This is a genomic window from Kitasatospora sp. NPDC050543, assembly GCF_044457565.1.
Lineage (GTDB): Bacteria > Actinomycetota > Actinomycetes > Streptomycetales > Streptomycetaceae > Kitasatospora.
This window is the reverse complement of the sequence record NZ_JBITGZ010000028.1, coordinates 1-93,421: the sequence shown is the minus strand read 5'-3', so window position 1 is coordinate 93,421 and position 93,421 is coordinate 1. Positions and strand designations below refer to the sequence as shown.

Below are 93,421 nucleotides of genomic sequence, written 5' to 3'. Positions count from 1 at the left end.
CGGAGTTCGAACGGATCATCAGCGAGGCACGAGCCGGTCGCCTGAACGAGGGACTGGCTGCATAGGAAGGCCTCTACGAAACCAGGGGATTGACAGCCCTGAACGGCTCTTCAGCTCCAGAAGCAGCTGCGTGACCTCGTTCGTCTCCCTCAATTCCCCCATCCCCTCTGACACCGTTCCGACTGCCCGCCCGCTCCTGAGCCCCGCCGTGATCGCAGCCCGTGACGTGGGCCGCCAGCAGCGGTCGCGCTCGGCGCCGCCGTACCCCCAGCGGCCGGATCACCGCGACGAGAACCGCTGCCTCGCTGTCCATGCCGTTCCCGCGTCCCTTGAGCGCGTCCCAGGAATGCTACGTCTTCCCAGGTCAAAGCAGGTAATGGCGTTCCCGCGTCCCTGATTCCACGCCCACCGTTGTGGCGTGGGCGGACCAGCGGACACGCTGTCGGCGGACACCGAGAGGGAGCACCTGTGAGCACTGTTCGAGCGGCCCGGGCCGCGATACGCACCACCGACCGATTCCACCGCGGTGCGGTGGCACTGACGATGGGCGGGGTACTGCTGCTGACCGCGGCCTGCAACGACGGCCGAGACCAGGAGGGCAGGGGCCGTGAAGCGGCTGAGGCGGCGGGCACCGCCGTCTCCGGCGGGACAGCGGCCGCGAGCGAGCCGAGGACGTCGGCCGCGGTGCTGGACGTCCAGCCGAAGGACGGAGCCCAGGGCGTGGCGCCGAACGCACTGCGGGTGTCCGTCTCCCACGGGAAGCTCACCGCGGTCGACGTGAGCGACAAGGACGGCAAGCCCGTCCCGGGCTCGCTCGCCCCGGACGGCACCGGCTGGAAGCCCGCCGCCGCGCTCGCACCCGGCACGAGATACACGGTGAACGCCCAGGCAAAGGACGCCGACGGCCTCGTAGCCGCCTCCACCACCGCCTTCACCACACTGGCGCCCGACAAGCGGGCGTCCACCAACGACAACATCGGAGACGGCCAGACCTACGGCGTAGGCATGATCGTCAAGGTGGACTTCGGCACGAAGATCACGAACAAGGACGCCGTCGCCAAGGCGATCACCTTCGAGACGGACAACGCCACCGAGGTGAAGGGCCACTGGTTCGGCGACGACCGGCTCGACTTCCGCCCTGCCGAGTACTGGAAGCCGGGCACCAAGGTCACCATCCACTACCGGCTGAAGAACGTCGAGGTCTCCCCCGGCGTCTGGGGCGACATCGACAAGGACGAACCGTTCACCATCGGCCGCTCCCAAACCTCGACCGCGGACGCGGCCACGCACCAGCTCACGATCGTCCGGGACGGCAAGTCCACCACCGTGCCCGCCACTCTCGGCGACGAGAAGCACCCGTCGTGGGGCGGCACCATGGTGATCATGTCCAAGGAGAAGGTCACCCACATGAACTCCCGGACCGTCGGCCTCGGCAGCGAGTACGACATCCCCGCCGTCCCGCACGCGATGCGGCTGACCAGAACCGGCACCTACCTCCACGGCAACTACTGGTACAAGGGCAACCCGTTCGGCAAGGCGAACACCAGCCACGGCTGCGTCGCGCTCAAGGACGTCGAGGGCGGCAGCGACACCTCCGTCGCGGGAACGTACTTCAACGACTCGCTGATCGGCGACGTGGTCAAGATCGTCAACTCGAAGGAGAAGACCGTCTCCCCCGACAACGGACTCGGCGGCTGGAACCTCCCCTGGGCGAACTGGTAGATCCCACCCACCCGTGCACACCACCGGTGATCAGCAGGACAGAGTCCCGACCGACCTCATCGGCGGGCCCGCCATGGTCGTCCTGCACAGCGGACCCGAGTAGCTGTACGAGAAGCACCTCGCCGCCCTCGCGCCGATCGGGGGCGGTGCCTGCATCTGGGCACCGACCCCGGCCGGCCGCCAATTACGACATCGCCCTTTCGGACGCGTTCTGGCACGCGATGACCGGGCTCGTCCACGCCTTCGCGCTCGCCACCGCCGAGGGCATCGCCGCCGCCGACGCGTCCCCTACGCCGAGGGGACCGCGATCCTGCCCGACATCATCGACGGGACGGCCCGGCAGGTCTGCGCCGGTGACTACCCCGGCGACGGCTCCGAAGCGGTCCAGCCCGCCGGGGACTCCCCCGGGCCGGCGGAACGAAGAGCACTTCCGCCAGGACCACATCTGGCAGGAGCGGGGCCGAGCGCACCAGCGCCACCGGAAAGCACCAGCTCTCCGAGCTCACCAGGGCCGACCTGCACAGGCGCGCCATCGACCTCGACGTCCCGGGCCGCTCCGTCATGAGCCGCGACGCACTCCAGCCCGCCCTCGAACACGCCGCGCGCCCCCACCGACCCGCTTCCTGATCACGGCCCAGCTGCCGCGGGGAAGCCAGCTGACGCCGCCGACAGGGGTGTCGGCGGCGAGGCCGGCCCCTCGGTGGAACTGACCAGGTGCCCAGAACGGTTCTCACCGGCCCGGGGTCGGCCGTTTCGGGTGTGTCAGAACGCGGTGCGGCTGAGGCTCCTGGGGTCACCGCCGACCGGGGTGCAGCCGCCGACCGGGTCCAGGGCGGACCCGGTCGCCTCGGACGGCACCCTGGTCACCCGAACTGGCCGGGCTGGTAGTCGCCGGCGGGCATCTGGAGCATGACGTTCCCGCGGTTGAAGGCGTTGATGACGGTGATGACACCCACCAGGGCGCCGAGCTGCTCCTCGTCGTAGTGCTTGGCGGCGTTCGCCCAGACCTCGTCCGGGACGCCGCCCGCCGCATCGGCGATGCGAGTGGCCTCCTCCGCCAGCTCCAGCGCCGCGCGCTCGGCCTCGGTGAACACCGTGGCCTCCCGCCAAGCCGCAACCAGGTTGAGGCGTTCCGCGGACTCCCCGGCGTGCACGGCGTCCTTGAAGTGCATGTCGGTGCAGAAGCCGCAGCCATTGATCTGGCTGGCGCGGAGCTTGACCAGCTCCTGAGTCGAGGCCGGCAAGGTCGAGCCCTCGAGCACCTTGCCGGCGGCGATGATGTGCTTGAAGACCTTGCCCAGGACCGGGTTGGTGAAGGGGTTCAGGCGTGCTTCCACGATGCGCTCCATTGCCGTTGTCTGGACGGTTCCACACCTATGACACGGCAGCTCACCGAGTTGTGACACGGACGTCCCGTGACGTGCATCACCTCTGCTGTGCTGCGGCAGGGGCGCGCGCCGTCAGGACTCTTCGTCGGTCAGACCGCGGGCATGGGCGAACGCCTCCAGGAACTCCTGTCGGCCGCGATCAGTCTCGGCCTCGGCCAGGCTTCGGTGCCCCAGCAGGAGCCGGTCGACCTGTTCCGGCGGCAGATCCTTCAGCATCTAGGCAATGCTCCCCATCACCTTCACCGCAGATTCGAGGTTCACCTCGCCGACGTCGCAACTGTCGAGGCGCCAGATGCTGTCGACGAGCAGCCCAAGTCGGTCGGTTCGTGGCACAGCACAGCGAGTCGGCCGACTGGTGTGCGCCCGCCCGTCTCGGCTACCGACTGCCAGGCACCCGGCGAAGTACGTTACGCAGCAGTTGGACCACGCCCTCGGTGATCTCGGCACACCGCTGCTCCGCCAGGGCGAGCAGTTCGGCGGCCTGTGCGGGGCCTGCGTCGAGGGACGGGACCGGGCGGGTGCGCCAGGGGTCCGGGGCCAGGGTGCGGATCTGTGTGGTGGCGTCGGTCCTGGCCTGGGCGGCGAGTCGGGGGTGGGAATCAGCGCTCAGGACGAGGGCGGCGCGCAGTGCGGTGAGGCGGTCGTGCCGGTTCAGCAGCCGGTAACCGGCCCGTCGGACCGCCGGCCGGTGCGGGTCGGAAAGCATGTCCCACAACTGGTCGGCGGGCAGGTGAGTGGCACTTGGGGCGAGGGTGGCGGCGGCTTCCTTGACCACAGCGGTGGAGCCGTCCCGCAGCAGCACCATGACCCGGGGCACGGGCACCGCGTCGAGGCTCCGCAGGGCGCGCAGCGCGTGGACGCGGACCTGAGGGGCCGGGTTGTCCAGCAGGGCGGTAAGCAGTGGGCCGTCGGCCCGGCTGCCGATCTCGGCGAGCCCACCGATCGCCCCGACCCGTGGCACGGCGGCCTGGACCGCCGCGCGGTAGTACGCCGGTGAATCCGTACCGGTGCAGCGTGCCGCTTCTCGAGCCAGGGCTCGGATCATTGCGGACGGGTCGTCGAGGAACGGCACCACGTCCTGCGGGGAACCGGTGCGCATCAGCCCTGTGAGGGCGGTGATCCGGACCTCGGCGTGGCGGTTGCGGGCCAGGCGATGGAGCAGCCCGACCTGGTCGGTCCAGACCGCCTGCCGGGCGGCGGCCTCGGCGGCCCGGGCCCTGACCTGACGGTCGGGGTCGCTCTCGGCGAGGGCGGCGAGGTCATGAAGCCGCAGGCGTTGCACGGTGGCGTCGAGAGCGAAGCGCCGCACAACCGGCTCGGGGGCGGTGAGAAGCCTTCCGCACAGGGCTGTGCCCGACTCTGCCAGCAGCGAGGCGAGCAATTGACCGAGGGCGAAGGAGCCGCGCTGGCGCCGGTTGACCAGCAGCGCCGTCCGCACGGTCGCCGCGGTGGCCAGCAGGGGCTTCTCATGGAGCAGCACGGCCAGCCCCGCGCACGCCGGCTCCCGGACCTGCCGGACCCAGTCGCTGGTCCGCAGCACCAGAAACGGCGTCATCTCCGGGTCCGGCTGGCTCAGCATCCGCCGCACCGCGCGCTCGCGGACGCGGCCATCGGCGTGCGAGGCCGCCAGGGCGAGCGCGACCGGGTCGGCCTCGGTGAGGGAGGGGGCAGGACGCGTCGAATACCACGACTCCCGTCGTATGAAGGCATCCAGGCGCAGCAGCAGAGCCGGACGCTCCGTCAGCACGCGCAGCGCCTCGGTCGCGTCTTCGCGATCCCCGGCCGAACCGACCGCCAGCAGTGCGGCGATCAGCTCCTCGAGCGCACCTCCGTCCCGAGCCCGCGCCCCGGCAGCAGCCAGCCGCACACGCTCCAGCGCATCCCTACCAGCAGACGACGGCGAGGACGGGACAGGCTGCTGACGACGGAGGAAGAAGTTCACCGCGACATCGTGCCTCAGCCCGCCAACCCGACGCCTCCCATATACGACGCCATCAAGAACCCCGTCCCAGAGCGTCCACCCGCCGACGGCCGGACCCCAGCAGCCGTGATGACGATCGGCGTCCGTTCTTCACCGCACTTTCGGCGCGACGCTTCACCACCACGTCAGCGCTGCGCCCCGCACGCCACCGCAACCACTCCCGACCAGAGGTCCGGACGAACAGGATGTGCAAGGCCATTTCACGCCCACCGATGCCGGCAGGTCACGCTTCACGGTCCTTGGCCGGGCAGGGCTTCGCGTGCCGCATCCGAACCCCTCCACCACGGATCGTCCGGGGCCGAGAACAGCGCGGCCACAGGCTCCCGCTTGGTTGACCCCGGTGCGGCCACAGGCCGGCACCCCCGCCTTGCGGCCGCCGAGTGAAAGTCCGTCCGACCCGTCCGCACGCTGCCGAAGCGCTGTCGCGTACGGCCGGAGAGACAACGTCCGCGAGTTGACGTGTCGTGGTGCCGGTGTCGGCCGGCCGCACGACGAGGATGGTGCCGACCGGCGAGAGAGGCTGCAATGAGCGTGAGTGATTTCCGGAGATACGAGGAACGCGCCGCGGATCGGATGATCTTCTTCTCCGACGCCGTGGTGGCGATCGCCATCACCCTGCTGGCCCTCGAACTTCCGGCGCCCGAGGGGCCGACGGTCTCGGCGTTCCTCTCCGCGGTACGCCAGGACCTCGACCACTACCTGGCATTCCTGATCAGCTTCGCCGTGATCGCCGCCGCCTGGGGCCAGCACAACAGGATCTTCCGATACACCGAGCGCACCGACGCCCGGCTGCGAACGTTCAACGCGTGCTGGCTGCTGGCGATCGTGCTCAACCCCTTCGCGACCAAGCTCCTCACCACGGAGGGCGACGACTCGGACACGGTGGGCCTGCGGTTCGGTTTCTACGCCCTGCTGCAGTTCCTCGCGCACGCCACGGTGATCGCCATGGAGCGCCGGATGACCTCGCATCAGCTGCGCGCCCCTGACGTCCCCGCGGAGCTGGTCGCGGCGGGGGAGCCGGTGCTGTACGGGATGATGCTCGGCTTCGGGCTGTCCATTCCGGTATTCTTCCTCACGCCGTACGCCTGGGTGTTGTGGATCTTGATTCCGCGGGCAATCGGGCGACTCCTCCGGAACCGACCGCGCACTCCCACCGGCGGCTGACGGACAGCCTCTGGGCACGCCGCGGCGGGCCGACGGCCCCGGGGCGGGCAGTCGGGGCATGCTCGGCGCCGCGCAGAGTCGGCCCCGCGTCGCTGCGGTCGGTGAGATGCAGGCCCCGCTTCAGGGTGAACTCGGCGATCCCGTCGGCGGTGTGGAACGGTTCGGTGACCGGGACGACCCCTGCTGGTCAGCCAGCGTCCAACCGCAGCGCACCCGCGTCGCCGTAGCGCAGGCTGGCTTGAGGACGAGCTCATGCCGGCGAGCCCGGGCATAGTCGACCAGCTGCACTTCCTGCCCCTCGGCCCAGGTCCGGCCTCGGCGCGGGTGTCGGGTCCAGGGAGCAGCCGGTCCAGCGCCCCGCGCTCACTCGCGCTGTGACGTTCGAATCCGGCCATCGGTCGACGTTGCTGTCTGAGTGCGCGTCCGCACATCCGGATAGGGTGAGCTATCGTCAACTAGCTTCGTGGAGGCGGAAGATGCGCATACCGGCCCTGCTTGCCACCGTCGCGGTGACGGCCGCGACTATAGCGGGAGGAGCGGCTCCGGCCGCTGCCGACACCGTGACCAGCACGGTCAACCTGGAGGCCGGCACCGGCCTCCACCACAATTCCGCGACTGTGATCTATGAACGCGTCGACGGCGCGGTGAACTCAGTCAAGATCATCTCGCTGCAGGCCTTCTCCGGCAAGCCCGACTGCGTCTGGGTGGAGTGGAACGACCCGAAGGACGTGGGGGACGGTTGGACCGCCCTCAACTCCGAGCCTCCATGCCACGGCGGCAGCATGGGGGAAACGCTCAACCGGATCATCAAGGCGCCCAAGGACCATCAGCTCAAGGTGCGCCTGGCCGCCTACCACGATGGCGGGATCGAAGTGATCCACAAGGACCTCGCAAGGCTCTAGCCGGACACCGTGCGGCGCCCGGATGCCGGAGGTGATCCGGTGGCGCCACGCCCCCGGCAGGCCGCCAAGAGCGTCTCATCGGGGATCAGCGGGAGGACCACCGGAATGCCTGCGACGAGGAGTCCTGCCAGGAAGATCGCGGCGGTCTTCTCATACATCGGTCGGCGGCTACCTTGTCGGCGCCTGGCCGGTCGAACTGCGTCAACCCCGGACTGGTCGCTGCAAAGGAAACCGCAGAAGCCAAACCGGTCCTCTCCCCGATGGCCCGCCCCGGCAGGGCCTGGCCGCCTTGGCCGCGTTCGTGGAGCGGGAGACGCCATGCCAACGTCCGCCGACCCCACAAGGAGCCGCCGGATACCGCAATACCCGGCCCGGGGGCGCGGAGACCGTCGTGGTGACCGAGCTCGTGCCGGGCCTGCCGGTTGTACAACCGGAAGGCCCGACGCGGGAGCTGACCTCAGGTCAGCTCCCGCAGCAAGCCGAGCGCCGCTCGATGGGCGTGACCGGGAAGTGTCAGCCCATGCTCTTGGCGCCGTCCAGGGCCTCGCGGATGATGTCGGCGTGACCGGCGTGCTGGGCGGTCTCGGCGATGATGTGGAGCAGGACGCGGCGGGCGGACCACTCGGCGTCGGCGTCGAACCAGGGCGCCTTCGGCAGCGGGTGGGAGACGTCCAGGTCGGGCAGGGTGGCGACCAGCTCGTCCGTGCGGCGGGCGACCTCGGCGTAGTCGGCGAGTGCACCGGCCAGGGTCTCGCCGGGCAGCAGCTTGAAGCTGTCCTGGCGGTGGGCCCAGTCCTCCTCGGTCATGGCGGTGAAGTCCGGCATAGCGGACGGGCCTTCAAGGATGAACCCGATCCAGCTCTTCTCGACCCCGGTGACGTGCTTGACCAGCCCGCCCACGCAGAGCTCGCTCACGGTCGAGCGCTCGGCGGCCTGCGCGTCGGTCAGCTCGTTCGCGGTGAAGCGCAGGAAGAACCGCGCCTTGGCGAGCTGCTCCAGCAGGTCGGCGCGCTCGCCGGTGAGGGCCGGGGTCCGGGGCTGGGTGGTGGGCTCGGTCATTGTCTCTCCGCCTTCGTGAGGTGTTGTCCGTCGACGAGAGACACAGTACGCACCATCTAGGTCAGATCATGGCCTAGATCGGCCGATCACGGAGTCGCACAGTGTGCGCTCGCGCAGACTGTCAGCCCGGCCTCCCTCGCGCATGTGAAGCGCTCAGCGGCAACGGGTTTGATTTGCACGTCAGTTGAGAACAGTCGCACCAAGGTCAGCGGGCGACATGCTCGGCCAGATACTCCTCCCAGGTCCGCTTGCCCACCGCCCGATCGGGTGCGGTCAGGGCGCCGGAACGGAAGCCTGCCCCGATCTTCCCCGGGATGAAGACCGGCAGGACGCGGCGGCGCTTGCCGGCCGCTCGCAGCCAGTCCTTGGCCAGCCGGTCGGCCGTGTACACCGTGGGCCCGGCAAGGTCCGGCACCCTCCCCCACCCTCCGGCCGGGGGTGCTCCCTTGCCCGGCTCGCCCAGGGCCAACTCGACCAGCCGGTCCGCCACTTCGCCCTGGTGCACCGGCTGGCAATCGGTGCCGCTCGGCACGATGACTACCGGCAGCTTCGACAGGACCCCGAAAACCGTGTTCAGCAGCTCGGGAAACTGGGTGGCTCGCAGATTGGTCCAGCCGATCCCCGAGGCCGCCAGCAGCCGCTCGCCCTCCAGCTTGATCCGGTAATAGGGGTACGGGATCCGGTCGATGCCGACGATCGAGATGTTGACGATGTGCTCGACCCCGGAGCGCCGCGCCGCCTCCAACAGACGGTTGAGGGCCGGGATGTCGTTCTTGAAGTGCCGGATGTCGGTCGCGCAGTGGACGACCGTGCGGACCCCGGCGAACGCCTCGTCCAGCCCGGCGCCGGTTGCCAGGTCACCGGTGAACCAGGCCACCCCCGGGTCGTCCGGCAGCACGGACCTGCGGGTGAGGGCCCGCACCGGCAGGCCGGTGCGGCGCGCCCGGTCCAGCACCTCCCGGCCGAGCACGCCCGTCGCACCGGTCACCATGATCGCGTTGTTCTGCATCAGCCACAGCCCTTCTCGTCCTGCCGTCACTGATGAAGAACCGACGACTCACGGGTTCTGTGACAGCTCCGGCAGCTGATTCGCCAGAAAGGCCAGTTTGTCCGGGTTCCGGACGAGCCGGATGCCGGTGATCCCGGCCTCGCCGACCTCCAGCGCACCGAACGAGGTCAGCTCGCCGTCCTCCCAGCCGAGCGCCACCGGACTGCCGTTCGCCTCGACGATCTCGATCCGCACCCCGTTCGCCCACCGGGCGAACAGACCCGCCAGGAACCGGGCCACCATCTCCCGGCCGACGACCGGCCGACGCGCCGCACCCACCTTGCCGCCGCCGTCCGACCACGCGACCACCTGATCGGCGAGCAGCGCCTCCAACTGCGACATCGCCCCCTCCGCCGCCGCCTCAAGGAACCGGGCCAACAGTTCGCCGCTCAGCTTCTGCGAGGGGACGAACCTCGGCCGGCCGTCCGTCAGATGCCGTTTGGCCCTGCGGTACAGCTGCCGCGCGTTCGCCTCCGAGCAGTCGAGCACGCCGGCGATGTCCCGGTGGCTGTAGTCGAAGGCGTCGCGAAGCACCACAGCCGCCCGCTCCGGCGGCGTCAACCGCTCCATCATCACCAGCACCGCCAGCGACACCGCGTCCCGCTGCTCCGCCGTCTCCATCGGCCCGAGTGCCCCGCAGTCGGTCCGCACAGGCTCCGGCAGCCACGGCCCGACGTACTCCTCGCGCTGGGCGCGTGCCGAGGTCAGCCGGTTCAGACACAGATTGGTGAGCACCTTGGCCAGCCACGGCGCCGGCGCCACGACCTGGCCCGGCTCGGCCCCGTGCCACCGCAGGTACGCATCCTGCACGACGTCCTCCGCCTCCACCGCCGACCCGAGCATCCGATACGCCAACGAGAACAGCCGGGGCCGGTGCGCCTCGAACTCCTGTGCCTTGTCCATGGGGTCACACGCTAGACGAGGCGTATCGATCTAGGACCTGCCCATCGGGAATCGATCATTCCGGCGATCGGGAAGCGATCTCCGGGCCGCTCGGGCCCATGCGAAGCTCGCCCTGACCGGATGTAAGGTGACACCAGGTGTGCCGGGAAGCCTGGTCGGCGTGTGAGTAGTCCATGCCTGCCCCGAGGAGAACCGTGAACGCCCACCGCTCCCACACCGATCACTCGTCCGACACGACGTCCGCGGCCGCAGCGGACAGCCTCGGCCCGCTGGTGCGGGTCGACGGCCGGTGGTTCATCGGCGACCACCAGCGCGAGGCCTACATCGCCCTTCTCCCCGAGGGGTTCGAACACCGCGTCACCGGCCGCGCGCCCCGGCTGGTGCCCTGGGACCGCCTCATGGACCTGACGGTGGCGGTCACCAGCAGCCGCTTCCTCAGCACACCGGCCGGCGGCCTGCTCTCCAAGTACAGCGGCATCACGATCCACGGCTCCACGCTGCGCGCCACGGTCCGACACCCCTACGACGTATGGGTACCCCGGTTCATCCACCACCGCCGGTGGTACCCCGCACTCGAGATCGCGGCGCTGGACATGCTGCTCGGCAGCGTCGTCGAGCTCGGGCGCGCCGAACGCCTCGGCGACAACGCCTGGCTGCGCTCCACCGTCCGCCAACTGGCACCCCACCACTTCTACCGGAAGCGGTGGAACGGCAACGCACTCGACACCGCACTGAGAGACGTCATCACGCGACAAGGCTGACACCGGTGACCCGGAACCGGGACACCCACCACCGGCTCCAGCCCCGCTCCCGGAGTCCCCTCACCAACGGCCTGGACGAGGCCGATGACTCTCGACCTGGGTCCGCGAGGCACACCGCAGCCACGGCGCCGACGTCGATGCCGGCGGTCAGGCCAGTGCGACTGCCAGCAGTGCGGCGGCATCGGCGACCAGCAGTTCGTCGGCGGGTGCGGTGGCGTCGAACTTGGTGGACAGGACCGCCATCACGATCGATCCCCGACCAGGCGGCCAGGTCACGCCCACCACATTGGTCGTGCCGAAGGCGCCGGTACCGGTCTTGTCCGCGGTGGTCCAGCCCTCGGGGAGTCCCGCGCGGAAGCGGCCGCCGCTGGTCGTGTTGGCGAGCAGCCACCTGGTCAGCCTCTCGCGGTCCCACGGTTCGAGCGCGCCTCCCAAGGCGAGCCGGGCATAGGTCCGGCCGATCGCGCGCGGGCTTGAGGTATCGGTCACGCGTCCCGGCTCCGCCGAGTTCAGGTCGGGCTCCCACCGGTCGAGCCGGGTCACCTCGTCGCCGATGGAACGGCAGAAGCGGGTGACCGCTCCCGGGCCGCCGAGCTCGCGCAGCAGGAGGTTCGCCGCGGTGTTGTCGCTGTGGTCGATGGCGGCCGCGCACAGGTCCGCGACGGTCATGCCGCCCACGAGGTTCTCGGGCAGGCCCGTGATCGGCGCGTAGCCCGACTCCGTGACGTCCTTCTCCGAGTACCGGATGCACTTGGCGAGGAACTCGCCGTCCCGGTCGAGGTCCCTCAGGATCGCGGCCACGGCGATCGTCTTGAACGTCGAGCACATCGGGAACAGCTCGTCCGCGCGGTGGAGCACGGTCCTGCCGGTGACCGTGTCACACGCGAAGACCCCCAGACGCGCGGAATGCGCCTGTTCGAGAGCGCGCAGCTGCCCAGCGATGCCCTCGTCGTCCGTGCCCTGCGCGAAGGCCCTTCCCCCGGCCGGGAGAACGACGGCAAGGGCCGTAGCGGCGGCCCCGGCAAGAACCCCACGCCGACTCGAACGCAGTTCCATGAGCATCTTCCCCTTTGCGCGTGCGGCCACCGGGCATGACGGCCGTCCCTTTCGGACCATTCAAGCCCATTCATCCCTTCTGAGGACGCGGCTCCGCCCGTGCCCGTTCCCTCCTGCCGCCTGCCGCCTGCCGCCTGCCGCCTGCCGCCACATGCCCACCAAGCCCGTGCAGTCGGGCACCAGCCCCCGATGGGGCCTGCGCACGGTTGCTCGGGCCCGGCCGACGGGGAGCGGAACAAGGTTTGTGCAAGGTCTGCGCAAGGAGGGCAGGGCAGTGTCGTCCTGCCCCGGTCAATCGTCTCGGTGTGCGCTGCCTGTCCGGTGGCCGGGGTTCCAGCATCGTCCGCATCGATTGGAGATGGTCATGCGCATTCGCTCTCTCGCCTCTGCCGCAGCTCTGACTGCCTGTCTGGGGCTCGGCCTGCTGACGGCACCGGCCCAGGCAGCCGCGCCGACGACGGCGGTCTCGGCATCCGCCCCGGCGGCCCCGGCCGCCTCCGTCACGGCGTCCCACGTGGTGCTGTACAAGTGGTGGAACACCGGCGACGGCTACGGCAGGAAGTACGACTGCGACCGCCGGGCGGCATGGTGGTTCGACACTCACACCGACGTCTACGGCGCCGAGTGCCGGTGGAACGCCGGCATCCGCAAGTGGCAGGTCTGGATCCAGAGGTAGCACCCCTCCGCGCCGCCTGCCCAGCGATCCCGGGCAGGCGGCGCGGTCGCGCGCATGCCGGCTCCGACCGAGGTCAACCGACATACGCGCCTCGTGAGATCCCGACGACGATCCGCTAAGCGGGCCGACGGACACGGACCAGGATGGCTACTGCCCGATGAACCGGGCCCCGCTCCCCGTAGTCGGCCGAGCCGCGTACGGGACGGGCGAGGGCCCCGGCCTGTGCGGCCTCCGAGAGGGGCGTGGACCCTCCCGTCCGGCTCGGACGCAAGGGTCCACGCCCCTGGGTCAGCGGGTGACGCTCCAGACCAGGCTGCGCGTCAGCGCCGGGGTCAGGGCCGGGTCGATGACGGCCGACGTGGGGTCGTTCGCAACGGCCTTGAGCTCGTGGGCCGCGGGCTTGGGACCGGTGGGGCCAAGGTCGGAGACCGCGATCGTCCTGCGGTCGCGCAGGGCCGTCACCTCCTTGCCGTCGAGGTACCAGCGCAGCTTGGTGCCGGAGACCGGGAGGTCGACGGTGAGGCTGTCGGTCGCGGTCAGCCGCGTGGTGACGGGAGTGGCGCTGGAGACGGTGGAGGCGTGCCGGTAGAAGCCGGCGATCATCGCCTCGCGGCCGGGGAGGTTGAACTCGCGCCCGAGGGAGCGCATCACGGAGTTGTCGGTCGGCCGGTTGAGGCCGGACGGGTAGTTGCCGGCGCCCTGGTAGGCACCGACGGTACCGCCGTCGGGCGAGGTCTTCCCGAGCCAGCGATACCACTTGACCTTGTCCTGGCGCATCCGGTCGGCGCTCAGGGTGGTGATGTTGGGCTGCGGGGGCTCCGCGCCCCGGTAGGGCTCCTGGCCCTCGGCGACGTACTCGTCCGCGAGCTTGCCCAGCGAGTGGCCGGTCTCATGCACGGCGATCTGGCCGGACGCGCCGTTGCCGCCCGCCACGGTGGCGATGCCCTCGTACCCGACCGGCGACTGGGTGCTGCCGTAGCCGGCGCCACCATACTTGGCGGTGTTGGCGACGACGATCACGAGGTCGGCCTGCGGAGCCTTGGCAGCGTAGGCGTCGACGGCCTTGATGTCCACGCACAGCAGCCGCTCGATGGAGTCGCACCAGAAGTGCGAGCCGAGGGCGGTCTTGCGGACGGTGCTCTGCTTCGGGTCGCCGGAGACGCCCGACTGTGCGGAGACGGCGTCCACGGCCCACACGTTGAACAGCTTTCGATAGGTGGCGTAGGGCTGGACGGCGCTGATGTCCTTCCACTTCGCGGCGGCGTCCTTGCGGAACTTCGCCTGCTCCGAAGCCGTGTAGCCGTCGCCGATCATGACCACGTCCAGCTTGCTGTCCGTGCTCCCGTTGTCGACGATCTTCGTGACGGCACCGTCCCCGGCGGCGGCCGCGCTCATCGACGGCTCGGCGGCGAAGGGGGACGCCGCAGGGACCCTGGCCCGGCTGATGGCGCCGTCCTCGGCGAAGACCTCGACGTCCTGGTCACCCGGCGCGGCGGTGACGGCGACCGGGTCAAGCGGAGCGGCGACCGCCGGGCCGACGCCGACGGCGAGGGCCGCGAGCGTCGTGACGCCGGTCAGGAGGACCGAGGTGAACCTGCTGTTGCGCAAGGGAGCTTCTCCGAAATCGATTGGCAGCGAGGAGCGGTGACGAGCGGTTCCAGGAGGTGCCGGGCCGCAGGTCTTGTGCCGTGCCCTCGCTCCCCACCGCCAACACGGGCGCACAAGACCCGAGCTGACCGGGCGACACCGCCCGGTCACCACCTCACCGGTGGATACGGCCCGCTTCCCACGAGCGGTTCACGCCGGATGCCGCCGCCTCCCCCGCGGCGGCGCCGTCCACATCACCGACGGCTGCGGTCGCCGGGGAATGCCCCCACGGCACACAAAGGGCGGGCGCCGTGGAGGCACCGCCTCGCCTCCGCCCCGCCTGCACTCCTGGACCGTGCCGGTACGGTGCCACGCCGATGCCTCGTCGCGGACCGCAGCGGTGAAGGAGAAGTCGCCCCGCCGCGCGACATCCTGACGCCTCACGTAGTCATGAGGGGTATGCACGGGGATCACGAAGCAAGAGAACAGGCGGGGACCGAGTGAAATCAGCACAGGAGGATGAGTACCTGGAGTTCGTGGCCGCGAGGGCGAAGGCGCTGTACCGCTCGGCGTACGTCCTCGCGGCCGGCGACGCGCATCTTGCCGAGGACCTGGTCCAGGAAACCCTCAGCCGGGTGTACGTGCACTGGAACCGGGTGGCCGGTGCGGACAGCCCGGCGGCCTACGCCCAGACGGTTCTGGTCCGCACCTTCCTCAGCCTGCGGCGTCGGCGAAGCACCGGCGAGCGCCCCATCGAGAACATGCCCGACGGTGCGGCGTCCGGCCCGGACACTGCACTGCGGCTCACCCTGCTGGACGCGCTCGGCCAACTTCCGCCCCGCGACCGGGCGGTGCTGCTGCTGCGCTACTGGGAGGACCGCAGCATCGAGGAGACCGCCCAGATGCTCAGGCTGAGCAGCAGTGCGGTCCGCTCCCAGGGAACCCGTGCGCTCGGGAGGGTGCGTGCGTTGCTCGGCGACACCCTGTCCGACCTGGTTCCGCACTGAGCACCGGTGCACGCAGGTCAAATCCGCCGCAAAGCCCCCATCAGCGACAGAGAAGGTGATGCCAGTATGCCGTTCGAAGCAGACCTCGCACATGCCCTGGACCGCACGACCGACTCCCTCGAACCCGATCTCACGGCGCTCCTGAGCGGAGCCGTCGCGCGCGGGCGGAGCCGTCGGCGTCGGCGCAACGCCGGCGTCATCGCCGGGGTCGGCGTCTGCGCCGTGATCGCGGCAGCCGGCGTGGTGATCCCCGGCGCGCTCGCCTGGACCCACTCCGCGGGATCCGACATCGAGACGGTGGCGCTGGCGATGCCCCGTTCTGCGATCACCGGCGCCCAGATGATCGAGGCCCTGGAGGGGACGTTCCCCGGGAGCCGGTTCAGCCAGGAGACCGGGCAGAGCAACAACCCCTCGGATCCGTCCGGCGGGTACGTCGCCAACGGTGAACTGGTCGTCGACGACGGGCACGGCGCCGCCATGGTCGGCGTCTCGGCCGTGCGGCTCAAGCTCCCGCTCAGGGACGGCGACGGGCTGAGCTGCGAGCGGACGCCCGCGCGTGCCGCAGGTGACACCTGCACGCTGAGCGAGCTGCCGAGCAGTGCCGCGATTCCCGGCGGGGCCGTGGTGATGTCGGAGCAGAACGCGGCCGAGCACCCGGTTCGTGCCGACACCGCCCACCGCTGGACGGTGACGGTGACCTTGAAATCGACCGGCGCGCAGCTTCAGCTGGTGCAGTGGAACAGCACCGGCGGCGGCAGTGGAGCCGACGCACCAAAGCCGACCCGTGCCGCTCCCCCGCTCTCCGAGCAGCAGGTGGTGGCGGCACTCACCGGTGCCGCCTGGGCGCCGATCCTCGGTGCCGTCGGCTGATCCGTTGCCACGCCGAAGACGGGTCCGGGATGACCGGATGCCGCGTCTGCACGGGTGAGAACGCTTGCCGCGGGACGAGTAGGCCAGCCACCCCAGCCCACGCACCAGCCCACACCGCAGCTGCGCACCCCCCGGAACGTCAACAGGCTCACGGTCGTGCCGCCCGTGCGCCCGTGTGCGCTACCCGAGCCCCCGTACGGTCCTGGGCGCCCGCATGCCGCGACGCGGTGCGGGGGAGGCTGGCTCCGCGCGACGCTCGTGGCACGCGGTGGGAGAACGGCGGGGCAGGGCCGGGGGGCAGGTGGGCTGGTGCGGTGGGGGCCGTGGTGCCCCGACGAAGGGACCACGGAACCGATAGCCGTGAGCCGTTGCACGGATACGCCCTCCGGGCCGTCGTACCTACAACCGGCACACGCCGGTGGTGGACGGAAGGGGACGGCATGTCCTGGGAACAACCGGCCGTACTGGTCGTGGCACTGGCAGTGCTGCGGCTGGCGGGCGAGGTGGTCCGCTGGTTGCGGGCGAGGTCGAGGGACGAGGCGCGGGCTGCGATGCTCGTCTCGGTCCTGCGGGAGTGCGGACCGAACGTGGTACTGACCGAACGTTCCGGGGACGCGGCACTGAGCGTGCGCTCCGCTGAGACGCCGAACAGCGCAGCCCGCACGGAGGTGTCCGGCCGTGGCTGACATGACTCCCGACGCCGACTTCGCCGAGTACTGCCGCGCCAACCGGCACCGCCTGCTCGCCCGGGGCGTCTTCCTCTGTGGCAGCCGGTGTCATGCGGAGGACGCCCTCCAGGAGGCCCTGATCGCGGCGATGCAGCAGTGGGCGTCGATCAGGGACCCGGATGCCTGGATCACCCTGGCGATGCGCCGCAAGCTCATCGACGACTCCCGCAAGTGGCGCAATCGCCTCTCGTGTCCTCGCACCGACGGCGAACTGCCGCTCCCCGCCTCCTGCCCGACCGACCTGCGCGATCACGTCCTCACCGTGTTCGGCGCCCTCAACCACCTGCCGACCCGTCAGCGCCAGGTGGTGGACCTCGTGACCCGCGGGCTGACGAGCCAGGAGATCGCCACCTGCCTGGGCATGTCGGACTCCACCGTCAGGTCCAACCTCCGTTACGCCAGACAGAAGCTGCGGGAGTTGCTGAACATCCCGCCCGAGATCGACTCCTGCGGTGACTGGCTCGACAGCGCGAACGGCAGCGACCCGATCGCCGCCCGGCTGCGCGAAGCCGAGACGTGGCTCGCGCTCGGCCTGCGGGCGCAGTGGCTCGCCGAGGGAGGCCGGCAGTGACCCACAGGGTGCGCGTCGTGACGGCCGCGGCGGTGCTGCTCGGCTTCTACGTGCTGGTCGTCGGCGGGACCCTGCTCTGGCTCGCCGTCCTCGGCACGGCGCTGTGGCTGACCATGTGCACCGACCAGCCGTTCCCCGCCCAGGCGTTCATGGCCTGCGCGGGGACGGCCCCCCTCGCGGTCGCGCTGGCGGACGCCGCGTGCCGGACGCTCTTCCACACCACCGACACGCCGCAGGAGGAGGTCCTGGCCGATGCCCGCTCGGCGCCGCGGCTGTACGCGCTCGTGCGGGACATGGCTGCGGACCTCGGCACCGAGACGCCCGCGCTGATCAGGTTCACCACCGACGCCAATGCCGCCGTCATCGAGACGGACACCCGCTTCCTCGGCCTGGCCACGGGGAACCGCTGCCTGGTCGTCGGACTGCCGCTGCTGGCGGTACTGACACGGGACCAGCTGCGGGCGGTCCTCACCCACGAGCTCGCGCACTTCGCCCTCGGCCACAGCCGGTCCCGCGCCTTCACCCTCAGACTCGACACGAGCCTGCGGATCGCGAAGCACTCGCTCAAGCGGATGAGCCAGGCGAACGGCCTGGTACGGCAGTACCGCGGGCTCCCGCTGCTGTTCGTCGCGGGCTACGGCAGGTTCGCGCGCATGATCACCGGTCCCACCCGCAGGCGGCAGGAAGCCGAGGCCGACAGGGAGGCCGTGCGGCTGTGCGGGGCGCGCCACCTGGCGGACGCCCTGCGGACCAGGGCCGTCGTCGAACTCACCTGGCCGGCCTTCCGGGACGCGTTCTTGGAGCGCAGTCGCGGGCCGGCGGGCCGGCGCCCCGACGACCCCTTCCGGATGTTCGCCGCGATGGCGGCCTCCCCCGAGATGAAGCCCCACCTCGCGCACCTGCGGGCGCGGGCGGCCGAGCGCCCCGGGCACTCGGCCTGCGACGCCCCGCACGCCGACCTCGGCACCCGGATCAGGGCGGCGGGTGCCGAGCCCGGGCCGCCCGGCGCGGTCACCGCCCCGGGCGGGAACCTGCTGCCGGACGCGCTGTACGAGAACGACCTCCTCCGGTTGCTTCCCGAGCTCCGCGACACGCAGCTCGTGCCCTGGCAGGACTGGGTGGCGCTGCTGGCGCGGCGGCGGGCCGTGCGGTTGATCGGGCCGCTGATGAGGGCGGTGGACGACGTGGCCGGCGGCGGACCCGACTCGCTGTCCCTGCGGAGGGTGATCGCGGTGCTCGACGCCGGCGACCGCATGCCGCTGGCCCGGGCTCTCGCCTCGCGCCTGCCGCGCGAGCTGCGGCGCGACGACGACCCGCTGGCGCTTCTCACCACCGCCGTGGCCGCACTCGTGTCGGCCCTGCTCGTCTCCGGATGCGGCGCGTCCTGGCGCATCGACTGGACGGGCGGCGCCATGGCCGACCCGGCCGACGGCACGCCGCCGCAGGACGTGACGGCGTGGGTCAGGGAGGCGGTGCACCGGCCGGACCACACGGCCTGGCTGACGCTGCGCCTGACGGAGCTGGGGCTCAGCGACCGGACGCCCGCATGCCGGATCCCCTCCAAGTCCGCGGCGCCCGGCTTCGTCATGGGCAAGGTCGAGGAGGAGCTCCCGGAGGAGACCGGCCGCCTGGTCTCCGTGCTCAGGAACGCGACCCTGGCCGTGATCGCCGGCAGCGTCCTGCTCGGTCTGGGTGTCTCCTGGAGCGAGGGCGGGAAGGGGCTGAGGCACGACACGACCCGGAGCGGCACCTCCGACGGGGTCGGCGGCGGAACCGGTCACGCCCCGAGCGATTCGCCATCGGGCCCGTTGCTAAGAGGATCGCCGACGCTCCTGATACCCCCTCCCCGTCCTGGGACCGGCCTCCCGTCGATCCCCGCGACGCCGCTCACCATCGGCCCCCTCACCCGCCGCTGAAGCCGCCGCGGAAAGGCCGTGCGCGGGACGGCGAAGGGTGTGGTGCTCCGGCCATTCAATTGTTCGTCGCAACGCCTCGATCGCAGAGCGGATGTTGTGGCTCAGGAGCACGCCCGGCCGGGCGGATCCGCGCAGGGCCGCCCGGCGCCGGCCTCAGGTCAGGCCCCGGTGCAGGAGCCCGGTGATCGAGAGGCCCGGAGGCCGGCCGTGCGCGTCCGGCGTGATGAAGTGTCCGCGCTGCTCGGACGGCTTGTCCTGCTCGGCCACCAACGGGTTGGCCCGAGCCCACGCGTCCTGCCGCACCCCGGTCACCTGCCAGCACACCTCCGCGCCCGGCGCCCCACCCCGGACATCGAAACTCCCGCCGTCCCCACGGCGCACCACGTGCAGTTCGGGCGCGGGACCGTCCAGCGGCGTCAGCTGATAGCAGAGCCTGCCGTTCAACGCCGCGAACCACCCCGGCAGCGTGACCGTGGCCTCGCCCGTTCCGTCCAGCGTCACCGTGCCGTCGTACACGTTCTTCCGCTCCGACGACTCCACCGAGCAGTGCTCCAGCACCCGGTTCGCCGGATCCAGCGGATGGTCGATCCGGAAGCTGCAGGCGGACTTGTTGATGCTGCCGGTCACGGTGATGCTGCCCGACACGTGGACGTCGCCATCGAAGTCGGCTGCCTTAAAGGACCCGACGGCGATCAGGCCCGTGTCACCCCGGGCGAGGACGCCCACCTGGCCCTCGCCCGTCACAGCAATCCCCGTGCCCGACTCGCCCCGCACCCCCACGTTGACGGTGCTCACGCCGAACACCGCCGGCCCCGCCTCCGACCTGCCCACGACACCCGCGGCCTCACCGTCCGCGTTCCCCTCGACGCCCGAACCGTCGGAACTCGACCCGAACACCCCTGGAGCACTCCCCGTGCAGGCGCCGATGACCCCGGATCCGTCCCCGCCCCCCACGCCGCGGATACCGACGTTGTGCTCGCTGATCCCCAACAGGCCGGGCCCGTCGGTACTCCGGCCCTCCACCCCCGGCGCAGCGGCACTCGTTCCGGTGACACCTGCCTCCTGGTCGCCCGTGCCCGCGACGCCCGGCCCGCCGGTACTCGTCCCAAAGACGCCCGGACCGCTCTCGGCGGTGCCGGCCACGCCCGCCTCCTCGCCGCCGCCCCGGCCGGAGACGCCCGGCCCGCCGGTACTCGTCCCAAAGACGCCCGGACCGCTCTCGGCGGTGCCGGCCACGCCCGCCCCCTCGCCGCCGCCCCGGCCGGAGACACCGGTCCCGGACCGGCAACTGCCGTGCACCCCGATACCCTTCACCGCTCTGTTGACGCCGAGTACGCCCGCCCCGCTCTCCAGTCCACCCTGCGCGCCGTCGCCCGCCGGCTTGCCGCTGCTGCCCAGCAGCCCCGGCCCGACCTGACTGTCCCCGAACACCCCGAACCTGATCGGCGGACTCGCCTCTCCCGGGTCGAACCCGCTCGGCTCGTCCTGCGACTCCGGTGGTTTGATCGGCACCTTCCTCACCTTCCTCTCACGGTGTTCGTCAACTCGATCAGGCCGTGGTGATCCCGAGGCCGGGCGGTCGACCGGGCGCGCCCGGCTACGGCACGGTGAGCACCGTTGCCGAGTCGGCCGCCCCGGCCTGCGCCCTCGCACCGTCGAGCCGGCCCGCTGGATCAGGCGGCCCGCCGTCGCCCTCCGCCTGATCGTGCGACAGCAGTTCCTCCAGCAGCTGGATCGCCCCGCTGATGCGCAGCAGGGTCTCCCGGAGCGCGGCCTCCTGCTGGACCAGGATCCGTAGCTGCGCCTCGCCGTGCTGGTACTCCTGCTTGAGTTCGGTGAGACGAGACCGCATGTGGTCGCGCATGGCTGCCGCCCTTTCCCGTGATCGGCTGGGATTGATGGTGCTTCATGGGACGATTCCGCCCACAGGCTGTCCGTGGCCCTGCGGGTACGGGTAGCGATGCTGTTCGGCCTCGGGCTTGTCCTCCTCGCCCGAGATCCGGTTGGCGTCGGCCCACGGGTCGTGCCGCACCCCCGTCACCTGCCAGCAGACGGTGACCGCGGGCCGGTCGGTGCGGATGGTGAAGCGGTTCTCCCGGATCTCCTCGGTCACCGCCGCGAGGGCGAGGCTGCCGACCGGTGTGAGCTGGTAACGGAAGTCGCCGTTGAGTGCCTCGAAGTAGCCGGGCAGCACCACGGTGGCCTCGCCGCGGTCGTCCGTGACGACGGTGCCGTCGTAGATGTTGGTCATCCGAGGCGACTCGACGAACGAGTGCGACAGGTACTTGGTGGCCGGCTCCAGCGGGTGGTCGATCCGCGAGCCGCCACCCAGTTGGATGAGCCTGCCCTTCACGGTGACGTCGCCGTTCCTGGTGTCCATCATCAGGCCCCAGCCCACGCCGCCGGTGCCGTAGAAACCGACGTGGGTGTCGTCGACCAGGCCGACGAACGCCCGGTCGTTGGTCGAGTGGAACCAGATCCCCGCCGAAAGGTCCGCCCCTTGGCGCACCCGCATCCGGCGTCTCACGTCCACGCCGCCCTGTTCGTCACGGATCGTCAGCAGATCGGTCCCGGAGGCCGTGAAGTGCCACGTTCCGTCGCTGCCTGCATACATTCCGAAGGTCTGGCGGCTCGCGGTGTTGCTGAGCTGGAGCCCGGAGCCCCAGCCGGCGCCGGAGGAGACGAGGTGCAGGGCCAGGTCGTCGGTGGCACCGCAGTTGATCTCCAGTGCCGCGGCGGGGGCGGCCGTGCCGATGCCCACCCTGCCGGCGGGACCGATGACCGAGAGGGCGGGCAGCGTCGGTCGGTCCGGGAACAGCAGGTTGAGATCCAGGCCGCCGTCAGAGCGCGCTCGCAATTCGGCGGCCGGGGAGTGCTGCACGCTCAGGGCCGGGTCTGCGGCGGCCCGGGGTGCTCGCAGCTCCTGGTGGCCGGCCGGCACGCCGACGGCGCGGCGCGGTCCGGCAGACAGGCCGGTGACCAGCCCGGCGCTGTCCACGAGCGTGACACTGCCCGACACGTGGACGTCACCCTCGAACTCGGCCGCAAGGGCGGCACCGACAGCCCGAAGTCCAACCTCGCCCACCGCCATCACCCCGATGCTGCGCGACGGTTCCATGTGGACGATCCCGGTCGTGTCGTCGTTCCTGCTCTCGCCGTACACCCCGATGGCGGCGCTGCTCCCGGTGACCCCCGGCCCGGTGCCGCTCCAGCCCGACACTCCCGGACCGGCCTCCGCGACCCCGGCGACGCCCGGGCCCTCGCCACCCCCGCGGCCGGAGACACCCGTCCCCGCCCGGCAACTGCCGTGCACCCCGACGCCCTCCACGGCCGTGTTGACGCCCAGTACGCCCGCCCCGCTCTCGATCCCGCCGTCCACGCCCCCCGCGGCCTTGCCGCTGCTGCCCAGCAGCCCCGGCCCGACCTGACTGTCCCCGAACACCCCGAACCTGATCGGCGGACTCGCCTGCCCCGGATCGAACCCGCTCGGCTCGTCCTGCGACTCCGGTGGCTTGATCGGCATGATGCTCAGCCCTCCTCCGTCGATGCCGGGTGATCCGGGTGCCGCACCGCGGCGATCCCGAGCTCCGGGGCCTGGCCGTGAGCCTCCGGGTGCAGGAAGAACCCGCGCTCCTCCGGGACCTTCTCTGCCTCGCCCGCCACCGGGTTCGCCCGCGCCCAGGCGTCCGCCCGCACACCCGTCACCATCCAGCTGACCTCAAGGCCCGGATCACCGCCCGCGATCTCGAAGCTGTTGCCGGACAGCTTGCGGCTCACGTACAGGCCCGGGGCCGGTGCGCCCACCGCGGTCAACTGGTAGCGGAAGGCCGTGTTCAACGCGTCGAACCAGTCAGGCATCCGCACCGTGGCCCGGCCCGCGTCGTCCAGAGTGATCACGCCGTCGTAGACGTTCTTCATCTCCGACGACGCCACAAACGCGTGCGACAGCGTCCGGTCCGCCGGACTCAAGGGATGATCGACCTCGAACGTCGCCGCCCCCATGTTCACCAGCCGGCCGGTGAGGCGCAGGTCGCCGCGGATGTCCGCCCCGGCCGTGCGGCCGGAGGCAGACAGCCCTATGTCGCCGGAGGCGATGACGCCGGTGGCCTCGGCGCTGAAGCCGTCGACACCCGCACCGAAGAAGCTGGTGCCGAGCACACCGGGAGCGCGGTTGGGGAGGAAGCCGAATCCGAAGCCTCCGCTCTCGGAGTGACCGGCGGATCCGATGATGCCGATACCGTCGAAACTCGACGCGGAGATCCCGGTACTGCTGGTGCTCTTGGCGATCATCCCGGTGCCGCTGGAACTGACGGCGTTCACCCCCGTTCCCGTGGTGCTGGTCGCGGTCACGGCGATCCCCGTGCCGGCGGTCGCGCTCACCCCCGTCCCCGTGCCGGCGGTCGCGCTCACGGCGGTGCCCATGGCGCTGTCCGCCTTCACACCGACGCCCTCGTCGCAGATTCCGCTCACCCCCACGGTGTGATCGCCGCGCCCGGTCACCCCGGGGCCCTGGCTGCTCGTTCCCGCCACCCCCGGTCCCTGTGTGCTGCTGCCCGACACGCCCGGGCCGCCGCTCGCGGTGCCCGACACCCCGGCGGCAGTCGGTCCTCCGCGCCCCTCCACCCCGACACCCTGGACGCTGCTTCCGGCCACCCCTGACCCCTTGACGCTCTGCCCGAACACGCCGGACGCGTTGGTCCCCGCCCCCACCACACCCGCGCCGTTGGGACCGCCCGTCCCGTCCACGCCGACGCCCTGGGCACTCCGGCCGGACAGCCCCGACTCCGAACCACCGCTCTCCCCCGCCACGCCGACGCCTCGGGCGCTCGTGCCGGACACCCCGGCGTCGTCGGCGTCGCTCACCCCCTTGACGCCCGTGCCTTCGGAGCTTGAGCCTGTGACGCCCGGTCCCGTCTCCGAGAAGCCCAACACACCCGGGAAGCTACCGCCCCCCTTGCCCACCACCCCGGTGCCCTGACGGCAGGTACCGTGCACCCCGATGCCCCGCACCGCAGTGTTGACGCCCAGTACGCCCGCCCCGCTCTCGATCCCGCCGTCCACGCCCCCCGCGGCCTTGCCGCTGCTGCCCAGCAGCCCCGGCCCGACCTGACTGTCCCCGAACACCCCGAACCTGATCGGCGGACTCGCCTGCCCCGGATCGAACCCGCTCGGCTCGTCCTGCGACTCCGGTGGTTTGATCGGCACCTTCCTCACCGTCCTCCGTCACGCCGCGCCGCGGCGATTCCGCGCCCGGGCGGCTCCCACCCGGGTTCTGCCCCCCGCGGGCCCGGGGTCGCCGGGCGCCGCTCACTGCGGCCGATCACGCCGTCCCCGGCCGCACTGTCACCCCGGACTCCGTACGAGAGCGGCGGGTTGTGCTGCCCCGGGTCGAAGCCGCCGGGGCTGTCCTGTGCTTGGGCGGGTCCCACCGACGACATGGCTGTTCCTCCTCCGTGCCGCTCATTGATAGGTGATCCGGAAGGTGAACAGGATGACCGTGCTGTCCTTGTTCACGTTGTTCAGATCAGCCGTGATGTTGTACCGGTGGGTCTTGTTGTTGACGATCACCTGCCCTGCGGGGAAGGCCTCGACGCCGAACTTGGCGATGGTGATCAGGTTCTCCGAACCCGAGGTGCCCTCGACGGCCTTGCGGCGCAGCACCAGCGAGGGGAACGGATCGGTCGGCACGGACTGGCTCCCGGCCACCATCATGGACTTGATCTCCACCCCGTCGGGGAGCGTGATGTTCATGATCCCGTGCGCTTCGGACACCCCCGAGATCTTCTGCGCGGACTCACCCACGAGCACCCAGGCCGGCGGCATCGTCGCGATGGGCGCGGCATCGGGCGACAGCTTGGGGGCCAGGATCGGTATCAGCGAGAGGAAGGACGGGCCGGTCGTGGAGAGCGAGTTGATCAGCGGGTTGAGGTGCTGCTCGGCCAAGGTGGCGAACTCGGTCTCCAGGTTGTGGAAGCGGATGTTGAAGCCGTTCTCGCCGCCCGCCTGCACCCGGTCCTCGTTGTCGATCCAGTCGGTGTGGCTGAACTTGGGCGTGTAGGGAGTGATTGCCATCGTCGTTCTCCAGGGTCGTCAGCGTGGTCGGTCGTCAGCGCCGTCGGTCGTCGGTCCGTACTCGTCGTCGGAGCCCTCGGAGCGTTCGCCGTCGGGCGCCGGTGCGGTCAGGAAGGCGCGCAGCCGCCGGTCCCCGGTCCGGTAGGCGGGGAAGGTGTAGGCGGGCAGCAATCCGGGTTCGGCGTCGGCGAGTTCGCGGACGTGGCGGCGGAGGCGGCCGGTCCGGAACTCGATGCCGAGGGGCTGGAACCAGTTGAGGATGTTGAGCACCAGGTCGTACTGGTCCTTGCTGACCACCACGTCCTCCGGCGGCCGGGCCTCCAGGTCCGGCCGCAGCCGCACCTCGCACTGGTAGGGCAGCACCGGACTGCCCCGCAGGTAGGCGGGGGTCAGCCGGACCAGGCCGGGAGCGCGGCCGGCGACCCGGGTGACCGGGCTCTCCGGTGAGCTCGGCTCGGCCCGGCCGGGGCCCACCGGTGCGGTGGCCCAGGTGAGTTGTGTGTCGGGTTCCAGGGGCGGCACCAGCCGGGCGGCCAGCTGCGGCGGCCGCGGCGGGTCGCCCGCGAGCGGGGTCTGGTCGGCGAGCAGCACCGCGGCGGCGGACTCCACCGTGGCCAGCAGGCAGGGCCGGTACGGCGCGCCGGGTGGGGAGGCGGCCAGCACCCGGCAGTCGCCGCCCGGGTCGAAGGCCGTCGGCAGCAGCCCCTCCTTGTTCGGCGCCTCCGGATGGGCGAGGGGGTCCAGCACGTGGACGCGCCCGGCGGTCGTCGCCGGGCCAGCGGTCGCGACGTACAGCTGCCGCCGGCCGGTGGCCGGGCACATCGCCACCGGGACGGTGCCGGGCGGGAAGCCGGCCACCACGGCGCTCGGCGCGGTCGCGCCGTTCGGGAAGACGTGGACGGAACCGGTGGTGGCGCCGGTGGCGGGGTCCGCGCCCACGTACAGCCGGGTGCCGTCCGAGGCGAAGGCCGCGCACCGCGCCTTGACGCCCGCGTCGACCACGCCGCCCTGGATCTGCAGCGCGGCGCGGATCACCAGGCAGAACCCGCCGTCGTCGAACAGGACGGCGAGCACCGGGTTGTTCGGGCCGGTGGCGAGCGCGGTGGGCGTGGCCGGGAGCGCGAGACTGCCGGTCTGCTGCAGGGTCTGGACGTCGAACGCGCGCAGGCTGTCGTCGCCGGCGCAGGCGACGAAGAGCCGGGCGCCGTCGGTGGCCAGGGCCGCCGGAGCGGGCAGGTCGACGACCGACCGGTCGGACTCCAGGGTGACGGGGTCGAGGGCGTCCAGCCGGCCGAGGGCCCGGTGGGCGACGATGAGCCGGCCGCCCGCGAAGGCGAGCGCGCCGGGCAGCGGGTGCACCGGCCGGTCGGCGGAGAGCGTCGGGACGGGCAGCGCGGTCGGCGCGGCGGCCGACAGCTGGACGGCCAGGACCCGGTGTCGGCCGGGGTCGGAGAGGAAGAGCCGCCCGCCGTCGGGGGCGAGGCAGGCGGCGGCGGGCGCCACCCGCGGGGTGACGGCGACCGTGACGGTCTCCGTCACCCGCACCTCGGCCCCGGCGGCCCCGGAGGATCCTGCGGCCCGGGGGGCGCCCACGACCGCCGCCCGCAGTTGCCCGCCCGCTGCGACCGCGATCCGCACGGTGGCGAGCCCGCCGGTGGTGGCCGGTGGCGCGAGCGCGACGTGGTCGGCCCCGGCGGCGAACGCACGCACGGCGAGGGCGGGTGCGGACAGGGTGTCGTGGGTGAGCTCCAGGACACGGCCCTGGCCTGCCAGGCCGTGGTCGGGCCGGCCGGGCGGGGCCGGGTCGAAGGCGGCGAGCACGTGCAGACTGCCGGCCGTCGGGCCGAGCAGGTCGAGCAGGCGGTCCAGGGCCGCACCGGCGGCCGGCTGCATCCGGCGCGCTCCCGGGTCGGGCCCGAAGACCACCCGGCGGGGCGGGCCGGTCAGGTCGTCGGTGCGCAGCTGGAGGTAGGCCGGGTCGAAGTCCTCGGTGAGCGCGCCGGCCGCCTGGGCCTCGGTGGCGCCGAGCCGGCCGTCGCGGCCGATCGATCCGGCGGCGGTCAGCTCGGCCTCCGTCACGCCGATGCGGACCACCCGGCGTCCGGTGCGGGTGTGGCCGGACCGGCCCGCCTCGACGGTGACGGTGACGTCTCCGGCGGCGCCCGCCTTCAGGGCGGCGGGCCGGCCGGGGGCGCGTTCGACTTTCGCGGTGCCGGGGCCGCCGGACGTGACGGACCAGCGGAGCGCGACGTCGGGGAGCTCGCTCGGGTCGGGGTCGAGGACGAGGTCGGCGGACTGGCCGGCCGTCAGGTCGGTACCGGGGAGGGGCGGTGCGGCGGGGTCGGCGCGCAGGGTGATCGCGAAGGCGTCGCCGGCCGGCTGGGCGGCGCGCAGCAGGCCGTCGGCGGTGTGGCCGACCCAGCCGAAGCCGGCGGCGTGCGCCTGGACGCCGAGTTCCGCGGTCGGGCCGGGGCCGGCGGGGCCACCGGGCCCGTCGAGCCGCAGCAGCAGGGCCCGGCCGACGGAGCAGAGGTCGTCGGTGGCGGCGGGATCGTAGGCCCGGACCACGGTGAGGGTGCGGGGTGCGAGAGGTCCGAGCCGGGTGAGCAGCGCGTCGAGCGCGCGGCGGACGCCGAGTTGCATCAGCCGGCCGTTGTCGTCGGCGAAGGCGAGCCCGGTGGCGCCGGGGTGGCGGCAGAGCCAGCCGGGGTCGAAGTCGGACTCCTCGGCGGCGGTGCCGACGGCCTCGGCCTCGCTGCGGAGCCGGTCGCCGTCGGCGGTGATGGACTGGCCGGTGGTGAGTGGTGCCGGGAGGACTCGCAGGTCGAGCGAGCCGGTGGCGATCGCGCCGGTGGTCTCGTCGATCTCGAAGGAGGTCGGGGGTGCGTGCGGGTCGTCGGCCGGCGGCGGGTCGCCGCGGACCCGGCCGGCCGCGCGGTTGAGCGCGTCCTGGAGGGCGTCGGGGGTGGGCACCAGCCAGCGTTGGAAGATCTCCAGGCGGTGCCGGTAGTGCTCGTCGCCCTCGCCGGTGACCGGGTCGAAGGAGGTGCGGGCGGTGTTCGAGAGCCGGACCTCCTCGATCAGGCCCTGGTACTGGGCGGCCGCGGGCGCCGCGGGGGTGGTCTCCCTGAAGCGGCCGATGAGCAGGGGGGCGTGGCTGGTGAGGGCGCCGAGCCCGGGGACGACCTCGCGGGCCACCTGGACGCCGTCCAGGTACAGGCCGACGACGGTGCCGTCCGGGGTGCGCCGCAGGGTCACGGCGAGGTGGTGGAAGCGGCCGTCGCCGAGGTCGCGGTCGGCGAAGAGCTCGGGGTGCCTGGTGCCGTCGCCGAGGGCGAGCCGCAGGTTGTGGTCGATTCCGCGGAAGCCGCCGATGGTGAGCGACCAGCCGGGCGCGGCGGGGTCGAGGCGGGCGCGTTTGGCGAGCACGGTGCCGGTGCCGGTGGCGGCTCGGTCGGGGCGGACGACGGCCTCGGCGGTGAGGTCGGCGTCGGCGGCGACGGCGAGATCGGGGTGGTCGGGGACGGTGATGCCGCCGTCCGGCCCGAAGCCGAAGGCGAGGGAGAAGCGGCCGGCGCGGCCCGGCCGGGCCCCCTCGTTGGTCCCGTCGTGGGCAGTGGCGCCGAATCGGCCGCCGGCGTCGGCGACGGTCAGGACCTCGGAGGAGCCGTCCGGCGGGATGTCGTCGAGGTGGTAGAGCGCGATGGTCCGGTCGTCCCACGAGTAGGGGCGGGGCGGGAAGCGGGGGGCGCCGAGGTCCTGGCCGAGCAGGTCGAGGCCGGCGCCGCGGGCGCTGTGGGCGTTGCGCTGTGCGGCGACGTCGGCGAGCCGGCGGGTGACGTCCTGGTAGTCCCGGCCGACCACCCAGAGCAGCTTGGCGAGGTTGCCGAGCAGTACGGTGAGCCGCCAGTCGCCCGCACCTTGCGGCGCGGGGGGCCTGGGCCGGATCGCGGTGATCCGCAGCGCGTGGGTGAACTCGTCGGCGCGTCCGGGCAGTTCGACGGCGACGGCGTCGCCGCCCGGCCAGCCGGCCGGGAACCGTGCCTCGGTCGTCTCGACCGTCTCCTCAAACGCGCCGGTGCGCCCGAAGGCGACCTCGACGGTGACCGCCTCGCCGGTCGTCCGGGTGGGGGCGAGCAGATAGCGGGGGGCGTCGGGTTCGCGGCCCCAGCGGTTCGCGTAGTCGGCGAAGTCGTAGGCGAAGGGGCGCAGTTCGACCACGCCGGGGGCCGGTTCGGCGGTGCCGAGCGGGAGGGTCCGGCGCTCCATGCCGCGGTCGTAGACAGGGGTGAGGCCGCCGCTCAGTACCTCGAACAGGTCGGCGGCCGGGAACGGGCCGGGGCCGGCCGTCGGGAACGCGTCGGTACTCATGGCCCGGCCACCTGGAGGTCGATCAGCGGGCTGTCGAGGGCGAACTGGGCGATCTCCTCGGCCGCGAGAGTGAGGTTCTCGCCCACCGACAGCTCGGCCGCGCTGCCGAAGACGGCGTGCCCGAGGCCCACGTCGCCGAAGGCCGGGGCGCCGCGGCGCAACCGGAGGTTCTGCACGTCCACCACGCCGGCGACGGACCGCGCGGTGAGCACGATGTCGGAGTGGAGCACACTGCGCCCGAGGCGCAGCCGGTCCACCCCGGCCTGGACGGCGGTGAGGATCTCGCCGCGGATGGCCTCCGGGTCGTGCCCGGCCTGGACGACCAGGGTGCCGCGGATGCCGACGTCCACCTGGTCGGCGGGTTTGATGTCGGGGAAGACGGAGACCGGCCGCCACTGTCGAACGACGTCCAGCACGCCTTCGTAGACCGGCGGTACGGAGCTCTCGTCCTTGTGCCAGGGCCACCCCTCCTCCACGGCCACGACGACGTCGAAGAAGTACGGGGAGCCGGTGCGGCGGCCGGCGGTGAAGGTGCGCTGGCCGAACTGGTAGGTGTGGAAGTCGCCCCGGGAGGTCTCGACGCCGCCGAGCGGATCGAACACGGCGGCGTCCCGCACGCCGGGCACGTCGAGGATCCGGGCGAGCAGGGCGTCCTTGGTCCACAGGGTGTGCGGGACGCCGAGCAGCCGGGCCCGGTAGGTGTCGTCGGGTTCGCGCAGGGTGCCGCCGGTGACCGCGGCGGACACGGCGGCGGTGACGGTGGCGGGCCCGAGGTTGAGGTGGAGCCGGGCCCAGTTGGGCTCCAGCTGCAGCGCCTGGCCGGTCGGCAGCTCTCCGGCGCGGCCGCGCAGGACGGCCCGGACGCCGACGGTGAGCGGCGGCGCGCCGGCGGTGAGGGTGACCGTGGCGGTGGTGCGCAGGCCGGTGTGCGGCGGGTCGCCCTGGGTCTCGACGACGGTGCCCCGGGGCAGGGCGAACCGGCGCTGCGGGTCGGCGCCGGTGAGGGCCAGCGTGGCGGTACCGGTGGCGTACTGGAACTGCCGTTCCAGGCCGAGGTCGGTACCGAGCAGGTCGAGTGCGTCGCCCTGGGCGGTGGTGACGAAGTTGGCGTAGTACTGCTTCTCCAGGGCGCGCCAGAGCTCGTGGACGTGGACGGCCGCGGCGTCGAGCACCTTGCGCAGCGCGCTGCCCGAGCCGAGGTCGACGTCGCTGCCGAACATGGCGCGGGCGCGGGCCTGCTGGTCGGCGACGATGCGGTCGAGCCCCTTGAGGACGAAGCCGTCCGGGGTCACACCGTACTGGTCCTGGTCACTCAAGACGTCCTCCCGTTTCGATCGTCAGCGCCGTGCCGGCGACGGTGTCCACGACCGCGTACACGGTGCGGCTGCGGCCGGCGCGTGCGGCGTCCGGGTCGCGGAGTGCGGAGCGGTCGGGGGCGAGTTCGGCGAAGCGCGGGTCGTCCTCGAAGAGGACCTCGCGCACGCCGGTGACCCTCCGGTCGGTGTCGAGGCAACGGACCAGCTCCATCCGGATGTGCTCCTTGCGGGCCGCGGCGCCCTCGGCGTAGCGGGCCACGGCGAGGGCGTCGAAGCCGAAGCCGATGTTGAGCAGGTCGGCGCCGACCTGGGTGCGGACGGTCAGGACGAGCGCCTGGACGAGAGCGGGGAAGCCCTCGACCAGGGCGGGCCCGTGGGTGATGCGGTCGATGACGAGGTCCCCGTCGTCGAGGGCGAGGCTGCGGCCAAGGGCGGGCGCCCCGGAGGCGGGTACGCCCGTCGGGCGGGCGGCCCGGAGGCCGGTCGGGCCGTCCGTGGTGGGCTCGGTCGCGCCGACGGTGGTGAGGTCGGGGTCGGTCATCACTCGGCCTCCAGGATCTGCTGGCCCGGGTCGGTGACCTGCCACGTCCCGGGCCCGGCGCCACTGGCGGTGACGCCGCCCGCGGTCGCCAGCAGGGCGGGTTGCCCGCCGACGGACAGGAGCGTGGCCAGGCCCGTGGGCGGTGTCGGCGCGGTGACGCACGGCTGGGGCGTGCCCGAGGGGGTGACCGCCGTGCAGGGTGTGACCGTGCCGGGCGGCGGCGGGCCGGGCGCGCCGCCGAACACGAGGCCTGCCTCCGTGCCGGAGGTGAGCACCCCCTGGCCGTTGACGGTGACGCTCGGGCTGCCGCCGAGGAGTTTGCTCTGCCCGCCGTGCGGGCAGCTGATGGCGGCGCCTTCGACGAGGACGAGGGGCATCAGCTGATCGCCACCTTTCGGTCTCCGACCGTCAGCGTCACGCCGCCGGCCGACACGGTCGCCTTCTGCTCTCCGAGGGTCAGTTCGGCACCGCCCGCACTCACCGCGACCTTGCCGCCGCTTCCCGCGCTGACCGTCACCTCGCCGCTGCCGCCCGAGGTGACCGTCACCTTGCCGTTGTCGGCCGCCGTGACGGACACGTTGCCACCGGCGTCGATCCGCACCTCGGTGCCGGACTCGTGGCGGAGCAGGAACTCGTCCGCGGCGCCTTCGTCGGGCCGGTCGCCGACCGGCGAGCAGACGTCCTTGCCGACCGAGACCTTCAGCCCGACCACCTCGACGACCCGGCGGCCGTCGGCGGCGGTGAGGTCGTTGACGCCCTTGCCGGTGGGGCGCGGGGTGGGCCCCGACGAGAGCTCGGTGGGCAGGCAGAGCCACCAGTCGCCGCTGTGGGCCTTCGGCCGGTCCATCCGCCCCTCACTGTCGTTCGCCCAGAGGAAGCCCGTGACGAGCGTGTCGTCCCGTACGTCCCGGACGTCGTTCAGCAGCGCGCGCATACCGGCGTAGACGGGAACGGAGAGGCCGACGCGGTGCCAGGCGAACGGCGCGGCGAGCGGCTTGTCCGGCAGCAGGCGGTCGTCGTCGGGCACCGGCAGGTCGACGCTGGGCGAGACCACCTGACGGTCGCCGCTCTGCCCGTAGCCGAGGCTCGCCGTGCGGGCTGCCGGATCGGCGGTGCGCACCTGCCCGACGTCGACGGACGGTGTGAGCGCGAGTTCGTCCCTGATCCGGCCGGTGATCGCGGCAGCCACGGCCTGCGGGGTTCCCCGACGCGCCTTGGCGGTGGCCCGCCGGTTGCCGTCCTTGGCGGAGCCCGTCCCCGCGGGGGAGGCCGTCGCCTTGGTGAAGGCCATCGCCCGGCCGGTGCAGACGTATCCGGTGTCCCGCGCCAGCTTGTGCGTCAGCTGGGTGATCCGGAAGCCCTCCAGCGGGTTCTGGTAACCCTGGACGCTGGCCGCGACCAGCTGCCCGGCCCGTAGGTCGGGCACCCCGAGCACTGTGAAGTCGAAGGCGGAGACGTCGCCGGTCGGCAGGTCGCTCTCGACCCCGAACGGCGAGACCGGGCCGAGGTGGGCGGGGCGGAACTCGGCCAGCCGCGCGCTGGTCATCCCCTTCACCGCGACCAGGGTGTCCTCGGCGGTGAACAGGGCCAGCAGGGCGGACGGGTCGGGCACCGACGGCAGTCCGCTCTCCGGCGGGTAGCTCACGGCCTTCCCGAACTGCACCGCGCCCTCCTGCACCAGCAGTTCGGCGCCGTAGGTGTCGGCGAGCCGCCTGAGCAGCCCGAAGGCGTGGCGGTCCTCGGAGTTGATGCTGGCGAGCTCCTCCTCGTCGTCGCGCGGGCCGGTCAGCTCGACGCTGGCCGCGGCCGCGACGCGCTCGGCCGCCCGGGTGGGCGTGATCTTGCGCAGCATGATCCGGGCGGTGCGGGTGACGTCCTTCTCCACATTGACGGCGACGGTGGCGAGCAGCTTGTAGGCGGCTTCCTCGAAACCGCTGAGGGTGATGCCGAGCGGCGGGTACCGGGTCGAGGAGGTCAGCTTCACCACCCGGCCGGTCAGCACCGTTCGGCGGGCGCCGGGGGCGTCCAGATAGCCGAGCCGGACGGACACCTTGACCCCGCCGTCCACGCCGGTGCCGGCGCCGGCGAGCGCGGCGACCAGCTGCCGGTGCGCGGCCATCGGGAGGTCCTTCAGGTGGATCTCGAAGGTGCCGGCCTCACCGAGGGCGTACGTCACGGTGATCTCGGCGTCCACCTGCAGGCCTCCGGAGACGGCGTCGTTGGACACCTTGACGCCGAGCGTCGGGAACTCGACCAGGTAGGAGATGATCACGCCCATCGCTGTGCCACCCCGATCACGATGCTGCTGCCGTAGTGGCCGCGGCCGTTGAGGTTGCCGCGGGCCACCCTGGCCTCCAGCAGCCGGACGGCCAGCCGGTCGGCGGGGTGGACCAGCCCCGGTTCGGCGACCAGTTTGCGCAGCAGGGTGGTCTGCGGCCCGCCCGGGCCCTGGCGGACCACGCGCAGCACCAGGTAGCCGGGCGGCGCGACCGGTGGGTCCGCGGCGGGCCCCGGGCCCAGGTCGTAGACGGTGTCCAGCGGGTCGTCCGGGCGGGCGTCGACCACGGCGTAGAGGCCGAACTCGTAGGAGGTGTCACTGATGCGGCAGGTGAACACCTGGGGCAGGCCCTCGTCGGCTTCGACGGGCAGCCGGCGGTACTCCGGGGCGTCCGGAGGGCGGGGTGTGGCCGAGGACCGGGGCGTGCTCACAGGGTGCCTCCGAGCTGGCGTTCGATCGGGATGTTGGCGCTGAGGCTGGGGACGGCGACCATGCCGACGGCCAGCGCCATGTCGAGCGCCTCGCCGACGATCGCCGACACGCTGGAGCGCGGCACCTGTTCCAGGGTGATGGCGACGTCGACGGCGTCCCGCTTCTGGTTTGACTGGGTGAACCGCAGGCTGGTGATCTGCATGTCCAGGCTGACGGTCATCCCGCAGACCACCGGGATGCCGGCCAGGTTCATCAGCGGTGCGGTGGCGGCCGCCAATGCGCGCGAGGTCATCGCCAGGCTCTCCAGGCCCTTCTTGACGACCAGCCGGGTGGAGCCGACCAGCACCGCGTCGACCGAGATGGTCCGGGTGGTCGGCGCGACCAACTGGGCGAGCCGGCTGCCGGCGATCCGGACCACCTGGTAGCCCTCGTTCAGGCTCAGGCTGGTGACGGTGAACAGGGGCACGGCACCGATCAGCACGGGGACGTTCCGGCCGGCGACCATGGTCCTTCACCTACCTCTTCCCGTTGTCGTCGTCGCCGAGGCGGCGGGCGGCCCGGGCGGGCGGCTCGTCCAGCTCCTCGGGCAGTTGATCAGGAGGTTCCTCGGGCAGCGGGGCGGCGGACTCTCCGGGCGCCACCCGGACCCGCGGTTCCGGGGCGAGAGGTTCGGGCTCGGGGACTGGGGCGGGGGCGGGGGCGGGATGGGGCGCCGGAGCGGCGACGGGAGCCGGAGCTGCGGCCCGAGGTGCCCGGCGGGTGGCCTCCACGAGCTCATCGAACTCGTCGTCGGACATGAAGACGAAGTCCTCCCGGTGCCTGACCAGCCAGTCGGTCCAGCTCTCCCGCTTGTCGGCGCCGGACTCGATGTGGAAGAACACACCGTCCTGGAGCTCCGCCTTCATCACTGCCAGTTCCTGGGCAACCGTGCCGTTCTCCCTGCCCTCGAGCAAACGCCTGATCTGCTCCTTGAGGTAGCCCTTGGTGTGCAGGGTCTGGTGCCGGGTCAGCGCCCGCGGCGCCGTACGCCCGTCCATCGAGGTACGCGGCAGGAAGATGCCGCTCTGCTCGGCCGTCAGCACGTCGATCCCCGCCTCGTCCAGGATGTACCTGAGCACCTCGGCCCGCGGATCACCGTGCTCGATGATGTGGTGCAGGTCCTCACCCCGCGCGCGAGCCTCCGTCATCCCTGGTTCCAGCAGCTCGCCCCGCCTGGTCTTGCGGGTTCGGGGGTGCCGGGTCCGGGAGACCTCGGGGGTCTGCGCTGGCGGTATCTCCCCGGGCGTACGGGCCAGCAGCTTCTCCTCCTCGCTCGCCCACTTCGCGACTTCGTCGAAGATCCGTGCGAGTTCCTCCTGGTCGACGAAGGACTTCTCTCCGGTGGCGGCGAGCCTGCGCTCGATCTCTTCGATCGCATCCGCCGCCCGCTGCCGGTCCTTATTCGAAACCCGTCGGAGCCCATCCAGCCGCTTCCCCATCTCCTCCTCCAGCGGTGTCCCGCGGTAGAGGCTCCGGGTCCGCTCGATCCAGGCCAGTACGTCCGCGTGCTCCATCTGGCCGGCCCTGGCCATCCCGGTGACCAGCTGCCAGGCCTCGGTGTCGCCGTGGCCGAGCTGCTCCAGCATGGAGGCGAAGGCGGCCGCCCTGTCCTTCCGCCGGGCCTGCTCCTGCGCCCGGGCGACCTCCAGCAGCACGGCCTCGAACCGCTCCGCCTCGCCGCCCGCGTGCTCGAACGCCGCCTTGGTGACCTTCCAGCCGACCGCCCGTACCGCGTTCATCCCCCGGGGGCTTCCCGCCAGGGCGGTCAGGAACCCGGCCCCCACCTCGCCGCCCGCGCCGATCCGCCGGAACCCGATCCGTTCCAGCGCCGCCAGGAACGTGCCGCCCTCGCCGGGCTTGAGCGCCTGCGCCATCGCCGCCAGCTCGCGTTCCTCGAAGCCGCCGGGCCCGGCCAGGTGGCGGAACCACGCACCGAGCTCGTCGGTCAGACCACCGGACCTGCCGGCGAAGGTCTGCAGGATCTCCGCCTTGCGCACCGACCGCTGGACCGCCTCGCCCAGCTGCGGGTGCGCCGACAGCTGCGCCAGGGTGGCACCCTCGGCGATCTCGTGACGTTCCAGCAGCCGGGCCAGCCGGGCCTGCTCCTCCGCCGGGAGATGGGAGAGCAGCCGGATGACCTCCGCCTCCCCCTCGGCCTCGCGCAGCACCGTGCTGCCGGCCCGCATCGCGCGGGCCAACCGGGTCAGCCGGAGCACCGCGCGCTGCCCTTCGGCGGTCTCCGCCGCCTTGCCGATCAGGCCGAGGAACCGCGCCAGCACCGCCAGCTTCTCGGTCAGCCCTACGGCCTCGGCGGCCGCCTTGATCTCACCGATGCCAATGAACCAGGACGCCACCTCGACGGCCACCGCCCACCTGATCTTGCTCAGGACGTTCGGGCCGACGTGCAGCACCGCCGCGCCCCGCAGCCCGGCCGCCAGCTTCGGGCCGATCTGCTGCACCAGCAGGCGTATCTCGGCCTGCGCGGGCGCGTAGCCGTAGCCGGAGAGCTCGCACACCACCAGCAGCCGGGCCAGCTGACCGATGCCGATGATCACCTGATCGGGCCGGGTGACCATCAGCTCCAGCCCCTCGATCATCCCGCGCAGCATGCTCACGACCGCACCGGCCGCCGACATGACCTGCAACCGCAGTACGTCGGTCAGTTCCTCGCCCGCGCCCGTCAGCGCGTTCTCGCGGATCGCCTGCCTGGTCCCCGGCGGCAGCGCGAACGACTCGACGACCAGGGCGGTGAAGGCCTGGTCGGTCAGCTTCTCCCGGCCGCCGAACCTGATGCCGACGGTGACCAGCAGGTCCCACAGGTCGTCCCCGAGGTCCTCGAACAGCTGGGTGGCGACCTTGGCCTCGGCCAACCGCTGCCGCACCGCGTCCAGCTCGGCGACGCTCTGCAGCGAGCGCATGAGCTCGACGATCGCCCGCTGCTGTGCCTTCCACGTCCACGCCTTGATGAGGACGGTGAGATACCGGGACTTGGTGATCCAGTCGACGAGGGCGAACGCCTCCCCGTCCAGCTCGGCCAGCCGGTCGGCGGCCTCCCGGAGCCGCTCGGCGTCGCCTGCGAGCGCCTGGTCGACGAGCGGGTCCAGGACGGTGAAGACCAGCGCCCGGACCTTCTCCTCGGCCAGCTCCGCTCCGCCAGCCGCCAGCCGCTGGTGCAGTCGGAGACCCGACTGCAGGTCCGTGCTCACGGTGTTGCGTTCCTTGGTGATCACGGTGACGATCTCGTAGCGGTGACCGTCCCGGTCCGTCAGCACCCGCTCCACGGTGGCCTTGACCGCCTTCAGCTCCGAGCCGGTGGCGGCCTGTCCCCCGGAGACCTCCAGGGCCTCGTTGCCGACGGTGATGTCGGTGGCGACCGCCCAGATCCTGCTGTCCGGCGCACCCAGCGGGCCTTCCAGCACCGCGAACGAGGTGGCGCCGAAGACGGCCCGGCCCAGCTGGATCGCCCGGGAGAGGTTGGTCGCCCGGACGAACCGCGAGGCGCGTCCCACCAGCACCATCGTCCGGCCCTCCAGGAGAGTCATCACCCCCCGGTCCTCAAGCCCGCTGGGGCCTTCGACCACCTCGTCGGCCCGGTCCGGTCCGGCGGTCGGTGCGGCAGCGGGTCCAGCGGCAGGCCCGGGGGGCGCAGCGGACGACCCGACAGACGAAGCAGCAGCGGGCGCAGCGGACGGCCCGACGGACGGAGGAGCCGCGGCGGGCACAGTGGACGGCCCGACAGACGAAGCAGCGGCAGGCACAGCGGCCGGCCCGGCGGCGGGTGTCCCCGGCTCCGGCGGGTCGTCCACCAGGTCCGCGGGCAGCGACATCGCAAACCGCAGCCGGGCCCCGCTGCTCGGCACGGCCTCGGTGGGCTCCGCCTCCGAGGATTCGGACTCCTCCACCGTCAGCGCCGGCACGGCCGGTCCGGGAGGTGTCTCGACAGCGGACGGCAACGCGGGCGCTGGCGGCGCGGACGGCGCACCCTGCGGTTCGGCGAACGCCGGGCCCGGGCCCGCAGCGGCGAAGGGCGCCGGTTCGATCCGCAGGTCCGCCGGCTCCAACCGGTCGAGCACGGTGGCAACCGCCCGCAGCAACACCTGCTCCAGCGCCCGGCGCAGCTCCGGAGCGGGGCCGACGCCGTCGACGCCCTCGAATTCCACCTGGTCCGGCCGGTGCGGCCGGATCCACACGGTGCCGCCGCCGGTGCTCACGGCCCGCCCAATTCGGTGAGCCGACGCAACAGTTCGTCGCGCCGGCGCTGCGAGGCCAGCCGCTCGCGCGGGGTCGCGGAGGACGAGCCGGCCTCGAACTCCTCGGCGGCGATCCGCCGCAGCAGGTGGTCGCGCAGCTCCGGACCGGTCAGCGGGTCGAGTTCGATCGAGATGGTCCACCGGGTGAGGTCCTCCGGTGCCCGAGCGGTCAGCCAGCTGCCCACCCAGACCCGTGAGTGCTCGGTGCGTTCGACCTTCTCCGTGCCCACCGACACCGAGGTGAGCTCGATCGAGAGACCGATCAGCGCCTCGTCCTCGCCCGGGGCCCGGTGGAGGGTGGTCAGCAACCCGACCACGCCGTACAGCGGTGCGCCGAGGTGGCCGAGCTGGATCTCCGCCAGGTCGTCGGCGAGCGCGTCGAGGCGGGCGGTGACGACCGGTTCGAGTTCCCGCATCCGGTGCTCCGCCCGGGGCCGGAGCCAGGCTCCCTCGATGGCCCGCTCCAGCCTGGTCATCAGCATCTCCCAGGCGAACAGGCCGGCCAGGACGAGCACCTCCCCGCCGAGCACCCGCAGGTGGCTGCCGAGTCGGGAGCCGGAGGGCAGCGGCGGGGTGTCCGGTGCCGCCCGCCCGCCGGGGACCGGCTCCCGCGAGAGGACGCCGCCGACCCGTTCGCGCGTGGCCTGCGTCTCGTCATGGCTGCGCGGCCGTCCGGTCGGCACCGCCTCGTTCCGCCGTCTGCCTTCCTTCCGTGCCTCCGCCTCGTCCCGCTTCCGCTGGGCCCGGACCTCCGGCCCGACCACGTCCTCGGGCTCCACCTGGGGCGGGAGGTTTCTCGCGCGGTGGCCGTAGCCGCCCGCGTTGGTGAGTTTGAGCCTGACGTTGAGGCCCTCGGGAATCGGCTTCCCGGCCTTCACGGCCTCCGACGCGCTTGCCAGCCGCCGGAGAATCCCGGCCCGCTCGGGGAAGTCCGGCATGCCGCGGACCGCGATGACGATCTCCTCCAGGCTGGTCCCGAGGTTCCTGCCGAGGGCGGTGGCGTCCTCACCCGGAAGCTTCTTCCGGGCGCCGGTGGCCTTGTTGTCGATCACCCAGAGCTCGCCGTTCGAGGGGTTGTAGGCCACCGCGTCGGCCCCGTGCCCGGTGAGCTTGTGCCCGCCCGGCCCGGAGGACGTGATCAGCAGCCGCATTCCGCGCCGGCCGAGCTCGAAGGGCAGGTCGTGCTCTCCGTAGGCACCCCCGGCGTGCGAGGCGGTGATGTCGAACGGCTGGTCCGCGGGCGGCTGCCCCCCGGACGGGCCCGACGGCGGGGCGGCGTGCAGCCGGACCGGCCTCAGCGCGCCGCCGGCGTCGTAGGAGGGCACCTGGTAGACCGTGCCGGCCTCGCCGATCCGGTCGGGGTCGGCGTCCTCCTCGGCTCGGCGGCCCGCCGGGCCGGCCGGTTGCCACGGCCCGGCGAACCGCAGCTCCAGCTGCCGTCGTGCCTCGGCCAGCCGTTCGGTGAGCTGCTCCACGACGGCCTGTTCCAGCCGTTCCAGGTCCTCGGCCGTCGGGTCGGGGCCCAGCGACACCGTGATCGGGAAGTGGCAGATGGTCCGTGGCATGCCCGCTCCTCGGTTCGGACCGGTCGGTCGGTCAGCTCAGTGCCTCGTACAGCGCGGCGCAGACGGTGTCGACGACGTCGTCGCCGGGCGGCGGCTGTTCACCACCGCCGGCCAGCACCACCTTGACGGGGAACCAGTAGTGCACCTCGCCGCCCGCGGCGGCTGCGGCGGCCACCGCGGCCTCGGAGCCGGGCGCCGCGACGATCTTCTCCCCCGCGCTCACCGCCACCAGCCCGCCGCGGGTCACCGGCAGCACGGTCTCGTCCAGGTCCGGTCGCTCCCCGCCAGGTCCCGGCAGCGGTTCCGTCATCACAACCTCCGTGGGTCACAGCTCCTCAGGGCTCCCCGCGCGGCTCAGCTCTCGGAGCTGACCTGCAGGCAGATGCAGTTGAACGTGGTGGTCGGGACACCGTCGATCACGATGGTGTTGGCGACGGACGTGATGTAGCAGTCGTTGAAGGTGATCTTCTTGAACGTCCAGTCCGTCCCCTTCTGCTCCTGCACGCCGATGCTGAAGCTGGTGCGCTCCAGGGCCAGCTTGGTCAGGGTGGCGACCGCCGTGCCGATCGCCTTCACGGCCATGGTGAAGGTGAAGGCCTTCGGCTGGACGACATAGGCCACGTTGTCGGCCTCCAGCGAGTGGACCGGCTGGACCGGGACGTTGAAGGTCGGGTTGAACGAGTCGATGGGTGACACGGCGGCGCCGTCCAGCATCACCGTCAGGCGGGTGTCCCACTTGGTGGCTTCGGGCATGGTCGCCCCTCACTTCCCTGTTGATCTTCCCTGATGGACTTCCCTGGTCGGACCGGCCGTCCTGGTCGTCCCGGCGATCCCGGCGGCCCCGGTCAGGTGAAGACCAGGTCGATCGTCAGCCGGTGGATCGCGCCGGCGTAGACGACGGACACCGTCATGGGGACCGACCGCGTGCTTCGGGCGTCCTTCAGCTTCTGCTCCTCCGCCGGGTTGAGCTGCACCGGGTCCTTGTCGAGGAGGACCAGCAGCGGGATCACGACCGCGAAGTCCTCGATGACCTCCTGCTGCACCAGGGGCGCGAGCACCGACTCGACCAGCGTCACCACGGAGCGCAGCCCTACCCGGGAGACCCTCAGGTTGCCGATCGCCCTGATCAGCTGGGCCTTGATCCGGAAGTTGACGTCGTCGAGGGTGCGGACGACGTCGATGTACTTCTTGCCGCCGCTCTCGTCGGCGGTGTAGCCCTCGCCCAGGTACTGCGCGTGGCCGGGGAGGAGGACGGGGCTGGTGATCCAGTTGATCCGGGCGTCGTCGAGCAGGGTGACGTCGGAGTCGGCGAACGGCCCCGTCATCGCGACGTTGATCGGCTTGAGCAGCAGGGAGATGTGCGGCCGGTACCCGGCTATCACCCCGGCCGTGGCGGCCGCCACGTCGTCCGGCGACCTGTGAGCGACCAGCACCATCCGCTCGTTCTTCACCGGGGCGGCGTTCTGCTCGACCATCTTGTCGACGGGGAGGTCCCTGTCCAGCATGGCGACGCCGATCCGCTCCTTGCCGTCCCCGCCGGCATTCTTCACATGGTCGGCGAGCCGGCCGAGCGTGTCCTTGTTGGCGTCGTTGAGCGGCATGTTGGCCAGCGCCACGATCTGCACGTCCAGCATGCCGACCTCGTCCAACGCGGCGTCCCAGAGCGGGGAGCCGAAGTCCACCTGGACGCCCCAGACCCTGGTGGGCGGCGGCGACTGGCGGAACACCGCACTGATCGCCCGCAGCAGGTCGCTCTCGTGCTCGACCACGGCGCCGGCCTTGTGCTCCCGGTCCAGCGCCCGGTTCAGGGTGAGGGTGCGGTTCCCGCCGGCGTCCTCCGACTTCGTCACGGTACGGACCTCCGTGTCCGCAGCCACGCCGATCCGTACGGCGGCACCGACCGGCAGGTCCACCGGGACGGTGATGGCGGGGGAATCCTTGGCGGCGTCGCCCGACAGCCTGGTCAGCGCGTTGGGGAAGCTCTTCGCCGCCTCCGCCGGCGAGCCGATGTCCTCGGGCTTCGCCGCCGCGGTGCCGAAGCCGCTCCTGCCGATGATGGCGATGTCCCCGAACGCCCGGACGGCGGGCGCGAACAGGTCGCTGCTGGCTTTGACATCGATGTACTTGACCGCCATCGACCGCTCCTTACGTGAGGTCCGACGGTGAAGATGCGTGACGGTCCGTCACCAGGCCGTCCTTCGGAACGGGTGGAACGAGCTCAGCTGGTGTCCACGAACGCGGCCACGGAGCCCTCGGCGGCGAGCAGGCGGGACACCTGCTCGGCCGTCCCGGGCACGGTTGGGGAAGCGAGCGCGGCGGCGGGGAAGACCGCCAGCCACGCACTGGCGGCGAGCAGTTCTCCGCCGTCGTACTCGTCGGGTCGCGGACGCAGGTCGTCCAGCGCCCGCCGGCACCGGGCCAGCCGGCGCAGGGCTGCGCCGAGGTCCAGATCGGGGAAGAACAACACGGACACGCCCAGCCGGTAGATCCGGCCGGGCGCACCCGGGTCGAAGGGGGGCGCCTGCGCGTAGTGCAGGCGGTACAGCCGGGGGAACTGCTCCCGGAGCTCCGCCAGGTCGGCGACCTTGGCGCGGCGCATCAGTTCGGTGAGGTCGAGGAAGGAGAAGCGCCGGGCGAACTCCTCGTCGGTGAGGGAGGCGAGCTCCTCGGAGCGGAGGTCCTCGGAGTCGATCGCGTCCAGCGCGCCCGCGGTCAGCTCGACCCGCGCGGTGACCACGGCCTCCAGCGCCAGATCGATCCACTGCGGCTCAGCGGCGGACGGGAACTCCAGCACGGCGCGCGCCTGGGCGACGTCCGGCAACAGCTTCTCCCAGCTTCCACGGACCGTCACCGGAGCGGCCACGGGCACCTGGAAGCCGGTCACCCGGACGGCGACCTTGTCCACGAACCGCACCTCCAGCAGGCTCGGTTCGTAGACGCCCGCGAGGAGGGCCTGCACCCGGCGCCGGTCGGTGTCGTCCTGCGGGACCAGGAGTAACTCGGCCTGGTCCGGCGCCAGGTACCTGATCATGAGCTGGTCGGCGAACGCGTTCATCTCGCTTCCCGCACACACCACGGACTCCGCGCCGGGCGGCTTGCGCGGGCGCGGGCCCAGACGACACGGACTCCCACGAGGGGCGTAGCGGTTTCGCGGCACACGCCGGCATTGGGTCGGATCGTCGGGTCACCGACGCGTGGCGCTCCGCTGGTTCTCCGTCCGGAGGGCACAGATGGGCGACGCTTCGAACGTGAGATTCACTTCCCCCACACTACGCCGTTCGGGTGCGGAGGTGCACCCCCTCCACCGGATGACGCGACGTCACGGGCCCGACGCAACGATCGGACACACCGAAACGGTGCTGCGCGCCCGGCTCCGGAAACGGCCCGCTCGAACGCCTTCCGATCAGAGTCGCAGTCGTCCACTCATCGCGATCGTCCGCAAATCGGCTGGGTGTCCATGGGTGAGGTGATCGATCCGACCTGCCGGAACGCAAGGTCCGATTGCCGCCAGCAGCCTGCGCTCGGCTCGGAGAGAGTCGGTGACGGCTCGTGCACCGCATGGCGAGTCTCCTCAGCTCATCCCGCGAAAGGTAAACCCATGCACGTGGTCCCCGGGCTCAAGGTGTTGTACTTCGGGACACCGGTGGTGCTGATCAGCTCGCTCAACGGGGACGGCACCGCGAACCTCGCGCCGATGTCCTCCGCCTGGTGGCTGGGCCAGTCCTGCATGCTCGGCCTCGGCAACAGCGGCCAGACGACGGCCAACCTGCTGCGCGAACGCGAGTGCGTGCTCAACCTGCCGTCATCGGCGATGGTCGACGCCGTTGACCGGATCGCCCTCACCACGGGCAAATCGGCCGTGCCGGACCACAAGGCGGCGCAGGGTTACCGATACGAGCCGGACAAGTTCTCGGCCGCGCAACTGACCGAGCAGGCATCGGAGCTGGTCCGCGCACCCCGGGTCGCGGAATGCCCGGTCCAGCTGGAGTGCCGGGTCGTCTCGACGTACCCCTTCGGCAGTCCCGCTCCGTATGCCACCTCCTTCCAGGTCGAGATCCTTCGCGCCCATGTCGAGGAAGACCTGGTCATCCCGGGGACGAACCATGTCGACCCGCTCGGCTGGGACCCTCTCATCATGAAGTTCTGCGAGTTCTTCGGCGGTGGACACAACGTGCATCCGTCGAAGCTCGCCGAGGGCTGGAACATGCCGCATCAGCTCCGGACAGCGGCCCTCTGAGCGGTGGCGCGGCGCACGGGGACGGTCTACTCGACGGCCACAGCCGCGCGACGATCCCCGGCCCCGGCCCTGAGCGCGCGCCGTCGCCCGCCCCGACCCGCCCGCCGAGGAGTACGGGCCGCTCCAGGCTCTGCTCGACGATCCGCCGCCGAACTCGGCCCGCCCGCTCGCCGACGGGCTGCAGAGCCTCGTCGGCCGCGCGGACACCGGACATCGTGGTGTGCGACGTGGTGTGCGGGTGCGACCCCTGCTGATGCAATTATTTCGCGTTAGGATGGGTGCCATGACTCCCCGAGCTGAGGTGCGCCCCGGTGGGCGCAGTGCGCGCGTGCAGCAGTCGGTGTACCGGGCTGTGCAGGAGCTGGAGGCCGAGCGGGGCCGGGCCGCGCTCACCGTGCCGTTGATCGCCGTCCGGGCGGGTGTGACTCCCTCGACGATCTACCGGCGCTGGGGCGACCTGCAGGAGCTGCTGTCCGACGTCGCGGTGGAGCGGCTGCGCCCGGACGCGCCGCCGGCCGATCACGGCAGCCTGCGGGACGATCTGGAGGCGTGGGCCGAGCAGTTCGTCGAGGAGATGGCGGCGCCGGCGGGGCGTACCTACATCCGGGATGCGGTCGCCGGCGACTCGGCCGACAGCGCCGCCCGCTGCTCCGACTACGCCGCCGACCAGTTGAAGACCATCGGTGCCCGCGCGGCCGGGCGTGGCGAGGCGGTGCCCGGTGTGGAGGCGCTGCTGGACGGCGTGGTGGCTCCGATCATGTACCGGATCCTCTTCCGCCCCGACGGCCTGTCGGCGGCCTACGCCCGCAGGCTGGTCGGGGCCGTACTCGAAGGGGCCTGACGCGGCTCGCGGATGCGGGCGGCGTTCCGAGGCACGCCCCGACCCCCACTAAAAGCGAATCATTTGCGTTAGTGGTCTTCCTCGTGGGAGCATAGCTAAAGCTAAGAATTCTCCTTAAGCGCCCCGGAAGAAGCCATGCCCAGTGTCATAGCCCCGCCGCCCCCGACACGCCATCGCCCCACGCTCCACCGTCGGCACGCCTTAACCCTGCACGCGTCGATCCTGCTCGGCCTGCTGGCCGCCTCCAGTGCACCGACCCCGCTGTACGCCCTCTACCAGGCCCAGTGGCACTTCTCCGCCCTGACGATCACCGTCGTCTTCAGTGCCTACGCCCTCGCCCTGCTGGTGGCGCTGCTGGTGGCCGGGGCTCTCTCGGACCACCTGGGCCGGCGCCCGGTGGTCGCGGGGGCACTGCTGGCCGAGGCCGCCGCGATGGCCGCCTTCGCCGTCGCCCCGGGCGTGACCTGGCTGATCGCCGCCCGCATCCTCCAGGGCCTGGCGACCGGCGTCGCCACGGGCGCCGCCGGGGCCGCGCTGCTGGACTTCGACGACCCCGACCGTCCCGGACGGGCCGCGCTGGCCAACAGCCTCACCCCGGTGGCCGGCATGGCGGCCGGTGTCCTGGCCTCCATCGCCCTGGTGCAGTACGCCCCCGCGCCCACCCGCACCGTCTACCTGCTGCTGATGGTGCTCTTCACCGCGCAGGCCGCCGCCCTCGCCCTCACCGCCGAGACCGCCCAGCGGCGTCAGGGCGTCTGGCGTTCGCTGCTGCCCGGCATCTCCGTCGCCCCGGCCGGCCGCCCGGTGCTGCTGATGATCGCGCCCAGTGTCATCGCCGCCTGGGCCCTCGGCGGCTTCTACTCCTCACTCGGCCCCTCCCTCGCCCACCTGATCGCGCCGCACGCCCCGCAGGCCACCGGCGGCCTGGTCTTCTTCGCCCTGACCGCCGGCGCCACCCTGGCCGTCGGCGCCGTACGGCGGCGACAGGCCCTGACGGTGAGCACCGCGGGCACCGCGGCCCTGCTGCCCGGCGCCCTGCTGACCCTGGGCGGCCTGCACCTGCACAGCCTGCCCGTACTGTTCACCGGCACCGTACTGGCCGGCGCCGGCTTCGGCGCGGTGAACCAGGGCGCACTGCGCCTGCTGCTCCCCGCGGCCGCCCCCGCAGAGCGGGCCGGCACCCTCGCCGCCTACTACTGCGTCAGCTACCTGGCCATGAGCGGCCCGGCGATCATGGCCGGAGCACTGACCAACCGCTACGGCCTCGGCACCGCCGTGTCCCTGTACGCCGCCGCCATCGTGCTGCTGCTCCTGCCGGCCCTGGCCTCACTGGCCCTGAGCAACCGGCGGGCCGGCGCCCACCAGGCCGGCGCCCACTGACCCGCTCCAGCCGACCCGCTCCACCACCCCCGCTCCTGCCGCCCGGCAGCGGACGGGACACCCGCCCGGCACCCACGCAACAGACCGAGAGGACCCATCATGACCCCCACCACCGCGCAACCGGAGACCACCGCCGCCGCCCCCACCGGCTGGGACCTCGGAGACGTCGTCATCCACCGCATCGACGAGATCGCCCTCCCCCCGCAGACCGGCCCCTGGCTGCTCCCGGGGGTCACCCGGGAGGTCATCGACGAGGCCCCCTGGCTGCGCCCGGACTTCGCCGACGCCGACACGCCCCACCTGGCCAGCCACACCTTCGCCGTCGAGATCGGCGCTCTGCGCATCCTGGTCGACACCGGCATCGGCAACGCCAAGACCCGGGCCAACCCGGCCTGGAACGACCTGCACACCGACTACCTCCAGCGCCTCGCCGCTGCCGGATTCCCGCCCGAGTCAGTGGACCTGGTGATCAACACCCACCTGCACACCGACCACGTCGGCTGGAACACCCGTCTCAGCTACGGCCGTTGGGAACCGACGTTCCCGCGCGCCCGCTACCTGACCAGCCGGACCGAATGGGACTACTGGGCCGCCGCCGACATGGACGACAGCCGCCGTCAGATGTTCCGCGACTCCGTCCACCCCGTCCGCGACAGCGGCCGGTTCGACCTCGCCGACGTCCCCGAACACGGGCACGAGGTGGCGGACGGCGTACGGCTGATCCCCGCCCCCGGCCACACGCCCGGACAGGTCGCGGTCGAGATCCGCGGTACCGACCGATCAGCCCTGATCACCGGCGACAGCATCCACCACCCCGTCCAGCTGTCCCACCCCCACCTGACCAGCTGCGTCGACATCGACCCCGACCGAGCCATCCGCACCCGCAACCAGCTCCTCGCGGGCCTGGCCGACACCGACGCTCTACTGCTCGGCACCCACTTCCCGCACCCCACCGCAGGCGTGGTGCGCAGCCACCGGGGAAGCTACCGCCTGCTGGCCGAGCCGAACACCCGCACCCGGCCGTGAGGACCGGCCGGCCGAGCCGAACGAGTCGCCACGGCCGATGCCGGCCACACCCCAACCGGTCCAGGAGAGGCAGTGCGTAGCCACACTCGATGTCAGGCAGGCGGGCCCATCGCGGCAAGGTGAGGCCGAAGTGGGAGGTGCCCGGGCAGGGTGGAGCCATAGCGGGTGAGCAGGGTGTACGGGTGGTCGGGACCAAGCACCCGCAGCCGGTCCGCCGGCAGGTCCTCGCAGTCAGCCACTGCGCCGGCCCGGCCCCCCGCCTCCCCCGCAAGTAGAGGATCTGCGTGACCTGGCCGTCGCGGGTCACTCGGCGCGGTGGGGCCGATGGGAGGCGACGCGCAGCGTGGCCCGGGCGGGGAGTTGCTCCCATCCGGGGCTCCGACAGGCGCGGTGCAGGGTGATTTCCAGGGCGTGGACGACGTCGCGGGGGCGGGCGTCCGGATCGAGGGTGACGTCGAGAGTGGCGTGGGGACGATGGGCGTGGGGACGATGGGCGTGGCCGGTCAGGTTCGCTTGTGCCTGGTGGACGCCGGGGAGTCGGGCGGTGTCAGCGGCCAGCGCGTCGTTGAGTGCGGCGTCGTACAGTTCGACGCCGTCGCATGGCGGGTTGCCGACTGGCAGGCGTCGGGGGTGCCGGTGGCGCAGCTGTGCCAGGAGCCACCACAGGGCCAGGGCTGCGAGAATGGTCAGGGCGGCGATGACGGTCGGCCACCACCAGCCCTCGTCTGTCCAGCGGGTGCGGTCCTGGGCCGGCAGGAGGGTATCGTGCGGGCCGGTGAGGGGCCAGTCGGCGGGCGGATCGAGACTCCAGCGCCGGTAGAGGTCCAGACCGGCGGTCAGCACGAGCAGGCCCCCGCCCAGCAGGACCAGCCCGGCGACGGCCAGCAAGGCCCGGTTGAGGACGGAGTGAGAGTTCATCAGGTCGTCTCCTGTTCGGGTGGGCCCGCGGTCCGTGTCGCTGCGGCACCACGGTCACGGCCCGTGCCGGCGGGCTCGGACTGTCAGCCGGGGCACCCGGGCGAGGGCGAGGGCGTGAAGCTGCGCGGTCAGTGCTTCGGTCACCTCGGTGTACACGGTGTCCAGGTCGCGGAAGCCGACCTGCGCACGGGCGCTGATGCGGCGCCGGCGCACCCTGATGTCGGCGTGGGAGACGCCCGGCACGCGCAGGGCGGCGTCGCGCAGCAGTCGTGCGGCGCCATCGCGGTCGAGGGCGGCCTGCGGCGCGTCCGGGTTGTCGGAGGCCGCCATGGGCAGGAGGTGTCGGCGGCCGGGGGTGAGTGCCAGGATGATCAGCCACAGGCCGAGGGCGGCTGCCACTGCCGCGCCGGTGATGACCCAGGGGTCGTTGATCGGCCGGGTGGCGAGTTCGTCGGCGAGGGCTTTACGCCAAGCGGCTGCGGTGTGGCCGGTGCGCACCCGGGCCACGTCGAACAGCAGGAACACGCAGGTCGCCAGGACGACGAGGGCCGCCACCGCGGCGGGAACCCTCCGTTCGGACCACCAGCGCGGGGTTGCACGGCCGTGCCTGGCACGGCCGCGATCGGTGTCGCCCGTGGGCTTGCCGCGCGGTGCGTTGCCGGGCGGGCCACCTGGCGCGGCGGCGGGTTCGGGGTCCGGGTCGGAGACGGCCGGGTGCTGGTGTGTCATGCCGGCTCTCCCTGAGATCTGGTGGTGGTGGGCGGGCGGCTCGTCCCGGCGGTGTTCCGCGGGGACGAGCCCGGTGACGGGAGTGTGTGCTGCGGGTCAGCCGACGCGGCCGTCGCTGCCCTCGGGAAGTAGGCAGCGGATCACGAGGGCGACCTCGGTGACCTCCAGTCCGGTCAGGCGTCCCACGCGCTGGGTCACCTGGCGCTGCAGCTCGCGGGCTGGCTGCGGCGAGATCGATCGGGTAGGGCAGTTCGACGGCCAGCCTGATGCGGGCGGAGCCGCCATGGACGTGCGCCGACGCGTCGGGTCGGCGGTGCGAGCCGCACGGGGGCGTGCGGCTGCGCGAAGAGGGCCTCCCGGCCGGCCCGCGCGGCGATCCTGGCCACCACTCGCTCCGGGATGACGGTGGCGCCGCGCAGGCTCGGCGTGACGGGTTGCGGGGTCATCGGCGCCGGTCCTCTGATCGGGGTCAGCGCCAGTCCCTGACGTCCTCGCCCTCCAGGAGGCGCCCGATGACGAGGCCGACCACGCCGAGGACGAGGACGAGGAGAAAGGCCCAGAAGCCTCCGAAGTATCCGGCGAATCCCAGTGCCATTCCCGCGAGCAGACCGAGTGCGGCTGTGCTCATCTCACATGCTCCTTGTTCGGTGTCGCCCGGGTCGCCCGAATCACGGCGGGGTGCGGACAGCGGCGGGGGCCGGGCGGCTGCGGGTCAGGCGACGCGGCTCTCGGTGTCGTCGTCCTCGTCGGGGAGGTGGACGTCGTCGACGGCGATGTTCACCTCCACGACCTCCAGGCCGGTCAGGCGTTCCACAGCCGAGATGACACTGACGCGCACGTCGCCCGCCAGGTCGGTGATGGGGACGCCATACTCGACGACGACGACGAGGTCGACGGCGCCCTGGCGCTCGCCCACCTCGACCTTCACCCCGCCCCGGACGCTGGCCCGTCCGCCACCCGGAACGCGTTCACGTACCGCGCCCAGGGTGCGGGACATCCCAGCGCCCAGCGCGTGGATGCCGGCAACGTCCCGTGCGGCGGTGCCCGCGATCTTCTCCACGACACCGTCCGCGATGGTCGTCCTCCCCCGCTCCTCGGGCACCCGGTCCGCGCCGGCGCGACCCTGCAGGCCGTCGCCTGCCGCGCGCCCGTCGCCCTGCGGGAAGCTGCTGGACGTGTCCGTCATGGCAGGCCTCCTCGACCTCGCTCGGTGCGAACCCGTCCCGGGCCGCCGAACAGTTGGACGCCGCCCCCACGCAATCCTCACGATCCTCACGCCCTCGGCATGATTGCTCGCATCACGGACAGACGAAGAGACGAAGGAGGGGGTGTACACAGCATCGGCAACCGGACAGCATGATGAGCACAGCAGAACCTCACACCACCGCCACCGCCACCGGCGTCCGCGAGCGACCTCCCCCGCCTCACGCCCGACGCGGCCACACGGCCGCGCCCGGGCGCTTCCCGTCCCCGTCCACCGCGACCCGCCCGGACCGCACCGGCTCGGTCAGCGACCAGCTCCTCGCGGTCCGCGCGGCGGAAGGCGATGACGACGCCTTCGCCGTCCTGGTAGGCCGCCACAGCGCCGTCCTCCTCACCCTCGCCCGGCACCTGACCGGCAACCGGCAGGACGCCGAGGACGTTGTCCAGGAGTCCCTCCTCAGCGCGTGGAGGCGACTGCCGGACTTCCGGGGCGACGGCGCGTTCCGCACCTGGCTCTACCGCATCGTCACCAACCGCTGCCTCAGCTTCCTGCGCAGCCGTCCCGTGGCCGCCGTCCCCCTCGACGTCCGGCCCGAACCCGCAGCCTTCCCGGCGCGCGGAGCGCCGGAGCAGGCCGCCGAGGCCCACGCCGCAACACGCGCACTCGCCCACGCACTGGCCGGCGTCGACCCCGGCCAGCGGGCCTGCTGGATCCTGCGCGAACTGCACGGCATGCACTACGGCGATATCGCACGAACGCTCGGTGTCAGCGAGCAGACGGTGCGCGGCAGACTGTTCCGCGCACGCCGATCCCTGGCGGAGGCGATGGACCCATGGCGCTAGAACACCACGCGCCCCGCGCAGCCCACCCGACATCGCCCGGGCTCGGCACCGGCCGCAACCCGGGCAGTCCCGATGACCCCGATGACCCCGACGACGCCGCGGCCGAGTCCCGAAGCCCCCGCCCGGCAGCTCTCCACACCCGAGCCGGGTGGGCAGACGCAAAGCTGCGCCAAGTGCTACGGAGGAACCATGTCCACCGACGCCATTGTTCTGCTCAAGGACGACCACAAGGAGGTGCGCCGCCTGTTCCGGGCGTTCGAAGCCGCGGACGAGGACGCCACGGAGGTCAAGGCAGACCTCGTGAGCAAGATCGTGGAGGCGCTGACGGTCCACACCTTCATCGAGAACGAGGTCATGTACCCGGCAGTCCGCGAACGCGTTCCAGCCCTGGAGCGGGACATCCTGGAGTCCTTCGAGGAGCACCACGTCGCTGACCTCCTGTGCGCCGAGCTCGACGTGATGGAGCCGGACGACGAGCGCTTCGACGCGAAGGCAACCGTGCTCATCGAGAACGTCGGGCACCACATCCAGGAAGAGGAGCACGACTGGTTCCCGAAGGTGCGAGACGCCCTGGGCCGCACAGAACTCCAGGAGATCGGGGCCCGCATGCTGGAGGCCCGCGCCACAGCGCCCCGCCGGCCCGAACAGCCGAGCTCACTCAAGAAGGCCGCCGACGCGATCTTCCGCTGACCGCAGGACAGGCCCGGACAGCATGGTCGCGTCACCGAAGGCGGGCGCCACCTCCGTCGGATGCGGGCGGGGGTGCGTCGGCCCTCTCGTCGTCGTGGCGTGGCATGAGGCGGCGAGGGCCCGCTGGCTGACGCCGGGGGCTCGCGAAGTCAAACGGGCGCCCGGCGTGCCACCCTGGCGCGCTCTTGCCGGGTTGGCGGGGTTGAGACAGGATCGGGGTTGCCCGGTCGGTGGTAGCCGGGATCGAGGGGAGACCGCTGTGGGTGAGCACGAGAAGCCGACGCCGGATCCGGGTCAGGGGACGCCGCCTCCCGGTAACTCCGATGGTCAGGTCCCTCCTCCACCGCCCGGTGACGGCAAGCACAAGAAGTAGAGCGGCCGATCGTGACGGTGATCGGCTCGGCCGACCTGACCAGCTGGCGGGCCCACCTGGAAGCGGCGATGGACGCGCGCGGCGCCTGGCCGCGACGGTCCCCCTGGATTCGCGACGCCGTGACCGCACTGCCCCGTGACCGCTTCGCGCCAGACCGGCTGTGGCGATGGGACGGGCACACGTACGTGCCGGTGGACCGGTACGGCGACGGCGAGATGTGGGCGCGGGAGCTGTACGCCGGCCTCGACGACGCCGCAGTGACCCAAGTGACCGACGGGCTGGCGACATCGAGCCTCTCCAGCACCGGCGTCGTGGTCGACATGCTCGACTCGCTGCTGCTGGAGCCCGGCCACCGCGTCCTCGACCTCGGCACCGGCTACGCCTGGAACGCCGCCCTCGCCGCGCACCGAGCGGGTCCGGGCCAGGCGACGAGCGTCGAGGTGGACCCCGCCCTGGCGGCCGCCGCTCGGGCACGCCTGCGGCGGGCGCAGTTGGAGGTGCACGTCGAGGTCGGCGACGGTTTCGCCGGCTGGACTGCCCGTGCACCGTACGACAGGGTGATCGCGACCTACGCCGTCGAGCGCGTGCCGTGGGCGTGGATCGAGCAGTGCGTCCCGGGTGGACGGCTCGTTACCCCCTGGGGTCGGCTCGGGCACGTGGCCCTCACCGTCGCCGACGACAAGTCACAGGCCACAGGGTGGATGCAGGGCCTGGCGCAGTTCATGCCCTCTCGTGACCAGAGCGGGCCCGCCCCGGCATTCCGCGATGTGCGCGGCCTGGCCCCCGCCGAGCGCGAGAGCCTCCTCAGCCGGGATCTGGAGCCGCTGCACGCGGACTGGGACCTGCTGTTCACCCTACGAGTGGCCCTTCCGGACGTTCTGATCACCACGTCGGTCGACGAGGACGGCACCAGTGCCTGGCTCCACGACCGGCAGGCGTCCTGGGCCTCGCTGTCCGCCCGGTCAGGTGGCGATGTCCTCGTCCATGAGGGCGGCCCCCGCCGACTGGCGGACGAGCTCGATACGGCCTGGAAAGCCTGGGTCGAACACAAGCAGCCCGGTGTCTACGACTACGGCATGACCGTCCGGCGCGACGAGCAGTACGTGTGGTGCCACGATCCCGACTCCGGTCCGCGCTGGCCCGCCTCGACCACCTGACCTTCCCTGCCCACCGCGCACCTCGTTGAGGGGCGTCACCGTGACCGGAGACCTTCTCCGACGACGTCGTGGCCGCCGCGATGATCGGCCGCCTCGTCCACCACGCCGTCCACACCCTCACCGTCGGCTCCTCCCGCGCCCGCCGACGACGCGGACTCCCCGACAGGGAGAACCGCGTCAACCGCGACTCCGCCGGCCGGCGTTCGGGCCCCTGTCCCGGCAGCGTTGCGCCGCCACCACCCGGCCACCCGGGGCATGGACGCCGGCCCGGGCCGGGGCATGGCCGGTCTCGCCCGAATGATCGCATCAGGACGGGGTGGACAGGCGTGGACAGGAGAGGACACTCACCGCCTCTGCCGGGCCTGGAGAGTGGACACCGTCCCGCACGAGACTGTGCCCCATGAACCTCCGACGCACGCGGCCGGGGAAGGCGCCGCCCGCCGCATTCCGCAACGAGACGAATCCTCATGACTGACGTCGCATCAATTCCGTCACCCTGGCGCCGGTCACCCAGCTCCGGGCGCGGTGACCTCCGCGGGGCTGATCCTGACCCTTGAGGAGGAACTGCTCAGGGATTTCGACCACCAGTCGTCGAACGGATCGAGCCCCTTTGACCTCAGCCAGCGGCCCGCTGTGACCATCCCCCACCCAGCCGTACGCATCCGCTGACCCATCACCGGACACACCATCACCCGAAGGAGTCTCACCATGAAGTTCAGCCCGCCCCGTGCCATGACCGCGCTGATCGGTGCCACGGCCGTCTGCGCCGCGCTCGGCACCACTGCCGCCGCCGCGCAGCCCGCCGAACGGTGTCTGCCGAAGGCCGTAACCGCCTGGGCCGCCGCTTGGAACGGCACCGACCCCCAGGCGCTCGGCGCCCTGTTCACCACCGATGGCACCTACACCGACCAGGCCGTGGGCGTCACCTTCCACGGCCGCCAGGAGATCGCCGGCTGGAAGGCACGCGCCGACAACCTCATCGACAACGTCCAGGTCACCGTCCGGGCCGTGTACCGCGACGGCGACCACATAACCATCAAGGCCGTCTACTCCGGCCATCTCAAGGGCGCGCCCAAGCCCTTTGCCGTGCCGATGGCCACTCTCCTCGACCTCGACAACCACCAGCGGATCGCCTCCGACCAGGACTACTACAGCCTCAACGCCGTCCTCGCCCAGTCCGGTCTGCCCGCCGACTGGGCCCCGCCCACCCACTGACCCTGACGGCCGTTGGATGGGGTGTGCGGGGTCCGGGCCGCAGGCGAAGTCGTCGGCGGGTGACCGGTCGTCGGACCGGATCGCGTCGGGAGTGCCGGCCCGGGTCTCCCCCGCCCCCGAGTTGATCGATGAGTTGGTAGCGGAACGCGGTGCGTCGAGCGGCGCTACCGGCTGCTGGGTGGCTCGGGTCGTCACTCGCCCCCGTCCGGACGTAGCCCGGCCCGGCCAGCGCAGGCCGGGCCGGGCCGTCGCCGAGGCCGTCCGGCTCGCCGGGCCGGTCAGAGCGCCGCCGGACGCGAGGAGCCGAATTCAGGAAGCGCCGTCAGGCTTCGGTCCTCTTCTCGAGGCGGCTGCCTCGCGGCATGGTGACGGACATGATCTGGCTGGGGACGTCCAGGGTGATGCGATGCCATCGTCCTCGCGGCACGATGACGGCGGTTCCAGCCGTCAGCTTGATCTCCTCCGCCTCTTCGCCCGGGTGTTCCGGACGGAAGCACAGGCGTATCCCGCCGGCGAGGCACGAGACGACTTCTTCCGCGTCGGGGTGGACTTCCCAGTGGTCGGCGTGGACGTCGGCGTCGGTCTCCACGCGGAAGGCCATCAGCTGCCAGCCGTCCCGCTCGGGGTCGAACACAGGCTGCTCGGCGTGTGCCTGGCCGTCCTGGTGAAGGTGGAGAAAGGAGGCGAAGAGATCGATCGGGGTGACAGTCATACCGGGACGTCCTTCCTGCGGTGGTCCTGCATACCGTGGGTGGTGGGCACGGGGGTGACCGGCCTGGTCGGCCGCGACCGCCTCACTCGGCCAGGGCACGGCGCAGGGTTGCGCCGAGTTCGGCGATCTGCCGCTGAGAGACCTCGGCGGACAGGATCGCCTGCGACCCGTGGAATGTGCCGGACCACTGGTGCAGCTCGACCGACACGCCGGCCTGCAGCAGGCGCAGCGCGTAGGTGATGCCTTCGTCGCGACTCGGGCAGAATTCCGCGGCCGCGATGTAGGCGGGTGGCAGGCCGGACAGATCGGCGGCACGTGCCGGGGCGGCGTACGGCGTGGCGGGCGTGGAGCCCAGGTAGTGCCGCCATAGTGCGGTGACTTTGTCATGGTTCATCCAGGGCGTTTCGGTGAAGTGCCGCGCCGACCAGGTCTCCTGCCGGTCGTCGAGCCCCGGCTGGTTGAGCAGCTGGTAGCGGATCGGCGGCCCCTGCTGGTCACGCGCGCGCAACGCCACCGCGTCCGCGAGCCCCGCGCCGGCACTGTGACCTCCGACCGCAATCCGTTCCGGGTCGATGCCGAGCTCGGCTGCGTGCTCGGCGGCGTTGGCCCTGCTCGCGCAGGTGCCCCCGGACACCGCGCGGGACAACGCCGACGTGGTCGCGATCGCCCGTATCGCCGGCAACCCGGAAGAGCTGGAGACCCTGGACGCCTACTGCGCCACCGGCTCGCTGCGCCGGGCCGCTGACCTTCTCCACCTGCACCACAGCAGCGTCGCCCGCCGGCTCGAACAGGTCGCAAAGACCCTGGGCATCGAACTCACCGAACCCACCGGACTGGTACGGGCCAGGCTCGCCCTCACCGCATGGCAGTTGCTCAACGACTGAGGAACGCACCTCGGCACCCAGGGGCACCCGACCCAGCCGGTTGTGAGTCAGCGCTTCCGCCGGCCCCCTCTGTCAGCTGCGGATGCCGGTCGAAGTCGGCCGTGCGGGCCAGAGCCATCAGCACGTTCTCCTTGGCGGGCTACCGCGCGGCTGCCGGCGCGAGCGCCAGCAGCGTCTTGCCGGTCGTGGCGCGGGACTCGATGGCGGCGTGGGCGTCGGCCGCGCGGTCGAGGGGAAGGCGAAGGCCGATCACCGGGCGCAGGCGTCCGGCGGCGGCCTCGGCGAGGACCAGCTCGGTGGCCCGACGGACGGCCCCGGGTGTCGGCCGCAGCCCGAGCAGGGTCACCCCGCGGGCCTCGGCCTCCTCCTCCGGGATGCCGGACCACTCACCACTCGACAGGCCGAAGCTGACCATCCGTCCGCCCCGGGCGAGCAGGCCGAAGGCGGCCCGCCCGACGGCGCCGCCGACCCCGTCGAACACCACGTCCACCGGGTCGGTCCCCTCCGCCCAACCGGACGCGCGGTAGTCCACGGCCTCGGCCGCACCGAGCTCCCGGGCGAGCGCGAGCTTGCCGGGCCCGCCGGCGGCCGCGACGACCGTGGCACCGGCCGCCACGGCCAGCTGGACCAGCAGGCTGCCGACCCCGCCCGCGGCTGCCTCGACCAGGACCCGGTCGCCCGGACCCGGCCCGGCGGCGTCGATCAGCATGGCGGCGGTCCGCCCGTCGGCGAGCAGCGCGACGGCCTCGTCCAGCGCCAGCCCGTCCGGGACGGCGAACAACCCGTCGGCCGCCACGGCCACCCGCTCCGCGTAACCCCCGGACCCGCCGGTGCCGGTCACCACCCTCCGTCCGAGCAGCCCCGCGTCCACACCCGGGCCCACCTGCGCGACCACTCCGCCCACACCGTTGCCCGGGATCATCGGCAGCTCCGCCCGGAACGGACCCCGCCCGCTCGCCCGGAACTGGGTCTCCACGAACGTGATGCCGGCGTACGCCACCTCCACCAGCACCTGTCCGGGCCCCGGAACCGGATCCGGCGCCTCCCCGGCGACCAGCACCCCGGGTCCGCCGAACTCCCGCAACCACACCGCGCGCATGACTCTCCCTCGTGATCGGCCCGCTCCGTGCCTCGGAGCGCGTACGGCCATCCTGGAACTTCACGTCCACTTGATGTCAAGCCGGAGCAGCAGCCGTCCACAGGGCGTTCTACAGGTCCGCGCAGACCAGCATCATCAAGGACGGACCCAGCCGCGACTTCCAGCTCAAGATGCGTGCCGGGGCTGCCGCCACGTCCAAACGCTGATCGCCTTGGCACGCCGGAAGGTCAACGAGCTCTGGGCTCCCTGCGCGACGGGCGGCAGTTCACCCCGTCCCAGCCGGTTCCGCAGGCCGCTCGACTCGGTCATTGAAACTCACCGGTCTCAACCCCCATCCGCCGGCCAGATGCCCTCCCGGAGGGTGCCGCGCCTGGTCGGCGAGGCCGGCGGCCGGCGGGCGAACGACTCGTCGCCCCAGGCCGGGGCGGGGGTTATCCGGCCGGGGGCCACCCCTCGGGCGGCCGTCCGGATGGTTCGTCATGGAATCACTCGCAACCCACCAGAACGGCGAGCCCCACAGTGTGCAGAACGTTCGAATGGAAATGACCGAGAATAGTTAGCCTACGGTGGACTCGATTGACCGCGGCAGTGGCAGTCGAGATACTGATCGGGCACGACGCAACCGGAGCTTGTTGCGAAGTGGACTCCCGATTCGATATTCCATTCGGCTGAGGAGAATCCGTGATCTCGAAAGCGAAGAAGGTAGTGAGTTCCGTGACCGTGGCGTTCGCGGCAGCGGCCGCGTTCACCGTGGCCGTGCCGTCCGGCAACGCCTTCGCCATCGACCACATCCCCTGCAAGGGCGGGGAGAACTTCCTGAAGATCTGGTCGCACAACGGAGGCGACCAGAGTGTGGACTGCTACGCGAACGGGGGCCGGACCTCCTTCGGCGGCTGGTGGGTCGACCGGATCTACACGGGGAACAACGACCTTATCTACTACGACGCCAACGGTGACTCGGTGAAGATCCCGCGGTGGACCGACATCTCGTTCCCGAACCGCCCGCCGAAGGTCGACTCCATCGAAATCCTGTGACGAACCGGCGGAGCGGACACCGGGCGAGAATTCACCTGATCTCCTGCCGTGGATACCGTCGCCATTCCGGGCGGGACCGAACTTTCCGTGACGTGAATTCGCCCACGCCGACTCACCAGGGCGGCGTCATTCAGAGGATCTGTCCGTTTTGATCACGTGATGCCCAGCAAGGTGAGCGGTCGGGTGGCGTCGCGGGCGTGACGGCGGAGTCCCGCGGCGATGCTGGCGTGACCGGTGAGCAATGAGCGGGCAGGCACGGTCTTCCCTCGCGGTGGTCAGGAACTCGACACCTCGTGATCACCCGGAAGCCGTGCCTGCCCTCGTTCCACCCCCGTCCCCGAACTCCGCGCCCACACGGGCCGCCTGCATCGGCGTCAACACGGACAGAGCAGTCACCGGTAGCGGCCGCTGACACGTTCCCAGCGGTTGTCGCCCGCCACGATGTCGTGCAGGCCCTGCAGATACCGCCGCACGTCACGGCGCCCGTCCTCCGTGAGCAGCGCGTCCCAGTCGCCGACCTGCTCCTCAAGGACCAGGACCCGCTCGAACCGTGCGTGCACCACACCGCGCAGGCGCTCGAAGGCCTGAGCACGGGTGAGCCCCTCGTGCCTCTCCGCGATCAGCAGCATGCTGTTGCCGCCCTCGCCGGTCTGGGCCTCCTTGCCTGCCGAAGTCAGGTCGTTGGTGCAGGCGATGACGTCCGCGAGACAGTCGCGAATCTCGGCGAACAACGGGGAGTGCCACACCACGGGTGGGACCTCGAAGTCCCCCACCGGTTCGACCATGTCGAAGATCGTGTATGAACCCCGCCGAACACCCGGACCGCGCCCGCCGGTTGGGTCGGCGCGCTCGGCGGCGGCATCGAAGGCTCCATGGGACTTCCGTTGTTCGGCGCCGTGACCTCGTAGCCCACTTGACCCGAGATCTGATTAGGTGCCATATTACTTCTCGTGACCCAGCATCCCGACACCGGCCTCATCGCCCCCACCCTCGACCAGGCCCGCCGCCAGATCGCCCGCTACGGCCTCACGGCCGACCCGCAGGCGGTCCTGGTCGCGGCGCGGTTGATGGCGGCCGGCGCCCGGATCGGCCAGGCCGGCGAGGTGCACTTCGGCCGCTTCGGCCTCTCCACCGGCCGCTACCGACTGCTGGCCGACCTGGAGGACCACGGCGGCGAGAAGTCGCCTTCCCAGCTCGCGGCGAGCCTCGGCGTCTCCCGGGCGACCGTGACGGGCCTGGTCGACGGCCTGGAGCGGGAGGGTCTGGTGGCCCGCCGACCCTCCACCGAGGACGGGCGCGGCAACGTGGTGATCCTCACCGCGCGCGGCGCCGACAAGCTGCGCGACCTGGCGCCAGAACACTTCACCCGAATGCAGGCACTGGTCGGCGGGCTCTCCCCGGAGGAACGCACCACCTTCCTCAACCTGCTGGCCCGGGTGGTCGCGGGCATCGACGCGCTCACCGAGGACTGACCCCACTCAGGCGGGCCGATAGCCGGCCCGCCTCCCTTCAAGCCCAATAGTTAGGCACCTAAGCACCTAGCAGAGAGGACAACCCATGAGCAAGAAGGCTCCTGGTGCTCCCCCGCCCTTCGTCCTGTGGCGCGAGGTCCTGGTCGCCTACGCCATGCCCGCCGTGACGGCCGGTCTGGGCGGAGCCCTCACCCGGCAGCCGCAGCTGGTGGCGGCGGCGCTCACCACCATCGGCGGCACCTCCGCCCTGGTGGCCGCCGCCCTCGGCGCCACGCTGCGGCGTCGTCCCGTCGGCACCCGGCCCGCCCGGACCCCGCGCTCGCTCGCGGCCGCCGCTCTGGGCCTTGCCGCCGCGGCGCTCGGCCTGGCCCTCGGCCTCGCCGCCGCCCGCTGGCTGCCGCAGGTCCCGGCCCTCGCCCACAGCCCGTGGCCACGTCGGCTGCCCGTCGACCTGCCGGTCTCCTCGGCGATCGCGGCCACCATCACCACCTGGCGCTGGCGCGGCAGCCGCCCGACCCGCGCACCGGAGGCCCACCTCCCCACCGCACCCCGACCCGAAAGGCAGACGTCATGATCGTCATCATGGGCGCCGGTGGCGCCACCGGCGGTGCCACCCTGCGCAGCCTCGCCGCTCTCGGCGCACCGAGCCGCGCCCTGAGCCGCGACCCCGCCCGCCTGGCCGCCGCACTCGACGAGCACACGCTCGCCCGGACCGCGCCCCTCCCGGCCGACGCCGCCGACCCGGAGTCCCTGCGGGCGGCCTTCCGCGGCGCGGACCAGCTCTTCCTCACCATGGCCAACGGCCCGCACCAGGTCCGGTACGAGCTGAACGCGATCGAGGCGGCCGTTGACTGCGGCCTGGGGCACATCGTCAAGGTCTCTGCGCCCGCCGCAGAACCGGACTCCCCCGTCGCCGTCTCTCGCGGCCACCATCTGGTCGAGGAGCGGCTGCGGTCCACCGGCATCACCACCACCATCCTGCGGCCGTACGCCTTCATGCAGAAGCTGCTGCTCCTGGCGCCCGGCATCGCCGCCGCCGGGGTGGTGCACGGCGCGACGGGCCAGGCCCGGTGCAACTACGTGGACGTCCGGGACATCGGGGACGCCGCGGCCGCGGTCCTCACCCGCCCGGAGGTGACCGGCGGCACGTACCCACTCACCGGCGGGCAGGCCTACAGCCACCCGGAACTCACCGCACTGCTGGGCGAGTTGCTCGACCGGCCGATCCGCTACCTCGACCTCGGCCCGTCCGAGCTGCACGCCCACCTGGTTGGCCGGGCCGGGATGCCGGACTGGCTGGCCACCCACGTGGTGGAGATCCAGCAGCTCGCGGTGGTCCGCAAGGAGACACCGGACGACACCTTCCTCCGCCTCACCGGGCACGCCCCGCGCACCCTGGGAGCCTTCCTCGGCGAGAACCTGCACCGGTTCCGCTGACCGCCCGGCAGAACGGCGGGCCGGGCCCGGCCCGGGACGCCCGGCCCGCAAGATCCGGCCCGCCCCCGGAGGGAGCAGCATTCACTGTCTCCGGAGCGCGAAGGGCCAATGCGCACTGGACGACCACCAGGTCCGGCGCCCGCCCGCGCCACAGCGCGATCACGACGCGGACGAGGGAATACGACACGGTCCGAATACGCGCCTGTTACCAGCTGTCCGAGCCGATCTCACCGCCGGCCGGCGCACCACTCCCCCAGCGCGGCAGCACCGCCCTGCGGTGGGCGGGGTCGGCGGGGTTGGCGGGGTTGGCGGGCGCTTCGGTGCGCCCCACCCGCGTCTGCATGTTGCCGTTCGCAGGGGGAATGCAGGTGCCCACAGCTCATCGGCCCAAGAGGGAAGAAGGTGGCGGGATGAACACCACACTCGTCCGGCGAAGGATTCGACGCCGGATCGCCGCAACGGCGGGCGCGCTGGCCCTCTCCGCGAGCGCGCTCGTCATGTCGGCCGCGTCGCCGGCGCAGGCCACGCGCTACTGCGACCAGGGCCTCGAGGTCGTGGGCGCCATCGAGCATACGTATGTCACGCACCTGGGCGGCCCGGGCGGGGTGCTCGGCTGTCCTGTCTCCAACGAGCTGACGAACCCGGACCAGTTCGGACGGCGGTCGGAGTTCGAGCGGGGGATGATCTACTGGTCTCCGCGCAGTGGGGCCTTCCCGGTATGGGGGGCGCTCGGTGAGTGGTGGGCTGGGCAGAGGTACGAGACGGGCTGGGCGGGCTACCCAACCTCGTTCGAGTACACGGTGGGCAACGAGATCCGCCAGAACTTCCAATGCGCGGTGGCCCACTTCCAGGCCGGTCCCGCAGGCTCGTACCAGACCTGGGGGGACCACACCTGCGTCTGACCTGAACGCCGCGGGCGCCCTGGCGGGTACTCACATATACGCGCAGGGCCCGCCGGGGTTGTTCTTCCGGCGGGGCCCTGCTGTTGGGTCTGCTACTGGGTGGTGGCTTCGATGTCCTGGTCCGTGGCCACGGGCGTCTCAGTGTCGGGGGTGGTCCGGTCCTCGGGGGTGGTCCGGCCGCCGCGTACGACGGACAGCAGCCGGCGAGCGCGCCTACGAGCTTCCCGGGTCACCGACGCCGCCGACCACACCCAGGACATGACCTACACCGGCGGCAAACGGCCCCGCACCAGCTCGCGTACCGCCCCTCCGCGTAGAAGCAGTCTCCACGCTCGCGGCTCGCGCGCCGCCTGCACCACCAGGTCCAACTGCCCGATTTCGAGGAGAGATCCCACCGTCAGCGGGGGATTCCGCCGTAGTACTGCACCTGCCACACGAGATCGTCAACGTTCACACGTGCGGCCCAGGAACCCCCACTGACACAGCGCCGGCGACCGCCCTCAACCAAGCGGGTGGGCCAGCCCTGCCCGCTCAGGGCCTGCGGTTCGGTCCATGCCAGTCTGCTGCCGTAGGGATCTCGTGGTACCCAACAGCCGTTCCGCCGCCGTCCGGCTGGGCCGGGACCTCAACCGCCGCTGTCACGCGAGCAACTCGGCGAGCAACTCGTCGGTCGCTGCTCCTCCATCAGGCGTACAGACAGGTGGGGCTGCAGGGCTCCGACGTGTCCTCGACGGCCGCGCAGACGACGCAGTCCGCCGTGTCGAAGTTGTCGAGGGCCAGGTTGCTGATGTCGAGGCCGCAGATGCTGCGGTTGGGGATGCAGCAGTAGACGTGGCTGAGGTCCTGGGCGAGACCGGATACGGGGGCGGGGGCGGTCATGGGCCGCGCGATGTCGGTGGTGGTCACTCCGTCTCCAGTGCGTAGCCGGTGCGACGGGGCTGGCCGGCCTTGGTGGTCGGACATTCGTGGAGCGCGGTGCGGAGGACTTCGCCGCGGCGTCCCCTGTTGAGGTGGAAGACTTCGGCGCGGTTCGGTCCGACGGCCATGATGCGGAGCCGGATGAGGGGGTTGCTGGGGCCGGCGGGGAGGCGATGGTAGCTCTGGTCAGGCTCGATGGCCATGCGTTGCTCCTTGGAGGGGGTCGGCCGTCGCAGTCGGCGTAACCGTCAGCGGTGCGGTGGGGGTGGATGCAGTCGGAGTGGTCGGGCTTGGTCTCGGCCGGTTCCCACTGGGCGCAGAGTCCGGTGTGACGCGGCCGCTCCCGCCCGCCGAACACCACGGCGCCCCACCCTGACTCACGCGCGGTGGGACGCCTCGCGTTCAGGCAGGGCCGACGAGACCGCCGGCCCGGCAATGAATCAAGGCTGCCCAGCCTGGTACGCCGCCTCGTACTTCTCCGCGGCCTGCTGCAGTAGTCGCACACCCAGTCGCAGCCCTTCTCGTCCCGGCCCGACCGGGGGTGGTGCAGCGCGAGGCCGCCGGCGTCGCCACCCGCGGCGCCACCGTGAGGGCTGACTCCTTCCGGGTCGCCCCTGCGACGCTCGGTCGCGCTTCTCAACGCCCTGCGCACCACCGTGTATCCGGGAGGCCGTCAGGAGGTCGAGACCTGAGCGCTTGCCGTCACCCGCTACGAGCGGACTGCCGAGGTGGTCGATGCCACGCGGCCGGCCGGCGACGATCAGGAGCTCGCCCAGCCCCGCATCGTCCTGGACGACCTCAGCGTGAAGAGCGCTGCCTGATGAACACCGTGTGAGGGTGATCCGGTCCTGGGATCGAATCACCCCGCCGGCCTGATCACCGATGTCACGCCCGCGTACGCCGATGGCCGGGTCCTTCACGTCGACGAGCGTGAGGGGACCGGCCATATCTGCGGTCAGCACCAGGTGATTTGCAGGGTCCGGTGATGATCCACGTCACGAACACGCGGGCCATGCCCTTGTGCGGCCGACGCACGAGGAGGGAGCCCGGAGCGGTCATGGACCGATTCTCCGGGGCTCCCCCACCACGATCAGGACCTGCCGGTGCCCGCTATCGGCGGCCCGTCGATGTGCCAGGCGTTCCAGTTCCCGTTCTGGCCACGGTCGCGGGACCACATGTGGTTGTAGTCACTACCGCGTGCAGTGATGGTGAAGGCGCCACCAATGGTCTGGCGGGTTATCTCGACCTTGCTCGTGAAATAGCCGCCCATGGAGGTCCATGAGCTCAGCTTGCCGGAGCTGCCAGTCGTCCAGCGCGTCCACACGGCGTGGTCGGTTCCGATCACGAAGATCTCGCTGGTGCCGTCCCGGAAGCCGAAGTACGTCCCGCCCTCACCGTAGTCACCGCCGCACAGGAAGGTACCGCCGAACTGCTTGTTGCTGCAGTGCGCGGGGGTGTCTCCGATGTCACCCGCCGACGCGGGAGCCGCGCTCAGCCCGATTCCGGCGAGGACGGCGGCGGCCGCGACGGCGGCCTTGATCTTGTTCATGTCTACTCCTGACTGGCCGGGACCGGGCCTCGTCAGCCGCACGGGGCACCCGGGCCGCAGCTCACCCGGCGCCCGCCCGGAGGGCCCTCATCGGTACCAACGGGAGCAGCAACCAATCGAGTTCATCGATCGCTCGTCCACCTAGCGGACCTGAGCCTTCACCGTGGGATGCGCGGCACCGCTGTCCGCGCCCAGGCCCGCCAGCAGGCGCAGCCCGTCCTCGGCGGGGCTGCCGGGGGCCGCGGACAGCACGAGCAGTTCCGTGCCTGATTGGTCCGGTAGTGCGAAGTTCTCCTGATGCAGTTCCAGCAGTCCGACCAGCGGGTGCCGGTACGCCTTGCGTCCGTGTGTGCGGGCGCGCACGTCCGCGCGGGCCCAGAGGCGGCGGAAGCGCTCGCTGCCCATCGCCAGCTCGCCGATGAGCGAGGCCAGGCGGGGGTCCTCGGGGTATTTGCCGGCGGCCAGGCGCAGGTGGCCGACCACGTCGAGGGTGCATTGCTCCCAGTCCGCGTAGAGGCCGCGCTCGGCCTCCTCAAGGAAGATGTGCCGGGCGGTGTTCAGGCCCGGTATCGGCCGGCCGTAGAGGAGCGCGGCGAGGCGGTTCCCGGTGAGCACGTCCAGGCGGTGGTCCATGATCAGCGCGGGTGCGTCGGCGACCAGGTCGAGGACGCGCAGCAGCTCCGGCCGGACCCGCCCGCCCGGCGCCTTCGCGCGGCGGCGGCGCTGCCGGGCGAGCCGGTAGAGGTGCCCGCGTTCGGTCTCGTCGAGGCCGAGGACGCGGGCGAGCGCGTCGAGGACCTGCTCGGAGGGCTGGGTCGCGCGGCCCTGCTCCAGGCGCACGTAGTAGTCGACGCTGACTCCGGACAGGTGCGCGACCTCTTCGCGGCGCAGCCCTTCGACCCGGCGGCGGCTGTCGGTGGGGATGCCGACGGCCGCCGGGTCGACCCGGGAACGCCGGGTCCGCAGGAATCCCGCAAGATCGTCCATTCCCCCAGTATGGCCGCGCTGCCGCTCGTGAAGGTGGTCCTGCCGATACCAGGAAGTCCCGTCCGACGGAAGTGGCGCCCCTGAACACCGGGCGCCGCGGCGGGCAGAGTCGAAGGCATCCGATCCGAAGGAGTTCCCATGAAGACGCTGATCGTCCACGCCCACCCGGAGCCGAAGTCGCTCAACGGCTCGCTGAAGGACCTCGCGGTGTCCACGTTGGAGACCGCCGGGCACGAGGTACGGGTGAGCGATCTGTACGCGATGAACTGGAAGGCGGTCGTGGACGCCACGGACTACGGCCCCGACGCCTCGAGTCCGCTGAGGGTCGCCCGGGACTCGGGCCGGGCCTTCAACGCCGGAACGCTCACCCCGGACGTCCGAGCCGAGCAGGGGAAGCTGCTGTGGGCCGACACGATCATCTTCCAGTTCCCGCTGTGGTGGTACTCGATGCCCGCGATCCTCAAGGGCTGGGTGGACCGGGTGTTCACCTACCGCTTCGCGTACGGAGTCGGCGAGCACAGCGACACCAAATACGGCGAGCGCTTCGGCGAAGGCACCCTCGCGGGCCGGAAGGCCCTGCTGTCGGTGACCGTCGGCGGCCCTGAGTCGCACTACTCCGCTCGCGGGATCAACGGCCCCATCGACGACCTGCTGTTCCCGATCCACCACGGCATCCTCTACTACCCGGGCATCGAGGTGCTGCCCCCGTTCGTGCTGCACGGCACCGACCGGCTGACCGGCGAGGACTACCCGGACGTCGCCAAGGCCTGGGAGCAGCGCCTGCTCACCCTGGAGTCGACCGAGCCGATCGCGTTCCGGCGACAGAACTTCGGTGACTACGAGATCCCCTCGCTGCACCTGAAGGAGGGACTGGAGCCCGCGGGCCGCACCGGTTTCGGGCTGCACGTGCGCGGCTGACCGCCGACGACGGCCAGGACGAGCCGGGGCGCGAACCCGAGGAGCAGCCCGACGTGGTAGGCCACGTCGCCGCGGTGAGCCGCGCCGACTGGACCGCTGTCGGCGCCGAGTCGCTCACTGGCCGGGACCTGGCACGCCCTCGGGTGCCGGCACCACGCCCCGACGGCCGTGAGGCTGCCCGGCAAGCGGTCGCCCGCGTGATGTCGTCGCAGGTACGGCGGCATCACGCCGGCGGGACGCACGCGTGAGGATACAGACCCAGGGTTGAGCGCTCGGGATGGCGTGATCGCACCGGGCCAGGGCGGTGGACCGCCGCCGGCTGACTACAGAAGCGCCTCGGGTGGTTGTCACGCGCTGCCGCTGACCGGGCTGTCCGGTGCGTTGGGCAGGACGCGCAGCCCGCTGCGGGCAACCGCCGGCGCCGGGATTCGGCTCGTGAAGCCGGATCCGGAGTCGTTCGACCTCCAGGTGCCGGGCAGCGATGCGGGAGACGGCGAGGAGAGGGGAGCCCGTCAGGACCCCGTGCGTGACAGGTGCGCGGGTGGCACAGCCGCCCCGCGATGCTTGATGTTGACGGCCGAAGCCTTGGCCAGTGCCACGGGGTTCAAGAAGCGCAGCGGACCGATCAGGCGGGAGGCGAACAGATGCATGTGCCGCGCCGCCGATTCATCGCGCGCTGCCGCCGAGAACATCAGCCGCTCCAAGGTGTTGAACGGACGGGCAGTGGCGAAGTCGGCGGCCAGGTACTGGTGCCCGCGCAGCCTGCGCCGGTGCCTGCGTGCGTACATCGCGAGCGACCTGTTGAGGTCACCCCGGCCGGTTGCGGCCGAGGCGACCGCGTCCGCCAACCATTGCGCGGACTGCAGAGCCCACCCGCATCCCACTCCCCACAGGGGGTCGCCGGTCAGGGCGGCGTCGCCGATCAACGCGACCCCCGGTGCGGTCGGCTTCCTGCTGTGAAGCGGGTAGTTGACACTGCCGATGATCTTCGTGATGCGCTCGGCCGAGTCGATGGGCGGTGCCTCGGGCAGGGCCCGGACGAACTCCATGAAGCTGCCCTCCAGGTCCTCCCGGAAGGCCGGCAGCCGCTTCTTGTCCGGGAGCACCGCGATGACCGTCACCCCGTCGTCATTGGGAAACGCGTACGCCATGTCGGGCTCGAGGAACCAGGTTTGACCGACCCCGCCGTGCAGCGGAAGGTTTCGGAAGTGTGCGAGATAGCCGAACCGTGCGTTCTCGTACCGCCGAGCAGGCACCCCGGCTAGCTTCGCCACCGCCGAGTCCTTGCCATCGGCGCCGACCACCAGGCGGGCCCGGATCTCACGCTCGCCCTGTGATGTCGACGCGCGCACCCCCAAGGTTCGCCCGTCTTCCCGGACCAGCCCGGTCACCCGGTGGCCGAGGAGCAGATCGACGCCGGGGGTCTGCGCCGCACGGGACCTGATCAACGGGTCGAGGGTGCTGCGCCGAATGTTGTACGCGTACGGTAGCTCGGGGCCCGCCGGCGCCGCCCTCGGCTCGATCCACCCCCAGCGGGTGTACCAGCGGGCCTCGTTGCGGACGGCTCCCGCCTCCTCCAGAGCGGGGATGAGGCCGAGTTCGTCCAGCACCGGGTAGGCGCCGGCGTGGACGGAGTGGGTGCAGAGCACCTTGTACGCTTCGGGGTCCGAGCGGCGTTCCAGCAGTGCGACGCGGGCACCGCGTCGAGCGAGCAGGATCGCCGCGGCGCTGCCGGCCAGGCTGGCTCCGCTGATGACGACGTCGTAGTCGTATCCCGCGCTCTCAGGCTTGGTCATGTGCTGATCGCTCCCTTCGGGGTGTGGTGCCGTTCGTGGGAGTGGTGCAGTGCCACTCCTCTCAGGGAACATGAGCGGTTGTCAAGAGTTGTGGATCGGGTGAGGTGTGGTCAGGCTGCGGCGTCCCGGCCGCCTGGGTCACCGGCGACGAGGTCTACGGCGGCGACCCACACCTGCGTGCGGCCGGAGCACGCCTGGCAGCGGCCGTCAGCGGGAGCCAGGGCAAAGGCCCACCGCCTGCGATCTTGACCGTTCGCCAGGCGACTGCCCCGGCCGGTGCGGCGGATCATTCGGGGACCTCAGAGGAGAGCGGCCTCATGGATGACGGCAATTACCTGTTGGACGTCGAAGTGGAGAACATCCGCGACCACCTCTACCGGGCCGGAGGTACGAGAGCCCACCGACACCGGGGCCGTACGGCCCGACAGAGCGCCGGTGGTCACCAAGTGTGCGTGGGTCTCAGAAGTTGGGAGTGACTGGGTAGCCTGATCCGTACTCGTCAGCCGCGTGCGCGGTGGTCGGCGGGCAGCGTGCAGGCGGCTGCGGGGCGCGGCAGGGGCTTTCGGGCGAAGGGGACGTTCGTGGAGCGGGATGCGCAGGGGGGAGGGGCGAACGGGGGATGGGGAGACCAACAACCAGTTCTCGGGGGTCGGCGGACCCGTCGTCCTGGGGCGGGACTTTCCTGGCGGCGTCACAATCAATACGTTCGTCGATCCGCCGGCCAGGGCGACCGGGGACGCGGCCCTGGCCCAGGCCGCGGACGACCTCGCGTCCGCCGTCAGACGCCAGTGGCGCGTGGGTTTCGCCATCGCCGCAGCCTGCGTGGTCACCCTGGGCCACAGCCGCCTTCCGGCGCGAGGACTCCGCTGGTCACCACTCGGCATTCTCATCGGCTTAGGCGGCGGTCTCGCCCTCGGGATCGCGATCACCTTGCAGGCCGGCCTGCTCAACGGCCTGCTGTCGGGCCTGGTGGGAGCCGCCGGCGGTTCCTTCGGCGCAGGACTGGAGGCCAAACCGGCCGAGGCGACGGCCGCGGCGGACCCGCAGACCGTACTTGACCAGGACCGCGCCACGTTCTGGACCACCGCCATGGCGGGTGGCCTCGCCATCGGCATCGCCGCCTCCCTCGTCATCGGAACGCTCCTGGGGCCGTGGCGGGGGGCCCTGACCGGGGTGGCCGACGGGCTGGCGACCGGCCTGGCCTGGGGGCTTCCTCCAGGCCAGGTACGGATCGTTCACGCTCGCCCGATGGTGGCTCGCCCTACGCGGCCAGGTGCCGTGGCGGCTGATGCCGTTCCTCGCGGACGCACATCGACGCGGAGTGCTCCGGCAGGTCGGCGCCACGTACCAGCTCCGCCACGCCGAACTGCAGCGTCGCCTTGCCGGGACGGCGTGAGCCGATTCCCGTCGGCGACGTCCGCTCAATCCTCTTGCGAGCAACCCGTGGCGGAAGGCGCAGCGCCATCTGGGCCAGGGCGCGTCGGCCCGTGTGGGTCGGCGGGCACCGCAGGAGGACCGGCCGAGCCGTGGGCGGTGATGGTGAGACCGGAGAAGTCCCTACCCATGACGACGGGGCCGTACTGCGTGCCGCTGACCTGGTTCGACACCGCCCCCTCACTGGTACGCACCGACTGCGCCTGCTGCCACCAGCTCTCCAGGGCGAGGCGGAACTCCGCGTTGAGGGCGGCGCGCACAGCAAGGGCCGTGCTCAACCGCTGGGCTCGCTCCAACTCGCCGGGGGCCTGCGCCAGCGCCGTGAGCTCGGCCTCACCGGAACTCACCACGAGCGCATCGGCCTCGCCGTCGGCCTCGGCACGGCGGACGGGCGGTGGATCAGCGCACTCAACGCCGTCCACGCCTGTCGGCCGGCCTCGCCGCCGATACCCCCGGCCAGAGCCGCCAGCGCGGCTGCCGAGATCGGATCCATCACCACTCCCCCATCACTCATCGGTTACCGCGCCGCCCGCTGCGCACCGGGCAACACGCGCACAGAGCATGCCCCGTCCAACGGCAACGTGCCCCCGGCTCAAGGGTCTTTCTGACAGGGAGAGTTGATGATCATGAAGAAGGATGTGGACCTGAGCCGGCCCGGGACATCGTGGGTGAGGTCGAAACGTCCTACGGGATATGACCGGTCCCCTCACCGGCCGTCGAAGTCACCTGGCAGACGCTCAAGGTCACCTGTCGGAGGACAGCCGTGGGCACGGTGGTCATTGGACCGCCGTGCCCGGGCCTGAACACTGCAGTGTTCAGCCGGCGGAGGCAAGGTCGAGGGTCCACAGCAGGCCATCGGTGGCGGGGGCGGTACCGACGCCCGCGTCGGTGAATCGGCAGTCGAGCATGTTCTCCTGGTGGATCGCCCCGTCCAGCCAGTCGTTCAGCACGTTCCCGGGTGTCCTGCTCTTGCGGTCGAGGTTCTCGCCCCACCTGCTCCACTGGTAGCCCGCCGCTGTGATCCGGCTGTCCCCTCGGCTGCCTTCCTGATCGAGGTGGCCGAAGTATCGGTGGGCGGCCATGTCCTGGGAATGCTGCTGGGCAGCCGTGTGGAGCCTGGGGTCGATGTGCAGCGAACGGCAGCCGATCTTGGCCCGCTCGGCGTTGATCAGGTCGACGAGCTGCTGTTCCAGGCTGCGCGGCGGCCGGGTCACGCTCGGGGTGGGCGTCGGATCGGCGGAGGCGGCCGACGACGCCGGACCGGGAGGGGCGGCCGACGACGCCGGACCGGCGGAGGCGGCCGGCACCGCGGCGAGGGCCTCGGTGATCGCGGACGTCGGTATCGGGGCGGGAGCGGCCCGCGGAGCGTCGCCCTGACTCGGGAGCCCTCGGATGACGCCCACTACGGCGACGGTGATGATGAGCACACCGGCCATCCGGGCGCCGTTCCGTAGGCGGCGCGCGCCCCGCCGGGTACCGCGCGGGCGGGAACCCTTCGCGGGACCCCCGCGACCGTGGTGGGTTCCGGTCCGGTGTGCGGACCGCGCGACGTTCGCGGGGAGCTGCGCGGCCGGTGCTGCCGGCTGAGCCGTCGCGGGAACGGTTCCGCAGGCGCCGGGCGCCGCCGGGCCGGTGAACAGCCCGTCGGGCGCGAAGCCGCGCAGCGGGACCACCAGGGCGAGTCCGGCGAGCAGTCCTTCGGCCGGCACGAGGTCCTGGCCCAGCACCGAGCACGCGTCGCAGGCCCGGATGTGCCGGGCGATCCGTTTGCGCCACAGCGCACTCGGCCGCCCGTCCCAGGCTCCGGCCAGCTCTGCCAGTTCGGGGCAACGCGGCGAGGCTGCCAGCGCCCGGACCACCGTACGGCTGACCTCCAACTGCTCCTTCATCCGCTGGACCCGCACCGCCGTGTGCCGAGAGGACAGCTCCAGAGCGGCGGTCAGTTCCGCCCGGGTCAGCCGGCCGGCGGCCTCCAGCCACCACAGCGACAGCAGATCCCGGTCCCCTTCGTCCAGCCAGCGGGTCGCCTCGGCGACCTCTCGGCGCTGCCCGGACAGGCCGAGGCGCAGTACCGTGAGCCCGACGAAGTCCCCGGCCGGGTCGGCCAGCTGCTCCATGGCGTCGAGGGCGGAGGTGGGCCCGGTGCGGGTCGACCAGTTGCGGCGTACTTCGTTCATCGCGACCGCCACCAGCCAGGAGCGGAACGAGGACGGCTCTCGCAGGCCGTCGAGGCCGCCCACGACGCGGATCATGGTCTCCTGCACCACGTCGTCCACGTCCGGATGGCCGTTCATCGCCCGGCCGACGACGTTGTAGACCAGTGGTAGATACCCGGCGATCAGCCGTTCCCGGGCCTGCTCGTCCCCGGCGCACGCGGCCGCGACCGCCTCGGTGCCTATGCCGGCTTCGCTGTGCATCCGCTGTCCTCACTCGTCTCGGGTCGCACGGACCCCCCTGCACAGGAGACCTGTCACGGCGCGGCGGACAACAGGAATCCCGCTGTGGAAATTCGGCCGAGTGTTTTCGTTGTCCGGGTTCTGCCTGGCGGTCTCCCACGGTGTCGGCACGAAGACGCCGACGCGAATCCGCTCAGGAAGCAGACCACCGTGAACGACGACATCACCAGGTCCACCCCGCGCTACCGGGGGGAAGGGCCAGGACAGGGCCCTGGGGCCGATGAGAACGCACTCGCTCCCTTGCCGGGCGCCGGGGCGCGCCCGCGGCGCGCGGCACGGCGCGGCGGCGCCTCCGGCCGCCGCCGCGCTGCGGTTGTCTCGGCGGCCGCGGCACTCGTCGTGGTCGGTATAACCGGGTACAGCGTGATGTCCTCCGCCCACTCCGGCGGCAGCGACCCGGCCCGGGCGGCGGTGGCAACCGGCGATCTGCCATCGACGCCGAGTACCCCGGGCGACATCTCCTCTACTGCGTCCCCCTCCGCCTCCACCACCCCGTCGGCCACGGCTGCGGCCGGCACCACGGAATCGGCCGCCGCCTCGCCTTCCACCCCGGCGAGCGCCGGCCGGAGCAGCTCAACCGCCCGGTCCGCCAAACCGGCTGCCACGGCGAGCACCGGCAGTCGGTCCGGCGGCGCAGAGCCTGTCACCAGCGCGCCACCGGCCACCGGGACCGCCACCGGGACCGCGACCGCGACCGCCGCAAGTCCGTCCCGCGGCCCAGCGCCTGTCACCAGCACGCCACCGGCCACCGGGACCGCCGCGCAGTTCGCCCAGCAGGTCGCCGACCTCACCAACGTCGAGCGGGCCAAGGCCGGTTGCGGCCCGCTCACGGTCGACGCCAAAGCGCACTCCGCCGCCCAGATGCACTCCGACGACATGGTTGCCCGCCACTACTTCGAGCACCCCGACCCGGAAGGCCACCACGCCGACTACCGGCTGGAGGCCGCGGGCTACCAATGGAGCCTCTGGGGCGAGAACATCGCCTACGGCCAACCGGACCCGGCTCACGTGGTGGACGAGTGGATGCACAGCCCGCCGCACCGTGAGAACATCCTCAACTGCCACTTCACCGCCATCGGCGTAGGCATCAACTTCGGTGCCAATGGTCCTTGGTGGACGCAGGTCTTCGCCACGCCCGCGTAACGGATCGACCCGTTTCGTCAGGTGGGCCCAACCGGGCCCGAAGCATCGGCTCGCTCCGCCAGGAGAGGCCGACGGGTGCGATGGCCTCATGGCCCGTACCTGCGCATGCGCAGGGCCGGAGTGGGCACAGGTCGCCGCTTCCGAAGCCGCGGTCACCGACCGTGCCGCGGAGTGCGGCCACCACACCTGCGTCACCGACACCGTCATCTCTCCACCCAGCCGATAGATGTCTCCCCCGCCCGTCGGCACCGCCCCGGCAGTCCGCCCCTGATCCCAGGGACTGCCGGGGCTCCCGACCGGACGGCGATCAGGCCGTTCGGGGACCGCGCCGCAGAGGTCCGGCCCCGCGGATCCTCCGCCGGATCGCGGGCCCCGGGTACTGGCTGCGCCGGCTCAATCACCCGGTGGCGGGGCACTCGCGCTACCGGCGGCGGCCGGCGAGGTGCGGGAGGCCGCCGGCCCGGTGTCGAGGAACTCCCGGATGGCGAAACCGACCAGTACCACGACGACGATCCACAACACCACGGCTGCGGTCGGGTAGCTCCAGGTGGCGAGGACGACGGCCGCCACGACGAGAATCCCGGCCCCGATCCAGCGCTTGAACCGGTTCACGAAGCGGCCGACCGGCCCGAGACGGAGCCCGTGTGCCATTGACACCTCACGCAGCGCGCCGATGGCCGAGCTGCACGCGTTGCGGATCGCGACGGCGACCCTGGACGGGCCGATCAGGAAGGCGCCGAGAGCCGTCACCAGCGCTGTCACGCCCACGGCGCGGACGCTGGCGCGCAGGAAACGGATCAGTGTGTCGTAGATCGCGCCGGCTGCGGCCTGGGACGCTCCGGGCGGCAGGTGGTCGAGGTAGAAAGACCGGAAGACCGTCAGTACGACTCCCAGGAGGAGCATGGCGATGGCCACCCCGAGCGCCGCGCCGATCAGGGCGCGGCGCCGGTTCACGGCGGTGAACACACCGGCGGCGGCGATCAGCACGGCGATGATCGGCAGCCAGGCGCCCATGATCTCCAGGACCCGGAAGTAGCTCTTGACCTTACCGATGTCCTTCGAGGCGAAGACCACGAAGCTGGTGTGCACCTCCGGGATCTTCGCGGCGGGTCCGAAGCCGGAGCTCACCAGTTGGTCCTTGACCTTGGCGACGAACGGTCCGATGTCGATGGCGACCTGGTTGTTCTCCAGCGAGACCGCGCCGCCGCCCTTGCCCGTCAGTGCCTTGTCGAGTGTGGCGTGCACCGCCCGGTTGGCGTCGACCCACAGGGCCGCGAACTGATCGCTGGTCACCACCTTGTTCACGGTGCTGCTGACCAGCTGGGTGAGGCCGCTGGTGATCGGTCCGCTCAGGCCGCCGATCAGCTTGCCGAGTTCGGGGGGCGCGCCCTGTTGGACGGCAGCCTGGGAGAGCTCGTCCACCACCGCCTTCACGTCGATCTGGGCCAGCACCTCCGTGGTGACCCGGTTGGTGACCGCGGCCTGGATGTCGGGGTTGCTGGCCAGTGGTGCGACCGTGGCGACGTACCGGTCGGTGTCGCCGACGATCGAATTGGTCCAGACCGCGATGACCGCGAGCAACGCCAGCAGGGAGGAGATGACGATCAGGACGACCGAGCCGGACGTACGGAGGCGATGGTGGCGCGCCCTGGGCGGTGGCGTTGATGCCTCGAGTGCGGTGAGCCGGTGCCGCAGCTCGTCCAGCTCCGTGCGCTCGCCCTTGGTGAGCTCGGGCTCGGGCGTGGATTGTGGCGGTGGGCCGGTTCTGGGCGGTTCGCCGTCCGGCCGGCCCTGCTGCGGACCGTTGTCCCCTGTCCGTTCGGAAGCCGGCTCGGAGGCGGACTCGGAGGCGGACTCGGAAGCGGGCTCGGATTCATCGCTGGGCATGGCATGCTCCCTGCGTCGGGTCCTCTGGCAGAGGCGGGGGCGGCCGCCTGACGACGCGCCTTCTCCAGGAAATGCCGGGAGTGATTCCACCGCCACCTGGTCAGCTCGCACGGGTGATCCCGCGTCGGCGCAGGCCGCCAGGCCCCTCAGGTGGCCGCGGCCGGCCTCCGTCCGGTCCCGGAGACCTTCGGCTGGGCGAGGACGCGCGCAGATCCCGACCGTGATCGGCTCACACCTCGGGCGGCCGGCACCTGGTGGGGACCATGTCGATGATGTGCGCGAAAGGTCGCGGACCTCGCCGCCGGCACGGATCCCCGCGCCCGGCCATCCCGTGCTACCGACCGGAGTGCCCGAGGTGACGTGGAGAGCGCACGGTGAGGGGCGTCTCCGCGCGGTGATTTCGGCCGAGGTTGTCGGTCATCAGGACGCGGGCGACGTCATCGCCCTCGTCCTCGACGAGCCCTCCCGCCGCGCCCGGTCATCCGCGCGGCGCCGGTGACCGCCGGGATCGTTTCGGCCGGCATCCGAGTTGGAGTCAGCGGGGCGCCCGCGATCACGGGCCCGAGGAGCGGACGGAGGAACATTCGATGAGGACCGGCACGGTGCTGGACAATCCGGCGCAGCGGCGCGTCGAGACGATCCTGACGGAGCTGACCGGCTCCGGTGAGGAGACCGGGGTGCAGGTCGCCGCCTGGCTGGACGGCGAGTTGGTGGTGGACGCCTGGGCGGGGACGGCCGACCTGGCCGAGGGGCGGCCGATGGGTCCGGACACCCTGGTGCCGGCCTGGTCGACCGGGAAGGGCGTCGCGGCGGCCCTGGTCGCGGTGCTGGTGGACCAGGGGGTGCTGGCGTACGAGGCACCGGTGGCGCGGTACTGGCCGCGGTTCGCCGCAGCGGGCAAGGAGCGGGTCACGCTGGGACATGTGGTCGGTCACGCGGCCGGCCTGCCGCAGCTGCCGTCGGACGTGACCCCCGAGCGGCTGCTCGACCTGCCGGCCATGGCCGACTGGCTGGCCGGGCAGCGGCCGAGGTGGGAGCCCGGTAGCGCGCTCGGCTACCACGCCTGGACGTACGGGGTGCTGCTGGCCGAGATCCTGCGCCGCGCCACCGGCCGGACCTGCGACCAGCTGCTGAGCGAGGAGCTGGCCGGACCGCTGGGGATCGGCGACGAACTGCTCTTCCACGTCCCCGGGCACCTGCTGCCGCGCGTGGCCACCTGCTACGACGGCGGCTGGGCGGCGCGGCTGGAGCGGATGCCGCCCGAGTCGCCGTTCTTCGTCTGCGTCCCGCGCGGGGTGCTCCCGGTGGCCGGGCTGGCCAACCGGGCCGACTTCCGGCGCACGGCGTTGCCGGCCAACGGGATCATGACCGCGCGCGGGGTCGCCCGCCTGTACGCGGCGCTGGCCTGCGGCGGTGAGCTGGAGGGCGTACGGCTGCTCTCGGCGGCGACCCTGAAGGAGGCGACCACCGGATGGACGAGCGGGGTGGACCGGATGCTGGGCGCCCCGTGGACGATGGGCCGCGGCTTCGTGGTCGGGGACGGCGCGCCGACGCCGCTGCGCCCGGCGGGCGGCTTCGGCACCAGCGGGTCGGGCGGCAGCACGGCCTGCGCCGACCCGGCGAACCGCTTCTCCTTCGCGCTGGTCAAGAACCGGATGACCGTGCCCGGTCTGGACGTCCGGCTGATCGGCGAGGTCCGCAAGGCGCTGGGCATCGCGGGCGGCTGAGAAGGCGTCGGATCCGAAGGGGCCATCGCGCCTTCAGCCGCCCAGCGTGCAGGTCCTGCCGGAAGCACGTCGTGCCGCGCGCCCGGGCGCGGCACGACGCCATGCCGGGAGCATCCGCCCCGACCGGTGGCCATGGCGGACGAGCACCCCTCGCGCAGGAAGCAAGCACCGCCGTAGCCCCCTTGTAGCCCGACCGACGAGACCTGTGCAGGATCGACGAGCGCGCGGTCAGAACCAGTGCAGGCAGTGCGGGGACCGCTCGGCGCGGAAGAGGGCGTCAGCGAGGGTGGCCGCGCCCGGGCGGTGTTCCCGGATGTGTCCGGCACGCGCGAGCGTGCTCGGGGCGGTGCCGCCGAGGTAGACCGAGCCCAAGTCGCTCACGTCCAGGGACAGGTCGGGCTCCCGGTCCGTCGGGACGCAGTCGGCCTTGCCGTCCCGGACGGTCAGCAGGTGGCGGCCGTGCTCGCCGAGGAACGGGTCGTCGACGTCGAGGACGAGCTCGCCGTCCGTGAACCAGCCACGCGCGGTCAGTGCACGCGGGACGTCCAGCAGCCGCACCCAGAGCCAGTCGGTGTCGCCGCTCACCTGACCGGCGCGGAAGTCCGCAAGCTGCCAGCGCAGCGGGTGCTCGGGCGGGAAGTGCTTGAACACGACCTGACTGACCAGGTCGTGTCCGAGCAGGAACCGGGCCAGGGCGGTGGAGACGGCGTCGGAGGTGGCAATCGTCTCGTCGACCGTCAAGGTGTCGGGCTCGCCCAGCGAGTAGCTGGCGTACCCGTCCGCGACGCCGTCGGCGTCACGGTGGAGGGCGACGTAGCGCGGCGCCGGAGTGACCGGGGGCTGCCCCGCGCCCAAGGCCCACCAGCGGTGCGGCCGGGACAGCGCGCCGGGCTGTGCGCGGCGGTACCGGTCGTAGACCTCTTCCAGGATCTCGCCGCACTCGGCCCGCCGCAGCAGCTCGACCGAGCCGGTCGCTGGGGCGTCAGCCGTTCCGCGCACCCGGGGGACGGCGAGGGCGGCCTGGTGGCGCGGCACCGTCAGCCGCGCCGTGTAGGTCGCCGGTCCGTAGCCGAACCTGCGGTAGATCAGGGCCTCGGAGGCCAGCAGTACGGAGAGGAACTCGCCTCGGGCCCGCAGCTCGGCAAGCTGATGCCGCATCATCGCGCTGAGCACGCCCTGGCGTCGGTGCGAGGGCAGGACGCCGACGGCGCTCACCCCGGCGGCCGGGACGATGATGCCACCGGGGAGAGTCAGCTCGAAGGAGTAGGAACCGGCGGTGCCGACGGGCCGCCCGTCCGCCGTCACGGCGAGCAGGTTGCGGTCCATTTCGAGCGCCGACCACCAGAGCCCGCCACCGTCAACCGGAGTTTCCGGGAAGCGCCCGAACGCGGCATGGAGTGTCTCGACGAAGACGTCGAGGTCCTCGCCGGTCGTGGAACGGATCTCCATTATTGCTGCTGCCTCCCCGGGATACCGGCACCACGACTCGTGGTGCCGGGCCAAAGTCCAGCGTTGACCCGCGGCCAGGTCAAGCGAATTACGGCCGGGCCCACGGCTGGTCACAGCACGGTCCGGTCAGCGGGCCACCCAACAGCGCCTGAACTCAGATCCCCGGCGTCACGAGCGGGTGGGGCGCGCGGGCAGCTCCGGCAGGGGCCCGCCGGACCGAACCACTTCACATTCCCCTCCCTGGCTTCGCCGGACCCCGCCGGTTGTTGAGGGTGATCAGGGCGGTAGCATCCCTCTCGTCGCCCGGGCGTAGGCGCAGAGGCAGCCGCCGCCGTGATCGCATCGCGGAGTACGCCGGTTCGAATCCGGTCGGGGCCACCGTGGTGACGGTGTCGAGGAGGGCCCGGTGCAGCAGCAGGTCGCGGTGGACGACGAGGAACTGGCCGCGTACGGCGCCACCGTGGCCAGGTTGCGCGCGCTGCCGGCCGACGACCCGGTGCGGCTGCGCGCGGAGCGGATCGCGGAGTCCCTCGTCCGGGAGGGCCGCCGTCGGCGCAAGCAGGTCCGGCGGGAGGTGGCGGCGGAGACCGACGCCGCGTTGCTGGCCGCGACGGCCACCGGGGCGACGGCCCGGCGGGAGGACGCGCCACTGACGCTGGTGCCCTCGGCCCGCGTTCCGGTGGGACGGCTGAGCCGTTCCCGGCGCTGCTATGTCTGCAAGTCGACATACCGCCAGGTGGACGGGTTCTACCATCTGCTGTGCCCGGACTGCGCCGGCGACAACGCGGCCAGGCGCGGGCTCCGCACCGATCTGCGGGGCCGGCGGGCGCTGCTGACCGGAGGGCGGGTGAAGATCGGGTTTCAGCTGGCTCTGATGATGCTCCGGGACGGCGTCGAGCTGACCGTCACCAGCCGCTTCCCGCACGACACACTGCGCAGGTTCAGAGCCGCAGCCGGCAGCGAGGAGTGGTTCGACCGGCTCGACGTGATAGGCATCGATCTGCGTGATCCGCGGCAGGTGCTCGGGCTGTGCGAGCGGCTGCGGGCGGCGGGCCGGCCGCTGGACATCCTGGTCAACAACGCCGCCCAGACCCTGCGTCGACCGCCCGAGGCGTACGCGCTGCTGACCGCCGGCGAGCACGGCGAACTCCCGCCCGGCGCCCGGGTCTCGCTCGCGCCCGGCTTCCGCCCGATACCCGAGCTCACCCCGGTGTGGCCGGCCGCCGAGCTGGCCCCGGCGATGTCGCCCGGTGAGGTGCTGCCGCTGGCGGACGAGGCCGGCCTGCTGCCGGACACCGCGCCGGACAACTCCTGGTCGGCCACGCTCGGCGGTCTGGACCCGGCCGAGGTGCTGGAGACCCAGCTGGTCAACGCGCTGGCCCCGGCGCTGCTCTGCGACCGGCTGCTGCCGCTGCTGCTGGCCTCGCCGCACGCCAACCGGTACATCGTCAACGTGACGGCCGTCGAGGGTCGTTTCGAGGTGCGCAACAAGACGGCGGGCCACCCGCACACCAACATGGCCAAGGCCGCGCTCAACATGCTGACCCGGACCAGCGCGGCCGAACTCGCCGCCCGGGGTGTGCACATGTGCGCCGTCGACACCGGCTGGATCACCGACGAGAACCCTGCGCCGAAGAAGTCGCGGATGGCCGCGCACGGCTTCCGCACCCCGCTCGACATCGTGGACGGCGCGGCCCGCGTCTACGACCCGATCGTGCGTGGCGAGGCCGGCGACCCGGTGTCCGGGGTCTTCCTCAAGGACTATCGCGAGGCCGCGTGGTGACCGCTCCGCGGTGGCCGTCCGAAGCGGTCCGGCTGCCTGCCGCTACACTCGGCGCCCTGGGCGGGGCCGTAGCGCAGAGGCAGGCGCGTTGGGTCTCCAAAACCGAAACACGTCGGTTCGAATCCGACCGGCTCCGCCCGTCCTGTCGTGCGGGTGTGCCGATGGCTCGCGCGGTGGGGGCGTGATGGACGGGTTCGCGGGCGTGATGCCGAGGCCGGCGAACGACCTGGCGCCGCTGATCGAAGGACGGCGGGCCGGCGTGCTGCCCGCCGAGCGCCGTCGGAGCGGGCGATCAGGTCGTCCCGTTCGAACATGGCGCTGATCGCCGCCCAGGCCCGGCGCGAGGAATCCCTCAGGGCGGGGGCGGGGAGGAGGACTACGATCGGCGACTGACGGGCAGCACGGACAGAGCAGGGGAACTCGCAGTGATCACGACGGAGGGCCGTATCCGCGCCATTGCTACGGGGTGATCACGTGGCCTTCGCCGGTCGTCTCCCTGATCTGCTTCGCGAGCAGCGGAATGTCCACCGGACGGGTCGTGTCGACGTGATGCACTGGCCCGAGGCCCAGTGGTTCGGCTGTCCGGCTCCACGACTCCCACCGCTCGTCGGAATCCGGCTGGTCATCGAGGTGCACAGGGTGCCTGCTCGCGGCCCGCTCGGTGAAACGGTGTCGCACGACCTCCAACGGCACGTCGCACCAGACCTCCTGGACCTCGTCCACGCCTGCCCGGGCGAGTCCCGCAATCGCGAACCGGCGCGCACGGCCCAGCCACGGGCTCTCCAGCACAGCGCCGTCGGGCGCATACGTCAGCAGCGTCCACAGCGTCTCAGCCGCAGCGCGGCCCAAGGCGTTGCTCCACTCGCGCGCGGTGGTGCCGACCGGGGGTTCCGCCCCGAGCGCATCGGCCAGGGTCTCCTTGACCGAGTCCTTGCTGAACAGCGGCAGTCTCAACTCCTGTGCCAGAGCGTGAGCGAGAGTGGTCTTCCCCGCGCCCGGAAGTCCGTTCACCAGTACGGTCACCATGCGGCGATCGTAGACCGACCGGCAGTACGATCACTTCAGGCGTCGAGTGGGAGGGGCGGCCGTCCCAGCGGTGTCGGTCGTCGAGCGGCGGCCGTGCGGGCAGACGTCCCGTTTGCAAACCGCCGCCTCGGCCGGCAGACACGCTCACTCCGGGAAGGAATCATGCACTTCACCCTTGTCGCCGCTCTCCCGCCCACTGCCCAGGAGGACGTCAACGCCGCTCTCTCCGCCGTCCTCGCTCCCTCGACATCGAGCGGGAGGTGGAGCCGTACCGGGCTTACGAGGCCGCAGCCCCGAGCGGCACCGAGTGGGTCGAAGCTCTCCGGCGGCGGGCCGTGCTGCCGGATCGCGACGACCTGACGTGGGCGCAGGTCGCCGAGACCCTCCACCGCGTCCGCGGCCACGAACCGGGCAGCGAGAACCACCTCTACGTCGACGACGAGGACCGGGCCTACTTTCTGAGCGCCTACAACCCCAACGGGAAGTGGGACGGGTACCGGGTCGGGGGCCGGTGGTCGGCCCACTTCATGCACCGCCCGGAGGCGATCGGCGACCCTCGGCTGATCACCGGGCAGTACGGCGAAACCGCCGAGCACGGCCAGGCCGCGGCGATGGGCTGCGACGGCGGACCGCGTGCCCTGCTCGACTTCGACGCGCTGCGCGAGCGCGAGGGAGCCCTGGCCGGCGAACGCCACGACCGGTGGACGGCACTCGTCGATGGACTGCCGGAGGCGCAACCCTGGGACTTCTTCCTGGCCCGGCACCGGGCCGACGAGAGCCGCTACCCGATCAGCCGCACACAGGAGGACTACGACGCACAGGCTAGGCGCCGGGCGGCGCTGAGCAGCGAGGAGTTCAGGCACTGGCCCGGCGAGTTCTCCTTGAGCCGTGAGCAGTACGTGGCGGAAGCCCGCGACGACGCCGTGCCGGGTGATGCCCTGCTGCTGCCTGACGGGACGTGGATGGAGCCCGGTGAGGGGGTGGAGGACGGCCGCGCCGCATACACGCGGGTCGTGAACGAGTACCTGGACGGCCTCGACGGAGATGTCGTCCTGGTCGCGGTGCACTGCCACGGCTGACCCGCCCACCAGGCAGGACTCGTCGGGTGACGCACGACCTGGCGGAGTGTTCGGACCCGGGGCCCGGGCCGACGCGGTGGACAGCCCGGTCCCCCACGACCGGGCTGTCCGGTCGCGCCACGGCCCCGACGGCGTCCCCGCGTGGGCCCGCTCCGGTCAGCCGTCGTCGGCGGCCACGTCTGATTCCGCCTGGTCGGCGGCGCTCTCGGCGGCGTCCAGCTTCTGCTGCATGTCCTGGATCTGGGCGCTGTCGGCCGCGCCGGTGTCCGCCTCGGCGGCGGAGGAGCCGGGCTTGGCGTCCCCGTGACCTCCGGAGGGGCCGCAGCCGGTGAGGAAGGCGGCCCCGGCCAGGAGAACGGCCGCCAGTGCCGCGGCCGGGCGGCGGCTCACTTGCCGGCCGCCTCGTTGTGGGCGGCGCACCAGGTCGCGACGGACTTCAGGTTGTTCCGCCGGGTCTGCAGCGTGGTGACAAGGGCCTTGCGGCTGGTCAGCCGGCCGTTGAGGTAGGTCTCGATCTCGGTGTGGCCCGCGGCCTTGGCGTCGGTGACGCGCTGCTGCAGACGGGCGACCGAGCCGATCACGGTGGCGTCGCCGTCGAGGCGGTTCAGCGCCTTGGTGATCCGCTCCTCGGTCTTGGGCAGCCGCTTGCAGATGCCCTTGGCGCCGTCGCTCTTCGGCGTGGACGCGGCCGTCGGCGAGCCGGCCGGCGCGCCGTTGCCCCCGGCGGCTTGAGCGGGCACGGCGGCGAGCAGGGAGCCGGCCAGGGCGATGATGCCGAGCACGGCGGCCCCACGGACGGTGGGCAGGCGGTTGGCGGCAGGCATGGGCGTCCTTTCTCCGTTACGGGCCTGGGGCGGCCGGACAGGGACCGGCCCGCCCCAGGGCGGTCGCCCCGACCGTAGGACGGCTTCTTGTGGAATCCCTGTGGAACGGACCCGAACGGACCCGAACGGAGGCGAGCGGAGACGACCGGTGGAAACGACCAGCGAGACCACCGCCGAGGAAGCGGCACGGACGGGACCCGACGAGCCGTGCCATCGGGCACCGGGCCCGCGGGTGCTCAGCCGGCCGGGCCCGAGATCCAGTCTCGGTGGGACGGCAGTTCGACGGTCGGCGCGTCGGAGCGTGGGAGCGGTAGCCGCACCTCCACCCGGCACCCGGCGCCGCCGGGTGGGCTGGTGATCCCGGCCGTGCCCCGGTGCAGGGCGGCCTGTTGGGCGACCAGGGTGAGCCCGAGGCCTGAGCCGGGGCTGTCGCGCCGGCGGTGGAACCGCCGGAAGACGGCCTCCCGCTCGTCGGGCGCGATGCCGGGACCGCAGTCGTCGACGGTGAGCCGGGCGGCCGCGCCCTCGGCCGTGAGCCGGACCGTGACGCGCGCCGGGGCCGGCCCGGTGCGGCCGTGTACGGCGGCGTTGCCGAACAGGTTGGCGAGCATGATCCGCAGCCCGGGTTCCCAGCCGTGCACCCGCAGCTCCTCCGGGGCGTCCACGGTGAAGGCGGCCTGCGGGTGGCGACGCGCGGTCTCGTCGGCCGCCGCGTCGACGAGTTCGACGAGGTCCACCGGGTGGAAGGCGTCCGCCTGGACGAGATCTCCCCGGGCGAGGGAGCTGAGCGCGGTGAGCAGGTCGAGCAGCCGGGCGTGGTCCTCCCGCAGCTCGGCCACGATCTCCGCCCGGTCGGCGGCAGGCAGGTCGGTGTGGGCGGCCAACACGTCGAGGTTGGTGCGCAGGCTCATCATCGGTGTGCGCAGCTCGTGCGAGGCACTGGCGGAGAAGGAGCGGGCCGTGTCCAGGGCCTGGGCGGTGCGCCGGGCCTGTTCGTCGTAGCGGGTCAGGAGCAGGGACAGGGCCGCGGAGAGCTCGTCCACCTCGGCGGTCCCGGTCCGCTCGGGCGCGAAGCCGTGATCGCCCGGACCCCCGGCCCGCTCGACGCCGCCGGGAGCGCCCGGCGCCAGAGCTGCCGCCGGGTCGAGCGCGGCGGCGCGGCGGCTGAGCCGGCGCAGCGGCGCAGTGGCCCGCTCGGCGAGGGCGAATCCGATCAGCGCGGAGACCGGCGCCGCCACCAGCGCCACCAGCAGGACGCGCCGCCGCACCACGGCGGTCTGACGGTCCGCCTGCCCGGTGGACGTGACCACCCAGAGCAGGCCGGTGCCGCCGCTCGCCCCTCCGGTGGTGACGTCCACGGTGAGGACGCGCCAGGCGGCGCCCTGATCCCGCACCGTGACCGGACCGCCCGGCGCGGCCGGGAGCGCCCCGGCGTCGGCGGGCTGCGGGCCCACGGACAGCAGGACGGTGCCGTCCGCGCCGACCACCCGCACGCCCGCGTCGAGGGCGGCGTCCAGCACCTTGCGCTGCTGGTTCTGCTCGGCCTTGGGACGGCCCTTGCTGTCGGCGGCGACCAGCGCCCGCACGCTCGGCAGGAGGGCGGCCGCCCGGTCGTTGAGCCGGCTGTCCTGCTGGTGTCGGAGGTCGCGGCCGACCAGGGGCAGCAGCAGCAGCAGCCCCGCGAGCACCACCAGGAGCGGCACCACGACGGCGGCCCAGAGTGCGATCCGGGTGGAGAGCCTCATCGCGGGCCCGCCCCGGTCTCGTCGGGCAGCCGTCCCGCCCTGTTGGCCAGCCGTCCGCCGCCGTCGGGCAGCCGCAGCACGAAGCCGACGCCCCGCACGGTGTGGATCAGCCGGGGCCGCCCGCCGGCCTCGACCTTGCGCCGCAGATAGCTGATGAACGTGTCGACGGCGTCGCTGCGGACGTCGAAGTCGTAGCCCCAGACGCGTTCCAGCAGCAGTTCCCGGGAGAGCACCAGGCCGACGTTGCGGGCGAGCTGGGTGAGAAGCTCGAACTCCCGCCGGGTGAGCCTGAGTTCCTCGCCGTCGAGCCGGGCCTGGCGGGTGCCCGGGTCGATCACCAGCGGGCCGGCCACCACCCGGTCGTCCGGCTGCGGCGGGCGGCGGCGCAGCAGGGCCCGCAGTCGCAGGACGAGTTCCTCCAGCGCGAACGGCTTCACCAGGTAGTCGTCGGCACCCGCCTGCAGCCCGGCGACCCGGTCGGCGGGCTCGTCCAGCGCCGACAGCATCAGGACCGGGATGTCGTCGCCACGCGTGCGCAGGACGCGGCAGACCTCGGCGCCGCTGAGGCCGGGCATCGACACGTCGAGGACGAGGACGTCCGGGGCTTCGGTGCGCATCCGGGCGAGCGCCGCTTCGCCGCTGTCGGCGAGGGTCACCGCGAATCCGCTCAGCCGCAGGCCGCGCTCCAGGGTGCGGCGGATCGCCGCGTCGTCGTCCACCACCAGGACCCGGCCGCCGGGCCCGTCCCCGATGCCGGGGCCGCCGACGGCCCCGAACCCGCTCCCCTGCATCGACGCCTCCTCGTTTCCGGGGTGCCGACCCTCTCACACGGGTGCGGCGAGCCGCTCCCGAGGGTGTCCGAGGACTCGGGAGACGGGCCGCCGCCGGTATGGGAAGGAGGCGGAGGATCTCGGACACCGGTCGACGACCGGGGCGCGTCGGGAAGCGGCGGCGCCGCGTCGTACCGCCAGATGCCGCAGCGCCGAGGGCTCGTGCCGGCCGCGCCCCGAGCCGTTCGACCAGGAAGGCGATGATCTCGTTGCTGATCGGGGACCTGAGGTCGGACGGGCGTCAACGCCCGTCAGTTGCACTCCTACGAGGCCCAAGGCCTGCCGGAGGCAGACCGTGGCGCGAACGGCTATCGCGAGTACGGCGAGCACGCCGTGCTGCGCGTGAGGCAGATCCGGCACCTGCTCGGCGCCGGTCTGTCCTCCGAGGACATCGCGTACCTGCTGCCCTGTGCGCTCGGAGAGGCTCCCGAGCTGCCCGGGTGTCCCGAGCTGCTGGCCGCGATGCGGTCACGGCTCCAGCGACTGCAGGATCAGATGGACAGGCTCGCCGAATCCCGCGACGCTCTTGTCGACTGCATCGCCGCGGCCGAACGAACGGGCAGCCAGAGCCGCCCTTCGACGGGGCTGCCTCTGAGCGCGTGCCCGCATAGGGAGTTGAGGTCTCGGACCCGGCCCGAGCAGCACCGGCGCGACGGTGGCAACGCCACCCGCGCACCGGCCCCGGACCGCGTACCGCGCGGTGGCGAGGACGGCCACGGTGCAGGGGAGCTGCGCGTTTGCCGCCCGGTGCACGGTGCACTCCGGGGCGGCCGGAGGCGGGGCGCGGGGAGTTGGAGTCCGAGGTCGTCGGCGCGCCGGCCACGTGGCTCGACAGCCGGCGAGCCCGCCGGGCGAGGCTGCCGGAACGCGCACAAGACGCACAGACCCGATCACGGGCCCCTGCTCAAGGACGGGCGCATTCCCACAGAGATCCTTGCGGAGCAAATCCTAACAAATGGCGATCATATCCATTTGGCATGCCGAATCAACTTCGATCATCGCGTGCACTCAATGGGATGGATGTATCACTACGCGCTGCAGTTCGTGTGCACCGGTGAGGTCAAATGGGCGCATGAGATTAGCTTCGATCACCACCCTGGTCGTCGGCTGTGTCGGCGCCTCAATCCTCGTCCTCGTCCTCATGGTTCGATACATTCCTCAGCGCTGGCGCGAAGGATCCATCCTGAACGACGGCATCGAACATTTCTCGACCCTCAATCGGACATTGTTCAGTTTCATCCTGGCCCTCTCGATCGTCTCCGCCGGCACGAGTCTGAGCAAAGCCGCCGACGAGGTCAGCAGTGAGGGCGCAAGCCTCGTCAATCTCTACTGGGCGACGCGCCCTCTGTCGGAGACCTCACGCGCGGAGGTCCGCGAATTGACTCGTCAGTACACGGTCACGGTGATCAACGACGAGTGGCCGGCGATGGCCGAGGGCGGGACCAGCGCACGGGCCCAGGAGCTGTACGACGAGCTGCGACGCGTACTGCAGGACACGGCAGGCGACTCCAAGCAGGAGCAGACGTTCGCGCGGGACTCGCTCCTGGCCCTCAGAGAGGTGGGGGACGCCCGGCGCGCGCGGATGCTGGCGGTCTCCCAGGAAGTCCCCAACTACCTCTGGATCGGCCTGATCCTGTCCGCAGTGCTTCTGGTGGCCACCTCCGCGCTCCAGATCCATGCCCTGACATGGCCGGGAATCGTCGGAATCGGCGGTCTCGCACTGTTGCTGTCCGGCGTGCTGATCCTGTTGTCAGCCATGAACCACCCTTTCAGCGGGGGGATCCACGTGGAGCCCGATGCCTTGAGATTCGCGCTGCATCGTTACTCCGTCATCTGACCTCGGACCGGACACCAGACGCGCGGGTCGCCCGGCTTCGACTGGACGCGGTCACCGCTACTCGGCCCCGGCCCACTCGCGTGCGGGATCAGCACTGTCCGTTCTCAGTCCACGGACGGAGCTTCTCCGGATTTCGGACCGCCCAGATGTGAGTGATCCGGCCGCCGGTGAGACTGAACGCTGCCACGGTCACGGTGACGCCGGCGTACTGGGCGACCAGGCCGGGCCGGCCGTTGACCATCCGCTCCAGGAGCGTCAGCCCGGGGGCTTTGCCGGCGATGTGGATCAGGTACTGGGCGATGCGCACGCTGCCCTCGACCGGGCGGAGGACGGCACCGACCAGGCCGCCGCCGTCGGCGGTCATCGTGGCGTCGGGGTCGAGGAGGTCGACGAGGGCCGCGATGTCCCTGGCCTCCCACGCCTCCTTGAAATGCCGTACCAGAGCGGCCTGCCCGGCCGTCGGAACCGCCGGAGCCTGCGCGGCGCGAATGCGTCGACGGGCCGAGGACGCCAGCTGCCGGCAGGCCGCGGGCGTCCGGCCGACGATCTCGGCAACCTCGGCGAAGGGGTACCGGAAGACGTCGTGCAGGATGAACGCCACGCGTTCGGCCGGCGTCATCGACTCCAGCACGACGAGGAAGGCCATGTTCACCGACTCGTCCAGGGTGACCCGGTCGGCGGGGTCGGCCGGCTCGGCCCTGCCGCCCGCCCGTCCGCTGATCCACTCCGTACGGTCGGGCAGCGGCTCGGGGATCCATTCGCCGACGTAGCGCTCACGCCGAACCCGCGCCGAGCCGAGCACGTCCAGGCAGATGCGGCTGGCGACAGTTGTCAGCCAGGCGCCGGGCGACTCGATGGTCTCCTGCTGCTGCCGCGACATCGCGTACCAGCGGGCGTACGTCTCCTGTACGGCGTCCTCGGCCTCGGCCAGCGAACCGAGCAGCCGGTAGGCAAGATTGATCAGATGCCGCCGTTCGTCGACGATCGCGCTCAGGCCCGGCTCGGACCGGTCATGCCCTGGCTCGGTTGGGGTGCTCATGGCTGCGACCGCTCCCTGGTTCTTCTCGTCCGCTTCCGCTCTCGACACGTCGACGAAGCACCGCACCGGATTGTGAGGCCGGCGCTTCGCCTCACATTTCGCGGGTCCACGTCGTCGGATCACCGAGACACTACCGATCCACCGCCGCGAGGCAGAAGAGAGGACCGCGTCATGGCCACCCGGACGACGGCAGAACAGGGCAGGCTCACGTTCGTGCAGGTTGCGATCGCCCTGCAGACCTTGGCCATCTTCTTCGAGGCGGTCACCGCCGGACTGCTGCTGTCCTCGTCCCAGGGCGAGGTGCTGCACAGCGCCGGAGCGCGCGTGATGTACGGCGCGTCGATGTTGTATGTGCTCGCCGCGGTCCTGGCGTGGCGGCCCGGCGGAGGGGCGGCCCGGCCCATCCTGTACGCGTCCGGCTTCCTCGTACTCGCCTCGGTGCAGGTGGTGCTGGGCATCGCGCACAGGCCGGCGCTCCATGTCCCCCTGGGCATCCTGATGTTCGGCCTGAGCGTGCTGGCGCTGGGCCAGGTGCTGTCCACCCGCTTGCCGGAGCGCTCCGGCGCCCGGTCGTAGCCGCCGCGCGGGCCTGGGGAGACCCGAGACCGACGCGCGCCGCGCCTACCGCGTGACGCGCCCGACGTGCGTGCACGGCACGTCCGGTGCGGCAGGATAGGTGACCAACGAGGCTCCCCGACGGAAGCGGACGGCTCACACCGCTGCGGCGAAGCACACCCTCGACGTTCCTCCACGCCGAAGGCTGTTGCGTGCCGGCCAGTTTCGGCACAGCTCGTAGAATCGGCGGTGATCACGAGAGGCGGGGGACGTTGTGGACGGGGGCGAGCGATGGATGCCGCCGCTGCGTGCTGGACGGCAGCCGGCCGGCCGTGCGTTGCTGCGGTGGCTGGGCGACGAGCGGGCGCCGAGGGTCTGCCGTGTGTCGGGTTCATCCGGTAGTGGCAAGACCCATCTGCTGGTGTGGCTCGCGACCGCTTGTACCTCGCCGGGGACACCAGCCGGGCAGCGCCCGGACGCCACGCTCGGCGCCACCGGTCTGACCCTCGACAGCGCGACCTGGCTGCTTGCCGGGCAGCTCGGCCTGACGGCGAGGACGCCGGCCCAGCTGCGGTCGATGCTGGCTGAGGACGACCGGCCGCGACTGCTGTTCGTCTGGGATCTGAACCGGTCTGCCGAGCCCCCGGCCATCGCCGGCGAGCTCCTCGACGGGCTCCTCGGCCTGCCCGGCCTGCGCCTGGTCGTGGACTGCGCCACGGGAACACCCGAAGCCTCCGCACTGACCGCCCTCACGCCCGCTGCCGTCCTGGAGCTGGACGAGCCCCGCTGGACCGACCCCGTGCGCTTCGGTGCCTGGCAACGGCGGCTGGGCGGCGGCCGGCCACCTGCGGACCTGGCCTACCCCAACCCCGGCCTGGCCCGGCTGGCTTCCAGGATCCGGGATGCCGCCGCGGCAACTCACGTCGGAGTGCCGGCGGCCTGGTGGGCGGAGGTGCCGAAGGAGCTTCATACCGCGTTCGGGGCACTGGCGACGTTTGACCGCCCGGTGCTCCAGGAGGAGTGGGCGCTGCTAGCCGACCCGGTGGCGGTCAGCCGCGCGGCCGCCCTGCTGCCCGCCGACTCACCGACCGAGGACACCTGGTGGCTGAGGCCAGGCCCGCTACGCCAACTGATCACGGCCCAGGTCCCCGTGCCGTCACCGTCCGACACCGTCCATACGGCGGCCCGGGCGATCCCGCGTCTCCCGGACGGCGGGCCCGACCTGGCCGCTGCCGACCCCGAGCGACTGGGCCTGCTGCTACGTCAGGCCGTCCGCGCAGGAACGGCCGGGCAACTTCTGGACGACGTGCGGTTCCTTGCCCGAGCCGAACCCGTTTCGGTGGCCGCTGCCCTGGCTGCCGTGCCCGATACGCCCTTCCGGCAGCTTTGGCGCGCGGCGGGCCCCGGGCTGGTGGCCGAACGCAACCCCGCGGTCCGCTCAGAAATGCTCCGGACCCGTCTCCTCGGACAGGATGGCGCCGAGGTGTTGGAGGACGGCGCCGGGGCGTCGTGGCGGGCCGAGTGGGCCTGCTGGTTCGACCCCGCTCAACCGGAGCCCGTTGCGGCGGCGCTCGGCAGCGGACCGTACGCCGGCCGACTGCTGGTCGCGGCCGCCGACGGCGGCGTGCGGCTGTTGGACCTGGCGAGCCGCCGATTGTCTCCCGAGTCGGCTCTCCTCGCTCCGAAGGGGCTCCGTGCGCTGACCTGCCTGCCCGACGGCAGCGTGATCGCCGTCGACCCCACGGGTGTTCCACGGCTTCTCACCGGTTCGACGCCGCCCGGGTACCAGGACGGTGAGTTCGGTGCGCTTGCACCCCTACCCGCCGCCGGAGACGTGACCGGCACGGTGCACTGGCACCCGGCAGACGGTGAAGACCTCGCACAGCACCTGCACGACGGCCCGGTGACCGCCCTCGGCGGCGTACTTCTGCCGCCTGCCGGCCCGACGGAGGTGGCCGTTCCGCTCCTTCTCAGCGGCGGCGCCGACGGCCGTGTCCGAGCCTGGAAGCCCGGCTTCCCTCCACTGCCCGGACCGGTTCACCAGCGGCCCTGCCCGGTAGTGTCGGTGTCGGTGACCCGGACGTCGGCGGGACTGGTGACTGCCGCCGCCTGGGCCGACGGCGTGCTGCGCGTCCAGCGCCTGACGGGTTCACAGTCGCTCGTGCAGCTGCGCCTCGGGTCACCGGTAAGAGCCGTCCAGGTGGACTCGGACGGGCAGATCGTTGTCGTCCTGACGGACGGCGTCGTCTGCGTCGGACCGGGCCGCGAGCCGGCCGAGGCCGTCACACGAGAAGGAGCTAAGGCATGACCGCAATCGACGCCACGAACACCGCTGGCCAGGTGCCCACGAAGGAGCAGTACCGCGCCCTGCGCGGATTCGTGAAGACGCGCGAGCGAGGCGTGATGCAGGAGCATCGGGAGCATCCGATGGGTTACGAGACATTCGCGGCCTGGTCGTCGTGGATCCGCTTCGTCCTGACGTATGACCGTCTCCTCGACGAGGCCTTGCGGCAGGACGACGCACAGGCTGCGGCCCGCGTCTGGGCTGTCGTGCTCGACATCCTGCGCCCGTGGGCCGACCACCCGGAGCTTCCCACCGAGCTCCGGGCGCACGTCGCGGCGGCGAACCGGCACTAACCTGCCTGTTCTTGCACTTGTGCCTCGGACTCTGGATGCTGGCGTCGTCAAAGTTATGCCAGTAGATGGGGCAGTCGTGGTGATCGAGTCCGTCAGGTACCCGTCGAAGTGCCCCGGCTGCGGCTCGGAGATGGAGTGCGTCGGCGTTCAGGCGTTGGTTGGGCAGAGGCTTGAGTGGGATATTGGCTACCCCTGCTCCGTCTGTGGCGATGCGTTGTACGAGTGCGGGCCGGGAGGGGGGCTGCATACCGGACGACCTGCGTCGGCGTCTTCTGGCCGAGCACGGCCAGGCTCGGCTCGTACTCAGTGATCCTCTCGCCAGTCCGGTCCTCGTGCTGAAGGTTCTTCGCACCGAGCTGGGCGGAGATCTGGCACAGGCGAAGAGGGCACTCCAGCAGATCCGGACCGGCGTGTTCGCAGGGACCATGCCCGAGATAACTCTTCTCGTCCATCGGCTGGGTGCCGCTGGCGTCAAGGCAGAGGCCGAACGTCCACAGCGGCCTGACGAAGCCTCTGCATGCCGACAGCCGACGGCTGATCACGGGTTCTGACGTTCCCCGAACGGCGGAGCGGCCTTGGGGTGATCATGTGCGCTGTCGAGACACTGATGATCGCGCCCAAGGCCGTGATGGTGAATCTGCTGGACGAGGCCGCCCGCGTCGAGTCCCTGGACGTGTTGTCCGTCTGGGCAGCGGTATTGAGCAGTTGCTGCTCGGCGGTGTACACCTGGACCTGCCCGGCGGACTCCCACCCCGCGGGCAGTTGGCTACGCGTACACCGCGGCCAGTGGGCGTACTCGGCTCCAGCCATGGCCGTACTCGTGCTGTCGCTTCAGCCTCGGAGGCTCTGCTGCAGGTCATCCAGTGGGAGGGTCACAGAGACCCGACTTCCGGGGTTGAGCCGCAGGTCCAGGCCCACCGTCATCTCCGCCAGCTGCTGGCCGGTCAGGAGGATGTGGCCGGGCCAGTGCCGGGGCACGTACTGCGGTGACGTGCAGGCCTCCAGGACGTCCCGGCCGTCAGAGCCGGGGAGCGTGTACAGGTTGGCGGCACCGGGTTGCGCGAAGAGCAGCAGTTGGGCGTCGCGGAGGGCGGTCAGCAGCTCTTCCTCGCCGCCGTAGCCGCTGGCCGCGCCGTACAGTGCGTTCTCCAGTGGGTTCTGCGGCGGGGGCCAGCCCCGGGCCTGCGGGGAGGGCCGGTAGTTCGGGTTGTGCCAGAACCGCACGAGGGCGCCGTGGTGGTCGACCTGCCAGCCGCCGATGATCCCCCAGCCGGGGACCTCGCCGGCGGGGTCGAAGGCCGGGTCGATGGAGTAGATCCAGCCGCCGCGGCGGCGTTTCGCCTCGGCGCGCGGGTCTGTCCAGCGACTGGTGTATCTCGTGTTGTGTGAGTTACCGGCGGCCGACGGAGAGTCGGCCGTCGAAGGCGATGTCGAAGGCCTGGAGTG

The 93,421-nt window shown here is 72.0% G+C and carries 86 protein-coding genes, 2 tRNA genes and 1 pseudogene; 37 read left to right on the top strand and 52 right to left on the bottom strand.

The features are described 5' to 3' along the window. The first annotated feature begins 468 nt into the window (after window positions 1-468). Together ACIBH3_RS27915 and ACIBH3_RS27910 are read left to right on the top strand one after the other, a co-directional pair. Entirely contained in the window at window positions 469-1,722 is a 1,254-nt protein-coding gene (locus ACIBH3_RS27915) for an Ig-like domain-containing protein (RefSeq protein ID WP_396314849.1), read from the top strand. Between the two features lie 26 nt (window positions 1,723-1,748). Beyond that, window positions 1,749-2,432, top strand: a complete 684-nt coding sequence (locus ACIBH3_RS27910; RefSeq protein WP_396314848.1) for a hypothetical protein — start codon at window positions 1,749-1,751, stop codon at window positions 2,430-2,432. Between the two features lie 153 nt (window positions 2,433-2,585). Here ACIBH3_RS27910 and ACIBH3_RS27905 read toward each other — a convergent pair whose 3' ends face one another. The 3 genes from ACIBH3_RS27905 to ACIBH3_RS27895 form a co-directional block, all read right to left on the bottom strand. Next, window positions 2,586-3,059, bottom strand: a complete 474-nt coding sequence (locus ACIBH3_RS27905) for a carboxymuconolactone decarboxylase family protein (protein ID WP_396314847.1) — start codon at window positions 3,057-3,059, stop codon at window positions 2,586-2,588. Between the two features lie 123 nt (window positions 3,060-3,182). Further along, window positions 3,183-3,326 (bottom strand): hypothetical protein, encoded by a 144-nt coding sequence (locus tag ACIBH3_RS27900; protein ID WP_396314846.1) that lies wholly within the window; start codon window positions 3,324-3,326, stop codon window positions 3,183-3,185. Window positions 3,327-3,486: 160 nt separating this feature from the next. Next, entirely contained in the window at window positions 3,487-4,977 is a 1,491-nt protein-coding gene (locus tag ACIBH3_RS27895) for a HEAT repeat domain-containing protein (protein WP_396314845.1), read from the bottom strand. A gap of 639 nt (window positions 4,978-5,616) precedes the next feature. On the opposite strand from ACIBH3_RS27895, the gene ACIBH3_RS27890 reads away from it, so the two are divergent. Both ACIBH3_RS27890 and ACIBH3_RS27885 read left to right on the top strand, forming a co-directional pair. Next, window positions 5,617-6,255 (top strand): TMEM175 family protein, encoded by a 639-nt coding sequence (locus ACIBH3_RS27890; protein ID WP_396314844.1) that lies wholly within the window; start codon window positions 5,617-5,619, stop codon window positions 6,253-6,255. Window positions 6,256-6,731: 476 nt separating this feature from the next. Next, window positions 6,732-7,157: a hypothetical protein gene (locus ACIBH3_RS27885; protein WP_396314843.1), complete on the top strand. Its 426-nt coding sequence runs from the start codon at window positions 6,732-6,734 to the stop codon at window positions 7,155-7,157. Between the two features lie 513 nt (window positions 7,158-7,670). Here ACIBH3_RS27885 and ACIBH3_RS27880 read toward each other — a convergent pair. The 3 genes from ACIBH3_RS27880 to ACIBH3_RS27870 form a co-directional block, all read right to left on the bottom strand. Next, a complete protein-coding gene (locus ACIBH3_RS27880) occupies window positions 7,671-8,216 on the bottom strand; it encodes a DinB family protein (protein WP_396314842.1) in 546 nt (181 codons plus the stop codon). Window positions 8,217-8,421: 205 nt separating this feature from the next. Continuing rightward, the gene (locus tag ACIBH3_RS27875; RefSeq protein ID WP_396314841.1) at window positions 8,422-9,225 is read right to left on the bottom strand and encodes an SDR family oxidoreductase; all 804 of its coding nucleotides are present in this window, start codon (window positions 9,223-9,225) and stop codon (window positions 8,422-8,424) included. Window positions 9,226-9,273: 48 nt separating this feature from the next. Further along, on the bottom strand, window positions 9,274-10,167 hold the full coding sequence (locus ACIBH3_RS27870; RefSeq protein WP_396314840.1) for an RNA polymerase sigma-70 factor: 894 nt from the start codon (window positions 10,165-10,167) through the stop codon (window positions 9,274-9,276). Window positions 10,168-10,361: 194 nt separating this feature from the next. On the opposite strand from ACIBH3_RS27870, the gene ACIBH3_RS27865 reads away from it, so the two are divergent. Next, window positions 10,362-10,928, top strand: a complete 567-nt coding sequence (locus ACIBH3_RS27865; protein WP_396314839.1) for a hypothetical protein — start codon at window positions 10,362-10,364, stop codon at window positions 10,926-10,928. 147 nt (window positions 10,929-11,075) lie between these two features. Here the strand turns inward: ACIBH3_RS27865 and bla are convergent, their stop codons facing one another. After that, window positions 11,076-11,984, bottom strand: a complete 909-nt coding sequence (gene bla / locus ACIBH3_RS27860; RefSeq protein ID WP_396314838.1) for a class A beta-lactamase — start codon at window positions 11,982-11,984, stop codon at window positions 11,076-11,078. Window positions 11,985-12,348: 364 nt separating this feature from the next. Here bla and ACIBH3_RS27855 point away from each other — a divergent pair, with 364 nt between their 5' ends. After that, window positions 12,349-12,660 (top strand): hypothetical protein, encoded by a 312-nt coding sequence (locus tag ACIBH3_RS27855; protein WP_396314837.1) that lies wholly within the window; start codon window positions 12,349-12,351, stop codon window positions 12,658-12,660. A 288-nt stretch (window positions 12,661-12,948) separates the two neighbouring features. Here the strand turns inward: ACIBH3_RS27855 and ACIBH3_RS27850 are convergent, their stop codons facing one another. After that, window positions 12,949-14,268, bottom strand: coding sequence for a M64 family metallopeptidase (locus ACIBH3_RS27850; RefSeq protein ID WP_396314836.1), 1,320 nt, complete (start codon window positions 14,266-14,268; stop codon window positions 12,949-12,951). Window positions 14,269-14,747: 479 nt separating this feature from the next. On the opposite strand from ACIBH3_RS27850, the gene ACIBH3_RS27845 reads away from it, so the two are divergent. The 5 genes from ACIBH3_RS27845 (at window position 14,748) to ACIBH3_RS27825 (ending at window position 19,339) form a co-directional block, all read left to right on the top strand. Beyond that, window positions 14,748-15,254 (top strand): SigE family RNA polymerase sigma factor, encoded by a 507-nt coding sequence (locus ACIBH3_RS27845; RefSeq protein WP_396314835.1) that lies wholly within the window; start codon window positions 14,748-14,750, stop codon window positions 15,252-15,254. A 66-nt stretch (window positions 15,255-15,320) separates the two neighbouring features. After that, window positions 15,321-16,124 carry a hypothetical protein gene (locus tag ACIBH3_RS27840; protein ID WP_396314834.1) on the top strand — a complete coding sequence of 268 codons (804 nt, stop codon included), beginning with the start codon at window positions 15,321-15,323 and terminating at the stop codon, window positions 16,122-16,124. 440 nt (window positions 16,125-16,564) lie between these two features. Further along, window positions 16,565-16,810, top strand: a complete 246-nt coding sequence (locus ACIBH3_RS27835) for a hypothetical protein (RefSeq protein WP_396314833.1) — start codon at window positions 16,565-16,567, stop codon at window positions 16,808-16,810. A 1-nt stretch (window position 16,811) separates the two neighbouring features. Continuing rightward, window positions 16,812-17,423: an RNA polymerase sigma factor gene (locus tag ACIBH3_RS27830; RefSeq protein ID WP_396314851.1), complete on the top strand. Its 612-nt coding sequence runs from the start codon at window positions 16,812-16,814 to the stop codon at window positions 17,421-17,423. Continuing rightward, the gene (locus ACIBH3_RS27825; protein ID WP_396314832.1) at window positions 17,420-19,339 is read left to right on the top strand and encodes a M48 family metalloprotease; all 1,920 of its coding nucleotides are present in this window, start codon (window positions 17,420-17,422) and stop codon (window positions 19,337-19,339) included. The genes ACIBH3_RS27830 and ACIBH3_RS27825 overlap by 4 nt, the downstream gene beginning before the upstream one ends. Window positions 19,340-19,492: 153 nt before the next feature. Here the strand turns inward: ACIBH3_RS27825 and ACIBH3_RS27820 are convergent, their stop codons facing one another. The 18 genes from ACIBH3_RS27820 to ACIBH3_RS27735 all read right to left on the bottom strand — a co-directional run bounded on the left by ACIBH3_RS27820 (window position 19,493) and on the right by ACIBH3_RS27735 (window position 43,258). Continuing rightward, window positions 19,493-20,851: a hypothetical protein gene (locus ACIBH3_RS27820; protein ID WP_396314831.1), complete on the bottom strand. Its 1,359-nt coding sequence runs from the start codon at window positions 20,849-20,851 to the stop codon at window positions 19,493-19,495. Between the two features lie 85 nt (window positions 20,852-20,936). Then, on the bottom strand, window positions 20,937-21,191 hold the full coding sequence (locus ACIBH3_RS27815) for a hypothetical protein (protein WP_396314830.1): 255 nt from the start codon (window positions 21,189-21,191) through the stop codon (window positions 20,937-20,939). A gap of 54 nt (window positions 21,192-21,245) precedes the next feature. Next, window positions 21,246-22,862, bottom strand: coding sequence for a hypothetical protein (locus ACIBH3_RS27810; RefSeq protein ID WP_396314829.1), 1,617 nt, complete (start codon window positions 22,860-22,862; stop codon window positions 21,246-21,248). A gap of 5 nt (window positions 22,863-22,867) precedes the next feature. Beyond that, window positions 22,868-24,544, bottom strand: coding sequence for a hypothetical protein (locus ACIBH3_RS27805; protein WP_396314828.1), 1,677 nt, complete (start codon window positions 24,542-24,544; stop codon window positions 22,868-22,870). A gap of 255 nt (window positions 24,545-24,799) precedes the next feature. Further along, entirely contained in the window at window positions 24,800-25,411 is a 612-nt protein-coding gene (locus ACIBH3_RS27800; RefSeq protein ID WP_396314827.1) for a hypothetical protein, read from the bottom strand. Window positions 25,412-25,429: 18 nt separating this feature from the next. Further along, on the bottom strand, window positions 25,430-29,782 hold the full coding sequence (locus tag ACIBH3_RS27795; RefSeq protein WP_396314826.1) for a LamG-like jellyroll fold domain-containing protein: 4,353 nt from the start codon (window positions 29,780-29,782) through the stop codon (window positions 25,430-25,432). Further along, entirely contained in the window at window positions 29,779-31,098 is a 1,320-nt protein-coding gene (locus ACIBH3_RS27790; protein ID WP_396314825.1) for a baseplate J/gp47 family protein, read from the bottom strand. Before ACIBH3_RS27790 ends, ACIBH3_RS27795 begins: the two co-directional genes overlap by 4 nt. Further along, window positions 31,091-31,639: a hypothetical protein gene (locus ACIBH3_RS27785; protein WP_396314824.1), complete on the bottom strand. Its 549-nt coding sequence runs from the start codon at window positions 31,637-31,639 to the stop codon at window positions 31,091-31,093. The genes ACIBH3_RS27790 and ACIBH3_RS27785 overlap by 8 nt, the downstream gene beginning before the upstream one ends. Then, window positions 31,639-32,016, bottom strand: coding sequence for a hypothetical protein (locus ACIBH3_RS27780; protein WP_396314823.1), 378 nt, complete (start codon window positions 32,014-32,016; stop codon window positions 31,639-31,641). Before ACIBH3_RS27780 ends, ACIBH3_RS27785 begins: the two co-directional genes overlap by 1 nt. Then, on the bottom strand, window positions 32,016-33,917 hold the full coding sequence (locus ACIBH3_RS27775) for a hypothetical protein (RefSeq protein WP_396314822.1): 1,902 nt from the start codon (window positions 33,915-33,917) through the stop codon (window positions 32,016-32,018). Before ACIBH3_RS27775 ends, ACIBH3_RS27780 begins: the two co-directional genes overlap by 1 nt. After that, a complete protein-coding gene (locus ACIBH3_RS27770; RefSeq protein WP_396314821.1) occupies window positions 33,908-34,348 on the bottom strand; it encodes a hypothetical protein in 441 nt (146 codons plus the stop codon). The genes ACIBH3_RS27775 and ACIBH3_RS27770 overlap by 10 nt, the downstream gene beginning before the upstream one ends. Further along, window positions 34,345-34,854, bottom strand: coding sequence for a hypothetical protein (locus ACIBH3_RS27765; RefSeq protein ID WP_396314820.1), 510 nt, complete (start codon window positions 34,852-34,854; stop codon window positions 34,345-34,347). The genes ACIBH3_RS27770 and ACIBH3_RS27765 overlap by 4 nt, the downstream gene beginning before the upstream one ends. A gap of 10 nt (window positions 34,855-34,864) precedes the next feature. Continuing rightward, entirely contained in the window at window positions 34,865-37,930 is a 3,066-nt protein-coding gene (locus ACIBH3_RS27760) for a hypothetical protein (RefSeq protein WP_396314819.1), read from the bottom strand. A gap of 665 nt (window positions 37,931-38,595) precedes the next feature. Continuing rightward, on the bottom strand, window positions 38,596-40,203 hold the full coding sequence (locus ACIBH3_RS27755; RefSeq protein WP_396314818.1) for a hypothetical protein: 1,608 nt from the start codon (window positions 40,201-40,203) through the stop codon (window positions 38,596-38,598). A 31-nt stretch (window positions 40,204-40,234) separates the two neighbouring features. Beyond that, a complete protein-coding gene (locus tag ACIBH3_RS27750; RefSeq protein ID WP_396314817.1) occupies window positions 40,235-40,513 on the bottom strand; it encodes a hypothetical protein in 279 nt (92 codons plus the stop codon). Between the two features lie 44 nt (window positions 40,514-40,557). Further along, on the bottom strand, window positions 40,558-40,956 hold the full coding sequence (locus ACIBH3_RS27745) for a hypothetical protein (protein ID WP_396314816.1): 399 nt from the start codon (window positions 40,954-40,956) through the stop codon (window positions 40,558-40,560). Between the two features lie 92 nt (window positions 40,957-41,048). Then, window positions 41,049-42,338 (bottom strand): hypothetical protein, encoded by a 1,290-nt coding sequence (locus ACIBH3_RS27740; protein ID WP_396314815.1) that lies wholly within the window; start codon window positions 42,336-42,338, stop codon window positions 41,049-41,051. Window positions 42,339-42,421: 83 nt separating this feature from the next. Continuing rightward, entirely contained in the window at window positions 42,422-43,258 is an 837-nt protein-coding gene (locus ACIBH3_RS27735; RefSeq protein WP_396314814.1) for a hypothetical protein, read from the bottom strand. Window positions 43,259-43,801: 543 nt separating this feature from the next. On the opposite strand from ACIBH3_RS27735, the gene ACIBH3_RS27730 reads away from it, so the two are divergent. From ACIBH3_RS27730 to ACIBH3_RS27715, 4 genes are all read left to right on the top strand, one after another. Further along, window positions 43,802-44,440, top strand: coding sequence for a flavin reductase family protein (locus ACIBH3_RS27730; RefSeq protein WP_396314813.1), 639 nt, complete (start codon window positions 43,802-43,804; stop codon window positions 44,438-44,440). A 283-nt stretch (window positions 44,441-44,723) separates the two neighbouring features. Then, on the top strand, window positions 44,724-45,281 hold the full coding sequence (locus tag ACIBH3_RS27725) for a TetR/AcrR family transcriptional regulator (protein ID WP_396314812.1): 558 nt from the start codon (window positions 44,724-44,726) through the stop codon (window positions 45,279-45,281). Between the two features lie 135 nt (window positions 45,282-45,416). After that, window positions 45,417-46,661: an MFS transporter gene (locus ACIBH3_RS27720; RefSeq protein ID WP_396314811.1), complete on the top strand. Its 1,245-nt coding sequence runs from the start codon at window positions 45,417-45,419 to the stop codon at window positions 46,659-46,661. A 99-nt stretch (window positions 46,662-46,760) separates the two neighbouring features. Beyond that, window positions 46,761-47,687, top strand: a complete 927-nt coding sequence (locus ACIBH3_RS27715; protein WP_396314810.1) for an MBL fold metallo-hydrolase — start codon at window positions 46,761-46,763, stop codon at window positions 47,685-47,687. A 303-nt stretch (window positions 47,688-47,990) separates the two neighbouring features. Here the strand turns inward: ACIBH3_RS27715 and ACIBH3_RS27710 are convergent, their stop codons facing one another. The 4 genes from ACIBH3_RS27710 to ACIBH3_RS27695 form a co-directional block, all read right to left on the bottom strand. After that, complete coding sequence (locus tag ACIBH3_RS27710) at window positions 47,991-48,605, bottom strand: alkaline shock response membrane anchor protein AmaP (protein WP_396314809.1); 615 nt, start codon at window positions 48,603-48,605, stop codon at window positions 47,991-47,993. A gap of 54 nt (window positions 48,606-48,659) precedes the next feature. Continuing rightward, window positions 48,660-49,334: a DUF6286 domain-containing protein gene (locus ACIBH3_RS27705; RefSeq protein ID WP_396314808.1), complete on the bottom strand. Its 675-nt coding sequence runs from the start codon at window positions 49,332-49,334 to the stop codon at window positions 48,660-48,662. A gap of 469 nt (window positions 49,335-49,803) precedes the next feature. After that, window positions 49,804-49,962 carry a hypothetical protein gene (locus ACIBH3_RS27700; RefSeq protein ID WP_396314807.1) on the bottom strand — a complete coding sequence of 53 codons (159 nt, stop codon included), beginning with the start codon at window positions 49,960-49,962 and terminating at the stop codon, window positions 49,804-49,806. 84 nt (window positions 49,963-50,046) lie between these two features. Continuing rightward, window positions 50,047-50,520 (bottom strand): Asp23/Gls24 family envelope stress response protein, encoded by a 474-nt coding sequence (locus ACIBH3_RS27695; protein WP_396314806.1) that lies wholly within the window; start codon window positions 50,518-50,520, stop codon window positions 50,047-50,049. A 173-nt stretch (window positions 50,521-50,693) separates the two neighbouring features. Between ACIBH3_RS27695 and ACIBH3_RS27690 the strand changes: the two genes are divergently transcribed. The 4 genes from ACIBH3_RS27690 to ACIBH3_RS27675 all read left to right on the top strand — a co-directional run bounded on the left by ACIBH3_RS27690 (window position 50,694) and on the right by ACIBH3_RS27675 (window position 54,815). Beyond that, the gene (locus tag ACIBH3_RS27690; RefSeq protein WP_396314805.1) at window positions 50,694-51,380 is read left to right on the top strand and encodes an RNA polymerase sigma factor; all 687 of its coding nucleotides are present in this window, start codon (window positions 50,694-50,696) and stop codon (window positions 51,378-51,380) included. Window positions 51,381-51,569: 189 nt separating this feature from the next. Beyond that, window positions 51,570-52,070 (top strand): hemerythrin domain-containing protein, encoded by a 501-nt coding sequence (locus ACIBH3_RS27685; RefSeq protein ID WP_396314804.1) that lies wholly within the window; start codon window positions 51,570-51,572, stop codon window positions 52,068-52,070. Window positions 52,071-52,454: 384 nt separating this feature from the next. Continuing rightward, a complete protein-coding gene (locus ACIBH3_RS27680) occupies window positions 52,455-53,600 on the top strand; it encodes a methyltransferase domain-containing protein (protein ID WP_396314803.1) in 1,146 nt (381 codons plus the stop codon). A 708-nt stretch (window positions 53,601-54,308) separates the two neighbouring features. Continuing rightward, window positions 54,309-54,815, top strand: a complete 507-nt coding sequence (locus ACIBH3_RS27675) for a nuclear transport factor 2 family protein (RefSeq protein ID WP_396314802.1) — start codon at window positions 54,309-54,311, stop codon at window positions 54,813-54,815. Window positions 54,816-55,137: 322 nt separating this feature from the next. Here the strand turns inward: ACIBH3_RS27675 and ACIBH3_RS27670 are convergent, their stop codons facing one another. Together ACIBH3_RS27670 and ACIBH3_RS27665 are read right to left on the bottom strand one after the other, a co-directional pair. After that, the gene (locus tag ACIBH3_RS27670; protein WP_396314801.1) at window positions 55,138-55,527 is read right to left on the bottom strand and encodes a cupin; all 390 of its coding nucleotides are present in this window, start codon (window positions 55,525-55,527) and stop codon (window positions 55,138-55,140) included. An 82-nt stretch (window positions 55,528-55,609) separates the two neighbouring features. Further along, the gene (locus ACIBH3_RS27665) at window positions 55,610-56,161 is read right to left on the bottom strand and encodes an alpha/beta hydrolase (protein WP_396314800.1); all 552 of its coding nucleotides are present in this window, start codon (window positions 56,159-56,161) and stop codon (window positions 55,610-55,612) included. On the opposite strand from ACIBH3_RS27665, the gene ACIBH3_RS27660 reads away from it, so the two are divergent. Then, window positions 56,148-56,411 carry a helix-turn-helix domain-containing protein gene (locus ACIBH3_RS27660; RefSeq protein WP_396314799.1) on the top strand — a complete coding sequence of 88 codons (264 nt, stop codon included), beginning with the start codon at window positions 56,148-56,150 and terminating at the stop codon, window positions 56,409-56,411. The two genes, ACIBH3_RS27665 and ACIBH3_RS27660, sit on opposite strands and share 14 nt — an antisense overlap. Window positions 56,412-56,550: 139 nt before the next feature. Here ACIBH3_RS27660 and ACIBH3_RS27655 read toward each other — a convergent pair whose 3' ends face one another. Then, complete coding sequence (locus ACIBH3_RS27655) at window positions 56,551-57,510, bottom strand: zinc-binding dehydrogenase (RefSeq protein ID WP_396314798.1); 960 nt, start codon at window positions 57,508-57,510, stop codon at window positions 56,551-56,553. A gap of 681 nt (window positions 57,511-58,191) precedes the next feature. Here ACIBH3_RS27655 and ACIBH3_RS27650 point away from each other — a divergent pair. Then, window positions 58,192-58,545: a beta/gamma crystallin domain-containing protein gene (locus ACIBH3_RS27650; RefSeq protein ID WP_396314797.1), complete on the top strand. Its 354-nt coding sequence runs from the start codon at window positions 58,192-58,194 to the stop codon at window positions 58,543-58,545. A gap of 392 nt (window positions 58,546-58,937) precedes the next feature. Here the strand turns inward: ACIBH3_RS27650 and ACIBH3_RS27645 are convergent, their stop codons facing one another. Continuing rightward, a complete protein-coding gene (locus ACIBH3_RS27645; RefSeq protein WP_396314850.1) occupies window positions 58,938-59,339 on the bottom strand; it encodes a hypothetical protein in 402 nt (133 codons plus the stop codon). A gap of 156 nt (window positions 59,340-59,495) precedes the next feature. Between ACIBH3_RS27645 and ACIBH3_RS27640 the strand changes: the two genes are divergently transcribed. From ACIBH3_RS27640 to ACIBH3_RS27630, 3 genes are all read left to right on the top strand, one after another. Continuing rightward, a complete protein-coding gene (locus ACIBH3_RS27640) occupies window positions 59,496-60,017 on the top strand; it encodes a MarR family winged helix-turn-helix transcriptional regulator (RefSeq protein WP_396314796.1) in 522 nt (173 codons plus the stop codon). A gap of 85 nt (window positions 60,018-60,102) precedes the next feature. Beyond that, on the top strand, window positions 60,103-60,591 hold the full coding sequence (locus tag ACIBH3_RS27635) for a hypothetical protein (RefSeq protein ID WP_396314795.1): 489 nt from the start codon (window positions 60,103-60,105) through the stop codon (window positions 60,589-60,591). Beyond that, a complete protein-coding gene (locus ACIBH3_RS27630) occupies window positions 60,588-61,454 on the top strand; it encodes an NmrA family NAD(P)-binding protein (protein WP_396314794.1) in 867 nt (288 codons plus the stop codon). The genes ACIBH3_RS27635 and ACIBH3_RS27630 overlap by 4 nt, the downstream gene beginning before the upstream one ends. Window positions 61,455-61,659: 205 nt before the next feature. On the opposite strand, the gene ACIBH3_RS27625 is transcribed toward ACIBH3_RS27630, so the two are convergent. Next, window positions 61,660-61,785: a hypothetical protein gene (locus tag ACIBH3_RS27625; protein ID WP_396314793.1), complete on the bottom strand. Its 126-nt coding sequence runs from the start codon at window positions 61,783-61,785 to the stop codon at window positions 61,660-61,662. Between the two features lie 79 nt (window positions 61,786-61,864). Between ACIBH3_RS27625 and ACIBH3_RS27620 the strand changes: the two genes are divergently transcribed. After that, a complete protein-coding gene (locus ACIBH3_RS27620; protein WP_396314792.1) occupies window positions 61,865-62,356 on the top strand; it encodes an LGFP repeat-containing protein in 492 nt (163 codons plus the stop codon). Window positions 62,357-62,448: 92 nt separating this feature from the next. Here the strand turns inward: ACIBH3_RS27620 and ACIBH3_RS27615 are convergent, their stop codons facing one another. From ACIBH3_RS27615 to ACIBH3_RS27595, 5 genes are all read right to left on the bottom strand, one after another. After that, window positions 62,449-62,616, bottom strand: coding sequence for a hypothetical protein (locus ACIBH3_RS27615; protein WP_396314791.1), 168 nt, complete (start codon window positions 62,614-62,616; stop codon window positions 62,449-62,451). Window positions 62,617-63,040: 424 nt separating this feature from the next. After that, entirely contained in the window at window positions 63,041-63,262 is a 222-nt protein-coding gene (locus ACIBH3_RS27610; RefSeq protein ID WP_396314790.1) for a hypothetical protein, read from the bottom strand. Beyond that, entirely contained in the window at window positions 63,259-63,477 is a 219-nt protein-coding gene (locus ACIBH3_RS27605) for a hypothetical protein (RefSeq protein ID WP_396314789.1), read from the bottom strand. Before ACIBH3_RS27605 ends, ACIBH3_RS27610 begins: the two co-directional genes overlap by 4 nt. 887 nt (window positions 63,478-64,364) lie before the next feature. After that, window positions 64,365-64,823, bottom strand: coding sequence for a hypothetical protein (locus ACIBH3_RS27600; protein WP_396314788.1), 459 nt, complete (start codon window positions 64,821-64,823; stop codon window positions 64,365-64,367). A gap of 141 nt (window positions 64,824-64,964) precedes the next feature. Further along, window positions 64,965-65,810 (bottom strand): helix-turn-helix transcriptional regulator, encoded by an 846-nt coding sequence (locus ACIBH3_RS27595; RefSeq protein ID WP_396314787.1) that lies wholly within the window; start codon window positions 65,808-65,810, stop codon window positions 64,965-64,967. A 138-nt stretch (window positions 65,811-65,948) separates the two neighbouring features. Between ACIBH3_RS27595 and ACIBH3_RS27590 the strand changes: the two genes are divergently transcribed. Beyond that, window positions 65,949-66,728, top strand: a complete 780-nt coding sequence (locus ACIBH3_RS27590) for an NAD(P)H-dependent oxidoreductase (protein ID WP_396314786.1) — start codon at window positions 65,949-65,951, stop codon at window positions 66,726-66,728. Window positions 66,729-67,240: 512 nt separating this feature from the next. Here the strand turns inward: ACIBH3_RS27590 and ACIBH3_RS27585 are convergent. The 3 genes from ACIBH3_RS27585 to ACIBH3_RS27575 form a co-directional block, all read right to left on the bottom strand. Then, the gene (locus tag ACIBH3_RS27585; RefSeq protein ID WP_396314785.1) at window positions 67,241-68,524 is read right to left on the bottom strand and encodes an NAD(P)/FAD-dependent oxidoreductase; all 1,284 of its coding nucleotides are present in this window, start codon (window positions 68,522-68,524) and stop codon (window positions 67,241-67,243) included. Window positions 68,525-69,945: 1,421 nt separating this feature from the next. Then, window positions 69,946-70,380 carry a hypothetical protein gene (locus ACIBH3_RS27580; protein WP_396314784.1) on the bottom strand — a complete coding sequence of 145 codons (435 nt, stop codon included), beginning with the start codon at window positions 70,378-70,380 and terminating at the stop codon, window positions 69,946-69,948. Window positions 70,381-70,773: 393 nt separating this feature from the next. Beyond that, window positions 70,774-72,375, bottom strand: a complete 1,602-nt coding sequence (locus ACIBH3_RS27575) for a sigma-70 family RNA polymerase sigma factor (RefSeq protein WP_396314783.1) — start codon at window positions 72,373-72,375, stop codon at window positions 70,774-70,776. Between the two features lie 405 nt (window positions 72,376-72,780). Here ACIBH3_RS27575 and ACIBH3_RS27570 point away from each other — a divergent pair, with 405 nt between their 5' ends. Then, window positions 72,781-73,557, top strand: a complete 777-nt coding sequence (locus ACIBH3_RS27570; protein ID WP_396314782.1) for a CAP domain-containing protein — start codon at window positions 72,781-72,783, stop codon at window positions 73,555-73,557. 393 nt (window positions 73,558-73,950) lie between these two features. Here ACIBH3_RS27570 and ACIBH3_RS27565 read toward each other — a convergent pair whose 3' ends face one another. Beyond that, window positions 73,951-75,444 (bottom strand): hypothetical protein, encoded by a 1,494-nt coding sequence (locus ACIBH3_RS27565; RefSeq protein ID WP_396314781.1) that lies wholly within the window; start codon window positions 75,442-75,444, stop codon window positions 73,951-73,953. 587 nt (window positions 75,445-76,031) lie between these two features. Here ACIBH3_RS27565 and ACIBH3_RS27560 point away from each other — a divergent pair. Further along, window positions 76,032-77,171 carry a serine hydrolase domain-containing protein gene (locus ACIBH3_RS27560; RefSeq protein WP_396314780.1) on the top strand — a complete coding sequence of 380 codons (1,140 nt, stop codon included), beginning with the start codon at window positions 76,032-76,034 and terminating at the stop codon, window positions 77,169-77,171. Between the two features lie 228 nt (window positions 77,172-77,399). Here the strand turns inward: ACIBH3_RS27560 and ACIBH3_RS27555 are convergent, their stop codons facing one another. Continuing rightward, a complete protein-coding gene (locus ACIBH3_RS27555) occupies window positions 77,400-78,620 on the bottom strand; it encodes a GNAT family N-acetyltransferase (protein ID WP_396314779.1) in 1,221 nt (406 codons plus the stop codon). A 306-nt stretch (window positions 78,621-78,926) separates the two neighbouring features. On the opposite strand from ACIBH3_RS27555, the gene ACIBH3_RS27550 reads away from it, so the two are divergent. The 3 genes from ACIBH3_RS27550 to ACIBH3_RS27540 all read left to right on the top strand — a co-directional run bounded on the left by ACIBH3_RS27550 (window position 78,927) and on the right by ACIBH3_RS27540 (window position 80,539). Further along, window positions 78,927-78,998, top strand: a tRNA-Ala gene (locus tag ACIBH3_RS27550). A 28-nt stretch (window positions 78,999-79,026) separates the two neighbouring features. Beyond that, window positions 79,027-80,403 carry an SDR family NAD(P)-dependent oxidoreductase gene (locus tag ACIBH3_RS27545; RefSeq protein WP_396314778.1) on the top strand — a complete coding sequence of 459 codons (1,377 nt, stop codon included), beginning with the start codon at window positions 79,027-79,029 and terminating at the stop codon, window positions 80,401-80,403. Between the two features lie 62 nt (window positions 80,404-80,465). Then, window positions 80,466-80,539: transfer RNA gene (locus ACIBH3_RS27540), tRNA-Trp, on the top strand. 323 nt (window positions 80,540-80,862) lie between these two features. Here the strand turns inward: ACIBH3_RS27540 and ACIBH3_RS27535 are convergent. Then, complete coding sequence (locus ACIBH3_RS27535) at window positions 80,863-81,429, bottom strand: AAA family ATPase (protein WP_396314777.1); 567 nt, start codon at window positions 81,427-81,429, stop codon at window positions 80,863-80,865. A 260-nt stretch (window positions 81,430-81,689) separates the two neighbouring features. On the opposite strand from ACIBH3_RS27535, the gene ACIBH3_RS27530 reads away from it, so the two are divergent. Next, complete coding sequence (locus ACIBH3_RS27530; protein WP_396314776.1) at window positions 81,690-82,508, top strand: hypothetical protein; 819 nt, start codon at window positions 81,690-81,692, stop codon at window positions 82,506-82,508. Between the two features lie 156 nt (window positions 82,509-82,664). Here the strand turns inward: ACIBH3_RS27530 and ACIBH3_RS27525 are convergent, their stop codons facing one another. The 4 genes from ACIBH3_RS27525 to ACIBH3_RS27510 all read right to left on the bottom strand — a co-directional run bounded on the left by ACIBH3_RS27525 (window position 82,665) and on the right by ACIBH3_RS27510 (window position 85,868). Next, window positions 82,665-82,898, bottom strand: coding sequence for a hypothetical protein (locus ACIBH3_RS27525; RefSeq protein WP_396314775.1), 234 nt, complete (start codon window positions 82,896-82,898; stop codon window positions 82,665-82,667). After that, the gene (locus tag ACIBH3_RS27520) at window positions 82,895-83,332 is read right to left on the bottom strand and encodes a hypothetical protein (RefSeq protein ID WP_396314774.1); all 438 of its coding nucleotides are present in this window, start codon (window positions 83,330-83,332) and stop codon (window positions 82,895-82,897) included. Before ACIBH3_RS27520 ends, ACIBH3_RS27525 begins: the two co-directional genes overlap by 4 nt. A gap of 236 nt (window positions 83,333-83,568) precedes the next feature. After that, window positions 83,569-85,077, bottom strand: coding sequence for a sensor histidine kinase (locus tag ACIBH3_RS27515; protein ID WP_396314773.1), 1,509 nt, complete (start codon window positions 85,075-85,077; stop codon window positions 83,569-83,571). Continuing rightward, window positions 85,074-85,868 carry a response regulator transcription factor gene (locus ACIBH3_RS27510; RefSeq protein WP_396314772.1) on the bottom strand — a complete coding sequence of 265 codons (795 nt, stop codon included), beginning with the start codon at window positions 85,866-85,868 and terminating at the stop codon, window positions 85,074-85,076. The genes ACIBH3_RS27515 and ACIBH3_RS27510 overlap by 4 nt, the downstream gene beginning before the upstream one ends. 294 nt (window positions 85,869-86,162) lie before the next feature. Here ACIBH3_RS27510 and ACIBH3_RS27505 point away from each other — a divergent pair. Together ACIBH3_RS27505 and ACIBH3_RS27500 are read left to right on the top strand one after the other, a co-directional pair. After that, window positions 86,163-86,384: pseudogene (locus ACIBH3_RS27505) on the top strand (MerR family transcriptional regulator); the annotation flags it as partial. A 595-nt stretch (window positions 86,385-86,979) separates the two neighbouring features. Then, window positions 86,980-87,744 carry a hypothetical protein gene (locus tag ACIBH3_RS27500; protein WP_396314852.1) on the top strand — a complete coding sequence of 255 codons (765 nt, stop codon included), beginning with the start codon at window positions 86,980-86,982 and terminating at the stop codon, window positions 87,742-87,744. An 88-nt stretch (window positions 87,745-87,832) separates the two neighbouring features. Here the strand turns inward: ACIBH3_RS27500 and sigJ are convergent, their stop codons facing one another. Next, window positions 87,833-88,783, bottom strand: a complete 951-nt coding sequence (sigJ, locus tag ACIBH3_RS27495) for an RNA polymerase sigma factor SigJ (protein WP_396314771.1) — start codon at window positions 88,781-88,783, stop codon at window positions 87,833-87,835. Between the two features lie 171 nt (window positions 88,784-88,954). Between sigJ and ACIBH3_RS27490 the strand changes: the two genes are divergently transcribed. The 3 genes from ACIBH3_RS27490 (at window position 88,955) to ACIBH3_RS27480 (ending at window position 91,975) form a co-directional block, all read left to right on the top strand. Next, entirely contained in the window at window positions 88,955-89,359 is a 405-nt protein-coding gene (locus tag ACIBH3_RS27490; protein ID WP_396314770.1) for a hypothetical protein, read from the top strand. A 361-nt stretch (window positions 89,360-89,720) separates the two neighbouring features. Beyond that, window positions 89,721-91,646, top strand: a complete 1,926-nt coding sequence (locus tag ACIBH3_RS27485) for a hypothetical protein (protein WP_396314769.1) — start codon at window positions 89,721-89,723, stop codon at window positions 91,644-91,646. Beyond that, window positions 91,643-91,975 carry a hypothetical protein gene (locus ACIBH3_RS27480; protein ID WP_396314768.1) on the top strand — a complete coding sequence of 111 codons (333 nt, stop codon included), beginning with the start codon at window positions 91,643-91,645 and terminating at the stop codon, window positions 91,973-91,975. The genes ACIBH3_RS27485 and ACIBH3_RS27480 overlap by 4 nt, the downstream gene beginning before the upstream one ends. A gap of 831 nt (window positions 91,976-92,806) precedes the next feature. Here the strand turns inward: ACIBH3_RS27480 and ACIBH3_RS27475 are convergent. Further along, on the bottom strand, window positions 92,807-93,421 hold a 615-nt coding region (locus ACIBH3_RS27475), incomplete at its 5' end, for a type VII secretion system-associated protein (protein ID WP_396314767.1).

What these genes read in the sequence shown, in the direction of transcription:
- ACIBH3_RS27900 (WP_396314846.1), bottom strand. Translation starts at nt 3,326, where the DNA reads ATGCTGAAGGATCTGCCGCCGGAACAGGTCGACCGGCTCCTGCTGGGG.
- ACIBH3_RS27890 (WP_396314844.1), top strand. Translation starts at nt 5,617, where the DNA reads ATGAGCGTGAGTGATTTCCGGAGATACGAGGAACGCGCCGCGGATCGG.
- ACIBH3_RS27885 (WP_396314843.1), top strand. Translation starts at nt 6,732, where the DNA reads ATGCGCATACCGGCCCTGCTTGCCACCGTCGCGGTGACGGCCGCGACT.
- ACIBH3_RS27880 (WP_396314842.1), bottom strand. Translation starts at nt 8,216, where the DNA reads ATGACCGAGCCCACCACCCAGCCCCGGACCCCGGCCCTCACCGGCGAG.
- ACIBH3_RS27875 (WP_396314841.1), bottom strand. Translation starts at nt 9,225, where the DNA reads ATGCAGAACAACGCGATCATGGTGACCGGTGCGACGGGCGTGCTCGGC.
- ACIBH3_RS27870 (WP_396314840.1), bottom strand. Translation starts at nt 10,167, where the DNA reads ATGGACAAGGCACAGGAGTTCGAGGCGCACCGGCCCCGGCTGTTCTCG.
- bla (WP_396314838.1), bottom strand. Translation starts at nt 11,984, where the DNA reads ATGGAACTGCGTTCGAGTCGGCGTGGGGTTCTTGCCGGGGCCGCCGCT.
- ACIBH3_RS27855 (WP_396314837.1), top strand. Translation starts at nt 12,349, where the DNA reads ATGCGCATTCGCTCTCTCGCCTCTGCCGCAGCTCTGACTGCCTGTCTG.
- ACIBH3_RS27840 (WP_396314834.1), top strand. Translation starts at nt 15,321, where the DNA reads ATGCCGTTCGAAGCAGACCTCGCACATGCCCTGGACCGCACGACCGAC.
- ACIBH3_RS27835 (WP_396314833.1), top strand. Translation starts at nt 16,565, where the DNA reads ATGTCCTGGGAACAACCGGCCGTACTGGTCGTGGCACTGGCAGTGCTG.
- ACIBH3_RS27830 (WP_396314851.1), top strand. Translation starts at nt 16,812, where the DNA reads ATGACTCCCGACGCCGACTTCGCCGAGTACTGCCGCGCCAACCGGCAC.
- ACIBH3_RS27815 (WP_396314830.1), bottom strand. Translation starts at nt 21,191, where the DNA reads ATGCGGTCTCGTCTCACCGAACTCAAGCAGGAGTACCAGCACGGCGAG.
- ACIBH3_RS27810 (WP_396314829.1), bottom strand. Translation starts at nt 22,862, where the DNA reads ATGCCGATCAAGCCACCGGAGTCGCAGGACGAGCCGAGCGGGTTCGAT.
- ACIBH3_RS27800 (WP_396314827.1), bottom strand. Translation starts at nt 25,411, where the DNA reads ATGGCAATCACTCCCTACACGCCCAAGTTCAGCCACACCGACTGGATC.
- ACIBH3_RS27795 (WP_396314826.1), bottom strand. Translation starts at nt 29,782, where the DNA reads ATGAGTACCGACGCGTTCCCGACGGCCGGCCCCGGCCCGTTCCCGGCC.
- ACIBH3_RS27785 (WP_396314824.1), bottom strand. Translation starts at nt 31,639, where the DNA reads ATGACCGACCCCGACCTCACCACCGTCGGCGCGACCGAGCCCACCACG.
- ACIBH3_RS27780 (WP_396314823.1), bottom strand. Translation starts at nt 32,016, where the DNA reads ATGCCCCTCGTCCTCGTCGAAGGCGCCGCCATCAGCTGCCCGCACGGC.
- ACIBH3_RS27775 (WP_396314822.1), bottom strand. Translation starts at nt 33,917, where the DNA reads ATGGGCGTGATCATCTCCTACCTGGTCGAGTTCCCGACGCTCGGCGTC.
- ACIBH3_RS27765 (WP_396314820.1), bottom strand. Translation starts at nt 34,854, where the DNA reads ATGGTCGCCGGCCGGAACGTCCCCGTGCTGATCGGTGCCGTGCCCCTG.
- ACIBH3_RS27760 (WP_396314819.1), bottom strand. Translation starts at nt 37,930, where the DNA reads ATGACTCTCCTGGAGGGCCGGACGATGGTGCTGGTGGGACGCGCCTCG.
- ACIBH3_RS27755 (WP_396314818.1), bottom strand. Translation starts at nt 40,203, where the DNA reads ATGCCACGGACCATCTGCCACTTCCCGATCACGGTGTCGCTGGGCCCC.
- ACIBH3_RS27750 (WP_396314817.1), bottom strand. Translation starts at nt 40,513, where the DNA reads ATGACGGAACCGCTGCCGGGACCTGGCGGGGAGCGACCGGACCTGGAC.
- ACIBH3_RS27745 (WP_396314816.1), bottom strand. Translation starts at nt 40,956, where the DNA reads ATGCCCGAAGCCACCAAGTGGGACACCCGCCTGACGGTGATGCTGGAC.
- ACIBH3_RS27740 (WP_396314815.1), bottom strand. Translation starts at nt 42,338, where the DNA reads ATGGCGGTCAAGTACATCGATGTCAAAGCCAGCAGCGACCTGTTCGCG.
- ACIBH3_RS27735 (WP_396314814.1), bottom strand. Translation starts at nt 43,258, where the DNA reads ATGAACGCGTTCGCCGACCAGCTCATGATCAGGTACCTGGCGCCGGAC.
- ACIBH3_RS27730 (WP_396314813.1), top strand. Translation starts at nt 43,802, where the DNA reads ATGCACGTGGTCCCCGGGCTCAAGGTGTTGTACTTCGGGACACCGGTG.
- ACIBH3_RS27725 (WP_396314812.1), top strand. Translation starts at nt 44,724, where the DNA reads ATGACTCCCCGAGCTGAGGTGCGCCCCGGTGGGCGCAGTGCGCGCGTG.
- ACIBH3_RS27720 (WP_396314811.1), top strand. Translation starts at nt 45,417, where the DNA reads ATGCCCAGTGTCATAGCCCCGCCGCCCCCGACACGCCATCGCCCCACG.
- ACIBH3_RS27715 (WP_396314810.1), top strand. Translation starts at nt 46,761, where the DNA reads ATGACCCCCACCACCGCGCAACCGGAGACCACCGCCGCCGCCCCCACC.
- ACIBH3_RS27710 (WP_396314809.1), bottom strand. Translation starts at nt 48,605, where the DNA reads ATGAACTCTCACTCCGTCCTCAACCGGGCCTTGCTGGCCGTCGCCGGG.
- ACIBH3_RS27705 (WP_396314808.1), bottom strand. Translation starts at nt 49,334, where the DNA reads ATGACACACCAGCACCCGGCCGTCTCCGACCCGGACCCCGAACCCGCC.
- ACIBH3_RS27700 (WP_396314807.1), bottom strand. Translation starts at nt 49,962, where the DNA reads ATGAGCACAGCCGCACTCGGTCTGCTCGCGGGAATGGCACTGGGATTC.
- ACIBH3_RS27695 (WP_396314806.1), bottom strand. Translation starts at nt 50,520, where the DNA reads ATGACGGACACGTCCAGCAGCTTCCCGCAGGGCGACGGGCGCGCGGCA.
- ACIBH3_RS27690 (WP_396314805.1), top strand. Translation starts at nt 50,694, where the DNA reads ATGAGCACAGCAGAACCTCACACCACCGCCACCGCCACCGGCGTCCGC.
- ACIBH3_RS27685 (WP_396314804.1), top strand. Translation starts at nt 51,570, where the DNA reads ATGTCCACCGACGCCATTGTTCTGCTCAAGGACGACCACAAGGAGGTG.
- ACIBH3_RS27675 (WP_396314802.1), top strand. Translation starts at nt 54,309, where the DNA reads ATGAAGTTCAGCCCGCCCCGTGCCATGACCGCGCTGATCGGTGCCACG.
- ACIBH3_RS27670 (WP_396314801.1), bottom strand. Translation starts at nt 55,527, where the DNA reads ATGACTGTCACCCCGATCGATCTCTTCGCCTCCTTTCTCCACCTTCAC.
- ACIBH3_RS27655 (WP_396314798.1), bottom strand. Translation starts at nt 57,510, where the DNA reads ATGCGCGCGGTGTGGTTGCGGGAGTTCGGCGGACCCGGGGTGCTGGTC.
- ACIBH3_RS27635 (WP_396314795.1), top strand. Translation starts at nt 60,103, where the DNA reads ATGAGCAAGAAGGCTCCTGGTGCTCCCCCGCCCTTCGTCCTGTGGCGC.
- ACIBH3_RS27630 (WP_396314794.1), top strand. Translation starts at nt 60,588, where the DNA reads ATGATCGTCATCATGGGCGCCGGTGGCGCCACCGGCGGTGCCACCCTG.
- ACIBH3_RS27620 (WP_396314792.1), top strand. Translation starts at nt 61,865, where the DNA reads ATGAACACCACACTCGTCCGGCGAAGGATTCGACGCCGGATCGCCGCA.
- ACIBH3_RS27615 (WP_396314791.1), bottom strand. Translation starts at nt 62,616, where the DNA reads ATGTCCTGGGTGTGGTCGGCGGCGTCGGTGACCCGGGAAGCTCGTAGG.
- ACIBH3_RS27605 (WP_396314789.1), bottom strand. Translation starts at nt 63,477, where the DNA reads ATGGCCATCGAGCCTGACCAGAGCTACCATCGCCTCCCCGCCGGCCCC.
- ACIBH3_RS27600 (WP_396314788.1), bottom strand. Translation starts at nt 64,823, where the DNA reads ATGAACAAGATCAAGGCCGCCGTCGCGGCCGCCGCCGTCCTCGCCGGA.
- ACIBH3_RS27595 (WP_396314787.1), bottom strand. Translation starts at nt 65,810, where the DNA reads ATGGACGATCTTGCGGGATTCCTGCGGACCCGGCGTTCCCGGGTCGAC.
- ACIBH3_RS27590 (WP_396314786.1), top strand. Translation starts at nt 65,949, where the DNA reads ATGAAGACGCTGATCGTCCACGCCCACCCGGAGCCGAAGTCGCTCAAC.
- ACIBH3_RS27585 (WP_396314785.1), bottom strand. Translation starts at nt 68,524, where the DNA reads ATGACCAAGCCTGAGAGCGCGGGATACGACTACGACGTCGTCATCAGC.
- ACIBH3_RS27575 (WP_396314783.1), bottom strand. Translation starts at nt 72,375, where the DNA reads ATGCACAGCGAAGCCGGCATAGGCACCGAGGCGGTCGCGGCCGCGTGC.
- ACIBH3_RS27570 (WP_396314782.1), top strand. Translation starts at nt 72,781, where the DNA reads ATGTCCTCCGCCCACTCCGGCGGCAGCGACCCGGCCCGGGCGGCGGTG.
- ACIBH3_RS27565 (WP_396314781.1), bottom strand. Translation starts at nt 75,444, where the DNA reads ATGCCCAGCGATGAATCCGAGCCCGCTTCCGAGTCCGCCTCCGAGTCC.
- ACIBH3_RS27560 (WP_396314780.1), top strand. Translation starts at nt 76,032, where the DNA reads ATGAGGACCGGCACGGTGCTGGACAATCCGGCGCAGCGGCGCGTCGAG.
- ACIBH3_RS27555 (WP_396314779.1), bottom strand. Translation starts at nt 78,620, where the DNA reads ATGGAGATCCGTTCCACGACCGGCGAGGACCTCGACGTCTTCGTCGAG.
- ACIBH3_RS27535 (WP_396314777.1), bottom strand. Translation starts at nt 81,429, where the DNA reads ATGGTGACCGTACTGGTGAACGGACTTCCGGGCGCGGGGAAGACCACT.
- ACIBH3_RS27520 (WP_396314774.1), bottom strand. Translation starts at nt 83,332, where the DNA reads ATGCCTGCCGCCAACCGCCTGCCCACCGTCCGTGGGGCCGCCGTGCTC.
- ACIBH3_RS27515 (WP_396314773.1), bottom strand. Translation starts at nt 85,077, where the DNA reads ATGAGGCTCTCCACCCGGATCGCACTCTGGGCCGCCGTCGTGGTGCCG.
- ACIBH3_RS27510 (WP_396314772.1), bottom strand. Translation starts at nt 85,868, where the DNA reads ATGCAGGGGAGCGGGTTCGGGGCCGTCGGCGGCCCCGGCATCGGGGAC.
- ACIBH3_RS27500 (WP_396314852.1), top strand. Translation starts at nt 86,980, where the DNA reads ATGAGATTAGCTTCGATCACCACCCTGGTCGTCGGCTGTGTCGGCGCC.
- sigJ (WP_396314771.1), bottom strand. Translation starts at nt 88,783, where the DNA reads ATGAGCACCCCAACCGAGCCAGGGCATGACCGGTCCGAGCCGGGCCTG.
- ACIBH3_RS27490 (WP_396314770.1), top strand. Translation starts at nt 88,955, where the DNA reads ATGGCCACCCGGACGACGGCAGAACAGGGCAGGCTCACGTTCGTGCAG.
- ACIBH3_RS27480 (WP_396314768.1), top strand. Translation starts at nt 91,643, where the DNA reads ATGACCGCAATCGACGCCACGAACACCGCTGGCCAGGTGCCCACGAAG.